We start from the raw sequence: 113,343 nt of genomic DNA, 5'->3' as shown, positions 1-113,343 counted from the left end.
CCAGCTGCTCGAGGTCGACGCCATCGCGCTGCGTGCCGACCTGCTGCCGCGGGTGCGCGAGCTGGTGCTCACCGGTTTTCTCGGCTGGACCCGCGGATAGGCTCGTTCAATGCTCAACATGGCCGAGGGCGTCGCGCGTCTGGGCGCGCTCGCCACCTCCCCGACCGTCGCGACCCTCGCGCGCGCCTTCGCCGACGCCGGTTTCGAGCTGGCGATCGTCGGCGGGCCCGTGCGCGACGCGCTCATCGGCCGCGCCGTCAACGACCTCGACTTCACCACGAACGCGCTCCCCGACGACATCCTCCGGATCATCACGCCGATCTCGACGGCGCGGTGGGACATCGGGCGGGATTTCGGCACGATCGGTGCCCGCGTGCGTCTGCCTGACGGCGGCACCGAGCAGGTCGAGGTCACGACCTACCGCGCCGACAGCTACGACGGGGTGACACGAAAACCGACCGTCGAGTTCGGTGACACCCTCGAGGGCGACCTCGTGCGCCGTGATTTCACGGTCAATTCCATGGCACTGCGGGTGCCGGCGCAGACCCTCGTCGACCCGACGGGAGGCGTCGAAGACCTCCTGGCGCAGACGCTGAGGACCCCTGCCGATCCGGCGGTGAGCTTCGGCGACGATCCGCTCCGGATGCTGCGCGCCGCCCGCTTCTCGGCGCAGCTCGGTTTCGACGTCGCGCCGCCGACGCTCCACGCGATGGGAGAGCTCGGCGAATCGCTGCGGATCGTGAGCCCCGAGCGCATCCAGGGCGAGCTCGTCCGACTGCTGCAGAGCGACGATCCGGTGCGGGGCATCCGCATCCTCGATGAGACGGGCCTGCTCGGCCGCTTCCTGCCGGAGGTGCCGGCGCTGCGCCTCGAGGTCGACGAGCATCATCACCACAAGGACGTCTACGAACACTCGCTGACGGTGCTGCGGCAGGCGATCGAGCTCGAGCGGTCGCGGCATCCGGGTTCTCCCCCCGACGTTCCGCTGCGTCTCGCGGCTCTTCTGCACGACATCGGCAAGCCGGCCACCCGCCGGCTCGAGCCCGGCGGAGGCGTGACCTTCCACCACCACGACGTGCGTGGCGCGCGCCTCGCGCGCAAGCGCCTGCAGGAGCTGCGGTTCGACTCCGACACGATCGGCGTGGTCTCGCGGCTCGTCGAGCTGCACCTGCGGTTCTTCGGCTACGCCGAGGGTGCCTGGACGGATTCGGCCGTGCGCCGGTACGTACGCGATGCGGGTGACGAGCTCGAGCGGCTGCACATCCTCACCCGCGCCGACGTGACCACGCGCAATCGCCGCAAGGCCGACCGCCTCTCGTTCGCGTACGACGACATCGAGACGCGCATCGCCACCCTGCGCGAGCAGGAGCAAATCGATGCGATCCGCCCCGAGATCGACGGCAACCGCATTCAGGAGATCCTGGGCATCGGTCCGGGTCGCGAGGTCGGCGAGGCCTACCGGTTCCTGCTCGACCTGCGGCTCGATGAGGGGCCGCTCGGCGAGGATGCCGCGGAGCAGCGCCTGCGCGAATGGTGGGCCGCCCGCGCCTGAGCACGCGGCGGGCTACGGCGCCGGGGACGCCGTGGGGTCGGCGTAGACGGTCGGCTGCGGAGCGGGCGAGGCGCTCGAGGACGGGTCGCCGTCCGAGCCGTCGGCCAGGGAGGGTACCCGCGGGAACGGGAACGTGGGTTCCACGGCGTCGTCGATCGCGGGTTCGCCGTCGAGCCAGTCGTCGGCGGTGACCTCCTGCAGCGGGAAGATGTTCCACACCGGCTGTCGGCCGATCTCGCGTTCGCCCACGGGGGTCGGCCCCCCGCCGCCGTAGAAGTACCAGTCGAACTCGTCGCTCTGACCGCCCCGCCCGACGGTGGTGAGCGGGCGGCCGCTCTGATCGAACAGCTGCACCCGCTCGATGGGGTTTCCCTCCGCGTCGTAGGCGAAGACGTTGCGCACGCGCTCGCCGTCGATCGCGAGACCCGGGGTCGACGAGTAGTCGACGGATGCCATCGAACCGTACGCGCGCCACTGGGCGTATGACGACATGGCGCCGAAGACCAGCATCGGCAGGAGCACCCACGCGGAGATATTGACGGTCAGGAGGATGCCGCGCCCCCACGTCTTCGTGAGCCATCGGCCGCGGCCCCACTGGACGCTCACGATCACGCAGGCGAGGAGGATCACCACACCCACCAGGTCGAGCTGCAGCCACTGGCCGCGACCGAACACCGTGATCGCTTCGAAGATCACGACCGCACGGATGAGCCACCACGCCGGGCGCAACGCGGAGAGGAAGTCCCAGGTCGCCGCCGCTGCGGGGTGGGCGCGCAGCCGGCCCGTCAGCGTCCTCGATCGTCGTGCGACACGCTCGACGAGTCCGGGGCCCCGACCGGGTTCGACGCGCGGCGGAAGCCCCGCCGCCGCGCGCAGCTCGTCGGCATACGCCGCAGCATCCGGCAGTGCGAAGGCGGCACCCCTGTCGGCTGCCTGATCGGCCATGTCGGCCGGGAGGCCGTCGACCAGCTCGTCGACCTCTTCGGCCGGCAGATCGTCGAGATGACGGCGCACCGAGGCGGCGAAGGCCGCGATGCCGGCCTCGACGGGTGAGATGTCGATCGTGCTCATCGGGCTTCTCCGATCGTGCGCAGTTTCGTGGGGGCCTTCTCGTCGAGCAGGCGCGTCATGGCGATGCTGAAGTCCGTCCAGTCGCTGCGCTGGGCGGCGAGCATGTCGCGACCCTGCGGCGTGACGGCGTAGTACTTGCGGTGCGGGCCGCCGTCGGAGGGCACCACGTAGCTCGACAGCGCTCCCGCGCTGTACAGGCGGCGGAGGGTGCCGTAGACCGAGGCGTCGCCGACGTCTCCGAGCCCCGCATCACGCAGACGGCGGACGATGTCGTAGCCGTACCCGTCGTCGTGCTGGACGACGGCGAGCACCGCCGCGTCGAGCACCCCCTTGAGCAATTGTGTCGTGTCCATGCGGCTCCTCTCGATCGAACGGTACCACGCACTGCGTAATAGCGGAACGGTGCCGACCTAGCTGATCGTCGGGGCCGCGCCTACACTGGCGTCAGCCCCATCACCGTTGATCGGAGCATCGTGTCCTCATCGTGGTCTCCCCGGCCGCGGGTGGCGCCCGACACCTCGCGCCTGCTCATCGAGCGCGCTCACGAGGAGTTCCTCTCGGGCAACGCCGACGACCTCCGTGTCGGCGACGTACGCGGCATCGTGCGCGAATCGTGGAGCCGTTCGCTCGCGTCACTGGTGGGGGCGGAGGCCCTGCCCCGGCTGGAGCTCGTGGGCGACGAGCTCGAGGCCTACCGCCGCACCCACCCGCTGGCGGGCGTGATGGAGATGGTGCGGGCTCTGCTGCTGCCCGGCACGGCCGAGGAGTCGGGGGTGGTCGTCGCGGTCGGCGACGCGGCGGGACGACTGCTGTGGGTCGAGGGTGACCGGCACGTGCGATCGCTCACCGGAGACATGGGTTTCGTCGAGGGGACGAACTGGGCCGAGGACGCCGTCGGCACGTCGGCCCCCGGGACGGCGCTCGCGCTCGGCCGATCGGTGCAGATCCGCGGAGCGGAGCACTACAACCGCCTCGTGCAGCCGTGGTCGTGCACGGCGGCCCCGGTGCACGATCCCGAGACGAGACAGCTGCTCGGAGTGATCGACGTGACGGGCGGGGTGGAGGCGGTCACACCGCAGGCCCAGTTGCTCGTCGACGCCACGGCTCGGGCGGTCGAGGGCGAGTTGCTCGTCGCCCGTCTGCGGGCGCGGGCCGCGGCCGCCGGTCGCGCACCGGTGCGGCGCCGACCGCCGGTTCGCCAGGACACTATGCTGCGCACCCTGGGCCGCGACCGCGCTCTGCTGGAGGTGACCGGTGACGGCGTCGACACGGTCGTCGAGATCTCGGCACGCCACGCCGAGATCCTCCTCATGCTCGCCGTGCACCGCGAAGGATTGTCGGCCGAGGCCTTGAGCGAGCTCGTCTACGACCACGCGACGCCCGAGACCCTGCGTCCCGAGATGGTGCGCCTGCGCCGCGTGCTCGAGCCGATCGCACCGGGTCTCGTGCCGACCTCGCGGCCCTACCGCCTACCCTCGCCGCTCGAGACCGACGCCCACCACGTCCTGTCGCTTCTCGACCGCGGTGCGCACCGCGTCGCCTTCGCCGCCTACCGCGGGCCCGTGCTGCCCGACTCGACATCGCCCGGCGTCGCCGACGTGCGCGAATCGGTGCGACTCGCCCTTCGAGAGGCACTGATCGCCGAGGCGGGGGTCGATGTCCTCCTCGCCTACGCCGACACCGCCGACGGGCGGGACGACGACGAGGTGCTGCGCCTGTGCCTGGCGCTGCTTCCGGCGCGCTCGCCCAAACGCGCCGGGCTGGTCGCGCGCATCGAACGCCTCGAGCAGCACTGACCGGCGCGCATCACCGCGGAGCCGTCGGCGGCGGTCGTTACGCTGAACACATGGACGCACAGACCCTCGACATCTTCTCGGCCGCCCGCGCCCGCCGCGACGTCGCGCGCATCCGCGAGGCGCTCGCCGAGGTGCGCTCCGGCGATGTCGCGCGGGTGATCGTGCGCTCGCCGCGCTACGGGCTGTACGCCGTCGAGGGTCCGGTGCGCATCGGGGTGGGCGGTCAGCCGATCGTCGGCGACGTGATCCTGGCGACGAGCTCCGAGATCCAGCGCATCGAACTCGCCGTCGCCGCCCCCGAGGCCGACGCCGATGCAGAGGTCGTCGACCCCGGCTCGCTCTCGCACGGCACTCCGGTGCGCGCGACCCTCCAGACGCCCACGCACGGCGTCTTCGCGGTGACCGGCCCCGTCACCTCCGGCAACGACGCCTTCCTCCTGGTGGGCAGCTGGATCGTCGCCGACGGCGGAGCCATCGCTCCCCGCGTGATCTCGATCGAGCGCCTCGAGGGCCTCGACCTGCACGAGGGCAACGTGCCGCCACTGCGCTCGGTGCTCGTCGACGCCGAGGTGTAGTCGGCTCTCCGGATGCCGCGGCGTGCCCGCCGCAGCATCCGTTCGTCTCCTTCGATCCGCGCAACCGGATGCAACGTGCGCCGACGTACCGTCGGGGCATCGCCGCCGTGAAGCCGCCGCGGCGATTCATGACCGTCGAAGGAGACACAACATGACCATCGTCGAAGAGGGCGTCTCGAGCGTCTACGCAGCCCCCGGCCAGCGCGGTGCGCTCGCCGAGTATCGCAACCGGTACGGCCACTACATCGGCGGCGAATGGGTCGCCCCGGTCAAGGGCGAGTACTTCGAGAACATCACCCCGATCACGGGGAAGGCGTTCTGCGAGGTCGGTCGAGGCACCGTCGAAGACATCGACCGGGCCGTCGACGCCGGGTGGAAGGCGTTCGCCGGCTGGGGCAAGACCACGCCCGCCGAGCGCAGCATCATCCTCAACAAGATCGCCGACCGCATGGAGCAGCACCTCGAATCGATCGCGGTCGCCGAGACGTGGGAGAACGGCAAGCCGGTGCGCGAGACGCTCGCCGCCGACATCCCGCTCGCGATCGACCACTTCCGCTACTTCGCCGGGGTGCTCCGTGCCCAGGAGGGCTCGCTCAGCCAGCTCGACGAGAACACGGTCGCCTACCACTTCAACGAACCGCTCGGTGTGGTGGGACAGATCATCCCGTGGAACTTCCCCATCCTCATGGCGACGTGGAAGCTCGCCCCGGCGCTCGCCGCGGGCAACTGCGTGGTGCTCAAGCCTGCCGAACAGACACCCGCGTCGATCCTGTTCCTCTTCGACCTCATCGGCGATCTGCTGCCGGCCGGGGTCGTGAACATCGTCAACGGCTTCGGCATCGAGGCCGGAGCACCGCTGGCCTCCCACAAGCGCATTCGCAAGATCGCGTTCACCGGTGAGACGACGACCGGTCGCCTGATCATGCAGTACGCCTCGCAGAACCTCATCCCGGTGACGCTCGAACTCGGAGGCAAGAGCCCGAACGTGTTCTTCGAAGACGTCGCGCGCTCGACCGACGACGCCTACTACGACAAGGCGCTGGAGGGGTTCACCCTCTTCGCGCTGAACCAGGGCGAGGTCTGCACGTGCCCGTCGCGCGCGCTCATCCAGCGCTCGATCTACGACGGGTTCCTCGCCGACGGGCTCGACCGTGTGGCGAAGGTGAAGCAGGGCAATCCGCTCGATCCCGAGACGATGATCGGCGCGCAGGCCTCGAACGACCAGCTCGAGAAGATCCTGTCGTACATCGACATCGGCACGCAGGGCGGTGCGAAGCTCCTCGCCGGCGGCGAGCGGGTCGACCTCGGCGGCGAGCTGTCGGGCGGCTACTACGTCGCGCCGACCGTCTTCGAGGGCACGAACGACATGCGCATCTTCCAGGAGGAGATCTTCGGACCCGTGCTGTCGGTGACCTCGTTCGACGACTTCGACGACGCGATGTCGATCGCGAACGACAGCCTCTACGGTCTCGGCGCGGGAGTGTGGAGCCGCAACGGCGACACCGCCTATCGCGCGGGCCGGGCGATCCAGGCCGGACGCGTGTGGACGAACACCTACCACCAGTACCCCGCGCACGCGGCGTTCGGAGGGTACAAGCAGTCGGGCATCGGCCGCGAGAACCACCTGCGGATGCTGGACCACTACCAGCAGACGAAGAACCTGCTCGTGTCGTACGCCGACGGGGCGATGGGCTTCTTCTGATCGGCGCCGCATCCGCTCGACGAAAGGACCTCTCATGACCGACTACTCGCGGGTCGACGTGACCGAAGCCGCGGCATCGCTGCTTCGCGACCTCACGAAGCAGCACGGTCCGCTGATGTTCCACCAGTCGGGCGGATGCTGCGACGGTAGCTCGCCCATGTGCTACCCGGTGGGGATGTTCCTCACCGGGTCGGGTGACGTGCATCTCGGGGCGATCGACGCCGGGCTCGACCCTTCGGCAGGCTCAGGGCAGGCATCGATCCGCTCGGAGCCGATCGACCCCATCGAGGTGTACATGTCGGAGTCGCAGTTCGAGTACTGGAAGTACACGCACCTCACCATCGACGTCGTGCCGGGCCGCGGCGCCGGCTTCTCGGTCGAGGGCCCGACGGGCATGCGGTTCCTGATCCGGTCGCGGATGCTGGAGCCCGCCGAGCTGGAGGCCTTCGGGCTCGCGAAGGGCTGAGCTCGCAGCATCCGTTCGTCGGAGAAACGCACCGAGGTCGGAGGTTTCACGTGAAAACCTCCGACCTCGGTGTGAGCCTCCGACGCGGGTGCGTCAGGGAACGACGACGGCGCGGCCGCGCACCTCGCCGTGGTGGAGCTTGCGGTACGCCTCGACGGCCTGGTCGAGGTCGTAGCGCTCGACGTGCACGCCGACCGACCCGGTGCGCGCGAGATCGAGCACCTCGATGAGCTCGCCCCGCGTGCCCCAGTAGGGCGCGCGAACGGCCGCGCCCATCGGCGTGGAGAAGAAGCCGGCGGGCATGATGCCGCCGCCGATCCCGACGATGTGGATGAAGCTGTTGACGGCGGCGACCTCGCGGGCGAGGTCGATGGTGGGCTGCACGCCGACGAAGTCGAAGACGGCAGACGCGCCGAGCCCGTTCGTCAGTTCGCGGATGCTGTCGGCCGCGCCCGGGCCGGAGACCACCGTGTGGTGAGCGCCGACCTCGGTCGCCAGTTCGAGCTTCTCCTCGCTCACGTCGACGGCGATGACCGTGACCTGCGAGATCGCCCGCAGGATCTGCACGCCGACGTGGCCGAGGCCTCCGACGCCGATGACCACGGCGACGCCGCCCGGGTAGAGCTTCTCTCGGGCCGAGACGATCGCGTGGTACGGCGTGAGGCCGGCGTCGGTGAGCGATACGGTCTCGACCGGGTCGAGGTCGCCCAGCGGCACGAGGTGGCGCGGGTCGTCGACGATGACGTACTCGGCCATCGCGCCGGGCGCACCGAGGCCGGGAGGGGTGATGCCGAGCTCGGCCGCGTAGGGGCAGTAGTTCTCGGCGCCCTGCGCGCAGGCGTGGCAGCGCCCGCAGCCCCACGGCCCGTAGATGGCGTAGGGGTCTCCGACCTTCAGGCCCTCGACGCCGTCGCCGAGCTTGTCGATGACGCCGGCTCCCTCGTGACCGAGGGTGAGGGGCAGGCCGTAGGTGTACTGCTCCTCGGGGAGGTCCATCACGAACCAGTCGGAGTGGCAGAGCCCTGCCGCGGTGACCTTGAGGCGGATCTGGCCGGGGCCGGGTTCGGGGGTATCGATCTCGACGACCTCGGGTCCTTTGCCGATCTCGCGATACTGCACTGCCTTCATGGCTCTCCTTCTCTCAGGGCGGTACCTCCACTCTGCACCCGCGACGCTTCCGCGTCACGGGGGGTGTCGCATCGCCGGGCCGTCAGCGGCCCAGGATCGCCGTCCAGCCACCCATCACGGTGAACAGCCAGCCCGCGCCGAGCACGCCGAAGACGATCAGCGCGACCCAGGGCACGCCCGTCTTGAGTCGACGGCCGGATGCTGCGACACCGGGCGGTGGCGGAAGCAGAACCGGCGTAGGTCCGGGTTGCGCCCCCGGGATGCCCGAGGCGACCGCGTCGAGGGCGGGGGGTGCGAGCCGGTCGTCGCGCCAGCGCGCCCACTGGGAGAGCTTGTCGAGCAGCGCGGCGACCACGGTGAACATCCAGCCCCACGTCGCCGGATCGAGGGTCGACAGGTCGCGCTTGGCATAGAGGAAGAGCCAGTCGTCGACGATCTCGACGTCGAGCTGCGCGGCGTTGTCGATGAAGCGCGCCATGATGTCGGGCGTGAAGAGGTAGAGCGCATCGCGCTCGTAGCCCTGGGGGCAGTACAGCGCGAAATGACGGTCGAAGTCGCCCTCGAGGCTCAGCCGCTGGTCGCGGTCGTAGACGGCGGGGAGGTTGGAGGCGCCGAAGAGGCCGTTGTTGCCGATCGCGTCGAGGATGATGTGCGGCAGGGGCACGTCCAGCTTCACGGCGACGTAGCCCCAGCGATGCGTGGTGCGGTTCTTGCCGCTGCCCGTCGTGTAGCGGTAGTTCGCGAACTCGACGAAGCGCGGCTGCTCTCCGCGCATCAGGTCGCTCGAGGCGCGGCTGCTCCCCCGCTGGAAGATCATGCCCGGAAGCTGCGGGTCATCGAGCTTCGGCAGGTAGGTGAGGCCGTTCGCGCGCGCGAACCGGTCGAGGCGCATCCAGCGCGCGGCCTGCCCCCGGATGCCGCGCACGGCGAAGAAGACGATGAGGCCGAAGACCGCGATCGCGACGATCACAGGGAAGACGGCGGCGGCCCCGAGCCCGCCCCGCACGAGCGCCGTCACGACACCGACGCCGACGGTGAAGAACGCGGAGACGATCACGAGCCCGACGATGACCGCGACGACGATGACCGCGGCGTTCGACGTCGGAGCGCGCCCCTCCGCCTTCATGCGCCGGGCATGGGCACGCGCCTCGCGCGCATCGACGGGCTCGGTCAGCGGGCGCGCATCGAACGCCACGCCGCTCATCGGGTCTCCGGTGTCCGCTGCATGGCGTCCACGCTACTCACGCGCCCCCGGCGCGCGTGGAACCGCGAGACGTCAGTCTGGCTACGAGACTTCGCTCCTTGGACGCAGTCTCGTGCCCAGGATGATGTCTCGCGAGTTGGGGGGCGACCGGGCGAGGGAGCGCGATTCGTGGGAGACGAGGCATCCGCTACACTGAGGAGGTTGTCTGGCAGCGGTCTGTCCGCGTGAGTCCCGATGACGTGCACACACCCTCCTGCTTCCGGGAAATGCCCGGAAGCCGTTCTAGTCCGAAGGAGGTGGGTTAGTGACGCACCAGTACGAACTCATGGTCATCCTTGATCCCGAGGTCGACGAGCGCCAGGTCGCTCCGAAGCTCGATGGTTTCCTCAAGGTCATCACGAACGACGGCGGCTCGATCGACAAGGTCGACATCTGGGGCCGCCGGCGACTCGCTTACGAGATCCAGAAGAAGAACGAAGGCATCTACGCCGTCGTCAGCTTCACCGCCACGAGCGAGGCCACGCAGGAACTCGACCGTCAGCTCAAGCTGAACGAGCAGATCATGCGTACCAAGGTCCTCCGTGCCGAGGAAGCGATCGCCATGATCGCCTCCGAGAAGCAGCGCTCCGACGAGAAGGCTGCCCGCAAGGCAGCGCGCCCCGCCAAGCAGGACGCGTAGCGCCATGGCCGGTGAAACGATCATCACGGTCGTCGGCAACCTCACCGCCGATCCCGAGCTGCGTTACACGCAGAACGGGCTCCCGGTGGCGAACTTCACCATCGCGTCGACCCCCCGCACGTTCGACCGTCAGGCGAACGAGTGGAAGGACGGCGAAGCGCTGTTCCTCCGCGCGTCGGTGTGGCGCGAGTTCGCCGAGCACGTGGCGGGTTCGCTGACGAAGGGTGCACGGGTCGTTGCGACCGGTCGCCTCAAGCAGCGCTCCTACCAGGACCGCGAGGGCCAGAACCGCACCTCGATCGAGCTCGAGGTCGACGAGATCGGCCCCTCGCTGCGTTACGCGACCGCACAGGTCACGCGCGCAGCGTCGGGCGGCGGAAGCGGCCAGACCGGTGGCGGGCAGTCCCGTCCTCAGGTCGCGGCCGACGAGCCGTGGTCGACGCCCGGATCCTCGACCGGAGGCAGCACTCCCGCCGCCGGCGGAGCCGACGCGTGGAGCACGCCCGGCAGCTACGGCGACGACACCCCCTTCTAAATGCCCGCCGATCGGCAGCGCGGTGAGAACCGCACGGTGCCGAGAGACAGCATCCACATTTCACAGTAAGGAAGCACTATGGCTGGAAAAGCCACCGGCGACCGCCGGAAGCCGCGGAAGGGCGCGAAGAACGCGGCCCCCGCGAAGGCGATCCGCGTCGGCCTCATCGACTACAAGGATGTCGCCACCCTCCGCAAGTTCATCTCGGAGCGCGGGAAGATCCGCGCCCGTCGTATCACCGGTGTCTCGGTGCAGGAGCAGCGACTCATCGCCCGCGCGATCAAGAACGCGCGCGAGATGGCTCTCCTGCCTTACGCCGGCGCCGGCCGCTAAGGAGCAACCATGTCGAAGCTCATTCTCACGAACGAGGTCACGGGGCTCGGTAGCGCCGGAGACGTCATCGAGGTCAAGGACGGCTACGCCCGTAACTACCTCATCCCCCAGGGATTCGCTGTGGCGTGGACCCGCGGTGGCGAGAAGCAGGTCGCGTCGATTCGCGCGGCCCGTGAATCGCGCGCGATCCACGACCACGAAGAGGCTGTCGCCCTGAAGGACACCCTCGAGTCGAACAAGGTCAAGCTCGCCGTCAAGGCTGGCAACGAAGGCCGCCTCTTCGGCGCCGTCAAGACCGGCGACGTCGCAGACGCCGTCAAGGCCGCCGGTTTCGGCGACCTCGACAAGCGCAAGATCCAGATCACGTCGCCGATCAAGTCGGTCGGCGAGCACGAGGCGACCGTTCGCCTGCGTGACGATCTCACCGCCGTGATCACCCTCCAGGTGGTCGCTGCGAAGTAGTACCGAACGTCGGTCCTTCGGGACCATCGGATGCCGCGGACCCTCAGGGGTTCGCGGCATCCGTCGTTCCACGGCAGTGCGCCGATTGCTCGGCGTCCGAGCGACTCCTCCGGCCGCCTATGTCAAGTTTTCGCGGAAGTTATCCCCGAAGTTGTACACATGTGGCGGGAGGTTTCGCAGAACCTTCAACCCACACTTCAAGTCGTCTGGGGAGGACGGCATGTGGATACATAAAAGCCTGATCAGAGATCATTTACGTCTCTCAAGTAGGTAGTTCTCTGCAGATTCTCCACAGGTGTTGTACACAGGCCGCCCGGCGTTTCTCGACATCTCTCCACAGAGTTATCCACAGGCCGGTTTGCGAGGGGCTGATCGCCTCCATAGCGTGGGGGCAGCCCACCGAAGAAACCCCGTCGAGACGCACGATCACCGGTCGTGTCGGAGGTTGGTGGTGACATCTCGCGAAGCGGATCGCACCTCGTCCGCTTCGTTTTTCGGTGCGCTCCGCGCGCCGATGCGCACAACCCCGCGGAGCCCATGAACGGAGACCACGTGTCGATCGCCGACATCTCGGAAGAACGCCTGGGCGGACCCCGCAAGCACGAGCGCACGCCTCCGCACGACCTGCTGGCAGAGCAGAGTGCGCTCGGCGGAATGCTGCTGTCGAAAGACGCCGTCGCCGATGTGATCGAGACGCTGCGAGGGGCCGACTTCTACGTGCCGAAGCACGAGTTGATCTTCGACGCCGTGCTGACCCTCTACTCGCACGGCGAGCCCACCGACGTGGTCGCGGTCACCGACGAGCTCATCAAGACCGGCGAGCTGCAGCGCGCCGGCGGTGCCGACTACCTCCACACGCTCACGTCGATCGTGCCGACTGCCGCCAACGCGGGCTACTACGCCTCGATCGTCGCCGAGCGGGCCCTCCTGCGCCGCCTCGTCGAGGCCGGCACGCGCATCGTGCAGATGGGCTACAACGGGCAGGGCGACGCCCTCGACCTCGTCAACAACGCCCAGGCCGAGATCTACAACGTCTCGGGCGCCGAGACGGCCGAAGACTATGTGCCGCTGACGATCGCCGTCGACGCCGCCGTCAACGAGATCGAGGCCGCCCGCGGCCGTGACGGTCAGATGACCGGGATCCCCACGGGGTTCAGCGGACTCGACCAGCTCACCAACGGCCTTCACCCGGGGCAGATGATCATCATCGCCGCGCGGCCCGCCATGGGTAAGTCGACGCTCGCGCTCGACTTCGCCCGTGCGGCGGCCATCAAGCACAACATGCCGACGATCTTCTTCTCGCTCGAGATGGGGCGCAGCGAGATCGCCATGCGTCTCATGAGCGCCGAGGGCGCTATCCCGCTGCAGAACATGCGCAAGGGAACCCTCGACTCCCGCGACTGGACGACGATCGCCGCCACGCGGGGCCGCATCAACGAGGCGCCCCTGTACATCGACGACAGCCCCAACATGACGCTCGTCGAGATCCGCGCGAAGTGCCGCCGTCTCAAGCAGCGCGAGGGTCTGAAGATGGTGGTCATCGACTACCTGCAGCTCATGACGAGCGGCAAGCGCGTCGAGTCGCGCCAGCAAGAGGTCAGCGAGTTCTCGCGTGCGCTCAAGCTGCTCGCGAAGGAGCTCGGCGTTCCCGTCATCGCGCTGTCGCAGCTGAACCGTGGCGCCGAGCAGCGCGCCGACAAGAAGCCCGCCCTCTCCGACCTCCGCGAGTCGGGCTCGATCGAGCAGGACGCCGACATGGTGGTGCTGCTGCACCGCGAAGCGGCGTACGAGAAAGACAGCCCGCGTGCCGGCGAGGCCGACCTGATCGTGGCGAAGCACCGCAACGGTCCGACCGACACGATCACCGTGGCGTTCCAGGGCCACTACTCGCGCTTCACCGACATGGCCGTGGGGATGTAGCGGCGCTGGTGGAGGGTTCGCTTAGTGACGGCGGTTTCTGACGGTCCTGACGAGACTCTCGCCGTCGCACGGCAGTGCTGCGCAGTGATATTCGCGAGGCTGTCACGCGTTCCAGCCCGTTTCGGAAGCAGGCGCTCGACCTTCTTGAAGAGCCCGACGGCGCGAACGCCCTTCTTGCTCTCCTCGAGAAGCGTCTGGTCTGAGTGAGTCCAGGCCCCGACTGGATCCCTGCCTAACCCGCGTTGCGCGCTTCGTTCCTGCGGCGTCGGAGCTTGAACAGCTCGCCGGTCCGCACGATGCGCAACAGGGTGACGAGCAGCAGCCCGCCCGCGAGGTTCAGGCCCAGAACGGGGAGGAACCACAGCACCCAGTCGGTAGGTCATCGGTGCGCCGCTGATGATCGCGCCGAAGGCGAACAGCGAATCCAGGATCGAGTGGAAGAGCTGAAAGCCGGCGAGGATGAATCCGCCGGCGACGGCCGCCACGATCTTCGCGGGCTCGGATTCGGTGCCAGCTTGCATCCTCGTCATGAGCGTGATGACGGCACCACCGAGAATCGCCAGAGCTGCGAACTCGAGGTTGAGGGGCGCGTCGATGAAGTGTTGCGCGGTCTCGGCGAGCACCGGATGCCAGTCGGGAAAGGCGGCGACGATAATCGCCATGATCAGCCATCCGCCGATCAGGTTGGACAGCAGCGTGCCGCCCCAGGTTCTTGAACATCTGCGAGGACACCAGCAGCCTGAACGCCATCTACCTCAACGGTGGGGTGCCCGGCGTGGTCATTCCCAGTTGCTGGGCTCAGTAGAGGAGGTACATGACATGTTCGCCGACAACCGATTTCTCACGCTCGGTCTGATGCTCGGCATCCTGGGCCTCGGGATCGGGGTGGGACTCGTCGTCGCCAGTTTCCTGGTCGGGGTGGGGGCGGCAATGGGGGCCGCGCTGTCCTCGTCCGGGGTGGTCACGATCGTCGTGTTCCTGGTTCTCACTACGGTTCTGACCAGCGCCGCACGGCGGCAGAAGCAGGTGGGTCACTGACCCTGGCCCAGTGAGCGGGGCTTTGCAGCGATGGCACCCACCATCCGCGCGAGGCCCCGCTCGGCATCTCAGCCCTCGAGGAACGCGTCGTCCGTATTCCCGCGCTCGCCGTCGTAGACCGCCGGCTGGTCGGGCCTGTCGATGGGACGCGCACGCCGGTAGCCTGGCGCCACCGCCGTTCGGGCCGAAGGAGACCGCCGTGACCCAACCCCTCCGCTATGGCATCAACGTCTCCCTCGACGGGTGCGTCCACCACGAGGCGGGCCTCCCGCCGGATGCCGAGTCGATGGCGTTCTGGACCGACGAGCTGCGCCGCTCCGACACGCTGCTCTACGGGCGCGTGACGTTCGAGATGATGCGCGCCGCGTGGCGCCGGCCCGAGTCGGGGGAGTGGCCCGACTGGATGGGCGACGACGACGTGCCGTTCGCCGATGTCATCGACCGGATGCCGAAGGTGGTGGCATCCGGGTCACTCGACGCCGTGGATTGGAATGCCGAACTCCTCGACGGCGAGCTCGTGGCCGCGGTGAAGGGACTCAGAGCGCAGTCGGGGCGAGGGATCTCGCTCGGCGGTGTGGTGCTTCCGGCCGCGCTCGCCGCGGCCGGGCTCATCGACGAGTACACGTTCGTGGTGCATCCGGTGATCGCCGGGCGCGGGCCGAGGTTGCTCCACGGGGTGGAGCTGAATCTCGAGCTCATCGAGCGGCGGGAGTTCCGGTCGGGGGTCACGGTGCAGCGGTACCGGCCTGCCGAATAGGGACCGAGCGCTCCGCGTCAGCGCGCGAAATCCGCCACGACGGCCTCCAAAGCGGCGAGTCGGTGGTCGCGGTCGCCGGTGATCTCGACGACATTCGGCCGTCCTCCGGTGACGTCGTCGTCGGCGACGAGGTCGAGCAGGATGTCGTTCATCGCTGCGCGCAGCGGGAGGTCTTCTTCGGTGTGGACGAAGATCTCGTCGGCGGGGGTGAGGGGGAGCACGACGAGAACGTCGACGTGGGCCATGGCATCCCGTGTCATCTCGAGGAGCCGGTCGAGGAGGTCGCGCGGAACCTCTCCACCGGTCAGGTCTTCCCACGCCAGGAGGTACGCGAAGAAGTCGATCGGGCCGCGCTCGGCGATGACGGGGCTCGCGGTCTCACCCGGATGCAGCCGTGCCGCGGAGACTCGCAGCTGGGCCGTGAACAGGGCGGGGCTCGGGGCGTCCCACGCCTCGTCGAGGAGTTCGAACGGATCGGACAGCACGGTGAAACGAGGATGCCGGGCGGCGAAGTCTGCCACGAGCGTGCTCTTTCCGCTCGCGTGGGTCCCGCAGACGACGATACGCACGTCGCGACTCTACGGCGCGGGGTCGCTCACTCCGACGCCGGGGATCCGGCGAGCGATGCGGATCAGCTCAACCCCACGGCCCGCCGGGCGTCAGCCAGGCGATCGGCGAACGGTCGCAGCCGCGCCTTGCGCAGATTCTCCTTCGCGATCCACCGCGCATCGGCGTCGTCCGAGGCGGCGAGCTGCTGAAGCAGGTCGATGCAGGCATCCGGATGACCGACGGTGATGACGCTGATCCCGTAGCCGAGCGCCGCGCGGAGGACGCGCACGTCCTCCGCGCGGCGGAGTTCGGGGCGGGTGGCGAGCAGCGCGTCCGTCGCTTGCAGCACCACCTCGTACGCCTGAGCCGCGTGGGCGGCATCACGCACGAGCCTCGGCTCGGCCACCGCGGCGACCGCCGCCCGGATCAGCAGCGGGTCACCCGAGCGGAGCCAGTCGTCGATCGTCTGCATCCCCGCGCCCCAATCGACGGTGAGCACACGTTGCATGCCTGTCGCGGCGAGCTCGCGGACTCTCCACCGGTGGTCGGGAGCGGCGTGGGTGAGGAGGGCTCGGGCGTCGAGTGATCCCGCCGCGAGCGCTGCGCAGGCGGGCAGGTAGTCGGAGACGTCTTCGGGGATGTCGGCGACGAAGCGTGCGGGGCGAGCGAGCCAGTCGTCGAGGAGCGCGAGCGCGCCCGGCCGATTCTCGACCGCCGTCTTCGCGACCGTGTCGGCGAACTGCGCCGCGAGCCCCAGATTGGCCCGCGGGCCCGGGAGGCCGCTGCCTGCGACGAGAGCCAGCTCGAGCGGCGCGACGTTCCCGGCCAGGGCATCCGACCACAGGGCGGCCATGTCGAGCATCGGGCTAGACCCCCGCGTACCACCCATCCGCCCCGAGGTCCGAACCGGCGCGGGGCAGGTACTGGTCGAAGTACACCCGCGACACGAGTTCGCGGCGGCTGGTGACGCCGGCCTTGTCGAAGATCGACTTGAGGTGGTCTTGCACCGTGTACGGCGACACGTGCAGGGAGCCCGCGATCTCTTTCGTGTCGGCTCCGCGCAGCACCGCTCCGACGACCTCGCGCTCGCGGGCGGTCAGCGCGAAGGCGGCGGCCACGATGTCGATGACCTCCTGCGGGCGCGCTTCCTCGATCGTCACGACCACGTCGCCGGCCCGGTCGCCCAGACCGCCGAGCGGTGCGGCATGCAGAACCAGCCACACGCCGTCGGCCGTGCGCGTGCGGGTGCGTGGCATCCGGGGCAGGTCTCCCGCGGCGAAGCGGCGCGCACCGCTCACGAGCGCCTGGATGTAGGTGAGGGGGTCGGCCCCGGGGGCGGAGAGTTGCGCGAGTCGCTCTTGTGCACCGGGGCTCGTCTGCACGACGCGGTCGGACGCGTCGAAGATGATGACGGCCGGACCCGTCGGGTGCACCGTCTCGCGGCGGACCATCTGCGAGAGCAGACCGGTGCGGATGCCACGCGTCAGGGCCGGCGCGACACTCGACAGGAACGCCAGTTCGTGCGCGTCGAACACGGCGTCGTCGCTGCCGCGGAGGACGGAGAGGGTCGCCCACACGCCGGAGCGATCGGCGAACACCACCCGCGCCTCGTCGACGTAGCCGAACCGGGGGAGCACCAGGTCGGCCATGCGCTCGATTCGCTCGACCTGACCGCCGGTGGCCGCGTGGATGCCGACGGCGACGCGCCCCGCCGATGCCATCGCGTCGTAGTGGGTGGGGTCGGGTTCGCCGCCGTACTCGATACGCGCCCAGTCGACATCGGCCTCGTTCTTGCCGTACAGATCGCCGAGCTTGTGGGTGCTGGAGATCATCGAGGTCGCGGGATCCGTGCTCGAGAAGCAGCCCGCGATGAACGGCACGACGGACGCGAGAGCACCCGCGGACTCCGCCATGAAATCCCCCAGGGACAGCCCCGCGCGCGACAACACATCGATGTCGCTGCGCGCGCGTCCGGCGGCCAAGGCGGTGACCATGGCACCAGTGTGCTCCCCCCGCTCCCGTCACCGCTATCCCAGGATTCTGGGGGGAGGAATTTCCCCCGCCCTCTGGGATGGATGCCCGCCGCCGGCGAGAGCAGAGTCTTCTCGTCACCCACCCGAGAGAACGGAAAACCATGTCTTCTTCTACTGATATCACCCTCGGCCAGCGCGCTGAAAGGCTGCGCGATGCGCTCGGCGCCCGCATCGTCTTCGCCGGCGATCCCGACTACGACGCCGTGCGCATGCCGTGGAACGTCGCCGTCGACCAGCGACCGTTCGCGGTCGTCACCCCCGAGTCGGCGGAAGAGGTCGTCGCCGTCGTGCGAGCCGTGACCGCCGCCGGCCTGCGGATGGCCCCGCAGTCCACCGGGCACGCCGCCCCGGGACTCGCCGAGGCCGGCCTCTCCGACACCGTGCTCGTGCGTCTTGCGCGTCTTCGCGGAGTCACGGTGCAGCCCGAGAGCCGCACCGCGATCGTGCTCGGCGGATCCCACTGGAACGACGTGCTCGCCGCGGCCGCGCCGCACGGGCTGACCGCCCTGCACGGCAGCGCAGGCGACGTGTCAGTCGCGGGGTACTCGTTGAGCGGCGGCGTCTCGTTCTACTCCCGCGCCCACGGGCTGGGCGTCAACGCCGTGCGCGCCGTGCAGATCGTGACGGCGGACGGGGCGCTGATCCGCGCGAGCGCCGACGAGAACGCCGACCTGTTCTGGGCTGTCCGCGGCGGATCGGGGGCGTTCGGCATCATCGTGTCGCTCGAGATCGACCTGCTCCCCTACGCCGACGTGTTCGCCGGGATGCTGCTGTGGGACGCCTCGTTCACGGCGGCGGTCAGCCGGGCGTGGGCTACCTGGACGGCATCCGCGCCCGAATCTGTCACCTCGACCCTGCGCGTGCTCCACCTCCCGCCGCTGCCCGAACTGCCGCCGTTCCTTTCGGGTCGGTCGGTCGTGGTGGTCGACGGCGCCGTGCTGGAGTCGGATGAGCGCGCGACCGAACTGCTTCACTCCCTGCGCGAGCTGCGGCCCGAGATCGACACGTTCTCGCGCATCCCCGCCGACGCCCTCGTGCACGTGCACATGGATCCTCCTCAGCCGACCCCGGCGGTCACCCGCCACCGGATGCTGCGCGCGCTGCCCGAAGACGCCGTCGCCGCCTTCGTCGCAGCATCCAAGGATCCGGGGCTGTTCATCGCCGAGCTGCGGCACGTCGGTGGCGCCGCTGCGCGGCCGGTGCCGGGCGGAGGGGCGGTGTCGGCGGTCGCCGGCGAGTACATCGCGCACTCGGTCGCCGCGGCTCCCGTGCCCGAGGCCATCCCCGGGGCGCTTGCCGCGGCGACGGCCTACGTCGACGCGTTCGAGCCGTGGACCGGTGACGCTCTGGCGCTCACGTTCCTCGACGGCGGCATGGATCGTGCGCCCGGGTTCGGGGCGTCGCTCGATCGCCTGCGCGAGCAGAAGGCGCAGTGGGACCCGCGGAACGTGTTCGCGGCGGCGAACCCGGTGTAAGTGATCGCGGCGGGAGCCGGGGTGGGTGGCAGCGGTCACTCACCCCGGCTTTCGCCGTCCGGCCGAGCAACGGCCGAGGTCAGGTGGCGGCGAGCACCGACCGCTCGCGGAGGGCGGGGTAGGCCTGGAAGACCATCTCGACCAGGTGATCGATCGGCCGTGTCAGCGGGTCGGTCGCCGGCACGCCGAACTCGAGCTCGTACTCGTCGATGGCGTCGGTGACCTGCTGGTCGGTCATGTTCTCGTGGTTGATGGTGACCCCGATCACGCGCGTGCGGGCGAACGCCTCGATCAGGGCGATCTCGCTCGCCGCGGTCGGCATCGGGATGGCCGGGTAGTCGCCGAGCGTTCCGCGCAGGGGCGCGTGCTGCACGATGACGCCGTCGGGGCGGGCGCCGCGAAGAATGTACGCCGACGTGAGATAAGCCGGGTGGCTGAGTGCTCCCTGCCCCTCGACGACGATGATGTCGGGGTTCTCATCGTGGAACGCAGCCACGACCTGGCCTTCGACCTCGCCCGAGCAGTACTGGGGAACGGTGGCGTCGAGGGCCACGGCGTAGCGCGCGCCCTGAATGAGGGCGGTCTGGCCGGTGCCGATCATGACGGCTTTGATGCCTCGGGCGACGAGGGCCTCGACCAGGAGGGTCGTTGTGGTGCGCTTGCCGATCGCGCCGTCGGTGCCGAGAACGGCCACGCGCGGGCAGGTCACGTCGAAGATCTCGCCGGTGAACAGACGCAGATCCTTCTTGTCCTTCGTCCGTCGCACGTCGGTGATCGTCACACCCGCGAGGAGGGCCGCCGCGGCGAACTCCGCGTCGTCGTTGAGGAACTCGTGCAGCCCGTTGACGAGGTTCATGCCCGAGGCGATGGCGTCGAGGAGATCGGTGCGCTGGGTGGGGTTCAACAGTCCGCCGGCGGGAGCCATGCCGAAGATCATCGTGTCGGGGACGCGCCCCGCGTGCACGATCGCGTCGCCGAGGTCGGCGACGACGGGGATGCCCGACGTGAGATCGCCGAGCGCTTCGCCGGCGTCGCTGCCGGCGAGGGTGCTGTCGATCACGCTGACGATCTCGTACTTCTCCGAGTGGCGCACGAGGCCGTTGGCCGTCTTGCCGTCCTGGCGCCCGAAATTGCCTTCGCAATAGACGACGGCCGTGGCGGAATGAGTCATGATGCTCCCCTGATATCCCAGAGGAGGCGACGAAACCGAGCTGTCTTCCCTGACGCCCGCGAGATGCCGACCCCTGGACCGTAGCAACCCTTCCTGTGTAACGGGGGGCCGAGAGTCCTCTATATGCGCGGGAATACACCTGACCGGTCGGCGTTCCACACCGTGGCGCACCAGCGCCGATCGCTCGACGGGGCGCGATCCAGACATACCCGCCCCGAGGAGCACGTCATGAGCATCGTCACCGTCACCGACCGCGTCGCCCGCACCGACACCCCCATCCTTCCCGTCCTCGCAGAGCGCTGGAGCCCCCGCTCGTTCGTCGCCGACGAGACGATCGACGAGCAGAAGCTCGCCTCCGCCATCGAGGCCGCGCGTTGGTCGTCGTCCGCGGCGAACTCGCAGCCCTGGCGCTTCATCGTCGCCCGCCGCGGCACCGAGGCCTTCACCCGTATCGCCGCGACCCTCGCCGGATTCAACGGGGCCTGGGCGGGCTCGGCGGGAGCACTCGTCGTCGCCGCCTACGAGCAGGCCGGCCCCGAGGGCGAGCCCCGTCCCTGGGCGCAGTACGACCTGGGGCAGGCCATGGCCCACTTCACCATCCAGGCGCACGCGACCGGACTCCACGTGCACACCATGGGCGGCTTCGACGCCGACGCGGTGTCGGCCGCGTTCGAGCTGCCCGCCCGCATCCGTCCTCTGACGGTCACGGCTGTCGGCGTCCTCGCCCCGGCGGAGGCGCTGGGCGACGAGACGCTGATCGCGCGCGAGACCGCACCGCGCGAGCGGCGTCCCCTGTCGGAGATCGTGCTCGTCGACCAGTAGCGGCGCGGGCTTATACCCCACGCGCGCGCACCGCGCACGTGGGGTTGCATCGCCCCGCACCACCCGGTCGAGTAGCACGATGACCAACGACACCACGGCCACCGGGCCCGCAGCTCCGACCGGCCTCAAGCGCGCGGTCGGCACTCCGCTGCTGTTCGCGTTCATCGTCGGAGACACGCTCGGCGCGGGCATCTACACCCTCGTCGGTTCGATGGCCGGGGATGTCGGCGGTGTCATCTGGCTGCCGCTGCTCGTCGCGCTCGTCATCGCGCTGCTGACGGCCGGCACGTATGCCGAGCTCATCACCAAGTACCCGCACGCGGGAGGTGCGGCGCGCTACGCCGATCGGGCGTTCGGGGTGCCCTACCTGTCGTTCCTCGTCGGCTTCCTCATGATGGCCTCGGGCATCACGACCGCCGCTGCGCTGGCGAACGCGTTCGCCGGCGACTACCTGGCCGCGATCATCGACGTGCCCGCGGCACCGACTGCCGTGGTGTTCATCATCCTGCTGACGTTGATCAACCTCCGAGGCGTCCGCGAGTCGCTCGGTGCGAACCTCGTCGCCTCGGTGATCGAGGTGTCGGGGCTCGTGATCGTCATCGTGCTGGCCGCCGTCTTCATCGGCGGCGGAGGGGGAGACCCGGCCCGCCTGCTCGAGTTCTCGCCCGACAGGGCACCGGTGGAGGGCGTGTTCGCCGCATCCATCATCGCGTTCTTCTCGTTCCTCGGATTCGAAGCGGCCGCGAACATGGCCGAAGAGGTGAAGAACCCCTCCAAGGCCTACCCGCGGGCTCTGTTCGGCGCCATCGGCACCGCCGCGGTCGTCTACCTGCTGATCGCGCTCGGCGCGGCGATGATCCTCCCGGCCGCCGACCTGGCGACCTCGACCGGACCCCTTCTCGACGTGGTCGCCGCCACCGGTATCGCGCTGCCGCCCTGGCTGTTCGGACTCATCGCGCTCGTCGCGATCGCCAACGGCGCACTGCTGTTCATGGTGATGGCGAGCCGCGTCGGGTACGGCCTGGCCGAGTCGGGACTTCTTCCGAAGGCGTTCTCCCGGGTGCTCCCGAACCGTCGCACCCCGTGGGTGTCGATCGTGGTCGTCGCGGTGGCGACGATCGGCCTCACCTTCCTCGGCGATGTCGCGACGTTGGCCGAGACGACGGTGCTGCTGCTCCTGCTCGTCTTCCTCTCGGCGAACGTCAGCGTGCTCGTGCTCAAGAAAGACAAGGTCGACCACAAGCACTTCTCGGTGCCGCGGGTGGTGCCGGTGCTCGCCATCATCGCGAGCATCGTGCTGCTCACCCAGCAGACCGGCGTGGTGTGGCTCGGGGCCCTGGCGTACATCGCCATCGGTTCGGTGCTCTTCTTCGTCGCCCGCGCCGGCCGCAAGCGCGAAGAGCGCAAGGCCGCGTAGCCGCGCCGTCGGCCGGCGTTCGGGGCGGAAAAGTGCACTTGGGGCGAGGAATATCGCGCCCCGACCGGAACGGTGCGCCCCACACCCCGTGCATCTCGCAGAGAAGGGAGGCGGATGCTGCGCCCCGCCGGCCCAACGTAGAATCTCGTGTGCCCTCCGATGCCCCCGACGACCGCCAGCCGAGCGGAATCGACCCCGCCGAACTCGCGGTCACGCTCGACGTGCTCGCGAGGATGGCCCGGATCGATCAGACGCACCCCGACTTCATCCAGGTGCGTCGGGCGACGGCCCACATGTTCAAGGCGGCCAAGAAGGAGCGCCGGCGCGAGATCCGCGAGGCGATCGCCGAGGCCGACCGCAGTGTGATCGCCGCGACCGCGACCGGAGCGCCCGATCGCATCGACGACGAGACCCGCGGCATCCCGATCAGCACCGCGACCACCGCCCCGACCGCGGGAACCCTGTTGAAGGCGCGCGGCTGCTACATCTGCAAGCAGCCGTACACGCTGGTCGACGCGTTCTATCACCAGCTGTGCCCCGACTGCGCGGCGATGAGTCACGCCAAGCGCGATGCCCGCACCGACCTCACCGGACGCCGCGCGCTGCTCACCGGCGGCCGGGCGAAGATCGGCATGTACATCGCGCTGCGGCTCCTTCGCGACGGTGCGCACACCACCATCACCACCCGGTTTCCGCGTGATGCCGTGCGGCGTTTCAGCAGCCTCCCCGACTCGGGCGACTGGCTCCACCGTCTCAAGATCGTCGGTATCGACCTCCGCGACCCCGCGCAGGTGATCGGACTCGCCGACGACGTCGCCGCATCCGGCACCCTCGACATCCTCATCAACAACGCCACCCAGACGGTGCGGCGCTCGACCGGCGCCTACCAGCCGCTCGTCGATGCGGAGCTCGCGCCGCTCCCCGACGGACCTCTCCCCGAGCTGGTCACCTTCGGGCATACCAACGATCAGCACCCGCAGGCGCTCGAGCGCTCCGTCGCCGCGCACCCCGTGCTCGCCGCGGCGGCGTCGCGCGCCGACGAGCTGACCGAGCAGGCGATGGCCGCGGGATCGAGCTCGCTCGAGCGGCTCGCCGCGGGCACGGCGATCGACGCGGGCGGCCTCGTGCCCGACCTGCACGACGTCAACTCGTGGACGCAGCGCGTCGACGAGGTCGACCCCCTCGAGATGCTCGAGGTGCAGCTCGCCAACACCACGGCGCCGTTCCTGTTGATCTCGAAGCTGCGGGCCTCGATGGCGGCGAGCCCGGCGGCCCGCACCTACATCGTGAACGTGAGCGCGATGGAGGGCGTGTTCGGTCGCGGGTACAAGGGCCCCGGCCACCCGCACACCAACATGGCCAAGGCCGCCGTCAACATGCTGACCCGCACCAGCGCGCGCGAGATGTTCGAGACCGACGGCATCCTCATGACGAGCGTCGACACCGGATGGATCACCGACGAGCGGCCCCACCCGACGAAGGTGCGGCTCGCCGAGGAGGGATTCCACGCCCCGCTCGACCTCGTCGACGGTGCCGCGCGGGTCTACGACCCCATCGTGCGCGGTGAAGCCGGCGAAGATCTCTTCGGCGTCTTCCTCAAGGACTACGCCCCCGGCTCGTGGTGAGGCTCCCCGCCCCGGGCAACCGCGTGGTGGTGCGCTACCTGCTCCCCACCGGGCAGGCGACCGACGCGCTCGGCGAACTGTTGAGCGCCGACGCCGAGACCGTGGTGGTCGACGGCAAGCGCGGCGTCGAGCGGATCGCGGTCGCCGACATCATCGCGGCCAAGCCCGTTCCGCCGCCCCCCGCCCCGCGCCCGCGCTGAGCGCAGCATCCGTTTGTCGTCCTCCTCGCGGGACGAGCGGATGGCAGGCATCGGTCGACATCTGTCCGAGGTGCCGTCATCGTGCGCCGGCCCCGAGCCCTAGCGTGGGCATCATGCCCGAGAACTCCCGCCGCATCGTCGACCTGAGCCACCCGATCCGAGCCGGCCTCGTGACGTACCCCGGCCTGCCCGCGCCGGTGATCACGCCGCACATGACGCACGAGGGTTCCCGCGGGTCCTATGCGCCCGGCACCGAGTTCGCCATGGACATCGTGACGATGATCGGCAACACCGGCACCTATCTCGACTCGCCGTACCACCGCTATTCGTCCGGCCCCGACCTGGCGGGCCTCGACCTCGCCACCCTCGTGGGCCTGCGGGCCGAGGTTGTCCACCTCGAAGACGCGTGGGATCCGCAGAACCGGGGCATCGGGGTCGACGCGCTCGCCGACCGCGATGTGCGCGGTGCCGCGGTGCTGCTCCACACCGGGTGGGACCGCTTCTTCGGCACCCCTGATTACGCCGCCGGGTCGCCCTTCCTCACGGCCGACGCCACGAGGTGGCTGATCGAGCAGGGCGCGACCCTCGTCGGCATCGACGCCCTCAACATCGACGACACCGAGTCGGGCGGCGAGCGACCGGCCCACACCCTTCTGCTCGGTGCGGGCATCCACGTGGTGGAGCACCTGACCCGCCTGGGCGACGTGCCCGAGCGGGGCGCGCGCTTCACGGCCGCGCCCCCGGCGTTCGAAGGATTCGGCACGTTCCCGGTGCGCGCGTTCGCCGAGATCGGGTCGTAGCTCTTCGACGTCGACGGACCTCCCGACGTCGCGATGGCGCGCAGACGTAGACTGGGGGTATTCTCTCCGCCTCTCCTGGATCTGCCGTGACCTCTGCCGCATCCGCTCGCACGCTCAACGTGCGGCATCTTCAGCTCGCCCGCGCCGCCTTCGCGGCGATCGCGGCGATCATGGTGACCTTCTCGCCCGACCACTCGTCGTCGGTGGGACTCGCGGTGTTCAGCGGTTTCGCGATCGCGACGGGGATCGTCTTCGCCGTCGCGGCGTGGCTCGTCTTCCCCGCCGGACAGCGGGGCCCGTCGGTGCTGCTCGCCACGCTCACCCTGCTCGCCGGGCTCGTCGCGAGCATCGGCCCGTGGCGCAGCACGGCGACGTTCTTCGCGGTGGTGATCTCGTGGGCGCTCGTCACCGGCGTCGTCGAGGCGGTCGTCGCCTTCCGACGACGAGCGGATGCTGCGCGCGCCGCGTCGCGCGACGGTCTGACCATCGGCGTGCTCACCATCGTGCTCGGGCTCGCCCTGCTGCTCGTGCAGCCCGGGTACGCCCTCGACTACTACATCGAAGACGCCGGTCGATCGTTCACCCTGACGGGGATCACGATCGCGGTGGGCGTGTTCGGCGGATACGCCGCGATCGTCGCGGTGTTCCTCGGCATCGCGGGGTTCTCACCTCGCCGGGCGCCTGCCCCGAGCCCGGCCGATAGGAGCATCCCGTGACCGACCGCCCCACCCGCCGCGACCTCATGAAGCCCGTGCAGCTGCTCGGACTGGCTTTCGTCTGCGCTCTGTTCGCCGGCATCGTGACGCTCGTGTCGATGGGCTTCTTCCAGTCGAAACCGGGCGATCAGATCGAACGCGCTCTTGTCATCGCGGCCATCGCCGCGGGTGTCACGTTCATCGTCGTGCTCGTCGTGGTGGCGTTGCTGCTGCTCGCGGTCGATCCCGCCCAGGTCGGCAAGACCCTCGATCGTCCGTTGCTGCTTCCCCCCGACGACGAGACTCCCGACGCGCAGCCCGGCTCGTCCGCCGACGGCGGCCCCGCGCCGCGTTCGTAGCAGCGCGCGCTCGCGCCGCAGCATCCGTTCGCTCCCGCTCCTGACCGCGAAACCGCGTCTGCGCGGCGAGACCCGGTCAGAATGTCGGGGTCTCGCCGCGCAGAACGGGTCTCGCGGTCCGTGCGCTCGCGTCAGAGGCGGTCGACCGTCGCAGAGGCGAGGCCCGTGTAGGTCGCGGGGGTGAGGTCGAGCAGGCGCGCCTTGGCGGCGTCGCCGATGTCGAGGCCGCGCACGAACTCCGCGAGATCCGCCGCGCCGACGCGACGCCCGCGGGTGAGATCCTTCAGCAGCGCGTACGGGTCGGTGATCTGCGAGCGACCGGCGGCGATCTCGGCGCGGACGACCGTCTGGATCGCTTCGGCGAGCACCTCCCAGTTCGAGTCGAGGTCGGCCAGCAGCACGTCGGGCGCGAGCGAGATCTCGCCGAGGCCGCGCTGGAGGTTGTCGAGCGCGAGGAGCGAGTGGCCGAACGCGACGCCGATGTTGCGCTGCGTGGTCGAGTCGGTGAGGTCGCGCTGGAGGCGCGAGGTCACGAGGGTCTGCGCGAGCGTGGCGAAGAGCCCGCCCGCGATCTCGAGGTTCGCCTCGGCGTTCTCGAACCGGATCGGGTTGATCTTGTGCGGCATGGTCGACGAGCCGGTCGCCCCGGCGACGGGGATCTGGGTGAAGTACCCGAGCGAGATGTAGGTCCACACGTCGGTCGCGAGGTTGTGGAGGATGCCGCCCGCGTGCCGCGCGCGGTCGTAGAGCTCCACCTGCCAGTCGTGCGACTCGATCTGGGTCGTCACCGGGTTGGCGGTGATGCCGAGCGACTCGATGAACGCGGTGGTCAGCTCGGGCCAGTCGACGGAGGGGTCGGCGGCCACGTGGGCCGACCAGGTGCCGGTCGCGCCCGAGAACTTCGCCAGGTAGTCGGATGCTTCGACCTGCTTCGCGATGCGACGCAGCCGCCACGCGAAGACGCCGATCTCCTTGCCCATCGTCGTGGGGGTGGCCGGCTGGCCGTGGGTGCGCGCGAGCATCGGTGCGTCGCGGTGAGCGGCGGCCATCGCCGTCAGCGTGTCGATCACCGCGTAGAGCTTGGGGAGCCAGACGCGGGTGACCGCGCGCTGGACGGTGAGGGCGTACGACGCGGAGTTGATGTCTTCGCTGGTGCAGGCGAAGTGCGTCAGCTCGGCGATGGCGTCGAGCCCCAGTGCCGCGAGCCGGTCGCGCACGAGGTACTCGACGGCCTTCACGTCGTGACGGGTGACGGCCTCGCGCTCGGCGAGCCAGTCGATGTCGTTCTGTGAGAAGTCGACGTAGAGCGCGCGCAGCCGGGTCTTGTCGGCCTCCGACAGCGGCTCGGTGCCGAAGAGCGAGCGGTCGGTCAGCGCGATCAGCCACTCGACCTCGACCTCGACGCGTGCGCGGTTCAGGCCGGCCTCCGAGAGGTAGTCCGCGAGGGGCGCGACGGTCTTCTGGTAGCGGCCGTCGAGGGGGCTCAGCGGCTGTGGGGGCAGAGAAGTCACGAGAGGCTCCGAAACGTTCGAGCGAGCAGAGGGGCGGGCGATGGAGCGGCCGGGCGTTCAGACCGCGGAACGGATCGCGGGTTCGAGCTGGCGGAAGAGGGCTCGGCTCGCGCCCTCGATCATACCGAGCACCTCATCGAACATCGCCGGGCCCGCGTAGTAGGGATCGGGGACGTCGGTCGTCTTCGCCGCGGGATCGAAGGTCAAGAGGAGCGATACCTTGCCCGCCTCCGACTCGTCGTGCGCCCAGCCGCGGAGGATGCGCTCATGAGTGTGATCGAGCGCGACGACGAGGTCGTTGTCGGCGAAATCGGCGGCCGTGAACTGCCGGGCGCGGTGGTCCGCTCCGCCATAGCCCCGCCGATGGAGCGCCTCGATCGTGCGGTGATCGGCTCGTTCGCCGACGTGCCAGTCGCCGGTGCCCGCGCTCGTGGAGACGATGCGGTCGCCCAGACCGGCTGACTCCGCCAGCTCGCGGAAGACCTCGGCGGCCATGGGCGAGCGACAGATGTTGCCGCTGCACACGAAGACGACGCGGAAGGTCTGGGCGTCTCGGGCACTCACCCCTCCATTCTGGTGCCCGCTTCGCCTCCTGCACAGGCAGCGCTATCGCGTCGGGCTTCCCCAGGGCGGTGGTCGCCGGCGGGGGCGAGGCCGCGGCCCGCCACCCTGGACGGATGCTCATCGATGTGACGCTCTCCCCCGGCACGGCGAGATCTCTGGAGGCGATGGACGAGGCGGCCCGCATCCTCCGCGATCTGCACGGGCGGCTCGGCGATCTCGCCGTGCGGGTCGCCCCGGTCGTCGCGGAGGCGGATTGGCGCGCTCCGTCGGCACAGGCGTGCCACGAACGCCTCGATCGGTGGCGGGAGTCGTTGGCCACTGCCCAGGGGCGCGTCGACGACCTCGCCGACACCGTCGTGCGTGCCCGCGCAGATCTGCTCGCTCGCGCCGCGACGGCGATGCCGTGACCGAGATCACCATCCGCAGCGGGTCGCTCGTCGAGGTCGACTCCGACGAGGTGCGACGGGTGGCGACGGGGCTGCGCATCCTCGCCGCCGAGGTCGGCGAGACGGTCGCGCAGATGGATGCGGCGGTCCACCTCATCGCGCAGGGACAGCCGTCGACCTTCGCCGCGGTGCTCGACGCGACCGTGCTCCGGGCCGTGCTCGAGCGGGTGGGGCAGGAGGGCGCGGAGATCGCCGAGAAGGTCGCCTCGGCGGCGGCGCTCTACGAGGCGGTGGAGCTGCGCGTCGAACGCGTGGCGGCTGCCGCGGCCGGCGACACGGCGCGGGTGGGGATCATCGACGCCCGCCTCGCGAGGCTGTGGACGCAGGAGCCCTCGGCGGTGGCGGCCGCCGACTTCGCCCTCGAGCATCGGCCGCCGGCGCATCTCGATCTCTACGGCCAGGCGTTCGTCGGCGGGCAGGGTCTGGGGCCGATGAACCCGTGGTTGATGTTCCCCTCCCTGTACGGCGTCGTCGACGCCGTACGTCTGGGCGCCGTCCCTGCCGCCGCTCGGCTGGTCGCGGAAGGAGCGGCGCCCGTACGGGTCAGCCCGGTCGCGCAGGCTGCGGCGACGCCGCCCTCCTCTCTCGCCGACGCCGCCTCCCGCATCCCCTCGGCGGGCGCGGCGCAGGTGAGGGTGGAGCGCTACGCGATGGCCGACGGCACCCGGCAGTTCGGTGTCTTCGTCGCGGGCACCCGCTCGGGCGGTACGAGCGAGCCCTTCGACATCCGCTCGAATCTCGAGCTGTACACGGGCCGGCGCAGTGCGTCTTACGAGGCGGTCGGCGCGGCTCTCCACGATGCCGGGGCTCGCGACGGCGACGTGGTGCACGCGTTCGGGCACTCCCAGGGAGCGATGGTGATCGAGCGCCTCGCGCTCGAGGGCGCATACGACACCCGCACGCTGGTGTCGTTCGGCTCGCCGGTGCAGGCCGATGTCGGCGCCGACACCCTGGGCGTCTCCGTGCGCCATACCGACGACCCGGTCGCGGCCCTGCAGTCGGGCGGGCACGTGACCGGGGTGGGCGCACCGGGGAGCTTCGTCGTCGAGCGCCTCGCCGATCCGGCCGCGGGGTTTCACGACCTGCGGATGCCCGCCCACGCTCTGGCGTCTTACACGCAGACCGCGGCTCTCATCGACGCATCCACCGACCCTCGGGCCGCCGCCGTGCGCGACGTCTTCACCGCTCTGGGCCGGACCGAGGCCGTCGACGCGACCGAGTACGTCGCCGAGCGGGTCAGTCTCGGCGCTCCCGCGGGCGCGGGCGCAGGATGAGCCCGGCGATCCAGTTGATGATGCCGATGACGAGGGCGGCGAGCACGGTCAGCCAGAAGCCGTCGACCCGTAGGCCCCAGTTCCAGAAGCCCGTGATCCACGCGGTGAGCCAGAGGAGGAAGCCGTTGATGACGAACGAGATGAGGCCCAGCGTCAGGATGTAGAGAGGGATCGCCAGCACCTTGACGATGGTGCCGATCACCGAGTTCACGATCGCGAAGATCGCGCCAACGACGAGCAGCGTGAGGGCCACCTGCAACCACTCGCCCGGAGCGAACGGCACCAGCACCACGCCGAGGGCGGGCAGCAGCGTCACGATCCAGATAGCGAACGCGTTGACGACGACGCGGACGAAGAATCCCATGGGATCGAGTGTGGCATGCGAACGCTCCGGCACGAAGGATCAGAGATCGGTCGTGTGGAGTCGTATCCGTTCCGCGAGGTCGTCGACATCGATCCGGGCCTGGGCGACATCGAGCACGAGGTCGAAAGCTTCATCGTTGGTGAACGTGACTCGGCGCCCGTTGATCCTCAGGAAGGCGAAGGTGAGGAATAGCGAGAGCCTTTTGTTGCCGTCGAACAGAGGATGATTCTGCGCGAGCGAGCTGAACAGAGCGGCGGCCTTCGCCTCGAGTGTGGGATACGCATCCACGCCGAACATGCTCGCGCCGGGTCGCGCGATCGCCGAGAACAGCAGACCTCTGTCGCGAGCATGGAGGCCGAGGTGCTCGACGACGGCGATGGCCTGCTCCGGCTCGAGATACTCGGTCACGCGTCTTCGAGGCGACGGATGGCCTCGGCGTAGTCCATCCCGATGTCGTCGACGGCCGCGAGAACCCGCTCGGTCTTGCTGGATTCTGCAACGAACCTGCTGGTCGCGTCGATGAGCAGCGCGTGCTTGGAGGTGTGGCGCGCCGCGGCGAGCTTCTCCAGGGCGGCGTCGAGCTCGGGAGGGAGACGAACGGTCATAGCCATACCAGAATGGTACTACCGCCCTCGTGGAGGGTGCCGACCTAGACTCGGTGCGTGACAGACGACATCCCCGTCCGCATCCGCCCCGAGATCGCCGCTCTTCCGCCGTATCGCCAGGGCAAGCCCGCGGGCGACGACGGATTCAAGCTTTCGAGCAACGAGAACCCCTTCGATCCGCTCCCCGGCGTGATCGAGGCGATGAGCGACGCGGCCGACGTCAATCGGTATCCGGATGCGTCGGCCCGACGTCTGCGCGAGAGGCTCGCCGCGCGTTTCGGGGTCGACGCCGACGAGGTGCACATCGGTGCCGGGAGCGTATCGGTGCTCGCGCAGCTGATCCTCGCCGCTGCAGGGCCGGGCGACGAGGTCGTCTACGCGTGGCGGTCGTTCGAGGCCTACCCCACCCTGGTGCGGGTGGCGGGTGCCACCGCCGTGGAGGTGCCGCTCACGGCCGACTTCCGGCACGATCTTCCGGCGATGGCGGCGAGCGTGAGCGAGCGCACCCGCGTCGTCATCGTCTGCAGCCCCAACAACCCCACCGGGACCGCCGTCACGCATGACGAGTTCGCCGCCTTCCTCGACGCTGTTCCGAGCGACGTGCTCGTGATCCTCGACGAGGCCTACGCCGAGTTCGTCACCGCCAGCGACGCGGTCGACGGGATGCGGGTGCTCGGCCTGCTCGACCGGCCCAACGTCGTCGCGCTCCGCACCTTCTCGAAGGCCTTCGGGCTCGCGGGTCTCCGCATCGGCTATGCGATCGGTCACCGCCGCGTGCTCGACGCCGCGCGCTCGACGGCCATCCCGCTCGCGGTCACGGGCCAGGCGGAATCTGCGGCCCTGGCGAGCCTTCGGGCGGAGTCGGAGCTCCTCGAGCGGGTGCGGGTGATCTCCGCGCGCCGCGACCGCCTCGTCGCGGGTCTGCGCGACGGTGGCTGGAACGTGCCCGACGCGCAGGGCAACTTCGTCTGGCTCCCCGCCGGTGAGCACACGGCGGCCTTCGCGGAGGCGTTCGAAGAGGAGGGACTCATCGTGCGCCCGTTCGTCGGCGACGGCATCCGTATCTCCGTCGGCGAGGAGGAGTCTGTCGAGAAGGTCCTACGGATCGCAGCATCCGTTGTTCAGACCCTCCCAGAGGGCCATTCCGGCCGAGGGCTAGCGTGGAGAGCGTGACAGTGCCCGATCCGACCGTGCCCGACGCGCTCGACGCGTCCTTGCCCGTCGACGACACAGAGCTCGTCCGCATTCTCGCCGCGGACGGGTCGGTCGCGCCGACGCCCGCCGCCGAGCAGTACCTGCCGCTCATCGATGCGCTGCCCGATGCCGAGCTCGAGCAGTTCTACCGCGACATGGTGTCGATCCGCGCGTTCGACCGGCAGGCGACCCTGCTGCAGCGACAGGGGCAGCTCGCCCTGTGGCCGCCGAGCTGGGGCCAGGAGGCCGCCCAGGTCGGCTCGGCCCGCGCCGCTCGCACCCAGGATCACGTCTTCCCCTCGTATCGCGAGCACGTGGTCGCGCGCATCCGCGGGGTCGACCCGGTCGACATCATCCGCCTCATGCGCGGACTCACGCACGGCGGGTGGAACCCCTACGACCCGAAGAACGGCAACACGCACATCTACACGCTCGTCCTCGGTGCGCAGACCCTGCACGCGACGGGTCTCGCGATGGGCCTCGCCTTCGACGGCAAGAGCGGCAGCGGCGACCCCGACCGCGACGAAGCCGTCATCGTCTACTACGGCGACGGCGCCTCCAGCCAGGGCGACGTGCACGAGTCGATGGTCTACGCGGCGAGCTTCCAGGCACCGGAGGTCTTCTTCCTGCAGAACAACCAGTGGGCGATCTCGGTGCCCGTCGCCACGCAGTCGCGCTCGCCGCTGTTCCGCCGGAGCGCCGGCTACGGCATCCCGAGCGTGCAGGTCGACGGCAACGACGTGCTCGCCAGCTACGCGGTCACCCGCGCCTCGCTCGACGATGCACGAGCCGGCGGCGGACCGCGCGCGATCGAGGCGATGACCTACCGCATGGGCGCGCACACCACGAGCGACGACCCCACGAAGTACCGCACGACCGCCGAGGAGCAGGCCTGGGGCCGGCGCGACCCGATCGAACGCATGCGGGCCTACCTCGAAGGTCGCGGCGCCGGGGAGGCCTTCTTCGCCGACGCGGAGGCCGAGGCCCAGGCGCTCGCCGACGACACCCGTGTGCGCACCAACGCGCTCGGCGGGCTCGAGGCCGACCAGATCTTCACGAACGTGTACTCCGAGCAGCATCCGCTCGTCGAAGAGGAGCGCCGCTGGTTCCACGCCTACGAGGCGTCTTTCGAAGGGGGCGCATCGTGAGCACGACCGAGATGTCGCTGGGCAAGGCGCTCAACGCGGGCCTGCGACGCGCGATGGAGCAGAGCGACCGCGTGCTGCTCATGGGCGAGGACATCGGCCCGCTGGGCGGCGTCTTCCGCGTCACCGAGGGGCTCCAGGCCGACTTCGGTCCGCGCCGGGTCATCGACACGCCGCTGGCGGAGTCGGGCATCATCGGCACGGCGATCGGCCTCGCGATGGGCGGGTTCCGGCCGGTCTGCGAGATCCAGTTCGACGGCTTCGTCTACCCCGGGTTCGACCAGATCACCAGCCAGCTGGCGAAGCTCACCTACCGGCACGAGGGCGCCCTGCAGATGCCGGTCGTCATCCGCATCCCGTACGGCGGGCACATCGGCGCGATCGAGCATCACCAGGAGAGTCCCGAGGCCTACTTCGCCCACACGCCGGGCCTGCGCGTGGTGAGCCCGTCGACCCCGAACGACGCGTACTGGATGATCCAGGAGGCGATCGCCTCGCCCGACCCGGTCATCTTCTTCGAGCCGAAGAGCCGTTACTGGCCCAAGGGCGAGGTCGACCTCGACGCCTCCGCGGTGCCGCTGCATGCCAGCCGTATCGTTCGGCGCGGCACCGACGTGACCCTCGTCGGACACGGCGCGATGGTGTCGACCCTCATCCAGGCCGCGGCGCTCGCCGAGAGCGAGGGCACGAGCTGCGAGGTCGTCGACCTGCGTTCGTTGTCGCCGGTCGACTACGAGCCCATCCTCGAGTCGGTCGGCCGCACCGGCCGCATGGTCTACGCGCAGGAGGCCCCGGGCTTCGTCAGCGTCGGCAGCGAGATCGCCGCCACGGTCGCCGAGCGCGCGTTCTACTCGCTCGAGGCGCCGGTGCTGCGCGTGTCGGGCTTCGACACCCCCTTCCCCGCGGCGAACCTGGAGGGCAAGTACCTCCCCGACGCCGACCGCATTCTCGAGGCCGTCGACCGCACGATGGCGTACTGAGCACCCCGAAGGACCGATCATGAGCACGCAGAAGTTCCTCCTCCCCGATGTCGGCGAGGGTCTGACCGAGGCCGAGATCGTCTCCTGGCGCGTCGCCCCCGGCGACACGGTCGAGGTCGACGACGTGCTCGTCGAGATCGAGACGGCCAAGTCGCTTGTCGAACTGCCGTCGCCCTTCTCGGGCACGGTCGGCGAGCTGCTCGCCGGCGAGGGCGACACCGTCGAGGTCGGCAGCGCCATCATCACGATCGCCGACGAGTCGGCCGCGGGCCCCGCCGCCCCTGCCGCGCCGGCCGTGGTGCCCGAGCCCGAGGCGCCGGGAGGCGCGGTGCTCGTCGGCTACGGCAGCGCGGGTCATGTCGCGTCGCGCCGTCGCCCCGTCAAGCCCGAGGCGCGCCCGGCCGGCACGTCGGCCGGGGTGGTCGCCAAGCCCCCGATCCGCAAGCTCGCCCGCGACCTCGGCGTCGATCTCGCCTCGGTCACGCCCAGCGGTGCCTCGGGCGAGGTGACCCGCGACGACGTCGTGAAGCACGCATCGCAGGCGAGCGTCTTCCGCAACATCGAGACCCCCGCCTGGGGAGAGGTGCGCGAGGAGACGATCCCCGTCGCCGCCGAGGAATCGGATGCTGCGCGCCCCGCAGCATCCGCACCTCCTCTCGAGAGCGCCCAGCCCACCGAGAGCAGCGACGGCCGCGAGGAATCGATCCCGGTGCGCGGGGTGCGCAAGGCCGTGGCCTCGGGCATGGTGCGCACCGCCTACTCGGCGCCCCACGTCACGGTCTGGACCGACGTCGACGCCTCGCGCACGATGGAGCTCGTCAAGCGGCTCAAGTCGTCGCCCGACTTCGCCGACGTCAAGGTCTCACCCCTGCTGATCATGGCGCGCGCGGTCATCTGGGCCGCCCGTCGCACCCCGATGGTGAACGCCGCCTGGGTCGACGGCGACGACGGCGCGCAGATCCGTCTGCACCACTACGTGAACCTGGGCATCGCCGCCGCCACCCCGCGCGGACTCCTGGTGCCGAACATCAAGGACGCGCAGGACATGAGCATGCGCGAGCTCGCCCGTGCCCTGCAGAACCTCACGACCACCGCGCGTGAGGGCAAGTCGACGCCCGCCGACCAGAAGGGCGGCACGATCACCATCACGAACATCGGCGTCTTCGGCATGGATGCCGGCACCCCGATCCTCAACGGCGGGGAGGCCGGCATCATCGCGCTCGGTACGATCCGCCAGAAGCCGTGGGTCGTCGACGGTGAGGTGCGCCCCCGCTGGGTCACCACCGTCGCCGGTTCGTTCGACCACCGCGTGGTCGACGGCGACGGCATGAGCCGCTTCGTCGCCGACGTCGCGTCGATCCTCGAAGAGCCCGCGCTGCTGCTCGACTGAGGTCGACGCCGCACGCGCCTGTCGAGAGTGGGCCCGCCGGCTGCGAAGGGGCCGCGGACCGGCGGGCCCATCCACGATTCGGAGTATCCCCCCGATTGGATTGGTAGTCCAGAGCGGATTCCGGCCGGTGGACGCCGGAGCTCGACCTTCGCGGTCAGCCCGAGTACGTCAGGCTGACCCAGGCCAGCAGGATGAGGTCGCGCCTTCCCCGGCTCGAGATGAAATCGGCGAAGCTGGGACCGTGGACTCGACTTCGGACATGGCCGCGGCTGACGACGAGGCGGAGTCGGCCAGCGCCCATCGAGACGCACGCGTCGTCGCGCGACGTGCGGGCGCGCACCGATCTCGCTCGTATGAGCGTCGTCGAGTTCATCTCCGAGTGGCGGCCGGCACGGCGTGACGGGGAATGATGCGATCCGCCGCAAGTTGGGGATGACCCGCGCCACGGGCGAGGATTACCCGCACATCCTGGAGCTGCTCGAGAAGGCGTCGCGACCGTGACCGAAGACGAAAACCCTCATCCGCTCACCGTCTACCTCGACGCGACCGCGCCCACCGGAGAACGCGGCTGGTTCGAGACGCGGGACGGCGTCGTCACGGCGCGAGGAACGGGCTCGCGGGCTCCCGAGCCCGGGCAGCGCTCCGTGCTGTTGCGGAACGCGGTGGTCACGACGAGGTTCACCGACCTGCACTGCCATGGCGCGAGCGGCGTCGCCTTCGACGACGGCCCCGAGGGCGCCGTGCGCCGGGCGATCGACTTCCACGGCGCGCATGGAACGGGGCGGATGCTGCTGAGCCTCGTCAGCGCGCCGGCGCCGCGGTTGGCGACGCGGCTCGCCGAGGTCTCCGCCGTCCTCCCGTCGTTCGCCGAGACCGCTGGAATCCATGCGGAGGGGCCGTTCCTTGCTGCGGGGCGCCGAGGGGCGCACGATGCGGCCGCGCTCACCGACCCGACCCCTCGGGCCGTGGAGACCCTTCTCGAGGCCGCAGACGGCCGGCTCCGCTCGATCACGATCGCTCCGGAGCTGCCGGGTGCCATCGATGCCATCGATCGGCTGACGGCCGCGGGCGTCGTGGTCGCCGTGGGCCACACCGATGCGGACTACGACCGGGCTGCGGAGGCGTTCGACCACGGGGCCTCGCTGCTGACCCACGCCTTCAACGCGATGCGGCCGTTCCTGCACCGTGAGCCGGGGCCGATCGGCGCGGCGATCGATCGCGATCACGTGGTGCTCGAGGCGATCGCGGATGGCCACCACCTCCACGACGCGGCTCTCCGGCTGCTGTTCGCGGCCGCGCCCGGCCGGATCGCCCTCGTCACCGACGCCATGTCGGCAACGGGCTGCGCCGACGGCGACTTCGCCATCGGGGAGCTCGACGTGACTGTGACCGGCGGCGTCCCCTATCTCGCGGGGACGACGACGCTGGCCGGTTCGACCCTGACGCTCGACGAAGCGGTGCGCCGGTGCGTCCGCGCCGGGATCCCCGTCGCGCAGGCGGTGGCCGCCGTGACGACCGTCCCAGCGGCGCTGCTCGGCGAGCCGGAGCCTCGGGTCGACATCGGAGCGAGGACCGCGGATCTCCTCGTCATCCACCAGGACGGATCGGTCGTGGCGTTCGACGCGGCGACGGCGTAGGCGGCGGGCTCTCCCATCCCCGAGGGTGCCCGACTCCGCCGAGCGTGCCCGAAAGAACGCGCACCTTCGGCGGAAACGGGCACCGTCGGCAACGCGGCGGCCGCAGCTGAGTTTGAGAACGATTATCAGTAGCTCTATAGTGGGCGGGTGACCCGGAACCGACTCCTCCTCCCCGCTGCGCTCGTCGCCGCATCCGCGCTCGCTCTGGCCGGATGCGCCGGAACGACGGATGCTGCCGGCACCGCCCCCTCGAACGACGACGGGCGCGTGCAGATCGTCGCGTCGACGAACGTCTACGGGCAGATCGCCGAGGCGATCGGCGGCGACCTCGTCGACGTCACCTCGATCATCGCGTCGGCTTCGCAGGACCCGCATTCCTACGAACCGAGCGCGCAGGACCAGCTCATCGTCAGCCGCGCCGACCTCCTGATCGAGAACGGCGGCGGCTACGACGCCTTCGTCGACGCGCTGATCGAATCGTCGGGCGTCGACGCTCCGGTGATCACGGCCGTGGAGTACTCCCACGACTGGCCCGAGAACGCCGGTCACGACGACGCGGAGAACGGCGAGACCGAGGGCACCGAGACCCCCGCCGCCGACACCGACGACCACGCCGACGAGGAAGGCCACGACCACGCCGGTCACGACCACGTCGAAGGGTTCAACGAGCACGTCTGGTACGACCCGCACACCGTCGAGTACGTGGCCGAGGCCATCGCCGACGAGCTGACGACGCTGCGCCCCGACGGCGCCGACGCGATCTCCGCCAACCTCACCGCCTTCACCGAGGGTGTTGCCGGCATCGAAGACGCGCTGGCGCAGATCGAGGCATCCGACGCGGGCGCGGGAGTGTTCGTGACCGAACCCGTCCCCGGCTACCTCGTCGCCGCGGCGGGCCTCACGGTCGTCACCCCAGAGGCCTTCAGCGAGGCCGTCGAGGAGGGGCAGGACGTTCCGCCGGCCACGCTCCTCGAAGCGCTCGACCTCGTCGCATCCGGCGACGTCCGCGTCGTCATCACGAACACGCAGACCGGTGGAGCCGAGACCACGCAGGTCGTCGACGACGCCGACGGTCGCGGCATCCCGGTGATCCAGTTCGCGGAGACGCTCCCCGAGGGACAGACTTACATCTCGTGGATGGACGAGAACGTCGCGGCACTGGCCGACGCCCTGGCGAGGTGACGTCGGGTTCTCCGCTGCAGATCAGCGGCGCAGCCCTGCGCCGCGGTGATCGCGAACTGTGGAGCGGTCTCGATCTCGACGTCGCCCCGGGGGAGTTCATCGCCGTCCTCGGCCCGAGCGGGTCGGGCAAGACGACGCTGCTGCGCGCCATCCTCGGTCTCGAGCGCCTCAGTTCGGGCAGCATCCGGGCCCTCGGCAGCGAGGTGCACCGGGCCGGCAACCGCCGTATCGGCTACGTGCCCCAGCAGCGTCCGCTCCCTCCGGAGACCTCGCTGCGCGGGCGCGACCTCGTCGGACTCGGCGTCGACGGGCATCGCTTCGGTCTGCCGTTTCCGCGCCGCGGCGATCGGGAACGCGTGCGCGAGCTCGTGCGCGCGGTCGGAGCCGAGGGCTTCGCCGATCGCCCGGTAGGCGAGCTGTCGGGCGGCGAGCAGCAGCGTCTGCGCGTCGGGCAGGCGCTCGCCGACGACCCGGGGCTCCTCCTCTGCGATGAGCCGCTGACCAGCCTCGACCTCGCGAACCAGCGGGCGGTCGTGCGTCTCATCGACCAGCACCGGGCGCGCTCGGGCGCGGCCGTGGTCTTCGTCACCCACGACATCAACCCGGTTCTCGAGCACGTCGACCGCATCCTCTACATCGCCCACGGCCGGTTCATGCTCGGCGCCCCCGACGAGGTGCTGAACTCGGCCGTGCTCAGCGATCTGTACGACGCCCCGGTCTACGTGCTGCGGGCGGGTGGACGACTCGTCGTGGTCGGTGCCCCCGACGCCGACGACGCCCATCACCACCACCACGACGAGGAGCCCGAATGAACTGGGCCGACGTGGGCGCCGCGCTCTTCGGAGGGGTCGCCGATTACGGCGAGATCCTCGCCCTGGTGTGGAACTCGGTCATCGCCGGTGCCGTGCTGGGTCTCGTGGGGGGCCTCATCGGCGTCTTCGTCATGCAGCGCGACATGGCCTTCGCCGTGCACGGCATCAGCGAACTGTCGTTCGCGGGTGCCGCGGCGGCGCTCCTCATCGGTGTCGACGTCGTCACCGGCTCGATCGTGGGATCGCTGATCGCGGCCGGCCTCATCGGGGTGCTCGGAGCGCGTGCCAGAGACCGCAACTCGATCATCGGCGTGCTCATGCCGTTCGGTCTCGGTCTCGGCATCCTCTTCCTCTCGCTCTACAACGGGCGCAGCGCGAACCGTTTCAGCCTGCTCACCGGCCAGATCGTGTCGGTGCAGACGGGGCAGCTCGGGTGGCTCATCGCCCTGAGCGCCGTCGCACTGCTCGCGCTGCTGCTGATCTGGCGGCCGCTGCGCTTCGACTCCCTCGACCCGCAGTCGGCGGCGGCCCGCGGCGTGCCGACGACCGCCGTCTCGCTCGTCTTCATGCTGCTGCTCGGCCTCGTGGTCGCCGTCGCGGTGCACATCATCGGCGCCCTGCTCGTGATGGCGCTGCTGGTCACCCCCGCCGCCGCGGCGATGCGCGTCGCCTCCGGCCCGGTGGCCGTGCCGGTCCTCGCCGCCGCGTTCGGATTCGTCTCGGCGGTCGGCGGCATCCTGCTCGCCGTGGCCGGCACGTTGCCGGTGAGCCCCTACATCACGACGATCTCGTTCGTCATCTACCTCGCCTGCCGCATCATCGGTGCGCGCCGCGGCCGGGTGACCCGCACCGCATGACGGGCGAGAACGCCTGGCGCCCGGCGATCGCCGCCCTGGCGAACGACACGACCCGCGAGGTCTACGCGCGCATCGTGCTCGGCGCGTCGCGCGGCGACGCCGTCGCGGGGGTCGCCGCCCCGCGGGCCGACGCCGCCATCGCCGCGCTGGTCGGGTCGGGCCTCGTGATCGAGCGCGAGGGGGAGCTGTTCGCCGACGCGACCGGACCGAAGCGGATGCTGGCGACCGCCCCCGCGCGACCGAGCGGCATCGATCGATTCCTCCGGCCCGACGGGCGCATCGACCGCTACCCGTCGAAGGTCGGCGAGCGGGTGGAGCTGCTCGCGCACGTGGCGGAGAGGGTTCTGCGCCCCGGCGAGGTCGTGACCGAGCGCGAGCTCACCGGGCGGCTCGAGCGCTTCGCCGACGACGTCGCCCTTCTTCGTCGCCATCTCGTCGACCACGGTGTCGTCGAACGCACCCCCTCGGGGTCGGAGTACGCCCTCGCCCCCAGCATCCGGGAGACACCCCCTGCGGCCGAGACACCTCGCCCGGCGGTGGGTGTCGACCCGGAGGGGGCGTCTGGGCCGGGCGATGCGGCGTCCGGGTCGACGTCCAGCGAGCGCCGGTAGAATCCCGGCCATGACCCAGCGCAACACCTGGCAGCGAGAACGCGTGCGTGAAGCGCTCGCCGACGCACGCGGGTTCGTCAGCGCGCAGTCGCTGCACGCCACCCTCCGCGACGACAACACCGGCATCGGCCTCGCGACCGTCTATCGCGCCCTCGCCGGGCTCGCCGCCCAGGGCAACGCCGATTCGCTGCAGAGCCCCGAGGGCGAGAACCTCTTCCGCGCCTGCGCGACCCCCGGCCACCACCATCACCTGATCTGCCGTTCGTGCGGACTGGCCGTCGAGATCGAGGCCGACGACGTCGAGGAGTGGGCTCAGCGCACCGCGGCGACGCACGGCTTCACCCAGGCGGAGCACATCGTCGACATCTTCGGCCTCTGCGCGTCGTGCACCGAGGCCCGCGCGAGCGAGCGTGCGGGGCAGTAGCGCGACCGCGACACGGCCCGCCTCGCGATCCCGCGTGGCGGTGCCGCTGGCGGTCGGCGTGGCCGCGATCGCCGCCCTGTTCGCGATCGACGCCTTCGCCCCGCAGCTGTTCAGCGCCTCGTTGCCGACGAGGGCGCAGGACGCCGTCACGCTCTCGCTCAGTGTGCTGATCGAGTCGCTGCCGTTCGTCGTGCTCGGCGTGGTGCTGTCGATCGTCGTGCAGGTCTGGGTTCCGCCGGGTGCGATCGAGCGGTGGATGCCGCGGCGAGCGTGGGCGCGTCGCGCGGTGCTCTCGCTCCTGGGCATGTTCATCCCGGTCTGCGAGTGCGGCAACGTGCCCTTCGCGCGGGGCCTGCTGATGCGCGGCTTCACGGTGTCGGAGACGCTGACGTTCCTGGTCGCCGCACCAATCGTGAACCCGATCGTCATCATCACCACCCACGCCGCATTCGGTTTCGACGACAACATCCTCATCGCCCGCCTGATCGGCGGCTACCTCGTCGCGAACCTCATCGGCTGGCTGTACAGCCGTCACCCGTCGCCCGATGCGTTGCTGACCGACCGGTTCCGCGAGACCTGCGAACTCGTCACGACCGAGACGGGCGGGAAGGGCCGCCGCTCGCTCGCCCAGTTCGTGGTCGAGCTGCGCTCGGTGATGCCGGCCCTCGTGATCGGCTCGGCGCTGGCCGGAGCCGTGCAGATTCTCGTGCCGCGCGACACGCTCGTCGCGATCGGGTCGGATCCGGCGCTGTCGATCGTCGCGATGATCGTGCTGGCGCTCGTGGTCTCGATCTGCTCGAACGTCGATGCCTTCTTCGCGCTGTCGTTTGCCGCGTCGTTCACGCCCGGCTCGCTCGTGGCGTTCCTCGTGGTCGGTCCGATCGTCGACCTCAAGATGCTGGCGCTCCTGCGCACCACCTTCTCGACCCGCGTGCTCGTGGGGATGACGGTGGCCGTGGTGCTGTTCGCCTTCGCCCTCGGAACGGTGGTGAACCTCGGTGCGTAACGCGGGATTCGTCGGCACGCGCTGGCTCGGAGTGGGCCTCGCCTCGTGCCTGGCCGTGGTGACCATCGCGCTCTGGCTCACCGGGCGTCTGGCGCTGTACATCAACCCCGACTCGGCGTGGTTCGCCGTCGGCATGGCGGTGCTCCTCCTCGTCGGAGCCGTCGCGAGCTTCGCGCTCCCGCTCGGCGCCGAGGAAGACCACGGTCACGACCACGGCGACGGGCATGCGCACGCGGAAGACGACGACGCGCCGCATCCGCACCCCACCGCGCGCCCGGTCGGCGCCGTCGCCCTCGCCGGTGGCCTCGTCGCCTCGGGTGTCGTCGTGACGATGCTCGTCTCGCCGCCCGCCTCGCTGTCGGCCGAGCTCGCGATGTCACGAGACGTCGGGGCGCCCCCGCTGTTCGCCGGGGCCGACGTCATCACGCTGGCGTCGTCGGGCGATACCGGCGAATTCGGGGTCGGGGAGTGGGCGAGCGTGTTCGCGACCGCCACGAACCCCGACACCTTCGACGGCGACGCGATCTCGCTCACCGGTTTCGTCACCCCCAGCGACAACGGCTCCGGGTTCGACCTCACGCGCCTCGTCATCACGCACTGCGTCATTGACGCGCAGCCCGCGACGCTGCCGATCGCCTCGACGGCCGCGGTTCCCGACACCGGTCAGTGGGTGACGGTCACCGGCACGGTGCGCTCCACCAGCAGCGGCGCGCTCGAGATCACCCCCGACGAGGTCGTGGCGATCGACGAGCCGCAGGACCCCTATGAGTACTGACGCCCCGTCGCGCCGCGCACGAGGGCACCAACGTCGCAGCCGCGCCTTCCTCTCGGCCTTCGCCGCGGTGCTGGGCGGGCTCGTGCTGGTCGGCGCCGCGGGAGCGGCGATCGGCATCGTGCAGGGGCCGCGGGTGACGAAGGTGCAGGTCGATCCCGCGGGTGCCGTCGTCGCCTCCGGCTCGCGGGTCATCCTCGAGACGACGCAGGCCCTGGAAGACGTGGATGCGGCGCAGGTCACCGTGGATCCGGCGGCGCCGTTCACGGTCGACACCTCCGGCCGCAGCGTCGGGGTGCGCTTCACGCTGCCCCTGCGCGACGATACCGACTACACGGTCGCGATCTCCGACGCCTCGGGCCGCGGCGTCGGACCGGCGTCCACCCTGACGACGACGTTCCGCACCCCCGCTCTGCAGCCCTACCTTCTCCAGCGCGGCGGCGAAGACGGCGACACCATCTATCGCACGGGGTTGGGCGGTGACGCCGTGCCCGTGTTCACGCATCCGCATATCGAGGACTACCGCGCCACCGCCACGCACCTCGTGGTCTCGGTGCGCACCGACGACGACCGCCCCGCGATCCTCGTCACGGGTTCCGACGGCGAAGACCCGCGAGAACTCGATCTGCCCGGCGACGGCTTCGTGTCGAACCTGCAGAGCGCAGACCGCGGCGAGACCATCGGCTTCACCTTCTCCGACGCCGACCTCGGAGCCGGCGGAGGCCGCGAGGCGGTCCTGTTCACGACCTCGGTCGCGACCGGCGCGGCCGACGCCCCTCCGAAGGAGGTCGATCTCGGCGGTGACGTCCGTGTGGCCGAGTGGCGGTTCGTGCCCGACACCGACAGCATCCTCGTGCTCACGTTCGACAGTCGGCTGCTGCTCTCGGGGGCCGACGGGGCGAACGCCGCTCCGCTGGGAACCGCTCTGTCGATCGACGGCATCGCGCGCGGTTCGTCGCAGGCCGTCGTCGAGGGGCTCGAGGGCATGCGCGTGGTCGACCTCACCGACGGCAGCGAGCAGCCCCTGGTCGAGCCGACGACGGCGATCGGGTCGCTGGGTGCGGTGACCCCGATGCCGGGGGAGGGCGCCGGCACGATCCGCACCTACGCCGAGCTGTCGGACGACGGTGCGTTCGTCTCGACCGCCGTCGCGCACGTGACCGACGACGGCACGGCCACCGTGCTGCTCGACGCATCGGCCTCCGACTCGGTGCTGCAGACCTGCGTGTCGGCGAGCGGACGATACGCCGCCGTGCTCGTCGCTCCGTCCGCCGCGAGCAACCCCTACGACCGTTACCTCCTGCCGCTGCCCACGCGCCTGCAGACGCACGTCGTCGAGATCGACACCGGCACCGAGGTCTCGGTGCTCGACGGCTTCGGCCTGTCATGGTGCCAGGTGCCGCCGGCGTGAGCGCGCTCCGCCCGGCGCGCCGCGCCGACCTCGACGCACTCCCCGCCGAGGTCGCACCGCGCCTGCTCGGCGGGGTGCTCGAGACCGTGATCGCGGGGGAGCGGGTCGCGGTCCGGCTCACGGAGGTCGAGGCGTATCACGGCCTCGGCACCGGCCCCATCGCCGATCCCGGCTCGCACGCCCGCATGGGTCAAACCCCCCGCAACGCGACCATGTGGGGCGAGCCCGGGCACCTGTACGTCTACCTCAGCCACGGCATCCACTCGTGCGTGAACGTCGTGTGCGGTCCGGAGGGCGTCGCCGGAGGAGTCCTGCTGCGCGCCGGTGAGATCGTCGAGGGGGCGGATGCGGCGACGCGCCGCCGGCTCGAACGCCGCGGCGTCGTGCGCTCGCCGAGGGAGCTCGCCAGCGGACCGGGGCGTCTGGGCGACGCGGTCGGGTTGAAGCATCCGATCCACGACGGCATCGACGCGATCGTGCCGTCCGAGAGGGCGGGCGCGGTTGCGTCACTGTCGGTGCGGGAGCAGCCGCTCGCGACCGTCGTCACGGGTCCGAGGGTGGGCGTGGCCGGCATCGCGGGCACCGAGGCGTTCCCGTGGCGGTTCTGGATCGCTGGCGACCCGACCGTCTCGGCGTTCCGCTGGGGCCGCGGCGCCCGCGACGCCTGACCCCGCCCCGGCCGGACCCGACCGCGAGACTTCATCCCTGCTACGAGACTGCGCTCCTGGGCGGCAGTCTCGTAGCCCGGGTGAAGTCTCGCGGTCTGAGGTGCTGGGCGGGGCCGGCGGAGGTCGGCGTTCAGGTCGCTCGGATAGGTTGGCTTCTCGTGTCGCGAGAACTTCGGAGTATCTGGTTGTGGTTCCTGGGCGCTCATGTCGCCGTCGTGGCGCTCGGGTTCCTGCTGTGGAGCCAGCCCATGGGCGACGTCTACAACGTCTACGAGCCGTGGTCGAACCAGGCCCTGGGCGGCGGCGACATCGTCGGTATCACGGCGGCGTGGGTGTACCCGCAGGTGGCGCTCGTGCCGATGCTGGCCGCGCACCTGTTCTCCTGGATCGCCGGGTACACGTTCGGCTGGGCCGTGCTCGTCTGCGTGCTCGACGCGGCGGCGTTCGCCTTCCTCGTGGGCCGAGGGCGCTCCCGGGCCCGCATGACCGGAGCCCGCGTCTGGCTGGTGCTGTTCGTCCTCCTCGGTCCGATCGGCATGTACCGCATCGATGCGATCACCGTGCCCCTCGCGATCGTCGCCCTGCTCCTGGCCATCCGCCACCCCGCCGTCTCTTCGGCGATCCTCACGATCGGCGCCTGGATCAAGATCTGGCCGGCCGCCGTGGTGCTCGCCCTGACGATCGCCGCCCGCAAGCGCTGGTGGGTGGTCGTCGCCTCCGCCGGGGCGACCGCCGCGGCCGTGGTGCTCGTGGTCGTCGCGCTCGGCGGCGCGGAGAACCTCACCGGGTTCATCACGGCCCAGGTCGGCCGCGGCCTGCAGATGGAGAGTACGGCGGCGACCCCCTTCGTCTGGCTCGCCGTGTTCGGCATCAACGGGGCCAAGGTCGCCTTCGACAACGAGATCATCACGTTCGCCGTCTACGGTCCGGGCGTCGACACCATGGCCGCGCTCCTGACGCCCCTCATGGCGGTCGCGGTCGCCGCCGTCTGCGTCGTCGGAGTGCTCAAGGCGCGCGCCGGGGCCCGGATGCTGCGCCTCCTCCCCCCGCTGACCCTCACGCTCGTGCTCGTGCTCATCGTCTTCAACAAGGTCGGTTCGCCCCAGTTCGTGGCGTGGATCATCGCGCCGTTCGTCCTCTGGGTCATCGTCGACCGACGCGGCATCCGGCGCGGACTCCAGTACGCCGCGATCACCGCCTTCCTCACGCAGGGCGTGTATCCGCTCGTGTTCGACCTCGTGCGTGTCGCGAACCCGATCGGCGTGCTCGTGCTCACCGCGCGCAACGTCATGCTCGTCGTGCTGCTGGTGTGGGTCGTGCGGCAGCTGCTGCGGGTTCCGACCGAACGAACGCGCGTCGCCCATATCGCAGCATCCGGCCCCCGCCGGGCCGACGCGCCGCCCGTGCTAGACTGACTCCTCGTCTGCGCGCACTCCAGCACGCAGTACGCACCCCTCCCTCATCGAACGGCCTCTTCGGCTGCGCGCGAGCGGGGTGCAGACAAGGGATCTTGGGTGGCACCGTCCGGTGTCACGGTACTAAGGAGAATCACTATGGCAGCAGTGTGCCAGGTGACCGGCGCTGTTCCCGGCTTCGGTCACAACATCTCGCACTCGCACCGCCGGACGAAGCGCCGCTTCGACCCGAACGTGCAGCGCAAGACCTATCTCGTTCCGTCGCTCGGTCGCAAGATCACGATCAACGTGTCCGCGAAGGGCATCAAGGTCATTGATGCTCGTGGCATCGAGGCAGTCGTCAAAGACATGCTCGCAAGGGGTGTGAAGCTCTGATGGCTAAGAAAGCACAGGACGTTCGTCCGATCATCAAGCTGCGTTCGACCGCCGGCACGGGGTACACCTACGTGACGCGCAAGAACCGCCGCAACAACCCCGACCGCATCGTGCTCAAGAAGTACGACCCCGTGGTCCGCAAGCACGTCGACTTCCGAGAGGAGCGCTAAACATGGCAAAGAAGAGCAAGATCGCGCGCAATGAGCAGCGCAAGGTCATCGTCGCCCGCTGGGCCACGAAGCGTGCCGAGCTGAAGAAGGCTCTGGTCGACCCCACCTCCACCGACGAGCAGCGTGAGGCCGCTCGCGTGGGCCTCCAGAAGCTGCCCCGCAACGCTTCGCCGGCTCGCGTGCGCAGCCGCGACGTCATCGACGGCCGCCCCCGCGGTGTGCTGACGAAGTTCGGCATCTCGCGTGTGCGCTTCCGCGACATGGCTCACCGGGGCGAGCTGCCCGGCGTGACCAAGTCGAGCTGGTAAGACGTCGACGGGCTCAGTGAACGACTGAACCTCTGAAAGGGCGGGATCTCCTCACGGGGGTCCCGCCCTTTCGCGTTGCCGCCGCCGATCCGCGAGGCAGGTCCGAACCGAGCCTCAACAGCCCCATCTGCCACATCAGCCCCGCGACACGGCGTCCGAATGCGTCACGAGCCCCGGAAATACGCGGTTCTCACCACGATCGTTGATACATTCGAGGCGGTCGATCCGACCACCCGGAGGCATTCCGCTTCCGTCCGAAGAAATAAGGGGCGGCGTCTGCCGCCTTGGAGGACAACCCCCATGGCTGACAAGTCCATCACCAAGACCGAACTCGTCGCGAGCATCGCGAGCGCCACCGGCCAGAGCCAGTCCGCCGTGTCGGGCGTGCTCGACTCCCTCTTCTCCACCGTCTCCGAGGCGGTCGCCAAGGGCAGCAAGGTCTCGATCCCCGGCTGGATCGCCTTCGAGCAGGTCGAGACGTCGGCACGTACGGGCCGCAACCCGCAGACCGGCGAAGAGATCAAGATCCCCGCGGGCAAGCGCGTCAAGGTCACCGCAGGCTCGAAGCTGAAGGCTGCCGTCAAGTAAGACGACGTGACGCTCGCCGCGCGACCGCGCGGCCTCAGCGCTCCAGAGGGGGGATGCTTCGGCATCCCCCCTCTGCTGTGTCGGGCTCTTCCCGGCTCGGTCGGGTTCCGGCGCGAATAAGCTTGCATGATGACCACGACCACTCCTCGCGGCACCACCGCGCCGCGCGGAACGTCGGCACAGCTGACCTCGTCGGCCCGCACGCTCCGCGTGGCGGGTCTGGCGATCCTCGTCGTCGTCTCGGCCGTCGCTCTCGTCGCCGGCCTCGCCTACGGCGGCGGCGCGGCGCCCCTGCTCATCGGTGATGCCGGCCCGGTCGTGCGGTGGGGGCTTCCCGCCGCGAAGCTGGTCGTCAACCTCGCCGCGGCGGGCATGCTCGGCTCGCTCGTCCTCGCCCTCTGGGCATTGCCGGCGGGCCAGCGCGGTTTCGACACCGCCCTCGACACCGCCTCGATCAGCGCGGCGATCTTCACCCTCGCCTCCGCGGCGACCGGGTTCCTCACGTTCGTCAACACGATGAACGCCGTGCCGAGCGCCGACGCCGTGTTCGGGCAGCAGCTGGGCCGGTTCCTCGTCGAGGTCGAACTGGGCCGCGCATGGCTCATCACCACGATCGCCGGTGCGGTGCTGACCGTGCTCACCTTCGCCGTCCGCTCGTGGACGCCCACCCTGTTCGTCGCCCTCCTCGCGGTCGTGGCGCTCGTGCCGATGGGAACCCAGGGCCACGCGGGCGAGGAGGCCAACCACACGCTCGCCGTGACGGCGCTCGTGCTGCACATCCTCGCGGCGGCGGTCTGGCTGGGCGGTCTCGTCCTGCTCGTGGTCGTACGCCCCGTGCTCGAGAAGGGCGCGCTGAAAGACGTCCTGTTGCGGTACTCGAGCCTCGCGCTCATCGCCTTCGTCGTCGTGGCGATCTCGGGTACCGTGCGCGCCTCGATCGGCCTCGGGGGATGGGAGCAACTCGGATCGCCCTACGGGGCCCTCGTCATCGTGAAGGTGGTCGCGCTCCTGGGAATGGGAGTCCTCGGTGCGTGGTACCGCGTGCGCCTGATCTCCCGCATGCCCGACAGCGGAGCATCCCGCCGGTTCTGGGGCCTCATCGCCCTCGAACTCGGTTTCATGGGCCTCGCCAGCGGCGCGGCGGCGGCGCTGGCCCGCACGCCCACCCCGGGCGACGCCATCCCGGTCATCCAGACGCCCGCAGAGGTGCTCACCGGTGCGCCCCTCCCGCCCGAGCTCGATCTCAACGCCTGGCTCACGTCGATCGACGTCGACCTGCTCTGGGCGTTCGCCGTCGGGTTCGGTCTCTTCTTCTACCTGGCGGGCGTCATCCGCCTGCGGCGTCGCGGCGACGCGTGGCCGATCCACCGCACCGTCTCGTGGGTCGCGGGCCTGCTGCTGCTGCTCTGGGTCACCGCGGGGCCGATCAACGCCTACCAGGACTACCTGTTCAGCATGCACATGATCGGCCACATGCTGCTGAGCATGGCGATCCCGCTCCTGCTCGTGCTCGGGGCTCCCGTGACGTTGGCGGCGCGGGCGATCCGTAAGCGCGACGACGGCACGCGCGGCGGACGCGAGTGGATCCTCTGGGCCGTGCATAGCCCGGTCTCGAGGGTGCTCACGAATCCCTACGTCGCCGCCGGGCTGTTCATCGGATCGCTGTGGGCCTTCTACTACAGCGACCTGTTCCGGTGGTCGCTCTACGACCACATCGGTCACGAGTGGATGGTGGCGCACTTCCTCATCACGGGGTACCTCTTCGTGCTGTCGCTCATCGGGATCGACCCGGTGCCGTACCGGCTGCCCTACGCGATGCGCCTGCTGGTGCTCATCGCGGTCATGGCCATGCACGCCTTCTTCGGCATCGCGATCATGATGCAGACCGGCCTGTTCGTCGCGGAGTGGTTCGGCTCCATGGGTCGCACCTGGGGTGTGTCGCCCCTCGAAGACCAGTACCTCGGTGGCGGCGTCGCATGGTCGGTGGGCGAGATCCCCACGCTGATCCTCGCGATCGCGGTCGCGATCCAGTGGAGCCGGTCGGACGAGAGGATGCAGCGCCGACGCGATCGGCAGGTCGACCGCGCCGGCGACCCCGAGCTCGACGAGTACAACGCGCAGCTCGCCGCTCTCGCCGAGCAGGATTCCCGCGCCGGGCGCTGACGGCTCGACCGGTCTACGACGTGCGGTTGCCGCCGACCTTGATCGATGCGGTGCCGTCGGGGAGCACCTCGACCGAACCGTTGATGACGAACGGCACGTCCTCGGCGACCGTGCGCACCGATCCGTCGTAGAGCGAGCGGATCTGCACCTCCACGCGGGCCACGGCATCGGCCTGGGCGATGCTCCAGCCGGCACCGTCGGGGGTCACCGAGATGGCGGGGTGCTGCACGATCGACCACGCCGGAAGGCTGATGATGCGATTCTGCACCGTGAGCCCGAACGGGCACCCGGTCGGCTGCAGCACCTGCTGGGTCGCGCAGTCGGCGAGGAACTCCTCGACCCGCTGCTGCACCACGTTGACGAACTCGGTCGTCGCCTCGGCCTGGACGCGAACGGGGATGCCGGCCGTGGGGAGGTCTGCCAGCACCGCGACACCGGGGGTTGCCGAGATCTGCGTGTCGACGTCGACGGAGTAGATGCCGGGGGAGAAGACGAGCAGGGGGACGGCGGCCAGCGGGTCGGCATCGACGCCGTCCGCCGAGACCTGACGCTTGTCGACCTCGAAGCCGTTCACGGCGAAGCGCATCGATCCCGTGACGACGAGGTCCATGACGGCAAGCGGACTCTTCGCGAAGGTCCAGTTCGGCACGACCCCGATCCACCCGTCCTGCGCGACCTCGAACGTCGAGGTCCCGCGGTGCCCGCCCGCCACGTACTCCACCGTCACGCGGGTGCTGTCGCCGGAAGCCTCCTCGGAGACGCCGACCACATCCGTCAGCGACGACAGGGCGGCGCTGCGCAGGAGCGCGTTCGACGCCGTGGACGGCAGTCCCGCCGCCTCCAGGGCGGCCGCGTCGAGGGCGACCCCGGGCAGAGCGAGCGCGTCGGCGGCTCGTCCGTCCGAGAGGAGGTCGAGATAGCGAAGCACGAATGCCGTCGGGCTGTAGAGCTCGCGGTAGAGCGTCACGCCGCCGGCTGCCAGAGCGGCGAACAGGAGAACCGCCACGACGCCGATCACGCCGAGCTCCAACCCCAGGCGCCGAGGGCGCCGCTCGGGCATCGGCGGGGCGGAGGAAGCGGAAGGCGTCCCGCCGGGGGCCGCCGGCGCCGCAGTCCCCCCGAGCTCGTGGTTCACCTCCTCAGTCTAGGAAATCTCTGCTGAGCGACCACCGAGGCGTGTGCGTTCGTTACGCTTCCGTTCCGAGCGGGGGATGATCCTGCGCTCGCGGTGCGAGGGACGAATAACATGAACCGGTGAGCACTCCCGCCCTCTCCGCCGAGCAGGAGGCCCTCTTCCGGCTGATCGAAGACACCCGGGAGCACGTGTTCGTGACCGGCCGGGCCGGCACGGGCAAATCCACGCTCCTGCAGCACCTCGCCTGGAACACCTCGAAGCAGATCGCCGTCTGCGCTCCGACCGGCGTCGCTGCGCTGAACGTCGAGGGTCAGACGATCCACTCGCTGTTCAAACTGCCGATCGGTCTCATCGCGTCCGGCGACATCGACCAGACCGACGCGACGCGCAAGATCCTCAACGCGATCGACACCCTCGTGATCGACGAGATCTCGATGGTGAACGCCGACCTCATGGACGGCATCGACCGCTCGCTCCGTCAGGCCCGCAACCGCCGGGCGGAGCCGTTCGGCGGGGTGCAGATCGTGATGTTCGGCGATCCGTACCAGCTCGCACCCGTACCCCCTCGCGGCGACGAGGCGCGGTACATCGCCGACCACTACCGGTCGTTCTGGTTCTTCGACGCGAAGGTGTGGGCGGGCGAGTCTGCGGGCGACGGTCTCATCGAGCTCGGCCGCCATGGCGCCGACCTCCACATCCGCGAGCTGACCGAGATCCATCGCCAGTCCGACCCCGCCTTCAAGGCCTTGCTCAACGGGGTGCGGTACGGGCACGTCACCGCCGACATGGCGGGGGTGCTCAACGGTGCCGGGGCCCGGACACCGCCGGACCCGGCCGATGGCGAGCATCCGATCATCACCCTCGCGACCCGCAACGACATCGTGAACACGATCAACCGCCGGCACCTCGACGCGCTCGTCGGACGCATGCAGACCGCCAACGCCGAGATCAACGGCGACTTCGGCCGGGGCGATGCGAGCTATCCCGCCGACGCCGAGTTGAAGCTGAAGGTGGGCGCGCAGGTGATGTTCCTGCGCAACGACATCTCGAACTTCGGCGAGCCGCCGCGATGGGTCAACGGCACCATCGGCACGGTGAAGCGGATCACGGGCTCCAGCGTTCGCGTCGAGGTCGACGGCAAGACCTACGACGTCGAGCCGGCGGTGTGGGAGAAGTTCCGCTACGCCTACAACCCCGGGTCGAAGACGCTGTCCCGTGAGATCGTGGCGGAGTTCCAGCAGTTCCCGCTGCGGTTGGCGTGGGCCGTAACGATCCACAAGTCGCAGGGCAAGACCTACGATCGAGCCATCGTCGACCTCGGGTCGGGCGCGTTCGCGCCCGGGCAGACCTACGTGGCGCTCAGCCGGCTGACGTCGCTCGACGGTCTCTACCTCACCCGGCCGCTGCGCCCGAGCGACATCCGCGTCGATCCCGACGTGCAGCGGTTCATGGCCGGCGTCCGCGCGGCACGGGCTCAGGCGACCTGAGTGGCCTTGGCTCTGCCGAGGTCTTCGAACAGCTCGGTGTTGAAGCGGTAGGCCAGCAGTACCTCGTCGATCACGCGCTGCTGCTCGGCGGCGTCCCAGGGTGCGGCATCCAGCTGCTCGCGGTAGACGTCTTTGAACGCCTTCGGGTCGGCGATGTCGTCGAACACGTAGAACCCGATGCCGTTCGTCTCGAAGCCGAACCGTCGCTGCATGAGCCGGCCGATGAACTGGCCGCCCGACAGGTCGCCGAGGTAGCGCGTGTAGTGGTGCGCGACGAATCCGCCGGGCCAGGTGGCCCCGACCTGTTCGATGCGCGCGACATAGGCGCGGGTGGTGGGGAGCGGCTCGATCCCGTCGCGCCAGTCGGGGCCGATGAGGAACTCGAGGTCGGCTTCGAGGGCGGGGAGGCGCGTGAGTCGGTCGCTGATGAACACCGATGCGACGGGGTCGCGCCGCATCCGTTCCGCCGCCGCTTCGAGGGCGGCATAGATGCACCAGTGCTGGGCGACGAGCGCGACGTAGTCATCGCGGGTGCCCTCGCCCTTCATGAGATCGGTCATGAAGCCGGAGCCTTCGCTCGACGAGTGCGCGCTGCTCGAGCGCTCGCGAAGTGCGGCGGAGAAGAGGATGACGTCGCTCATAACGGTCATCATAGGGGAAAGTTAGGGCGTCCTAACCTACGAATTTCCTCGGGGTGCCGAGGGGACGGTCAGCCGTGCGGGCGCGGCTCGATGCCCAGTCGCTCGCAGGCGTCGTCGTACAGCGCGACGATCTCCCGGCGCACCTCGGGGCGCTCGGTGATCGGTCCGCCGGGCCACGGAACCCGCAGCGCTTCGACCGCGCCGCCTGCCCCCGTGACCTCCCACTGGCCACCGTCGCCGTCGAACGACGTCATGGTGGCCGATACCGCTGCCCGATCGTTCCCGAACGCCCGCGCGATGAGGACGTTGTCATCCGTGTGGTCGCTGTTCATGTGACGGAGGACGCCCGCGATCGTGGCGTCGTCGAAGCTGTGCGGCATCGCCCCAGCCTAGGCAAACTCGTGATCCACCTGTGACCTGCCCTCAGCCGATGATCGGGGTGGGGGCGAAGGGGTGTGATTCAATTCTTGGACGCGTAAAACGACGCGTGCAGGATCCCCCGGGGGGTGAGGATGCGAATCCTTCCCAAGCGCCGCGGCGCCGCGGTCGCCGCGGCCGTGGCATTGGCATTGATCGCGCTGAGCGGCTGCTCCGCACAGCAGACGGTCGATATCGACGTGCCTCCGCAGACGGATGCCGCTCTCCCCGCCGACACGGTGACCCAGCTCGAGGCCGCCGTCACGGCGGCCATGACGGCGACCGGGTCGTCGGGTGCGATCGTCGGAGTCTGGGCACCGTGGAGCGGCACCTGGGTGAGCGCGCTGGGAACGCAGTCGATCGGCGGGTCCGAGTCGGTGACGACCGATATGGCCTTCCGCGCCGGCGACGTCACGCGTGCGATGACGTGCGATGTGCTGTACGCGGTGGCCGCGGAGGGCACCCTCTCGGTCGACGACTCGGTGACGACGTACGTCTCCGCCGTGCCCGAGCTCGCGGATGTGACGCTGCGCCAGCTCTGCGACAGCACCTCCGGCATCGGGTCCTATGCCCCCCAGCTGCAGTCGCTGTTCCTGGGCAACCCCGCCCGGGTGTGGAACGCCCGGGAGCTCGCGGCCTACGGTCTCTCCGAGCGTGACGACTCCCAGCCCGGCACCGTGTTCCGCGACTCCGACGCGGGCTACCTCCTGCTCGGTCTCGCCCTCGAGCGCGCGAAGAACGAGAGCCTTCCGTCGCTCATCGCCCGGTACATCTCGGAGCCGCTGGAGCTGCCGTCGACGCGGCTCCCGGCGCCGGCGGCGCAGGCCCCCGGCGACGGCGCCGTCCTGGACGGCCACTGGTCGACCCCGGATGCGGCGGGAGTGTGGAACTGCACCGAACCGGCCGATTTCACCACTCTGTCGTCGAGCATCGGCGGCGCCGACTCGGGTGCCGTGACCACGATCGACGACCTCGGACGATATGCGCAGGCACTGGCGACGAACGCGCTCGGGTCGCAGGACGACGGGCGCTTCTCCACTCCGGTGCCGGTGGCCGCCGACCAGCCCACGTGGCTCACGACGACCGGCGGCGCCTATCAGGCGGGCTCGCTCGTCGGGCAGTACGGATCGATCCCCGGCTACATGACCGCGGCTTTCGCCGACCCCGCAACGGGTATGACGGTCGCCGTCGTGCTCAACAACTCGGGCGCGAACCAGGCGATCGGCGCATGGTTGGCGTGGGAGCTCGCGGCGATCGCCTCGAAGGCACCGGCGGCATCCGGGCAGACCGCGCCCGAGGCCGGCCTGCCGTGGACGGCCCAGCAGTGGCACGACCAGATCGCGGGCAACGCGATCTGCGCGCCCCCCGCGGCGTGACGCTCGCCTCGGCCGTGTCGTGACGACGCGTCGGACCAACACCGCGCTCACCTTCGTCCTCGTCGGACTCGTCTGCCAGGAGGTCGGGGCGTCGGTCGCCGTGCTCCTGTTCCCGCAGGTCGGACCCCTGGGCATGGTCATGCTCCGGCTGGTGTTCTCGGCCGCGATCCTGCTGCTCATCGCGCGACCCCGCCTGCGCGGACACACCGCGGGCGCCTGGCGCTCCGTCGTCGCCTTCGGCGCGGTTCTCGCCCTGATGAACGGGCTGTTCTATCTCGCGCTGTCGCGATTGCCCCTCGGTGTGACGGTGACGATCGAGGTGCTCGGGCCGCTCGCCCTCTCGATCATCGCGAGCCGCCGCGCGTCGGCGTGGGTCTGGGCGGGCCTTGCTCTCCTCGGGGTCGCCGCGCTCGGGGGCGGGGGCTGGGACCGGCTCGATCTGCTCGGCGTCCTCTTCGCCCTCGGGGCGGCGGCCGCGTGGGCGCTCTACATCCTCGCGTCCGCCCGCGTGGGCGCCGAGTTCCCGCGGCTCGATGGCCTCGCTCTGGCGATGACGGTCGGCGCGCTCATCGCGCTGCCGTTCGGCGTCATCGATGGCGGCTCGGCGCTCCTTCGGCCCGAGCTTCTCGCGCTCGGGCTCGCCGTGGCCGTGCTGTCGTCGACGATCCCGTACGCGCTCGAACTGCTCGCGCTGCGCCGACTACCCGCGTCGACCTTCGCGATCCTCATGAGCCTGGGCCCGGTGACCGCCTCGCTCGCCGGGTTCTTCCTGCTGCAGCAGCACCTCGCCTGGTTGGAGATCGTCGGAATCGCCCTCGTGATCGTCGCGTCGATCGGCGCCGTCCGTGCGAGCACCCGCGGCGACGCCGCATCCGCCCGGCGCGGTTCCGATCCGCCGCTCGGCGAACCCCTCCCGTGAAGACCCTTCCCTGTCACGAACGGCGGCGCGCATCGACCGTTCGTGACGGGGGAGCGGCGCAATCGCGGGTAATGGATGTGCGCGCGCGACCGAGGAGTGCGACCCTCGACACATGAGCCATCTGGTGAGCGTGTCGGAACTGAGCGAGCTGCTCGACGCGGGTGCCCCCGTGCGGGTGCTCGACGTGCGGTGGCGGCTGGACAAGCCCGATGGGCGGGCCGAGTACCTCGACGGTCATGTGCCCGGCGCGGTATACGTCGATCTCGGTGGCGAACTGGCCGATCACACGGTGTCGCACCGTGGCCGCCATCCGCTGCCGGCGGCCGCCGACCTGGAGCGGTCGGCGCGCCGTTGGGGGCTGCACGACGGCGACATCGTGGTCGCGTACGACCATGCGCGGGGCCTCGCGGCGGCACGCGCGTGGTGGTTGCTGCGCCGCGCCGGGGTCGACATCCGCGTCCTCGACGGCGGATTGCCCGCGTGGGTCGCCGCCGGAGGTGCCCTCGAGACCGGAGAGGTCACCGCGCCCAGGGGTGACGTGCACCTCACCGATTCGACCGTCGGGGTCATCGACATCGACGAGGCGGCGGCCTTCCCCGAGGCGGGGGTGCTCCTCGACGTGCGTGCGCCCGAACGCTACCGCGGCGACGTCGAGCCGCTCGACCCGATCGGCGGGCACATCCCGGGTGCCGTGAACCTGCCGACCCCCGTGCACCTCGCGGATGACGGGACGCTGCGTCACCCCGACGAACTCCGAGCGACGTTCGCCGCGGCGGGCGTGACCGAGGGGACGCCGGTCGCCGTCTACTGCGGTTCGGGTATCACCGCCGCGCACACCGCCCTCGCGCTGGAGGAGGCGGGCATCGAAGCGCTCGTGTTCCCCGGCTCGTGGAGCGAGTGGTCCACCGCCCCGGGGCGCCCGGTCGCTCGCGGGGACGCCCCGTCCGGCATCGACGCGGCGGAATGACGCGGTGCCGGTGACCGGCCGTCCACCCGGCGCGGCGGTGGCCGGGCTGGCGTCGCGCATCGAGGCCGCGGCGACGCCCGGACGGCGGTTCGTGGTCGGCATCGCCGGCAGCCCCGGGAGCGGCAAGACCACCCTCGCGGTCGCGCTGGTCGACCACCTCAACACCGGCCGCCCGGGCGTTGCCGCACACCTGCCGATGGACGGCTTCCACCTCGCCAACGACATGCTCGACCGGCGGGGGCTCCGAGACCGCAAGGGGGCCATCGAGACCTTCGACGGGTGGGGGTTCGTGGCGTTGCTCGGGCGTCTGCGCGTCGAGACCGATCACACGATCTACGCCCCGAGCTTCCGCCGCGAGGTCGACGAGGGCATCGCCGGTGAGATCGCGATCGAGCCCGACGTCGACATCGTGGTGGTCGAGGGCAACTACCTGCTCGTCGATCGCCCGCCCTGGGCGGGGGTGCGGTCCCAGCTCGACGCGGCCTGGTTCTGCCGCACACCCGAGGCCGACCGCGAGGCCCGGCTCATCGACCGTCATGTGCGGCACGGGCGCACGCGCGAGGCGGCGACGACCTTCGCGCGGGAGGTCGACGGTGCGAACGCGCTGCTGGTCGACGCATCCGCCTCCCGTGCGGATCTGGTCGTCTCGGGCGTGACGGCTGAGCCCGGCAGCGTCGTCCCGGAGCGATAAACTGCACACCGCTCGGGACGCACGCCGAACCCGCCCGGCGGGAGAGGGCTTCGTGGACGATCCCGCCGAGATCCTCACCCGGCTCACGACCCTGCAGAAGGCGGCGCTGCTCAGCGGCGAGAACGTCTGGCAGACCCGCGCGGTCGCCTCGGCCGGCGTGCCGGCGATCCGGCTCGCCGACGGTCCTCACGGAGTGCGCCGCCAGCTCGGCGCGGCCGACCACCTCGGGCTCGCGGCATCCGAGCCGGCGACGTGCTTTCCGACCGCGGCGACGGTGGCGGGGAGCTGGGATCCCGAGCTCGCGCAGCAGATCGGTGCGGCGCTGGGGCGTGAGGCCGCCGCGCAAGGTGTCGACGTGCTGCTCGGCCCGGGGCTGAACATCACGCGCAGCCCGCTGGGCGGTCGCAACTTCGAGTACTTCTCCGAAGACCCCGAGCTGTCGGGCATCCTCGCGGCCGCCTACGTGCGCGGTATCCAGTCGGAGGGAGTCGCCGCGACGCCGAAGCACTTCGCGGTGAACAGCCAGGAGCTTCGCCGGATGGTCAGCGACTCGGTGGTCGACGAGCGCACGCTGCGCGAGATCTACCTGACGGCGTTCGAGATCGTGGTGCGCGAGGCGCGGCCGTGGGCGTTGATGAGCGCGTACAACCTCGTCAACGGCACGTACGCGCACGAGAACCGGCACCTGCTGACCGAGATCCTCCGCGAGGAGTGGGGTTTCGACGGCGCCGTGATCTCGGACTGGGGCGGGGGCGACGACCCGGTCGCCGCCGTTTCCGCGGGAGGCACACTCGAGATGCCGTCGCCGGGGTTCGATTCCGCCCGCGCGATCGTCGCCGCGGTGGAGCGGGGCGATCTCGCCGTCGCCGACCTCGATGCGCGGGTGCGGGAGCTGTTGCGGCTCGTCGAGCGGGTGACGGCCCGTGACGCTCCGGGAGAGGTGGATGCTGCCGCCCACGACGCGCTCGCCCGACGAGCCGCCGCGGAGTCGGCCGTACTGCTGCGTAACACCGATGCGGTCCTGCCGCTCGCGCCCGGCACCCGGGTGGCCCTCATCGGCGATTTCGTGACCGAGCCGCGCTTCCAGGGAGCGGGGTCGTCGCTGGTGAATCCGACCCGCGTCGCCACGCTGCGCGACGCGGTGGCCGCGACACGGCTCGTGACGACCGGAGTCGCCCAGGGCTTCCGCCGCGACGAGGTGCCCGACGCGGCGCTGGTCGCCGAGGCGGTCGCGGCGGCACGCGGCGCCGATGTCGCGGTGCTCATGCTCGGCCTTCCCGAGATCGCAGATGCGGAGGGGCTGGACCGAACCACGCTCGCGATCCCCGCCGACCAGATCGCCCTCCTGCGGGCGGTCGCGGCGGCGAATCCGAGAACGGTGGTCGTGCTCAGCGCGGGCGGCGTGATCGAGACAGCACCCTGGATCGAGAACGCCGCCGCGCTGCTGCACGCCTATCTCGGCGGGCAGGCCGGGGCGGATGCGATCGCCGACCTGCTGACCGGCGCGGCGGCGCCCTCGGGGCGACTGGCCGAGACGTTCCCCCGCGCGCTCGCCGACGGCGCGACGGCCGACACCTTCCCCAGCGCAGCGCGGACGGCCGAGTATCGCGAGGGCCTCTACGTCGGATACCGCTTCTTCGACTCCGCCGGTGTCGACGTCGCGTTCCCGTTCGGGTTCGGACTGACCTACACGACCTTCGCCTACGCGAATCTGCGCGCGACGCCCGACGAGGTGCGGGTCGAGGTCACCAACACGGGCTCCCGCACCGGCGCCGAGGTGGTGCAGGTGTACGTCGGTCGGCGAAGCCCGAGCGCCGTCCATCGGCCCCGACGCGAACTGAAGGCCTTCGCGAAGGTGCGGCTCGACCCCGGTGAGACCCGTGACGTCGTGCTGGCGCTCGGACCCCGAGGCTTCCGCCACTTCGACGTATCGACGGGTGCCTGGGCTGTCGAGGCGGGGGAGTACGACGTCCACGTCGGCCCCAACGTGCGCGACATCGAGCACGCCGCGACCGTCACGGTCGAGGGCGACGAGGTTGCAGCATCCAGCGCCGACGACCTCCCGGCCTATCGTGCGGCCGACGTGCGTCAGGTCTCCGACGCCGACTTCGCGGCGCTGCTCGGGCGCCCGATCCCGTCATCGCACTGGCCGGTCGACCGGCTCGGATTCAACGATCCGATCGACCGGCTGCACGTCGCCCGCAGCCGCCTGGTGCGCACGATCTTCCGCGCTATCGAGCGTCGACATCAGCGCGCGCTCCGGGCCGGGCGCCCCGACCTCTCCGTGGTCTTCGTCTTCAATGCGCCCTTCCGCGCGATCTCGAAGATGAGCGGCAGCAGGACGACTCACGCCGTCACCGATGCCGTGCTGTTCCTCGTGAACGGACACACGTTCCGCGGAGCCGTTCGGGTCGTCACGGCCTACGTCCGCGGTCGCCGCGACGAGCGGGCCACGCGCGTGGAGTTCGATCACGGCCGCCAGCCGCCGCGCTGAGCGAGGGCTCAGCGGGCCTTGCGCGGCTTGATGAACACCGGCTCGGCATTCGTGCGCTTCGCTTCGCGCTTTTCCTTCAGAGTGAGCTTCGGCTCCTTTTTCGCTTTTCCACCGCGAGGGGCCTTGTCGGCCATGTCGATCACGCTTCCCTTCTTCAGCTGGCATGATTTCCGATGACCATAGTGCATTCACCTCGATAAAGCACTTCGCCTTCGTCGAAATGCGGACAGACGACGGTACAGGGGGTGAATCGGATCGATTTGCCTTTTCCCGGAAGCGGGCTACGGTGATGGCATGTCCATGATCGCTCCGCCGGGAGGCCGCTCTGTGTTCCGCGCTCCGCCGCCCTGATTCGTCTTCAGGTTCTCGGTAATCACGCGCGTCGCATTTGCGGCGTTTTTTTGTACCCGGGGGGCGGTTATCGCCAGCGCGCTATCGCGCCTCGCGCCGCATCGTGATCACATGCTCACGCTCCGACATCTTCGCGGGCAGAATTCGCGCTGCCCTTTTTCGCTGCATTCTTTCTCAGGATTCTTATGTCTGTCGATACCTCCACACCGTCCGCCCCGAAGCGGGACGTCTCTCGTCTTCGCCGCCTTCTCGAGCACGATCTCAGCCAGCGGCAGGAGATCGTGCGGCAGGCGGCGCCGAGCGCCGCGCCGAACGTCGACCCGGTGACGTGGGCCACCAGCACCGCGACGCGGCGGGTGTTGGATCAGATCACCGCGGCGCTCGCGCGCCTGGACGACGGAACCTACGGTCGGTGCCTCCGCTGCGGCGAGGGGATCGCCGCTGCTCGGCTCGAGGTGCTCCCTCACGCCGAGAACTGTCTCGATTGCCAGCGCCGTGTCGACGGGACCTGACGATGCCCCGGAGCCCTCCCCCCTGGTCGCGGTGATCGGGGACCGGCTGGAGTGTCTGGCGGCGATGCGCGCGGCGCCGGAGGCGCAGGAGTTCGCCTGCGCCTGCACGGTGTCGGGGCGTCACCGTGCCGTCGTCATCGGAGTGGACGTCGCCGCGTCGCGCACCCGCGGGCAGCTGCGAGCGGTTCTTCGCGACGTCGAGGCCCAGTGCTCGGTGCTCGTCGGTCGATTGCACCGGCTGCAGCACATCCTCGTCGTCCTCAACGGCTCGATGCTTCCGGAGCGCATCGTGCTGCGCATCTGCGACAGCGCGGCGCAACGCATCCACGCCTACCTCGAGCAGGCCTGCGCGCGCTCGATCGTGCTCACCGTGCTGCTGGCCGAGAAGTGCGACGACTCCAGAAGCCTCGCCGAGCGTCTGATGGCGCGGGCACGACAACGCCCCTCCCTCGACGCGGGCATCGCGCTGCTCTGGCGCGACATCGCGAACGCGCCGATCGGCGCGGTCGGCGCCAACACCTACGTGTGAGCCGACGGCGACGATCCGCGGGTCACAGCTCGTACGCCAGGGCGTCGCCCGCTTCGAAGGTGAACCAGGCCGTCGCTCCCGGTGTGAGATCGAGTTCGGCGACGCGAGCGGGAAGCGCGTCGGCGGCGATGCCGGTCGAGCGGACGCGCACGAGGTCGCCGCGCGGCTCGAGATCGGTGATCTCACCCGAGATCGTGACGGCGTCGGAGGTGCGCGCGGGGCGCGTTCCGGTGGTGACCGTGACCGACGAGGGGCGGATCGACACGCCGACCCGTGCGCCCACCGGTATCGCGTCGATGCCGCGTGCGCGGAGCGAGTGGCCGTCGTCGGTGCGGATCCCGTCGTCGGTGCGGGTGCCGACGAGGAGGTTCAGGGCGACGAGTCCTGCCGCGAACGGTGTGGCGGGGCGGTCGAGCACGTCGCGCGTCGGCCCCGTGTCGACGATGCGCCCCGCTTCGAGGACGACGACGCGGTCGGCGAGGGTGAACGCGTCGAGCACGTCGTGGGTGACGATGACGGCCGTCCGGTCGGCGAGCACATCGCGCAGCATCCGGCGCAGCATCGGCGCGACCGATACGTCGAGGGCCGCCATCGGTTCGTCGAGAAGCAGGAGCGCCGGGTCGGAGGCCAGCGCGCGGGCGACGGCGATGCGCTGCGCCTGCCCGCCGGAGAGCTGGGCCGGCTTCCTGTCGTGCAGCTCGGCGGCGTCGACGCGTTCCAGCCACTCCATCGCCGTGCGGTTCGCCGCCTCGCGCGGGATCCTCTTGCTGCGGGGGCCGAAGGCCACGTTGTCGCGGGCCGTGAGGTGCGGGAACAGCAGGGCGTCCTGCGCGAGCATCGACACGCCCCGCTCGTGCGGGGCGAGCCATCGGTTGCCGGTGCGGCCGGGCGAGATGTCGAACAGGGTGCGGTCATCGAGCCGCGCGCGGCCGGTGGTCGGGCGGAGGAGGCCGGCGGTGACGTTCAGGAATGTGGACTTGCCCGCCCCATTGGGGCCGAGGACGGCGACGGTCTCACCGGCGGCGATGTCGACGGTGACATCGAAGCCGCGGTCGGCGACGGTCGCCGTGAACGAGAAGGTCACGAGCGCACCTTCCCGAGCCGGGGGAGGCGCGTTTCGCCGGCCTGATGGGCGATCGCGACCACGATGATGGCGACGACGACGAGCACCAGCGACAGCGCCACCGCCGCATCGGGGTCGGTCTCGCGCTGCAGGTAGATCTCCAGCGGCAGGGTGCGCGTGACCCCCTGCAGCGATCCGGCGAAGGTCAGCGTCGCCCCGAACTCGCCCAGTGCCCGCGCGAACGACAGCACCGCGCCCGACAGTACCGCGGGGAGGACGAGCGGCAGGGTGATGCGGCGCAGCACGGTGGTGGGCCGGGCTCCGAGGGTGGCGCCGACCGCTTCGTACCGCGTGCCGGCGGTGCGCAGTGCGCCCTCGAGGCTCAGCACCAGGAAGGGGAGGGCGACGAAGGTCTGCGCCAGGACGACGGCGGTGGTCGAGAAGGCGATCGAGATCCCGAAGACGTCGAGGTGCTGCCCGAGGAGCCCCCGGCGTCCGAAGGTGTAGAGCAGCGCGATTCCTCCCACGACCGGCGGAAGCACGAGGGGGAGGAGCACCAGCGACCGCAGGATCTTCTGTCCCCAGAAGCGCGTCCGCGCGAGGACCAGCGACATCGGCACCCCGACGACGATGCACAGCGCCGTCGCCGTGAGCGACGTGCGAAGGCTCAGCCAGAGCGCGTCCATCGACGACTCCGACGTGATGAGCGGGAAGAACTCCGCCCCGTTCACGCGGGAGATCATCGCCACCAGCGGAACGACGACGAACGCGGCACCGACGACGGCGATGGCGGCGACCCACGCGGGTACGCCGGCGAAAGGGGAGCTTCTCCGGGGCGCCATGCGGTCGGCTACGGCTTCCCGAAGCCGGCGGCGGAGAGCACATCTTCGCCGACCGAGCCGGTGACGAACGCCACGAACGCCGCGGCGACGACGGGGCGGGCGGAGGACTTCACCACCGCGATGGGGTACGTGTTGACCGCCTCGCTCGATTCGGGGAGTTCGATCCCCTCGACGGCGCCCGCGGCCGAGATGACGTCGGTGGCGTAGACGAGTCCGGCGTCGGCCTCGCCCGAGACGACCTTGCCGAGCACGTCGGTGACCGATGATTCTTCGCTGACCGGAACGATGTGTGAACCGGTTGCCTGCTCGATGGCGGCCGTCGCGGCGCCGCAGGGAACCTGTGCGGCGCAGATCACGGTCTTCACCGCCGGATCGGCGAGGTCGGCGAGAGTCGTCACGCCGGCGGGGTTGCCCGGCGGCACGGCGATCTCGAGCACGTTCGTCGCGAAATCGACGGGGGCGTCGGCGTCGATCAGGGCCGCGTCGGTCAGCTTCGTCATGTTCTTCGCATCGGCAGAGGCGAAGACGTCGGCGGGGGCGCCCTCGGTGATCTGCGTCACGAGGTCGGAGGAGCCGGCGAAGGTCAGTTGCACGGTCGTGCCGGGGTTCGCGGCTTCGAACTCCGCCGCGAGTTCGGTGAATGTCGCGGTCAAGGATGCCGCGGCGAAGACGGTGATGGATCCCTCCGTCTTCGCGGCGCTCGTCGGCGCCGTCCCCCCGGCGCATGCGGTGAGGGTGAGCGCGGCGGCGAGGAGCGTCGCCGCGAGCATGGAAGTTCGCGCCATCACGGGGCCTTCGCGTCAGGGGTTTCGATGATGACCGCGGTGGCCTTCACGACGGCGATGGCGACCGAACCGGGCTCGAGTGCGAGCTCGCGCACCGCGTCGCTGCTCATCAGCGAGACGATGCGATGAGGACCGCACTGCAGTTCCACCTGCGCCATGACGGTGTCCATGCGGATATCGGTCACCACTCCGACGAGCCGATTGCGGGCGGACCTCCCGATCTCCGAGGGGTCCGCGGGCAGAACGGCGTTCTTCCGACCGAGGAGCGCCACCGCGAGTGCGTCGACGACGGTGCGCCCCGAAGCATCCCGCGTGCTCTCCAGCACGCCGACGTCGATCCAGCGACGGACGGTGTCGTCACTGACGGCGAGAAACGCGGCCGCGTCTCGGATACGAATCTGCGTCATGAAGCACATCATATTTCCGCAGAAGCGGATCCGCGACCGTGAGCAGGCCGTCCCTAAGTGAACAGGAGGTTTCGCCACCCTGGCAAACACCTGACCGCTCCAAACCGTCTCCCCATCCGTTCCGCATCACCACCCGTGCGGACGAATATCGATACGGAAGAAATCAGGAACACCGGGAGCGCCGCCGCAGCCGCCCCGTCCATCTCAGAGCAGGCCGGCTCCCTCTTCGCCGTTCTGCGCGCGATCTTCCCTTCCGTCGCCCCTCGCCGTCTCGTCGTCTCCCCGCGCCCGCGCACCCTGCGCCTCTCGCTCCCCGCCCCTCGACTCGTCCGCCCGGACGCCGGAGGTATCTCGTGATCCCGCCCCTCGACACACCCATGTCTCTTCTCGCCCAGACCGCACCGGGGCAGACCCCCGAACCCCTCCTTACCCCCGTCGCACCGGCTCCGGGGCAGCAGCCCTCCGGTGTGACCGACGTGCCCGTCCCCGCGCAGTCCGGCACTTCGGTCATGGGGGGATTCCTGCCCGATTGGTCGATCGGCGAGTGGCTCGGGTACAGCGGCATCATCGTTCTGGCGCTGCTGCTCACCGCGGTTGCCACGACGACGCTGTGGTGGATGCTGCATGCCTGGCGCTCCGCCGACGACCTCCGCGCGACGCAGTTCAGCTCATCGCCGCGCCCGGCCCGCCATCGCTTCACCCTCTTGGTGCCCGGGCGTCATGAGGAGGAGGTCATGGGGCAGACCCTCGACCGCCTCGCGCAGCAGGACCACCCCGACTTCGAGATCATCGCGATCGTCGGTCACGACGACCCCGGCACGGAACTCGTCGTTCGCGAGGCCGCGGCGCGCCACCCCCATCTCATCAAGGTGGTCGTCGATGACAGTGTGCCCAAGAACAAGCCGAAGGCGCTGAACCGCGCACTCCAGATCGCGACCGGCGACGTCGTCGGCGTGTTCGATGCCGAGGACGAAGTGCATCCGGGTCTGCTCACCGTCGTCGACTCGAAATTCCAGGAGACCGGCGCCGACGTCGTTCAGGGCGGCGTGCAGTTGATGAACTTCGAGACGAGCTGGTGGTCGCTGCGCAACGTGCTGGAGTACTACTTCTGGTTCCGTTCGCGCCTGCACTTCCACGCGCGGTCGAAGTTCATCCCCCTGGGCGGGAACACCGTCTTCGTCACCCGCGACCGCCTCGAATGGTCGAAGGGGTGGGACGACCAGTGCCTCGCCGAGGACTGCGAGCTCGGTGTGCGTCTGTCGAGCGACGGGGCCAAGGTCGTCGTCGCCTACAACCCCGAGTACGTCACCCGTGAGGAGACGCCGCCGACGCTGAAATCGCTGTACAAGCAGCGCACGCGCTGGAACCAGGGCTTCCTGCAGGTGCTGGGCAAGGGCGAGTGGAAGAAGCTCCCGACCCTTCGCCAGCGCATGTACGCCCGGTACCTCCTGAACATGCCGTTCCTGCAGGCCGCCACCGGCATCCTGATCCCGATCTCGGTGGCCTTCATCCTGCTCGTCAAGGTGCCGACCGTCGTCGCGCTCATCACCTTCCTCCCGCTGGTGCCCACCGTCATCACCCTCGTCGCCGAAGCCGCCGGTCTCACCGAGTTCGGCCGGGTGTACTCCAAGAAGGTGCGCGTGCGCGACTACGTCAAGCTCGTGCTCGGTCTCGTGCCGTACCAGATCTTCCTCGCCGCGGCGGCCGTGCGATCGGTCGTCCGCCAACTGCGTGGGGACGGCAGCTGGGAGAAGACGGAGCACACCGGAGCACACCGCGACCCCGCTTCCTCGACGACATCCGTGCCCCGCCCCGCTTCGGCCGAGCTCGTCGCCGCCGCCGCCGCTTCGGAGGAGAACCGATGACCTCGACGCTCGAACGCACGCCCACCGTGTCCGCTGCCGTGCCGCCCGCGAATGCCGGCGGCACCGCGCCGGATCCCGCCCGCGGCTTCTGGCGGGCGCGACTGATCGACCTCGCCTGGTTGCTTCCCGCCCTGGCGATCGGCATGGTCGTCAACGCGATCAATCTCGGCGGTTCGCCGCAACGCATCGACGACGAGGGCACTTACACCGCGCAGGCCTGGGCCATCGGCAACCTCGGCGAGCTCACCCACTACACGTACTGGTACGACCATCCCCCTCTCGGGTGGATTCAGATCGCGGGCTACGCCGGTCTGACGGGGGCATGGGACCGGCACGACGTCGCCGTCGTCGCGGCGCGCGAGGCCATGCTCGTCGCGACGGCGATCGCGGGGATCCTGCTGTGGTTCCTGGTGCGTCGCATCGGCTTCGCACGCCTCACCGCGTCCGTCGCGACGGCGCTGTTCCTGCTGTCGCCGCTGGCCGTGCAGTTCCACCGCCAGGTGTATCTCGACAACATCGCGACGGCATGGCTTCTCGGAGCCCTCCTGCTCGCGATGAGCCGGCGCAAGCAACTGCTCGGATACATCGGAGCGGCAGCGGCATTCGGGGTCGCCGTCCTCACCAAGGAGACCTACCTCCTCGCACTGCCGCTGATCGCGTGGTTCATGTGGCGAGGTGCCGACCGCACGACGCGTCGCTACACGCTCTCCGTCGCGTCGGCGGTGCTGGCTCTCATCGGCCTCACCTACGTCGCCTTCGCACTCGTCAAGGGCGAGGTCGCTCCCGGCGCCGGTCGGGTCAGCCTCTTCGAAGGACTCGCCTTCCAGCTGGCCTCTCGCGAGGGCAGCGGATCACTGTTCGACCGCGACAGCCTCATGTCGCGCACCGTCGGCATGTGGTGGCAGCTCGATTCCGTGCTGATCATCGCCTCTCTCGCGGCGGCGGTGGCGGCGCTCTTCGTGCGCCGCCTGCGTCCGTGGGCGATCACCCTGCTCGCGCTCACCGCGTTCATGTTCCGCGGCGGGTACCTCCCCGTGCCCTACGTGATCATGCTGCTGCCGTTCGCGGCGATCGTGGTCGCCGGGATCGGACAGGTCGCCGTCGAGCGCGTTCGCGCCCGGTCGACTCGGCATCGGCTGCTCTCCCGCGTGGGCGGTGCCGGTGTCGCCGCCGGCCTGGTCGTCGCGCTGGTGGCGGGCGGTCCGCTCTGGACCGCGCAGTTGCGCGGCTTCCTGCTCGCCGACCTCGACCGTCCGTTACGCGACGCCGAGACCTGGATGGCCGAGAACGCCCCGGCCGACTCCCGGATGCTCGTCGACGACGCCATGTGGGTCGATCTCGTCGACGAGGGCTTCACCCGCGAGAACGTTGTCTGGTACTACAAGGCCGACACCGACTCCGACGTGCAGGCGCTCGCCCCCGACGGGTGGCGGGACTACGACTACGTCGTCACCACCGACTCGATGCGCACCTTCCCGACGGAGTTCCCGACCGTGAGCCAGGCCATCGAGAACAGCGTGGTCGTCGCGTCCTTCGGCGAGGGCGCACAGCAGGTCGATGTGCGCTTCATCGACAGCGAGCAGTCCGGTCTGGCACAGGCGAGCGACGACGGTCTCTACGCCGCGCGATCGATCGCCGGCCAGCAGCTGCTGCAGAACCCCTCGGTCGGCGTTCCCGTCGAGGAGCAGGACCTGCTGACCTCCGGCGTCGTCGACGGCCGCATCCTGCTCACGCTCGGACAGCTCGCCGCGATCGGGCGCATCGACATCGCCGACATCGCCCAGCTCGACGGCGACCCCTCCGGCGTGCATCGTCAGCTGGTCATCAGCGCGTTCGCCGGCGAGGACGCCCGTGGCGATGCCCCGGGTTCCGACGCGGCGCTGCGCTTCTACGAATCCCTCACCGGCCAGCTGGCGCCCCTGTCCGCCGTGCGCAGCGATGCGGGGGTGGTCATCACGTTCTCTCCCGTCGAACCCGTGAACCTGCTGCCGCGTCCCGCGGCGTGACCTGCCGCCGCCGCACCCGACCCCGTCCTCACACCCCCGAAGAAAGGATCACCATGATTCCGAACGCTTCCACTCCCGGCTTCCCGCGCCGCACCCCTCGGCGCCGCGTGCGCGGCCTGGCCCTCATCGCCGCGGCCCTCCTCCCGGTCGCCCTCGGCGTGGCGGTCGCGCCCGCAGCATCCGCCGCTCCTGCCGAGCCCGGCGGATGGGCCCGCGTCGCCCACCTCTCACCCGACACGAAGTCGGTCGATGTGCAGATGACCGCTCTCGCGGGCGGTTCCGTCGTCTACGAGCTCGAAGACGTCGCGTACGGCGCGGTGAGCGACTACATCCCGCTCGCCGAGGGGACGTACGTCGTCTCGATGGTGCCGTCGGATGCGGCGGACGATGCCGAGCCGGTCGTGCGCCAGTCGGTCGACGTCGCCGCCGGGGGTCCGGTGACCGTCGCCGCCTACGGTCGCAACGACGACCTCCAGACCACCGTCTTCCAGGACGACCTCTCCGCCCCCGCCGAGGGGCAGGCGCGCGTGCGCGTCGTGCAGGCGTCGACCGTCGAACCCCGCGTCGACGTCGACACCGTCGAAGGCCGCTCGATCGCCCGCGAGGTTCCGACCGGGGCGGCGACCGGCTACGCCTCCGTGGCCGCCGGCGCATGGGATCTCGAGCTGACCGGAGCCGACGCGGTGTCGTCCTCCGCGGTCGACCTGCCCGCGGGCTCGGTGTCGACGCTGTTCGTGCTCGACACCGCTGCGGGCGCGCTCACCGCGCAGGCCATCACCGACTCGGCCACTCTCGCCGACATGCCCGTCGGCGGCATCCACACCGGCGGGGGCGGCACGGCCGACGGTCAGACCGGAACCCTCGGGGGCGTCGCGGCCGCGGGACTCCTCCTCGGAGGAGCCGTCGTCGCGCTCATCATGCGTCGTCGCCACGCCACCGCGGGAACCGTGTGATCGGCCTCCGGCGCGCGCTCGCCGCGTCGTCCGTTGCCGTCGCGGTCTTCCTCGTGGCCGCGGCGTGCGCGGCCCCGGTCGCCGATCCGGGCTCCGAGGCAACGGACGGATCCGCGTCTGCGGCGGCGTACTTCCTCGAGCAGTACGCCGACGACGGGCGCGTGGTGCGCACCGACCAGGGTGGCGACACGGTGAGCGAGGGGCAAGCGTACGGCCTGCTGCTCGCCGTCGCCGCCGACGACGAGCAGACGTTCGACGAGATCTGGGAGTGGACCACCGCCCACCTGCAGCGCGACGATCTCCTGCTCGCGTGGCGGTGGCAGGAGGGGGCCGTGGTCGATGACCAGCCCGCCTCCGACGCCGATCTCGACGCGGCGCGCGCTCTCGTGCTCGCCGCAGACGCCTTCGGGCGAGACGACCTCCGCGAGGACGGCGTCGCGCTGGGTGAGGCGCTGCTCGACGAGATGACGGCGCCGACCGAGATCGGGCGGATCCTCCTGCCCGGGCCGTGGGCGACCACCTCGCCGCACGCGTACAACCCGTCGTACTCCTCGCCCGCGGCGTACGCCGTCTTGTCGGCCGCGTCGGGCGATGCTCGGTGGGAAGAACTCGCCACCGGCAGCCGCGCCGCGACCGAGGCGCTCCTGGACGTCAACGCGCTTCCGACCAACTGGGCCACGGTCGCGGGCGACGGCTCGGTCGCCATTGCCGGTTCGGCGAGCGGCGAGGGCGAGCCCGGATACGGATACGACGCCACCCGCACATCGATCCGCTACGCCGAATCGTGCGACCCCGCCGACCGTGCGGTGGCCGCCCGGATCGCCGCAGCCCTGCCCGACGGCGACGAGCTGCCGGCCGAGCTCGATTCCGGCGCCGGGGCGGTGACGAGCGACCAGCACCCCGTCGCCTACGCCGCGCGCGCGGCCGCGTACGCCGCCGACTCGAGCACGGATGCTGCGCGGGACGATCTCGCGCGCATGACCGAGACGGCGGTGGCGACGCCGACGTACTACGGCGACGCGTGGAGCGCCCTCGCCGGAGCGATGCTGACCGACGACGTGCTGGGAGGATGCCCGCCGCTCGACGCGGTGACGTCGGCGGCGGGCGCCTCGTCTTCCGCTGCCGACGGGTTCCAAGACCCCGTCGCCCCGGAGGCGGCGTCGAACGCCACGCCCGAGCACATCTCGATCCCCGCCATCGGCGTCGATTCCGACCTCATCGGCCTCGGGCTGGGCGCGGACGGCTGGATCGAATCCCCCGCCGATTTCGACGCCGTGGGCTGGTACGAGAACGGCGTCGTGCCCGGCGCCATCGGCCCGGCGGTGATCGCGGGGCACGTCGACTCCCCGACGGCACCCGCCGTCTTCTACGACCTTCCGAAGCTCGTCCCGGGCGACACCGTCTCCGTCGCGCGCAGCGACGGCACCACGGCGGACTTCGTCGTCACCGGCATCCAGACGGTGGAGAAGGACAGCTTCCCGACGGAGTCGATCTACGCCCCGGTGCCGACCCCGGAACTGCGGCTCGTGACCTGCGGCGGCGCGTGGGACCCCCAGACCGGACACTACGTCGACAACGTGGTCGTCACCGCCATCGCCGCCTGACACGTCGAGAACCGCCGCCTCGCGGCCGAAGGAAGGACCCGTCATGAACACCGCGCTGACCGTCATCCCCACGTACGACGAGATCGAGAACCTCGAAGCGATCGTCGATCGCGTGCTCGCCGTCGGACGCTCGGACGTGCTCGTCGTCGACGACGCGTCGCCCGACGGCACCGGTGCGCTCGCCGATCGCCTCGCCGCGCAGCATCCCGGCGTGCACGTGCTCCACCGAACCGCGAAAGACGGACTCGGACGCGCGTACCTCGCCGGGTTCGCGTGGGGACGCGAGCGTGGGTACGACGTGCTCGTCGAGATGGACGCCGACGGCTCGCACCAGCCCGAATCGCTGCCGACCATGCTCGACGAGCTGGCCGACGCCGACATGGTGCTGGGGTCGCGGTGGGTGCCGGGCGGAAGCGTCGTGAACTGGCCGATGCACCGCAAGGCGCTCAGCGTCGGCGGAAACCTCTACGCGCGCCTCGCCCTCGGGATCGACGTGCGCGACGCGACGGGAGGCTACCGCGCGTTCCGCGCCGGCGCTCTCGACGCCATCGGACTGGACGGGGTCGCGTCGCAGGGGTACTGCTTCCAGCTCGACCTGCTCTGGCGAGGGCTCGAGCGCGGCCTGCGCGTCGTCGAAGTTCCGATCACCTTCGTCGAGCGCGAGCGCGGCGTCAGCAAGATGAGCGGCGGCATCGTGCGCGAGTCGCTGTGGAACGTCACCGTCTGGGGTCTGCGTCGCCGCGTCACCGCCGTGCGCGAGATCGTGCTGCACCGGCGCCGACTGCCTTCGGTGCGTGCCAATACGCGCCGCCTCGCGCCGGCCTGACCGCGACGAGGACCGTCCCGCGGCGGACGCGAGGCGATGCGCCACCTGCGGTGGGCTTCGCTCTGTGGAGGGGATGACGGGAATCGAACCCGCGCTATCAGCTTGGGAAGCTGAAGTTCTGCCATTGAACTACATCCCCGGGCAGCCTTTCGGCGTCGGGCCAGCATAACAGGGGGCTCTGCGCCGCAGCATCCTCTCGGATCGGTCGCGCGGCTCTAGGCTGATGCCGTGCTGCTCTCCGACCGCGACATCACCCGTGAGCTCGATGCGAAGCGCATCGTGCTCGAACCCTCCGATGCCGCGATGGTGCAGCCGTCGAGCGTGGATGTGCGACTCGACCGGTACTTCCGGCTGTTCGACAACCACAAATACCCGTTCATCGACCCTGCCGAGGACCAGCCCGAGCTGACGCGCCTGATCGAGGTCGCACCCGACGAGCCGTTCATCCTGCACCCGGGGGAATTCGCGCTCGGCTCGACGTTCGAGCTCATCGGACTGCCCGACGACATCGCCGCGCGGCTCGAGGGGAAGTCGTCGCTCGGCCGGCTCGGGTTGCTGACCCATTCGACGGCGGGGTTCATCGACCCCGGCTTCACCGGGCATGTCACGCTCGAGCTTTCCAACGTCGCCACGCTCCCCATCAAGCTCTGGCCCGGGATGAAGATCGGTCAGCTCTGCTTCTTCCAGCTGACCTCGCCCTCCGAGAACCCGTACGGCTCCGGCCCCTACGGAAACCGCTACCAGGGTCAGCGCGGACCGACGGCGTCGCGCTCGTTCCTCAACTTCCACCGCACCGATGTCGGGGTCACCGACGCAGGTTCGGCCGGCGGGTAGCTATACCGCTATCCGGCCGTTCCGGCGGTACGCGACACGCGCAATTGCACGTATGTGCATGTTATGTGGAGTGTTCTCTCAGCTTCGGCGCAGAACCCTACACTCGACCCTGGCTCGGCCGGCCGCATGGTGGCCGGTGAGCCGGACGCACCCGAGCGTCGCTTCACCCGTCGGTACAAAGGAGTAATCGCCATGCCCTCATCCCGAAGGCACCACCGCCTGTGGTCACTGTTCTTGGTCGCCCTGGCCCTCGTTCTCGCGGGCGGCTCGACCGCCGCGATGGCGCAGACCTCGTTCGGGTCTGTCCAGGTGCGTGACGTCGCATTCACGTCGGCTGACGGCAAGACGGTCTCGGGGCTCCTGTTCGTCCCCGACGGTGTCACCGCCGAGTCGCCGGCGCCCGCGGTGCTCGCCGTGCACGGATACGTGAACTCCCGGGAGATGCAGCAGGCTCCGTCGATCGAGCTCAGCCGTCGCGGCTACGTCGTCCTCGCCATCGACCAGTCGGGCCACGGGCGCTCGGACGCCCCGGCCTTCGGCAACGCCTTCAACGGCCCGGCCGGCCTCGGATACCTCCGATCGCTCGACATCGTCGACACCGACAACATCGGGCTCACCGGGCACTCGCTGGGCGGTTCGACGATCATGAACGCCGCCGCGGCGTTCCCCGACGGCTACCAGTCGATGGTCCTCCTCGATTCGGCCACCGGGTTCTTCGGCCCTCCCGGAACCCCCGACTTCCCGCGCAACCTGCTCGTGCAGTTCGCCGAGTTCGAAGAGTTCTCCGGGTCGATGTGGGGCGAGGCCAACACGCGCGACATCCCCGCGAGCGAAGCGCTCAAGGCGACGTTCGGCACCACCGACGACGTGGTGCCCGACCAGCTCTACGGATCGATCGCCGACGGCACCGCGCGCGAGCTGGTGCGTCCGGTGAACAACCACCCCGGCGTGACGCACGATCTCGCGGCCACGCAGCACATCATCGACTGGTTCGGGCAGACCCTCGAGGGCGGCCACGACGCGGCCGGACAGATCTGGTGGCTCAAGGAGGCCGGAACGTTCGTGGCGATGGTCGGCGCCGTCCTCATGATCTTCGCCACCGGCGGACTGCTGCTGCGCGCTCCCTTCTTCTCGCAGATGCGTCGTCCCGTCCCCGCTGCCGCCGGCAGCCGATGGGGCTGGCCGTGGGCCGTCTCGGCGCTGCTGACGGCGGGCATCCCCGCGCTGACCTTCTTCTGGTTCAACACCTGGGGAGCGCTGTGGATCCCCGCCGGGCCCGTCTTCGGTCAGACTTTCGCGACCGGGATCGCGGTATGGGCACTGCTCAACGGCATCATCGGTCTCGTCATCTACGCGATCGGTGCGGCTCTGGCACGCCGCTCGTCGGGCAACCGGGTGCTCCCGAACCTGCCGGAGGTCGACGGTGACGTCGCCGCTCCTCGTGCGCGTGCCGTCATCGGACGCGCGGCGCTCGTCGCGACGATCGCGGTCGGTGCCGCCTACGTGCTCGTCGTCCTCTCGGACTGGTTGTTCAAGACCGACTTCCGGCTCTACGTGCTGCAGTTGCAGCCGTTGACCATCACGCGGTTCGCGCAATTCCTCGTGTACCTGATCCCCTTCACGGCGTTCTTCCTGATGCTCACCTTCACGTTGCACCGCTCGCTGCGCTGGCAGGGACGGTCGATCTCGCGGGGCAAGGAGATGCTGGCGAACGCCATCGTGCTCCCCGCGGGAATCCTCGTGCTCGAGATCATCAACTACGTCCCGCTCCTCGTCACCGGACGCCTGGCGATCGACGAGGCGCTGCTCACGATCGTCGGCTACCCCTTCATCGTGGTGCTGGCTCTCGTGGGCATCATGTCGACGTACTTCTTCCACCTCACCGGCACGATCTGGACCGGAGCGTTCGCGTCCGCGCTTCTCGTGACGTGGAACGTCGTCGGCGGAACGGCCATCCAGGGCGACGTGCAGGAGTGGGGTCCGTTGGCGCTGGTGGTGCGCTTCGTCCTCCCGCTGTTGGCGGCCGTCGTGCTCGTCCTCGTGGTGATCGTGCGTCGCCGACGCGATCGCGTCAGCGCCGCGTAGCCGCAGGTCACGCCGCATCCGGGCAGAAGCGCCGCGAGAGCATCCCGCTCTCGTGGCGCTTCTGCGTTCGGCCCTGCAGTTCCATCCGCCGCGCCGCGTACGCGCACAGAATCCAGGATCGATCCGCGTTCTCGGGGGCTTTCGGGCCCCAGAGCAGCGATCCGTCCTGGATTCTGGTCCGCCGGCTAGGCGACCGGCTCGGATGCAGCGGCACGACCGCGCTCGAACCCGGCGGTGAAGCCGCGCCCGGCGCCTGGCCGCGTCCATAACACGGGAGGGCCTCCCTCGCGCGGGCGGAGAGGCTTGGATACCGTGTTCCGGTGACTGACGGAATCCCTGCCGAGAAGCCATCGCCCGTATCGACCGACTCGAAGGCGCCGCTCGGGGTCGCCAGATGGGTGGTGATACCCGCCGGCGCGGTCGCGCTGCTGATCAGTCTGTTCGCGGTGATCTTCCCCGCGCAGGCCGAGGTCGCGTTCGCCGCCGTGCAGGCGGGCATCGTGAACACCTTCAGCTGGTACTACGTGCTGATCGCCGCCTTCTTCGTCGCGTTCGCCCTCTTCGTCGGCTTCAGCAGGTTCGGTGATATCAAGCTCGGCAAGGACGACGACGAGCCCGAGTTCTCGACCGGCTCGTGGATCTCCCTCCTGTTCGCCGCGGGCATGGGCATCGGTCTCGTGTTCTACGGCGTGAGCGAGCCCCTCAGCCACTACGTGAACCCGCGCCCCGGGGTCATCGGCACCGACGCGCAGCTCGCCCAGTCGGCGCTCACTCAGACCTACCTGCACTGGGGCATCCAGGCGTGGGCGATCTACGTCGTGGTGGGTCTCGGTCTCGCCTACGCCATCCACCGCCGAGGGCGTCCGCTGTCCATCCGCTGGGCGCTGGAGCCCCTCCTCGGCAAGCGCGTGCGCGGCGGCTGGGGCAATGCGATCGACGCGATCGCGCTCGTCGGGACCCTCTTCGGCGTCGCGACGTCGCTGGGTCTCGGGGTGCTGCAGATCAGCGCCGGTCTCGATGCGGGCGGGATCGTCTCGGAGCCCGGGCTGCCGGTGCAGATCGTCATCATCGGCGTCATCACGATCGCGGTTCTCTTCTCGGTGCTCTCGGGCGTGACGAAGGGCATGAAGTGGCTGTCGTCGATCAACCTGGTGCTCGCCGGGCTCCTGATGCTGTTCATCCTCTTCGCCGGTGACACGGCGTTCCTGCTGCGCGAGTGGGTGCAGTCGATCGGCGCCTACATCCAGAACTTCGTCGGCCTCAGCTTCACCGTCAGCGCGTTCCAGGGCGAGGCAGGTCAGGAGTGGCAGGCCGCGTGGACGTCGTTCTACTGGGGCTGGTGGATGTCGTGGGCGCCGTTCGTCGGCATCTTCATCGCGCGCATCAGCCGCGGACGCACCGTGCGCCAGTTCGTGGTCGGCGTGCTGCTCGTGCCGACGCTCGTCGGTGTGCTCTGGTTCGCCGTGCTCGGCGGGTCGGCGATCGCGCTCGAGATGCGCAGCCCCGGTGCGCTCACCGAGGCCGATGGATCGGTCAACGTCGCGGGGGCGCTCTTCCAGCTGCTCGACAGCCTGCCGGGCGGGGCGATCCTCACGATCGGCGCGATCATCCTCATCGCGATCTTCTTCGTCACCTCCGCCGATTCCGGGGCGCTGGTGATGGGCATGCTCGCGACCGGGGGAAACCCCGAACCCGCCCGATGGGTGCGCATCCTCTTCACGCTCGTCACCGCGTTCCTGGCGATCGCGCTCCTCGTCGCGGGGGGTCTCGACGCTCTGCAAGCGGCGGCGATCACGACCGCGCTGCCGTTCAGTGTCGTGATGCTCGCGATGTGCTGGGCAACCGTCATCGCGTTCCAGCGCGAGCGGCGGGCCTACGAGCGGGCGCGCCGAGCGCAGTTCGTCGACCAGATCGGAGAGCACTACGGTCTGGAGGTCGAGGCGCGCGACGAGACGGGCCTCCGGGCGCCCGACTGGTGGCCGTGGAAGAAGCGCACGGATGCTGCGCCCGCAGCATCCGATACCCCTGCCGGCCCGACGAACACCTGACCGAGAAACCCGATCTGCCCGCCGAGACCCTGACATCGTGTCGGGGTGTCGGCGCGCGGAAGCGGTTTCGCGGGTCGTGCCTCGGTCGGGAGCCGCGCTCAGTCGATCGTGGCCTGCTTCGCCTTCACGGGGAGCATGAGGAAGAGCCCCGCGAGCAGCACCAGCACGATGCCCAGGATGCCCAGGCGGGTGTCGCCCGTCACGCCGACGAACAGGGCGAACAGGCCGGGCGCGAGGAACGACACGGCGCGCCCCGTCGTGGCGTACAGGCCGAAGATCTCCCCCTCCCGACCCGCGGGGGTGATGCGGGCGAGGAACGATCGGCTGGCAGCCTGCACCGGTCCGACGAACGCGCAGAGGATGAGTCCCGCGACCCAGAATCCGCCCTGAGCCGAGCCGATGAACAGCACGGCGGTGCCGGTGACGACCAGGCCGACGAGCGAGAACAGGATGAGGTTCTTCGGGCCGAACCGGTCGTCGAGCCGGCCCGACGCGATGGTGCTGATGCCGGCGACGAGGTTCGCCGCGACAGCGAAGTAGAGCACCTCGGTGGAGGAGAAGCCGAAGACCTGCTGCGCGATGATGGCGCCGAAGGTGAAGACGCCGGCGAGGCCGTCGCGGAACACAGCGCTGGCGAGGAGGAAGAGCAGCACCTGGCGGTTTCCGTGCCACAGCGACGCGAGCGTGTGCCACAGCACGGCGTAGGAGCGGAAGAACCCCACGCGCACGCGTCGCGACGGCGCCTCGATCTCGGGCACGCGCACGAGGACGGGGATGGCGAACAGGCCGAACCAGATCGCCGAGGCGACCACGGCGACGCGGATGTTGAGCCCGTTCTCGGTGGTGATGCCGAGCACGCCTCCGGTGCCCTCGGCGCCGAAGTTCTGGATGAACAGCACGAGCAGCAGGATCAGCAGCACGATTCCGCCGACGTAGCCCATGCCCCAGCCGAAGCCCGAGACGCGACCCACGGTCGTCCGCGTGCTGACCTGCACGAGCATGGCGTTGTAGTTGACGCCCGCGAACTCGAAGAACACGTTTCCGACGGCGAGCAGGGTGGCTCCGAGCACGAGGTACCCCGGTGCGGCTTCCACGAAGAACATCGCCGCCATCGCCAGCACGACCACGAAGGTGTTGATCCCGAGCCAGAGCTTGCGGCGGCCACTGCCGTCGCTGCGCTGACCGAGCACCGGTGCGAGCACGGCGATGACGATGCCGGCCACCATCAGGGCCACCCCGACGAGGCTCGCGTTCGCGGCGAGGGCGGCCACCAGGTCGGGGTTGCGGTCGTCGTCGCCGGCCGCGGCGACGATCGCCGGATCGACGAACAGCCCGCTGGCCAGATACGTGCTGAAGACGAACGTCGTGACGACGGCGTTGAAGGCCGCGGAGCCCCAGTCCCACAGCGCCCATGACCAGACTCTCGAGCGGGGGATGACAGCGGCCTCGGCCGGATCGGGGGAGCTCACGTCGGTCACGCTAGGCCGTCACGGTGAACACGCGGTGATGCCCCGCCGCAGGTCGGGCGGCCGCCGCGCGGGGGTGCGGCCGGGCGTTAGGCTCGCGACGACGAGAGGGGCCGGGAGATGTCGGATGCTACGCCGCAGGTCGACGTGGAGAAGGAGCGGGCAGCCGCGACCTACTTCAAGGAGCGCGTCTACGCGACGTTCACCGGTCTCGCGATCGTGCTCGTGACCGCCACCGCCTTCCACCCCGAACCCGACCACGCCTTCTTCGCGCTCGTGCTGGGCGTTCTGGGCATCACCGCGGCGGGGTTCGTGTCGGAGATCATCTCGCATCTCGCGGTGCACCGGGAGTTCCCCGACCGGCGCCGCGTCGAGGAGATGCTCAAGGTGGCGGGCGGCGCGATGGGCACGGTGATCATCCCGGGTGGCATCATCGTGCTCTCCTGGGTCGACGTGCTCGACATCGAGACGGCGCTGACGGTGTGCGCGTTCGTCTTCATCGGCACGCTGGCCCTCATCGGCTGGCTCGGCGTGCGTCGCTCCCGCCTGCCCGTCCGCCAGCAGTTGCTCGCCCTGCTGCTGCTGCTCGCCCTCGGTCTTCTCGTGATCGGCTTGCAGACGATCGCCCACGCGATCTGATCGTGCGAAGTTGAGCCGATTCATAGCAAGTTCGTTTGACCGCGACTCTCGGGTTCGATAGCCTTGAGTCATCACGGCTCAACCCTTCGCGAACTCGAGGAGCGGTTGAGCCCCCAGAACTCGAATCGAACCCAGGGGCGCAGCATCCGCTCGTCTCACCTAGAAGGAGATCAACATGGCACGTGCTGTTGGAATCGACCTCGGAACCACCAACTCGGTCGTCTCCGTCCTCGAGGGCGGCGAGCCCAAGGTCATCGCGAACGCGGAGGGCTTCCGCACGACCCCGTCCGTCGTCGCGTTCACGAAGGACGGCGAGGTGCTCGTCGGCGAGACCGCGAAGCGCCAGGCCGTCACGAACGTCGACCGCACCGTCTCGAGCGTGAAGCGCCACATGGGCACCACCTGGGGCTTCGACGTCGACGGCAAGAAGTGGACGCCGCAGGAGATCTCCGCGCGCATCCTCCAGAAGCTGAAGCGCGACGCGGAGGAGTACCTCGGCGACACCGTGACCGACGCGGTCATCACGGTTCCCGCGTACTTCAACGACGCCGAGCGTCAGGCCACCAAGGAGGCCGGTGAGATCGCGGGCCTCAACGTGCTCCGCATCATCAACGAGCCGACCGCGGCCGCTCTCGCCTACGGCCTCGACCGGGGCAAGGAGGACGAGCTCATCCTGGTCTTCGACCTCGGTGGCGGAACCTTCGACGTGTCGCTGCTCGAGGTGGGCAAGGACGACGACTTCTCGACGATCCAGGTGCGCTCCACCTCCGGCGACAACCGCCTCGGCGGTGACGACTGGGACCAGCGTCTCGTCGAGTACTTCATCAAGCAGTTCAAGGACACCACCGGCGTCGACGTCTCCGGCGACAAGATCGCCCTCCAGCGTCTGAAGGAAGCCGCCGAGCAGGCCAAGAAGGAGCTCTCGAGCTCCACCTCGACCTCGGTCAACCTCCCGTACCTCTCGCTGACCGACTCGGGCCCCGTCTCGCTCTCCGAGACGATCACGCGCGCGAAGTTCGAGGACCTCACCAAGGACCTCCTCGACCGCACGAAGAAGCCGTTCGAGGACGTCATCCGCGAAGCCGGCATCAAGGTGGCCGACATCGACCACGTCGTGCTCGTGGGTGGTTCGACCCGTATGCCCGCCGTCGCCGAACTCGTCAAGCGCGAGGCCGGCAAGGAAGCCAACAAGGGCGTCAACCCCGATGAGGTCGTCGCCGTCGGCGCCGCTCTCCAGGCGGGCGTGCTGAAGGGCGAGCGCAAGGACGTCCTGCTCATCGACGTGACCCCCCTGAGCCTCGGCATCGAGACCAAGGGCGGCATCATGACGAAGCTCATCGAGCGCAACACGGCCATCCCGACCAAGCGCAGCGAGACCTTCACCACGGCAGACGACAACCAGCCGTCGGTCGCGATCCAGGTCTTCCAGGGCGAGCGAGAGTTCACCCGCGACAACAAGCCGCTCGGCACCTTCGAGCTCACCGGCATCGCTCCGGCCCCCCGCGGCATCCCGCAGGTCGAGGTCACCTTCGACATCGACGCGAACGGCATCGTCCACGTCTCGGCGAAGGACAAGGGCACCGGCAAGGAGCAGTCGATGACCATCACCGGCGGCTCTTCGCTGCCGAAGGAGGACGTCGAGCGCATGGTGCGCGAGGCCGAGGAGAACGCGGCCGAAGACAAGAAGCGTCGCGAGTCGGCCGAGGTGCGCAACCAGGCCGAGACCCTCTCGTACTCGATCGAGAAGCTGCTCTCCGAGAACGCCGACAAGCTGCCCGAGGACGTCAAGACCGAGGTGCAGGGCGACGTGGACGCACTCAAGAGCGCGCTCGCCGGTGACGACGACGACGCGGTCAAGACCGCCTTCGACAAGCTCAACCAGAGCCAGGGCAAGATCGGCGAGGCCATCTACAACGCCGGCCAGTCGCAGCAGGCCCCGGATGCTGCGCCCGACGCCGCGACCGATGCCCCCTCCTCCGACGAGGACGTGGTGGACGCCGAGGTCGTCGACGAGGAAGACGAGAAGAAGTAACCATGGCGAAGAAGAACTTCGAAGAGCCCGGCGCCGACGACGGCCGGGGCGACGACGAGGTTCGGCCGAACGGGGAGGGGTCGGGCGCTGAGTCCGCGGGCGCTGAGTCCGCCGCAGCATCCGACCCCTCGTCGCAGGACGAGCTGACCGTGGACGACATCCTCGGCGCGGAGCAGACCGCTCAGGCGCAGGCCGAGGACACGACCCTGGCAGACCTCGAGTCGCAGCTGCTCAACGACCTCAAGCGTCTGCAGGCCGAGTACGCCAACTACCGTCGCCGTACCGAAGACCAGCGCGAGCGAGAGATCGAGCGGGCGAAGGGCGAGGCCGTGAAGGGCCTGCTCCCGGTGCTCGACGATCTGGACCGCGCGGTCAAGCACGGCGACCTCGAGGCCGGCACGCCCTTCTCGGCGATCGCCGAGAAGGTGCGCTCCGTGGCCGAACGCCTGGGTGTCGTCTCGTACGGCGTCGCCGGCGAGGAGTTCGACCCGCAGCAGCACGAGGCGATCTTCCAGGCGCCGACCCCGGGCGTGACGGTTCCGACCGTGCTCGAGGTCGTCGAGGTCGGTTACCGTCTCGGCTCTGTCGAACTGCGACCCGCGAAGGTCGTCGTCGCCGTCCCGGCGGAATAGGAGCACCGTATGGCGAGTCAGGACTGGTTCGACAAGGACTTCTACAAGGTGCTCGGCGTGGCGAAGGACATCTCGGAGGCCGACCTCAAGAAGACCTACCGCAAGCTCGCCCGCAAGTATCACCCCGACTCCAACCCCGGCGACGCGAAGGCGGAGGCGACCTTCAAGGAGGTCAGCGAGGCCTACGCGGTGCTGAGCGACCCCGAGCAGCGCGCGGAGTACGACCAGATCCGCGCCATGGGCTCGGGGGCGCCGCGCTTCACGGCCCCGGGCGGCGGCAACGCCGGCTTCGAAGACGTCTTCAGCATGTTCGGTCAGGGTCGTGGGGGCCCGCGCACCCAGTCGTCGAGCAACTTCGACGACTTCTTCGCGAATTTCGAGCCCGGCGGCTTCGGCTCTGGACGGTTCGGGCAGACCTCGGGCGGGTATCGCGGGTTCGGCGGCCCGACCCGGGGTTCCGACGTCACGGCGCGCACGACGGTCGACTTCGTCACGGCGACCAAGGGCGAGACGATCTCGCTCCAGGGCGACGATGGCAAGCCGTTCAAGGTGAAGATCCCCGCCGGGGTCTCGGACGGCCAGAAGATCCGTCTCCGCGGCCGCGGGCGCCCGTCGCCCGACGGCGGCGAGAACGGCGACGTCGTGGTGCAGGTGACGGTGCGCCCGCACCCCGTTTTCGTGCGGGACGGCCTGAATCTGAGGGTCACCGTTCCGGTCACCTTCACCGAGGCGACGCTCGGGGCGACGATCGAGGTGCCGACCCTCGGCGGTGATCCCGTGAAGCTCCGCGTCGCGCCCGGCACCCCGTCGGGGCGCGTGCTGCGCGTGAAGGGTCGCGGCGTCGAGACGTCGAAGGGCACCGGCGACCTCCTCGCCGAGGTGCAGGTCGCCGTGCCCGCACACCTGGATGATGCGGCTCGCGAGGCGCTCGTGCGCTTCCAGGAGCTCGAACCGAAGGAGAACCCTCGCGCCGAGCTGATGTCGAAGGCGCGCGGCTGAGGTGAGCGGAGGAGAGGGGGAAGACTGGTGACAGACGTGGATGACGAACTCGACGCGGATGCGCCGATCTTCGCGATCGCGGTGGCGGCCGAACTGGCCAACATGCACCCGCAGACGCTGCGGCAGTACGACCGACTCGGGCTCGTGGTGCCCGGCCGCACCCAGGGCGGATCGCGCCGCTACTCCTCCCGACACATCGGGCAGCTGCGCGAGGTCGCCCGCCTCTCGAGCGAGGGGATGAGCCTTCCGGCGATCGCCCGGCTGCTCGCGCTCGAGGAGCACGTCCACGCCCTCACCCGCCGCGTCACCGACCTCGAGCGTCAGCTCAACGCCGAGCGGCAATCCCGCCCCGGCGCGCGCGTCTTCGCGGCCGGCGCCACCGGGTCGGTCGTGACGCTCCGGCACGGCGCCCGCGTGCGCCGCGCCACCGACGTGGTGCTCTGGCGACCGCGTCGCCCCGGTGATGAATCCGCCCACTGACGTCTCGCGCACTTCGGGGTGTGCCTGCTCTAGAGTGCGATCATGCCGTCGAAGTCCTCGCCCCCGCGCGCACGCAACGCGGGGGAGACCGCGGCGACCCGGCGCTGGGCGGCGGCGAGCTACTGGCCGCTGACGGTCGCCGCGCTCGCGTTCCTCATCGCCTACACGTTCCAGGTCATCGGCGATCTGCGGGGCCTGTGGTCGACCGTGACCACCGTCGTCGTGGTGACGACGTGGGTGATGTTCATCGTCGACTACCTCGCGCGCCTCCTGCTCAGCCACCCCCGCGGGCTCTGGGTGCGGCGGCACCTCATCGACATCGTCATCGTGCTGGTGCCGACCCTGCGGCCCGTGCGGCTGCTGGGCGCGCTCACTCGCCTCACGTCGTTCACGCGCACCGCCGGCAGCTCGCTGCGCGCCCGTCTGCTGATCTACGGCGCGGGCGCGGCCCTGCTTCTCATCTGGATGGCCTCGCTGACCGTGCTCAACGCCGAGCGCCACGCCCCCGGGGCGACGATCACCTCCTTCGGCAACGCCGTGTGGTGGGCGTTCTGCACCGTCACCACCGTCGGATACGGCGACTACACGCCGGTGACGATCCCGGGGCGGGTCATCGCGGTGTTCCTGATGGTCGGGGGTGTGGTGCTCGTGGGCCTCATCGTCGCGTCGTTCTCATCGTGGGTCGTGGAGCGAGCCGCCCGCGGCCACGAGGATCAGCTGCCGGCCACCCGAGCCGACGTGCAGGAGGTGATGCGCGAACTCGAGCACGAGCGCGCATCCCGTGAGAGCACCGACCGGCGAGCGGCGGGCGGTTCCGACGCCCGTTCGTGAAGGATTGCCCCGGATCGCCGAGCGTGGGTTAGTTTTGTCACCAGTAGACAATTCACAGGGGGTAAACCGTGTCGGATCTTCGACCGTTGGCGATGGGTGATCAGATCGCACATCGCCTGAGGGTGGAGATCATCCGCGGGATCATCCCGCCCGACACCCATCTCGCCGAGGACCACCTGGCCGCCCGCTTCGATGTCAGTCGCGGGCCCGTGCGCGACGCGTTGCGCCAACTCGAGACCGAGGGGCTGGCGGAAGACCGGCGCAAGAGGCTGTACGCCCGCGCGATGGATCTCCGCGACGTCGAGGAGCTCTACACCGTGCGCGAGGCCCTCGAGTCGCTGGCCATCCGGCTCGCCATCGAGAACGCGAGCGCGAAGGACTGGGACAACGTGCAGCGCATCGTGGACTCCATGGCCGCCGCTGCGGAGGACGACGACGGGGAGCGGTTCGCCGACGCCGACATGGCCTTCCATACGAGCTTCTATGCGAACTCCGGCAACCGTCGCCTCCTCGATGCGTGGCGGCCCTACCAGCGCATCTTCGCGATCCTGTTCGAGCTCAGCGACACCTCGGACATCGCCTCTGCGACCGAAGACCACCAGGGTTTCCTCGATGTGGTGCGCACGGGCGACGTCGAGGCGTCGGTGCGGCGGCTCAGGCTGCATCTCACCCTGGCGAAGGGCCACGTCCGCGACGTGCTGCGCGGGCTCGCGCACTCCTGAGGCTTACTTTCGCAGAGGGGCGCCCGTGGCATCAGGCCGCGGGCGCCCCTTCGTTTCGTCGTCTTGACATGCCAACGACCCGCCCTCTATGGTGACTGTTAACAGTAAACAAATCGTTCAACGGTGATCGATTCCTCGGAATCCTGACCCGCCCAGAAAGGCCTCCGAGATGACTGCTACCGCCCCCCTGATACCTGTCGGCACGGGACGAACGGTCATCGTCGGGCCGGTCCGATACCCCGAACTCTGCTCGTCGGGCCGTCAGCTGCTCATCGACCACGGTTTCACCCTCGTCGAGAACGACTCCACCGTTCCGTGGACCCAGGCCGAACTGCACGCGCTCATCGCCGACGCGGACGCCGCCGTCGGCGGGGTGGAGGTCTACGACGCAGAAGCGCTCTCACACGCGAACCGTCTGCAGATCATCGCCCGCCTCGGTGTCGGCCTCGACAACATCGACCTCGACGCCACCCGCGGCCGCGACGTGAAGGTCGTGAACGTGCCCGGCGGCAACGCCGCCGCGGTGGCCGAACTCGCCATCGGATTCATGCTGTCGGTCCTGCGCCGCATCCCCGAGATGGACTCCGCTACGAAGGCGGGCCGGTGGGACCGATTCGTGGGCCGTGAGCTGGCAGGCACGTCGATCGGCCTGATCGGTTTCGGCGCCATCGCCCAGCTGCTCACCCGTCGGCTCGCCGGTTTCGACGTCTCGATCAAGGCCTACGACCCCTACGCCGACGAGGCCGCCGCGGCGCGCCTCGGGGTGTCGCTGGTCGACACGGCGGCTGCGGCGGTGGCCGACGTCGACATCGTCAGCGTGCACGCCCCGCACATCGCGGCGACGCACCACATCGTCGACGCCGAACTGATCTCCGGCATGCGCCAGGGCACCATCCTGATCAACACGTCGCGCGGTGGCCTCGTCGACCAGGGCGCTCTCGTGGACGCTCTGGCCACGGGCCGCATCGCCGGAGCCGGCCTCGACGTGTTCGAGATCGAGCCCACCTCGCAGGACAACCCGCTCTTCTCCCACCCCATGGTCGTCGTGGCCCCGCACGCCGCGGCCGACAGCCGCGAAGCGTACGAGCGGATCGGCCTCGCCACCGCCGAGGCGATCGTCGACGTCTTCGCCGGCCGCGTTCCCACGGCGCTGGTGGCCTGACCTTCACACAACCCGAACACCCCACGAAAGGAACACCGATGTTCACCACACAGCGATCGCGGCGCCTTCTCGCCGTCCTGGCCTCCGGGGCGGTTCTCGCCCTCGGCCTCACCGCCTGCGGCGGCGGAAGCGGCGGTCAGGCGGAGGGCGAGGTCACCGAGCTGACCGTCGTCGCCGCCAACAGCCCGTGGACCGAGGGACTGAAGACCCTCGCCACGCAGTACGAGGAAGAGACCGGCATCGCGGTCACGATCGAGGCGTACGGCAACGAGCAGCTCAACGACAACTACAAGGTCAAGCTGAACTCGTCGTCGTCCGACTTCGACGTGATGGCCTTCCAGGTGCAGGACGTCATGCGCGAGTTCTCGCGCAACGGATGGCTGGCCGACATGACGGAGTACGTCTCGTCCGACGCCGAGTGGAACTGGGAGGACTTCCAGCCCGCCGCGCGCGACGCGGTGGAGCTCGACGGCGTCGTCTACGGCGTCCCCGTCATGACCGAGCGCCAGATCGTCTACTACCGCACCGACCTGCTCGAAGCGGCCGGCCTCGAGGTGCCGACCACGCTCGAGGAGCTCGAGACGGCGATCGCGACGCTGAACGACCCCGAGAACGGCGTCTTCGGCATCGCCATGCGCGGCTCGCGCGTGCCGCTGGTGACGCAGCTCTCCTCGTTCCTCTACAGCTTCGGCGCAGACTTCCAGGACGCCGACGGCAACGCATCGATCGACACCCCCGAGGCTGTCGAGGCCATCGAGCTCTACGGCAACCTGCTGCGCGAGTACGGCCCTCCCGGAGTGACGAACATGGGCTGGGTCGAAGCATCCGCCCTGTTCGCTCAGGGGCGCGCGGCGTTCTACATCGACGCCGACAGCCAGGCCTACACCTTCCTCGACGAGGACAACAGCAGCGTCGTCGACACCGTCGGGTTCGCGCAGTTCCCCGAGGGTCCCGACGGCTCGAAGTTCTACAACATCGTGCCGCAGACCGTCGGCATCAACGAGTTCTCGACGAAGAAGGATGCGGCGTGGGAGTTCATCAAGTGGGTGACCAACGAGGAGAACACCAAGTGGCTGCTCGAGAACGAGACCGTCCCGGGCGCCCGTCAGTCCGCCTGGGACGATGACGCCGCCGTCGCGAAGTTCCCGGCCGGACTCGTCGAGATCGTCCGCAACGTCGCCGACCACGGTGTCGGTCACGACCGCCCGCAGCTCGAGCAGGTCGCCGCGGCGCGCGAGATCGTCGGCGGTCCCGTGATCGCCGCGATCGAGGGCGGCGACGTCTCCGAGGCGGCGGCGTCCGCCAACACGCAGTTCCAGGACCTCCTGGATTCTGAGAACTGATCGGGCCGGGGTCTCGGCGGCTGCACCGCCGGGACCCCGCTCACCAGAGGAGGAAGAAGTGGCAACGATCACCGCCCCGCGCCGCCCGAGCGCCGCGACGCGCGCCGTCGACTGGGTCGACGCGCACCTGAAGTGGATCCTCATCGCGCCGTCGGTGGTGTTCATCGGTGCGCTCATCGCGTTCCCCATCGGGTACACGGTGTTCCTGTCGCTGACGGACTCCGCCGGGTCGGTCAACCGGCCGTTCGAGTTCGTCGGCCTGGCGAACTACGTCGGATGGCTCACCGACACCGAGCGGTTCTGGCCGGCGGTGGGACGCACGGCCTACTTCACCGGTGTCGCGTTGGGGCTGGAGCTGCTCTTCGGACTCGCGATCGCACTGCTGCTGCGCAAGACCTTCCGAGGCCAGGGGATCGTGCGGGTCTTCATCCTGCTCCCGCTCGTGGCCACCCCGGTGGCGGTCGGCATGATGTGGCTGCTCATCTTCGAACCCACCATCGGATTCGCGAACGTCGTGATGCAGTTCTTCGGTCTTCCCGCACAGGGGTGGCTGTCCGATCCCGCGACCGCGTTGAACACGCTGATCTTCATCGACGTCTGGCAGTGGACCCCGATGGTCATCCTCATCCTGCTCGCGGGGCTCTCCACGCTCCCCGAGGAGCCGGACGAGGCCGCGCGGGTCGACGGTGCCAACGCGTGGCAGCGCTTCCGACACATCACGCTGCCCCTGCTCGCGCCGGTCATCGGCGCGGCGGCCATCCTGCGCGCGATCGACGCCATGAAGACCTTCGACATCATCTACGCCACCAAGGGCATCGGCGGCGGATCGAGCCACGAGGCCGAGACGCTGAACATCCTGGCCTACGGGCAGGCGTTCCAGTTCTCGCAGTACGGGAAGGCGTCCGCCCTTCTGATGCTGTTCTTCATGCTCATCGTCATCGTGCTCGTCGCCCTGGCCATTCTTCGCAAACGAGGAGACCGCTCATGAGCGTCACCGCCCCCATCCGGCCCCGTCAGGGAGCCACCCCCGCCGCCGCCCGCCCGCTGCCGACGCCGCGTCGGCGCAGGCGGACACGTGCGCAGATCATCGGCGGCACCGCCCGCGTCGTCGGCATCGTCGCCGTCGTGCTGGCCTTCCTCGTGCCGCTGGCCTGGATGTTCCTGGCGAGCATCAAGCGCAACCGCGACGTCGTCGACCCCTCCCGCACGTTCGACTTCGAACCGACGCTCGGCAACTACGACACGGTCTTCGGGGCGCAGAACTTCCTGCCGATCATCGGCAACAGCGTCATCGTGGGCATCGGCGCGACGCTGCTCGCCCTCCTCATCGGGGTGCCCGCCGCCTACGGCATCGCCCGCTACCGGGTGCGCAGTACGACGGCCTTCCTGCTGATGGCGCGCGTGATCCCGGGTGTGAGCCTGCTCATCCCCTGGTACTTCCTCTTCTCGCAGATCCAGCTCGTCGGCACCTACACCGTGCTGATCCTCACGCACCTGTTCGTGACGATGCCGCTCGTCGTCGCGATCATGTCGAGCTTCTTCGACGGCATCCCGCACGAGCTGGAGGAAGCGGCCCAGATCGACGGGACCAGCCGGATCGGTGCGTTCGTCCGGGTCGTTCTCCCCCTGTCGGTGCCGGGTATCGCGACCGCGTCGATCCTGTCGTTCATCTTCAGCTGGAACAACTTCCTGTTCGCCCTCGTGCTGTCCAGTCAGGGTACGAGGACGCTGCCCGTGGCGATCGTGAACTTCACCAGCTACGCCGCGGTCGACTGGGGCGGGCTCATGGCCGCGGCCGTCGTCATCACCGTCCCGGTGATGATCGTCGCCCTCATCGCCCAGCGATACGTCGTCAGCGGTCTGACCGCCGGCGCGACGAAGGGCTGACGTGCCTGCTCTCCCCGTGTCGTGGGTGATCGGCGGTGGCAGCGGTATCGGCGAGGCATCCGCCCGGGCGTTGGGTCGGCTCGGAGGTCACGTGGTGGTGTCGGGCCGCCGAGAGCGCGAGCTGGACCGTGTGGTCGCCGAGATCCGGTCGGCCGGCGGCTCGGCGACGCCGCTCGCGCTCGACGTGTCCGACGACCGCGCGGTCTCGGAGGCCGTCGCGACCATCGAGGCCGAGCACGGGCCCGTCGCCACCCTCGTGTTCAGCGCCGGCACCAACGTGCAGGAGCGCTTCTGGGACGCCGTGACCCCATCGGCGATCGATCACGTCATGGATGTGAACCTGCACGGGGCGGTCCGCGCGGTGCACGCCGTCCTGCCCGGCATGCGTGCGGCCGGGGGCGGCCGCATCGTGCTCATCTCGTCATGGGCTGCCTGGCGCCATTCCCCGGGCGCGGGGGCCGCCTACTCGATGAGCAAGACCGCCCTGGGGGTGCTCACGGAATCGGTCAACGCCCAGGAGCACCCGAACGGGGTGCGCGCCACCCACCTGTGCCCCGGAGAGGTGGCGACCGACATCCTCGACACCCGTCCGAACCCGCCCTCGGCCGAGGCGCGCGAGTCGATGCTCCGCGCCGCGGACGTGGGGGAGGCGGTGGGGTGGATCGCCGCGCTGCCCGAACGGGTCTGCGTGAACGAGCTCGTCCTCACCCCCACCTCGAACACCTCCTACGCCTGATCTGCATCATCCGTTCCACCATCTGAAAGGCCGCATCACATGTCACGTCGCGACATCGTCACCGCCATCCCGACCAGCTTCCACGCCGACGGGAGCCTGGACCTCGAGGGGAGCCGCGCGATCTTCCGCTACGTCGCGCAGTCGGGCAACGAAGGCGCCTTCGTGCTGGGGACGACGGGGGAGTTCCCCGCCATCGACGAGGAGGAGTTCCGCGCGCTGGTGGGAGCCGCGGTCGAGGATCTCGGCGGTCGGATGCGCGTGATCGTGCACGTCGGTCGCTCGAGCGCGTTCGAGGCGGTGCGGCGGGTGCAGATCGCCCGCGCGCTGGGGGCGCGCGAGTTCGCGGCGCTCACTCCGTACTACCTCGCCTCGGCGGAGGCCGCCGTGGAGAGCTACTTCGAGGCCGTGTCCGAGGCCGTCGGCGACGGATCGTTGTTCGTCTACGTGTACCCGAAGCGCAGCGGCGTCGAGGTCAGCCCCGCGCTCCTGGCCCGTCTCGCGAAGCTGCCGAACGTCATCGGCGCGAAGATCAGCGAGATGAGCCTCGACGACATCGCCGCCTACCGCGCCGTCGTCGACGATGACTTCGTGCTCTACACGGGCGCGGACCGCGACCTCGTCGCCGCGGGCGAGGTCGGAGCGCAGGGCGTCGTCTCCGGGGTGTCGTCCGTGCTGCCGAAGCCGTTCCGCGCGCTCGCCGCAGCCGCCGACGGCGGCGACCCCGAGATCATCGCGACCGCGCAGGCGGCCGTCGACGACGTGGTGCGGGTCATCGGGGGCGACATGCCCCGCATGAAAGCCGCCCTGCGCTCGATGGGCGTCGCGGACGGTCGCTGCCGCATGGCGCTCGTGGAGCCCGACGACGAGGCGCTGGTCGAGATCGATCGCGTCATCGCCGCCTACCGCTGATCCGCACACGGGGAAGAGAGGCGGATGCCATGACGGTCCGCTGTACGATGGGCGTCGATATCGGCACGTCCAGCAGCAAGGGCGTCCTCGTCGATGCGCAGGGCCGGATCGTCGCATCGGCGGCCGTCGAACACGAGGTCTCGCGTCCGCGCACCGGCTGGGTCGAAATGGACGGCTCGGTCTGGTGGGACGAGTTCGTGACGCTCTCGCGCGAGCTCCTGGCGCGCGTCTCGGGGCAGGACGTGGAGGTCAGCGCGGTGGGCGTCAGCGGCATGGGTCCCTGCGTGCTGCTCGTCGACGCCGACGCGACCCCGGTCCGTCCGGCGATCCTCTACGGCGTCGACACGCGCGCGACCGACCAGATGTGTCGCCTGACCGACGAGCTCGGCGAGGACGAGATCGTGCGCATCGCGGGGTCGTCCCTGACGACGCAGGCCGGCGGCCCGAAGATCGCGTGGGTGCGCGACGAAGAGCCGGAGGCGTATGCGCGGGCTCGTCGTCTCTTCATGCCGGCCTCGTGGCTCGCGCATCGCCTGACGGGTGCGTACGTGCTCGATCATCAGTCGGCGAGTCAGATGACTCCGCTCTACGACATCGAGCACGAACAGTGGCACGAACCGTGGTGGCGGCTCATCGCGCCGGGACTTGAGCAGCCGCTCCTGCGGTGGGCGGGAGAGGTCGCGGGTCTCGTGACCCGCGACGCCGCCGTCCGCACCGGTCTCGCGGAGGGGACGCCGGTGATCACCGGCACCATCGACGCGTGGACCGAGGCGGTGAGCGTCGGAGCCCACGGTGCCGGCGACCTCATGCTCATGTACGGCACGACGATGTTCCTCGTCGCCACCGGCGACGAGACTCTTCGCACCCCGTCGATGTGGAGCACCGTCGGGGCGTTCCCCGGGTCTCGCAACCTCGCGGGCGGTCTGGCGAGCTCCGGCGCGATCACCCGATGGATCGCGGCCCTCACCGGCGCCGACTACCCGCGCCTCCTCGCCGAAGCCGCGGAGTCGGGGCCGGGTGCGCGGGGCCTGGTGATGCTGCCGTACTTCACGGGTGAGCGCACGCCCATCCTCGACCCCGACGCGCGCGGCGTCATCGCCGGTCTCACCCTCGAGCACGACCGCGGCGATCTGTACCGCGCCGCTCTCGAGGCGACCGCGTTCGGCGTGCGGCACAACGTCGAGACGATGCGCGCCGCGGGCGCCGACATCCGACGCATCGTCGCGGTCGGCGGGGGGACCCAGGGCGCCCTCTGGCTGCAGATCGTCTCGGACGTGACCGGCCTCGTGCAGGAGGTCCCCGAGGTCACGATCGGCGCATCGTACGGCGCGGCCTTCCTCGCGGCGGCCTCCGATCCCTCTCGCGACGACGCCCCGCGCATCGAGGACTGGAACCCGGTCGCACGCACCGTCGTCCCCGACCCGGCGGTCGCCGCGCTCTACGACGACCTCTTCACCCTCTACCTCTCCCTCTACGACGGAACGGCCGTCATCACCCACGATCTCGCTGCGCGTCAACGCAGCCTCACCGACACGGAAGGCGCTCCCCGATGACCACGTACACCCTCCCCTCTCCGCCGCCCCGTCTCACCGCGCCCGCGCGCACCGCCTACCTCATCGCCAGCGGCGACCTCCGCGAGTCGGCGAACGTCGCGGGCTGGCCCACGCAGGCCCGGATGGAGGCGGACGTGTCCGCGGCGCTCGCCGAGCTCGGCTGGGAGGTCGTGCGCGCGAACGGCGTCGATCCCGAGACGGGCCACGGGTTCATCTCGAGCCAGCGGATGGGGCTCGAGGTGTTCCGCAGCATCCCCGCCGATGCGCCCCTCATCGTCGCCGAGGCCGTCTGGCAGTACTCGCACCACGTGCTCGCCGGCCTGCGCACCCACCGCGGTCCGATCCTCACGGTCGCGAACTTCGCCGGCGACTGGCCGGGGCTCGTCGGACTGCTGGGCCTGAACGCCGGCATGACCAAGATGGGCACCGACTACTCGACGATCTGGTCGGTCGACTTCACCGACCCGTGGTTCCGGGACGGGCTGCGGGAGTGGACCGAGACCGGCCGGATCGTCCACGACGAGTCGCAGGTCAGGCAGCTGCCCGAGCTGGCTCCCTCGCCCGAGCGCGATCTGGGTCGCGCGCTGGGAGACCAGCTGCTCGCCGAGAAGGCCATCATCGGTGTCTTCGACGAGGGCTGCATGGGCATGTACAACGCGATCTTCGACGACGAGCTGCTGAATCCGACGGGCATCTACAAGGAACGCCTCTCGCAGTCGGCCCTGTACGCCGAGATGCTCGTCGTACCCGACGAGGAGGCGGATGCCGCGCGCGACTGGTTGATCGACCGGGGGATGACCTTCCGCTTCGGCACGGACGAGGCGACGGAGCTCACCGAGGGCCAGGTGCGATGGCAGATGAAGATGTACATCGCGGCGCTGCGCATCGCCGATGATTTCGGCCTCGACGCCGTGGGCATCCAGTACCAGCAGGGCCTCAAAGACCTGGTGCCGGCGTCGGATCTCGCCGAGGGGGTGCTCAACTCCACCGAACGCCCGCCGGTGTTCTCGCGCGACGGCGGGCGCGAGCTGTTCGCCGGTCGGGCCATGCCGCACTTCAACGAGGCCGACGAGGGCGTCGCGGTCGACGCTCTGGTCACCGACCGGGTCTGGACGGCGATGGGGCTCGTGCCCGACAACACGCTGCACGACGTGCGGTGGGGCGAGGAGTACGACGGCGAGTTCGTGTGGGTCTACGAGATCTCCGGATCGGTTCCCGCGTCGCACCTCGGGGGATGGGACAAGGCGGAGGGGTGGCGGCAGGGGCCGGTCTTCTTCCCCGCCGGCGGTGCCACGATCAACGGCGTCTCGCGCCCCGGTGAGCTGGTGATCAGTCGCGTCTTCATCGCCGACGGGATCCTGCAGGTCGACATCTTCCGGGGCAGCGCGGTCGAGCTGCCCGAGGCCGAGACGCGTCGGCGCAAGGAGGCGACCAACCCCGAGTGGCCCATCGCGCACGTGGTGCTGCACGATGTCTCGCGCGACCAGTTCATGGCCCGGCACAAGGCGAACCACGCCCAGGTCGTCTACGCACCCGACGCCGCGACCGCCGACAAGGCGCTGATCGCGAAGGCCGCTATGTTCGAACGCATGGGCATCGCGGTCAATCTGGTCGGCCGGGTGACGGTGTGACCGGCGGCTCGGGGGTCGTCGTGCTCGGCAGCGCCAACATGGATCTCGTGGTGCGCCAGCCGCGCCGCGCGGAGCCGGGCGAGACGCTCTTCGGCACGGACTTCTCGACCGGACCGGGCGGCAAGGGGCTCAACCAGGCGATCGCCGCGGCTCGCGCGGGCGCGTCGGTGCGCTTCATCGGAGCGGTGGGGGCGGATGCTTTCGCCGAGCGCCTGCGCGACCGGCTCGTCGCCGACGGGGTCGGCGTCGAGGGGCTGCGAACCGTGCCCGGTGCCACCGGTATCGCACAGATCACCGTGACCGACGACGGACAGAACACGATCGTGGTCGTGCCCGGGGCCAACGCCGATCGCGCGTTCACCGAGGACGACCGTTCGGCGGTGGCGGCGGCATCCCATCTGGTCGTGCAGCTCGAGAGGCCGATCGAGCTGCTCGAGGTGGCCCTGCGTCACGCGCGCGACGCCGGGGTCACGACCGTGCTCACGCCGGCGCCGGCGGGGGCGGGCCTGGATGCGCTGCTCGATCTCGCCGACGTGCTCGTGCCCAACGAGGGCGAGGCGATGATGTTGAGCGGCCGCGACGATGCCGAGTCCGCGGCGATCGAGCTCAGCCGGCGCGCCGCGACGGTCATCGTCACCCTGGGAGAGTACGGCGCGCTCGTGGCGCGCGGGGGAGCGGTGGTGCGTCGTGTCGGCGCGCGCCCCGCCCGCGCGGTCGACACCACCGCGGCGGGCGACACCTTCGTGGGCGTGCTCGTGGCGTGGCTCGCCGACGGGCTATCCCTCGACGAGGCCCTCGAGGCCGCGATCGCGGGGGCGGCGATCACGGTCACCCGGGCGGGCGCGGCCGAGTCGATGCCGTCGCGCGACGAGATCGATCGCGCGCTCGCCTCGCCCGTCGCGACCGGCGGGGTCTGACCGGGGTCAGCGCGGCGCGGGACCGGGGTCGATGCGCAGCACGGCGGGCGACTCGCCGACCGAGAGGTCGTCGATCACTCTCAGGCTGCGGGCGATCTCGTCGACCGCCGGCAGCACGGTGGTGATCCGTGCGCGGTCGGAGCAGACGGCGGTCAGGGTGACGAAGTGGCTGCCGGTGTCCCAGGTGTAGGTCGCGAAGGGCGGCGTGCGCTGGTCGGTCGGCAGGTCGATCACGAGCTTCTCGCCGACGCCCAGGTGGGGGTTGCGGAAGTCTTCGGTGTCGTCGTACTCCATCGGCATGCTCGCGCGCGCGGTGCGCAGCTGCGGCGTGGCCTCCTGCAGCTGCGCCATCGCGACGACGAGTTCGGGATCGGACTTCCACACCCAGACCCTCACGCGTCCGGCGGCGCGGCGCATCAGGAGCGGCGCGGCCTGGCTCGCCGCCCACGCGAGGAACCCGCTGCCGGGGCGCTCGGTCGCTCCCACGGCGCGGTTGGCCTGCCCCAGCAGCATCCGGATCGCCGCTTTGCGGTGCCGTCGCCCGCGCAGGCCCAGCGACTCCGTCACCGCCACCCAGCGGGCGGGATCGGCCTCTGCCTGCAATCGCGTCGCCATGCCTTCCAGGTTAGGCGTCGACGGTGGTCTTGCGGTGTCCGAGCCAAGTGGCAGGCTGTTCACCACGCCCCCGGGTCGGGGGCGATCGTCGTGCTCACACCTCGGAGTATCCCGTGCTCGGCAAGCTGCTCATCCGCTATCTCAAGACCTACCGCTGGTTCCTCGCGGGCGTTCTGACCTTCCAGTTCGTCTCGGCCATGGCCTCGCTCTACCTGCCGCGCCTCAACGCCGACATCATCGACAAGGGCGTGGCCCAGGGCGACACGGGCTACATCTGGTCGACCGGCACGATGATGCTCGGCATCTCGCTCTGCCAGATCGTCGCGTCGATCATCGCCACCTACTTCGCCGCGCGCGCCGCGATGAGCGCCGGGCGCGACATCCGCCGCGACGTCTACGACAAGGTCAGCGCGTTCTCCGAGCGCGAGGTGTCGCAGTTCGGGCCGGGGTCGCTCATCACCCGCAACACGAACGACGTGCAGCAGGTGCAGATGCTCGCGATGATGGGCGCGACGATGCTCGTCACCGCTCCGCTCCTCGCGATCGGCGGGGTCGTCATGGCGCTGCAGCAGGACGTCGGGCTCAGCTGGCTGATCGGTGTGGCGGTGCCCCTCCTGCTGGTCGTCGCGGGCCTCATCATCAGTCGCATGGTTCCGCTGTTCCGCAGCTTCCAGAAGAAGCTCGACGCCGTGAACCGGGTCATGCGCGAGCAGCTCACCGGCGTGCGCGTCGTGCGGGCGTTCGTGCGAGAGCGCATCGAGGAGGAGCGCTTCCGCGAGGCGAACACCGACATCCTCGTGGTCGGTCGCAAGGTCGGATCCCTCTTCGTGCTGCTGTTCCCGCTGGCGATGCTCGTGCTCAACGTGACGGTCGTCGGTGTCATCTGGTTCGGCGGCATCCAGGTCGATTCGGGTGCCGTGCAGATCGGCACCCTGTTCGCGTTCATGCAGTACGTCGGTCAGATCCTCATGGGGGTGCTGATGGCGAGCTTCATGACGATCATGATCCCGCGCGCGGCGGTCTCCGCCGAGCGCATCGGCGAGGTGCTCGCGAGCGAGTCGACCCTCACGCGGGCGGCCGACCCGGTCACCCGCTTCCCCGAGCCGGGGGCGCTGCAGCTGCGCGACGTGGAGTTCACCTATCCGGGCGCCGAGTCGCCCGTGCTGCAGGGCATCGGCTTCGAGGCGGCCCGCGGCGAGACCGTCGCGATCGTCGGTTCGACCGGCTCGGGCAAGACGACGCTCGTCTCGCTCATCCCCCGGCTCTTCGACGCGACGGGCGGCGAGGTGCGCGTGGGCGGCGTCGATGTGCGCCAGGCCGATCTCGACGAGTTGTGGAAGGGCATCGGGCTGGTGCCGCAGCGTCCGTTCCTCTTCACCGGCACCGTGGCGTCCAACCTGCGCTTCGGACGCGAGGAGGCCACCGACGAAGACCTGTGGAAGGCGCTCGAGATCGCCCAGGGCAGCGACTTCGTCGCCGAGATGGAGGGGCAGCTCGAGGCCCGCATCTCGCAGGGCGGCACCAACGTCTCGGGCGGGCAGCGTCAGCGCCTGGCCATCGCCCGCGCCATCGTGCACCAGCCCGACATCCTCGTCTTCGACGACTCGTTCTCGGCCCTCGACCTCTCGACCGACGCGCGGCTGAGACAAGCGCTGTGGCGGGAGCTGCCGGAGGTGACGAAGATCGTCGTCGCGCAGCGCGTGTCGACGATCACCGAGGCCGATCGCATCGTCGTGCTCGAAGACGGGCGCATGGTGGGGCTCGGCACCCACGAAGAGCTCCTCGAGAACAACGTCACGTACCGCGAGATCGTCGAGTCGCAGCTGGGGGTGGAGGCATGAGCGCTCCCGACGCACTGACCGAAGACGAACGGCTCGAACTCGAGCTCGCCGAGCAGGCGCGTCAGAACTCCGGCGACTGGGACAGCGTCGCCCCCGGCAAGGCCACGAACTTCGGCAGGAGCTTCGGCCGCCTCATCGGTCTGCTCCGCCCGCACGCCGTGGCCTTCACGCTCGTGTCGATCCTCGGGGCGATCGGCGTCGTGCTCGCCGTGATCGCACCGCGCGTGCTGGGCGAGGCCACCAACCTCATCTTCGAGGGCATCACCTCCCGCGCGCTCGGCGACTCCTTCCCCGTCGGCACGTCGCAGGCCGACGTCGTGGAGTCGCTGCGCAACTCCGGCCAGGGCGACTTGGCGAACGTCGTCTCGGCGATGCAGAACTTCCAGGTCGGCGCCGGTGTCGACTTCGACCGCCTCCGCGGGGTCGTCATCGCGGTGCTCGCGATCTACGTCGCGTCGTCGTTCCTCAGCTGGGTGCAGGGCTTCGTGATCAATATCATCATGGTGCGCACGATGTGGCGTCTGCGCGAGTCGGTCGAGGCGAAGATCAACCGACTGCCCCTGTCGTACTTCGACAGGGTGCAGCGCGGTGAGCTCATCTCCCGCGTCACGAACGACATCGACAACATCACCCAGACGATGCAGCAGTCGCTCTCGACCGTGGTGACCTCCGTGCTGACCGTCGTCGGCGTGCTCGTGATGATGTTCACGATCTCGTGGCAGCTCGCGATCGTCGCGCTGATCTCCCTGCCCCTGATGGCCGTCATCTTCGGCATCGTGGGTCCGCGGTCGCAGAAGGCGTTCGGCATCCAGTGGCGCAAGGTCGGCCGGCTGAACGCCCGGGTGGAGGAGTCGTTCTCCGGTCACGCGCTGGTGAAGGTCTACGGCCGCGAGAAGGACTCCCGCGAGAAGTTCGAGGTCGAGAACCAGGAGCTCTACGAGGCGAGCTTCAGGGCGCAGTTCCTCTCCGGCATGATCATGCCGGGAATGATGTTCGTCGGAAACCTCACCTACGTCGGCATCGCCGTGCTCGGCGGTCTCATGGTGGCCAGCGGCAACCTGCGGCTCGGCGACGTGCAGGCGTTCATCCAGTACTCGCAGCAGTTCACCCAGCCGCTATCCGAGCTCGGCGGCATGGCTGCGGTCATCCAGTCGGGCACCGCCTCGGCCGAGCGGGTGTTCGAACTGCTCGACTCCGAGGAGCAAGAGCCCGACGCCGACGACGCTCCCGCCCCGGTCGACGGCGAGGGCGTCATCGAGTTCGAGCAGGTGCGGTTCTCGTACTCGCCCGACCGTCCGCTCATCACCGACCTGTCGTTCCGGGTCGAGCCCGGCCAGACGGTCGCGATCGTCGGACCCACCGGTGCGGGCAAGACGACCCTGGTGAATCTCATCATGCGGTTCTACGAGCTCGACGGCGGTCGCATCCTGCTCGACGGGCAAGACATCGCCACGCTCACCCGCGATGCCGTGCGTTCGCGCACCGGCATGGTGCTGCAGGATCCCTGGCTGTTCGCCGGCACGATCCGCGAGAACATCCGTTACGGACGCGCGTCGGCGAGCGACCAGGAGATCCTGGATGCTGCGACCGCGACCCGCGTCGACCGCTTCGTCCACTCGCTGCCAGACGGGTACGACACCGTGCTCGACGAAGACGCGTCGAACGTCTCGGCGGGCGAGAAGCAGCTCATCACGATCGCCCGCGCCTTCGTCGCCCGGCCGTCGGTGCTCATCCTCGACGAGGCCACCTCGTCGGTCGACACCCGCACCGAGCTCCTCCTGCAGCACGCGATGGCGGCACTGCGTGAAGGACGCACGTCCTTCGTGATCGCCCACCGGCTCTCGACGATCCGCGACGCCGACCTCATCCTCGTGATGGAGCACGGCGACATCGTCGAGAAGGGCACGCACGCCGAGCTCATCGAGGCGGAGGGCGCCTACTGGCGCCTGTACCAGTCGCAGTTCGAGCAGGCGGCGGGCTCGGAGACCGCCGAAGCGATCACCGAGGAGGAGTCCGCGCCCCGCTGACATGCCGCCGCCGTCCGCGGTGTTCATCGACGCCTCGGGTACAGTGAACCGGCAAGCACCGCACCGTGCGACTCATCCCGCCGCACAGATTGGCCGCCATCCGTGACCTCCCCCGCGACGCCTGACCACGTTCGTCCCGACCCCGATCGGCCGCTCACGATCCTGATCGGCTGCGACACCTTCGCGCCCGACATCAACGGAGCCGCCCGTTTCGCCGAGCGCCTCGCGGCCGGCCTGGTGGTCCGCGGCCACGACGTGCACGTCGTGGCGCCGAACACCGAGTACCGTCGCGCGGCCCCGCGTACCGAGGTGGTCGAAGACCAGCCGATGACGCTGCACAGGCTGCCGTCGGTGCGCTGGCCTCCCCACGACTGGCTCCGTTTCGTCTGGCCGTGGCGGTCGAAGCACTACGCGCGTCAGGTGTTCGACGCGGTCAAGCCCGACGTGGTGCACATCCAGTCGCACATCGTGCTGGGTCGCGGCCTGGCCCGTGAGGCGCGCAAGCGCGGCATCCCGATCGTCGCGACCAACCACGTCATGGCCGAGAACCTGCTCGACTTCACCGCCCTCCCCGCGTTCCTCAACCGCTACATCCTGGCGCTGGCCTGGGCCGATGCGAAGCGCACGTTCGACATGACCCGCGCCGTCACGACACCCACGCGCAACGCCGCCGACTTCCTCGAGTCGACGATCGACCTCCACGGCGTGATCCCGATCAGCTGCGGCATCGATCAGGCGAACTACACCGCCGACCTCACCCCGCGTGAGGCGAACCGCATCCTCTTCGTCGGGCGATTGACGACAGAGAAGGGGATCGACGTGCTCCTGAAGGCGGTCGCGAAGCTCGATCCGTCCCTCGACGTGTCGGTCGACCTCGTCGGCGGCGGCGATCAGCGCAAGAACCTCGAGACCCTGAGCGACCAGCTCGGCATCAGATCGCGCGTCACCTTCCACGGGCATGCCTCGGAGGCCGACCTGCGGGCGTTGTACACGCGGGCGAGTGTGTTCGCCATCGCCTCGATCGCCGAACTCCAGTCGATCGCGACGATGGAGGCCATGGCGTCGGGTCTTCCCGTCGTGGCGGCGAATGCGGTCGCGCTGCCGCATCTCGTGCATGACGGCGAGAACGGGTTCCTGTTCGAACCGGGCAACGACGACGAGCTCGCCGCGCGCCTCACCGACGTGCTGACCGCTTCCCCGGAGGAACGGCTGCGCATGCAGAAGGCGTCGCTCGACGGCGTCTCCGTGCACGACATCGGCCGCACCCTCGACACCTTCGAAGCCCTCTACCGGGGCGAGCCGCTCCCCTCGTAACCGCATGCACGTCGTGATGTTCGGCGACCAGCACGTCGAGTCCTCGGGCGGCGCGCAGGTGTCGATGCGGCTGCAACGCCGCTTCCTCGAACGCGCCGGGCACACCGTGACGATCGTCGCGCCGCGCCTTCACGCGCGACGGATCGACGATCCGGCGTACCTCGACCTTCCCTCGGTGCCCCTCACCCCCGACCGCGAGTACGCGATGACCGTGCCCGGTCGCCGGACCGATCGGCGGCTCGACCTCGCGATGACCGGGCGGCCTCCGGTCGACGTGGTGCACGTGCAGGCCGACTTCTGGGGCGCCGTCATCGGGCACCGGTTCGCCCGGCGGCACGGCCTGCCGGTCGTTCACACGATGCACAACCGCGTCGACGTCGGCATCGAAGCCACCGCCCCCTTCCCGAAGCTCGTCCTGCGGATGCTCAACTCCTGGGCGGGGCGGATGCTGCCGGCCGGGGCGACGTCGCGGCGCGGCACGGACGGGTGGGCGTATCTGCGGATGCTGGCGGAGGGTGCCGACGCCGTCACCGCGCCCTCCGCCCACTTCGCGCATCGTCTCGAGGAGCACGGTGTCTTCCCGAGGGTCGACGTGGTCTGGAACGGCATCGACGACGAGATCCTCGATGCCGCACGCGATCGCCCCCGTTCCGATTCGCCGCATCCGTCACGCCCTCGCTTCGTCTGGGTCGGGCGCATGAGCCCCGAGAAGCGGTTGCTACCGTTCCTGCGCGCGGTCGTCGAGTCGGGGGTGGCGGCCGACGTCGAGATCATCGGCGGTGGCGGGCAGCTGCGCGCTGCGCGTCGGATCGTCGAGGCGGGCACCGGCGCCACGCGGGTGGAGTTCGCCGGGCGACTTCCCTACGCCGAGACGCTGCGTCGCATCGGTGCCGCCGATGCGGTCGTGCAGACCTCGATCGGTTTCGAGACGCAGGGCATGACCGTCTTCGAGGCGGCGTCGCTGGGTACGCCGACCGTGGTGAGCGATCCCGACATCGCCGCCGAGCTGCGCTCGGGATCGTGGCCGGTCGCCGACGCATCGACCACGGCGCTCGCCCGCGCCCTGAGCGCCGCCGCCGCGGACATCATGCGCGGCGCTTCCCCGCGGCCCGATCCGGCCGTCGCCGAGGAGTTCCGGCAGTCGTCTCGGACGGCCGCGATGGTCGAGCTGTACGACCGCGTGGCCGCGAGCACCCGCGGAGCGTGAGCGAGCCTCAGGGCAGGCGGTTGCGGTCGGTGGGGAGGCGGCGGTAGCCGTCGGTGAACAGCGAGCGGACGGACGCCGCGATCGCGACGGCGGCGAGCAGGGCTGAGGCGAGAAGGACGATCACGGCAGTAACGCTATGGTTGTACGAATCGAGCCACGAGTGGCAGGATAGACACGCATCGCGTTTTTCCTGCCATTCACCCATCGTGAGGTCGCACCATGAGAACGGTCGCCGTCGTCGTCCAGAACGGGTTCGCGCCCTTCGAGTTCGGTCTCGCGTGCGAGGCGTTCGGGCTCGATCGCAGCGACGACGGGATCGAGCCGTTCGACTTCCGCATCGTGACGCCGGAGCCGGGTGCGATCCCGAGCAACCTCGGATTCTCGATCAACGTCGAGCACGACCTGGCGTTCGCTGACGACGCCGACCTCGTGGTCGTCACCCCGATTCCGCGCGAGGACTGGGGGCGCGTCGACGTCCGCGTCGCGGACGTCGTGCGGCGGGCGGCCGACCGCGGCGCCTGGCTCCTGAGCGTCTGCAGCGGGTCGTTCGTGCTCGCCGCCTCGGGAGTCCTCGACGGTCACCGGGCGACGACGCATTGGCGGTACGCCGACGTGATGGCGTCGATGTACCCCGCGATCGACGTCGATCCCGATGTGCTCTACGTGCAGGCCGACCGCATCATCACCAGTGCCGGCACCGCCGCAGGGCTCGACGCGTGCCTGCATCTGCTGCGGCAGGAGCTGGGCGCCGAGATGGCGAACATCATCGCCCGCCGCATGGTCGTGCCGCCGCAGCGCGACGGGGGGCAGGCGCAGTTCATCGTGGCGCCTCTTCCGATCGAGGCTTCGCTCTCACTGGCCCCGGTGAGCGACTGGATGCTGCAGAACCTCGCGCTGGATCTGACGGTCGACCAGCTCGCGGCGCGGGCGCACATGTCTCCGCGCACCTTCGCCCGCCGGTTCAAGGCCGACTTCGGTGCGACGCCGGCCGCCTGGCTGGGGCGTCAGCGGATCATCCACGCGCAACGGCTGCTCGAGCAGTCCGGGCTCGGGCTCGATCGCATCGCCGCCGAGAGCGGATTCGGGTCGGCGGCGGTGCTGCGTCAGAACTTCGCGCGCACCCTCGGGATCACGCCGACCGCGTACCGCGCCCGGTTCGCCTGCACCGACGAGGCCCAGGAGGCCGTCGTCGGGGCAGGGTCGAGCGCGACGCCCGAACTCGCGCCCGTCGCCTGACCGAGCGGACCGCCGGCGTCAGGTGGACACGAACGCGGCGTGGTCGGTGCGGGTGAGGTCGGCGTACGCGTAGGCCCAGTCGACGATCGGATCGGCGAGGGCCCGGCCGCCGCCGGCGTAGCCGGCGACGGCGGCGGCGTTCGGCGACTGGGCGTGCGCGCGCGCGAGGGTGGCCGCGCAGGCCTGCGCGTAGCGCTGAAAGGGGGCGTCGTCGAGTTCGACCATCTCGATCCCGCCCTTCATGTCGTGGAACTGGCGCACATAGAAGTCGCGATCGGGACCGCGGACGTGACCGAGGAACGGGTCGGACACCGCCTGCAGCACCCGTTGCAGCGAGACCACGCGAGCGCCCTCCCCGGATGCGGCGACCACCTCGGTCAGCGCGGCGGGCTGGGGGGCGCCGCCGTACTGCTCCAGAACGCTCCGCCCCGCCTCCTTGCCCTGCAGCATGAGCGCGTGCCCGTCGCCGTCCTGCAGCAGCACGAGGAAGCAGCGCGTGCCGACGCTGCCGACGCCGACCACGCGCAGCACGACGTCGACGGCTTCGTAGTGGGAGAGCAGCATCCGCACGTCGACGTTCACCGAGGCGCGGTAGTCGCCGTCGACGGCGAGCATGAGGCGACTGGTCTCGAGGTCGACGTGCACGGTGGTCGGCGGCTGATCGACGAAGGCGAGGCGCCCTCCGTCTCCCTCGGTCGTGAGCCTGCGGACCGCCCGCTTGCCCGTGCGGCGCTTGGCGTCGCGGATGGCTTCGACGACAACGCTCCGCGACTGCGGGTCGTAGGAGTCGAGCAGTTCCTGCGGGCTGAAATGCTCGAAGTAGCGCGCGAGCGGGTCGCGTTCGACCAGGCGGTCGAGCACCCGCGCGTAGGTGCGCACGGCCGCGGCCGCCGACTCCTGCACGACGCGGTCGTCGCGTGCTGTCTCCTGTCCTGCCAGCACGACGCTGGTGACGAGCCGCTTGAGGTCCCACTCCCACGGTGCCCATGCGGCCTCGTCGAAGTCGTTGAGGTCGAACACGAGCGAGCGCTGGGGCGAGGCGTAGAACCCGAAGTTCGCCACGTGCGCGTCGCCGCAGGATGCCACGGCGATCCCCGTGCTCGCGTCGCGCGCGAGGTCGGCGGCCATGACGGCGGCGGCTCCCCGATAGAACGCGAAGACGCTGGCCGACATGCGCTCCGCGCGCATCGGCACGAGCTCGGGCACCCGCGAGGCGTTCTGCGAGGCGAGGACGCCGAGCGGGTCGCGGCCGGTCGTGGTGAGTCGCGCCAGGTCGCGGCGCGGGAGGCGCTGCCGCGCGTCCCTCCCGAAGGCGCGTCGGTCTGCGGAGCTCGGCGGCGGGTTGCGCGGTTCGGCGGGTGCGGGCGTCGTCACGGCATCACCGTAGTCCTCCGCCGGGAGGGCTGGTGGGAAACGGGGGTCGCTGATAAAGTTGAGTCCGACGCACTCAACTTTTATCGAGTGCCCACCGATTTCCAGGAGACCGTATGAACGCCACGCAACAGCCCGGACAGGAGGAGGCGCAGAGCGCCCTCGAGCAGTTCGGCATCAACCTCACCGACCGCGCCCGTCAGGGCAAGCTCGACCCCGTCATCGGGCGCGACTCCGAGATCCGCCGGGTCAGCCAGGTGCTCACCCGGCGCACCAAGAACAACCCCGTCCTCATCGGCGAACCCGGTGTCGGCAAGACCGCCGTCGTGGAAGGTCTCGCCCAGCGCATCGTCGCGGGCGACGTGGCCGAGAGCCTCAAGGGCAAGGAGCTCATCACCCTCGACATCTCGGCGCTCGTCGCCGGGGCGATGTACCGCGGTCAGTTCGAGGAGCGCCTCAAGAGCGTGCTCAAGGAGATCACCGAGTCCGACGGGCGGGTGATCACGTTCATCGACGAGCTGCACGTGCTCATGGGCGCCGGCGGCGGAGAGGGGTCGGTCGCCGCGTCCAACATGCTCAAGCCGATGCTCGCGCGCGGAGAGCTGCGCCTCATCGGGGCGACCACGCTCAACGAGTACCGCGAGTTCATCGAGAGGGATGCTGCGCTGGAACGCCGTTTCCAGCAGGTCTACGTGGGCGAGCCGACCGTCGAAGACACCATCGCGATCCTCCGCGGACTCAAGGAGCGCTACGAGGCCCACCACAAGGTCGCGATCGCGGATGCGGCTCTCGTCGCCGCAGCATCCCTGTCGCACCGCTACATCCCCGCCCGCCAGCTGCCCGACAAGGCGATCGACCTGATCGACGAGGCGGCGTCGCGCCTGCGCATGGAGATCGACTCCGCTCCGCTGGAGATCGACGAGCTGCGGCGCCACGTCGACCGGCTCAAGCTCGAAGAGCTCGCGCTGAAGAAGGAGAAAGACGCCGCGTCGAAGGAGCGGCTGGCAGCTCTGCGCGAGACCCTCGGCAAGGAGCAGGCCCACCTCGACGAGCTGCAGGCCCGGTGGGAGCGCGAGCGCGCCTCGCTCAACCGCGTCGGCGACCTGAAGACGAAGCTCGATACGGCCCGGATGGAGGCCGAGCGGGCGCAGCGCGAGGGCAACCTCGAGAAGGCGTCGCGCCTGCTGTACGCCGACATCCCCGCGCTCGAGCGCGAGCTCATGACGGCCGAGGGCGAAGAGACCGCCGGTGAAGACCGGATGGTCAACGACCAGGTCACCGACGAAGACATCGCCGCGGTCATCGCCGCGTGGACGGGCATTCCCGTCGGGCGGCTGCTGCAGGGCGAGACCGAGAAGCTGCTGCACCTCGAGGCCGAACTCGGCAAGCGCCTGATCGGCCAGAAGGACGCCGTGAAGGCAGTCGCCGACGCGGTGCGCCGCTCGCGTGCGGGCATCAGCGATCCGAACCGGCCGACCGGGTCGTTCCTCTTCCTCGGGCCCACGGGCGTCGGGAAGACCGAGCTGGCCAAGTCGCTCGCCGACTTCCTCTTCGATGACGAGCACGCCATGGTGCGCATCGACATGTCGGAGTACGGCGAGAAGCACTCGGTCTCGCGCCTGGTCGGTGCCCCTCCGGGATACATCGGGTACGAGCAGGGTGGTCAGCTCACCGAGGCCGTTCGCCGACGTCCGTACAGCGTCGTCCTCCTCGACGAGGTAGAGAAGGCCCATCCCGAGGTGTTCGACGTGCTGCTGCAGGTCATGGATGACGGCCGGCTGACCGACGGCCAGGGCCGCACGGTCGACTTCACGAATGTGATCCTGATCCTCACGTCGAATCTCGGCTCGCCGATCCTCATCGACCCGCTGCTCTCGCTCGACGAGAAGAGGGCGCAGGTGCAGGCGCTCGTGCGCCAGGCGTTCAAGCCGGAGTTCATCAACCGCCTCGACGACATCGTGATCTTCCAGGCGCTGACGGAAGACGACCTCGCCCAGATCGTCGAGCTGTCGGTCTTCGCCCTGCAGCGGCGTCTGCGCGAGCGCCGGCTGACGCTCGCCGTTACGCCCGACGCGCGTTCGTGGCTGGCCGAGCGCGGATACGACCCGCTGTTCGGCGCCCGGCCGCTGCGCCGGCTCATCCAGTCCGAGATCCAGGACCGCCTGGCCATGGCGATCCTCGCGGGCGGGGTGCACGACGGCGACGTGGTTCGCGTCGACGTGGCCGCCGATGGGTCGACGCTCGTGCTCACGAGCGACGGCCCGGAGGACGAAGCCCGGGTCTAGGCTGGCGCGTGCCTCCTTCGACCGACGATCGAGACGCATCGCGGCGAAGGAGTGCACGTGTCGAAGAAGGTCAAGCGGGTCCCGAAGAAGGCGTACGAGGCGGAGCTCGAGCGGTTGCAGATCGAGCTCGTCGAGATGCAGCAGTGGGTGACGGCGGTCGGCGCGAGGGTGCTGGTCATCTTCGAGGGCCGGGATGCGGCGGGCAAGGGCGGCGCGATCAAACGCGTCATGCAGTACCTCAACCCGCGTCACGCGCGCGTCGTGGCCTTGCCTCAGCCCTCGGATCGCGAGCGCGGGCAGTGGTACTTCCAGCGTTACATCGAGCGTCTCCCCGCGGCGGGCGAGATCGTGCTGATGGATCGGTCCTGGTACAACCGGGCCGGGGTCGAGCGCGTGATGGGCTACTCGTCGGACGAGGAGTACCAGCGCTTCCTCGTGCAGACGCCCATCGTGGAGCGCCTGCTCGTGGCCGACGGCATCATCGTGCTGAAGTACTGGTTCTCGGTCTCCGACGGCGTGCAGCAGGATCGGTTCGCCTCCCGGCTGAACGACCCGATGCGTCGATGGAAGCTCTCACCCACCGACCTCGAGTCGATCCTGCGGTGGGAGGACTACTCGCGGGCGAAGGATGCGATGTTCGACGCGACCGACATCGACGAAGCGCCCTGGTGGACGATCGAGAGCGACGACAAGCGCGCCTCACGTCTCAACACGATCGCGCATCTGCTGAGCAGCATCCCGTACGAGCGATCCGAACCCGACGAGATCGAGATCCCCGACCGCCCGCCGATCGCCGACGACGCGCGACCGCCGCGCGACCTCCACCGCTCCGTTCCCGACATCGCGAGCGCCCTCGGCGCGAAGAGGAAGTGACCGCGGGTAACGTCGGAGCATGAAGACGGCGCGGGCGCTCTGGGGCTCCACTCATCCCGGTCCGGCGCTCGTCGTCACGGCGCTCTCGCTCGCTCTCGGCATCGCGACGGGCCTCGATCCTGCGCGCATTGCCCTCCTCGTGGCATCGGTGCTGTGCAACCAGATCTCGGTCGGCCTCTCCAACGACGCCATCGACGCCGGTCGTGATCGCGCCGTGGGGCGCACCGACAAGCCCATCGCCGCGGGCGTCGTCTCGGTGCAGCTCGCACTCGGTGTCGCGGTCGGGGCGGTCGTCGCGTCGCTGGCGCTGTCGGCGGTGCTCGGATTCGGGATGCTGGCGGGCCAGGCCCTCATGATCGCCGGGGCCTGGGCGTACAACGCGGGGATGAAGTCGTCGGCCTTCTCGCTCGTGCCGTTCCTCGTCAGCTTCGGGGTCTTCCCGTCGCTCGCGACCCTTTCCGCTCCCGCGCCGACCCTCGCCCCGTTCTGGGCCGCGATCGCCGGTGCCGCGCTCGGAGCGGCGGTGCACCTGACCAACGTGCTCCCCGACCTCGACGACGACCGGGCGACCGGGGTGCGAGGTTTCCCGCATCGCATCGGGCCTCGTGCATCCGCGCTGCTCGCCGTCGGGGGGCTCTTCATCGGAGCGGCGGCCGTGCTCGTCGGCCCCGTCGGCGGCGACCTCGGCCGGATCGCCTGGCCCGGGTGGCTGTTCGCGGGGGCCGTGGGCGTCGTGGCGGTGGCCACCGGCATCCGCGCCCTCGTGCGCCCACCCGATCGCACGGTGTTCCGCTTCGTGATGCTGGCGGCGCTGCTGCTCGCTGCGCAACTGGTGGCGACGGGTTTGGCGCTCGGCGGCTGAGCCACGGGGCGACTTCCTCACGCCGCGCGATCGAGACCCATCGCGTAGGCGTGGGCGACGACGCGGCCCGCGGGGGTGCCGAGTGCGACGCGGAGGGCAGCGCGGCGGAGCACGTCACCGGTCGGCCCCATCGGACGACCGAGCGAGGTGTTCATCGCGGCGAGCCGCGCCGCGGTCTGCGCCGAGGCGATGCGCGCTCGCTCCCAGCGCCGCAGGTCGGCGTCGGGGCGGCGATCGGCCCGCACCCACTCGATCAGGAGCGGGACGAGCGTAGCCGCGTCGAGCAGACCGAGGTTCATGCCCTGACCGCCGATCGGGCTGACCTCGTGGGCGGTGTCACCGATGACCACGAGTCCGCCGCGCACGAGACCGGAGGCGACGGCGCGCCGTACGCGGAAAGACGACGCCGCCGTGAGTTCCGCGGCGGCCTCGCTCTCGCCGCGCATCGCGAGCGCGGCGCGCAGTCGCTCGGTGCGGGCGGCGGGATCGTCGTTTCCACCGGCGTCCCACGCGACGAACCGTCGGCGTCCGCCGGGCAGCGGGAACGACTCGAGCACGCCGCCGTCGTCGAGGTGCACGACGGCCACCGGCCCGCCCGGGGCGGTGAGATCTGCCATGAGGTAGCGGTCGGGATACTCGCGCACCGCCACGCCGCCCTCGCGGAACACGAGACCGCGCGACCCGACGCCCGCGGCCACCACCGCGACGCGGGCGAGGAGGGGCTCGGCGCCGTTCATGAACACGCGCACCCGGTCGCCGTCCGGGCGCACGGCCGTCACGTCGACGCCACGGCGCACGGCGGGCGCGTCGACGGCGAGCACGGCTTCCGTCGCGGACTGCGGCAGGGTCGCCACGAACGGGAACCGCGCAGAGAGCCGGTCGAAGCGCACCTCGCCGAGCAGTCGGCCGCCCGATCGTGCCTCGCCGCGCTCCACGCGCAGCGCGTCCGCCAACAACCGCTCGGTGACCCCGGATGCTTCGAGGGCCGCGAGAACCGGGGCGTGCAGGCCGATCGCCCGCGAACCCGGGGACGCCTCCGGACGCTTTTCGAGCACGACCACGTCGAGGCCGGCGCGATGCAGGCGCCCGGCCAGCAGCATCCCCACCGGTCCGGCGCCGACGATCACCACGTCATGCACGCCCTGCTCCCGTCGCGAGCAGGCGGAACGGCGCGGGTCGGTCGACCCGCCACGGCCGGCCGAGGGCGTCGGCGAGTTCGGCGGCGCGGTAGCTGCGGCGGATCGACCGCAGTCCGTCGGTATGAAGGAAGGTGCCGGGGCTGAGGGGCGCGGCCCCGACCCCGTAGAGCGCGTAGGCGAGGCGTCCGCGCTCGATGTCGGCGTGCAGCACCGTGCCCCGCGACAGGGCGAGCGAGTCGTCGGCGAAGCGGGTCAGCGCCGCCGGGGAGAGGTGGTGCAGCACGTGATTCGACACGACGACGTCGAAGGTCTCGCCCGCCGCGAGCAGTTCGGCCGAATCGGCGCGAACGAAACGGATGCGGCTCGAGCTGCGCCCTCGCGCGGCCTCATGCGCGCGCGGGTCGGGATCGGCCCCGGTCCAGTCGACGACGAGCCCGTCCTTGCGGGTGAGGGCGTCGAGCCGGGCGACGAGGTCGCCGCCGCCGGAGCCCAGATCGAGCACGCGCGCCGGTCGGCCCAGGCTCCTCAGGTACGGCCGCAGGCGTGTGCGGTACACGCCGCCCCAGCCGGCGACGAGCCGGTTGACGGTGTCGAAACGACGATAGGTGGCGGCGAGGCGCACCGGGTCGCAGTCGGGGTCGTCCATGATCTCCGTGAGATCGACCGCACGTTCGCGCATGCTCATCGCGCGGTCAGCGACCGGTGGCGCCCGCGACCAGGTCGCGGACCGCCTCGACGGGTGCCTCGACCCCGCGCACCGACATCCGCGCGGCCTCGATCGTGAGTCCGGGTCCGAAGGCGAGCACCGCGAGTCGCTCGCCCTCGCGACGGTCGTTTTCCATCATGCGGCGCAGCACGAAGAGGATGGTCGCGCTCGACATGTTGCCGTACTCGCGCAGCACGTCGCGCGAGTGGGCGAGAGCGCTCGGGTCGAGGTCGAGGCCGTCCTCGACGCGGTCGAGGATGCTGCGCCCGCCCGGGTGCACCGCCCACGCGTCGACGGCCGCGGTGCCGCCGAAGAGGTCGACGGCCACCGCCTCGATCTCGCGTCCGATGATGCGTGGCACCTGGGCGGTGAGGGTCATCTCGAACCCCTCGTCGCCGACGGTCCACACCATGTCTTTCTCGCCGTCCTCGGTGAGCCGGGTGCCGAACCCGTCGAGGTCGAGGCGCCGACCGACATGTCGGGCGGGATCGGCGCTGACGACCGCCGCGGCCGCGCCGTCGGCGAAGACCGATGCGGCGACGATCTGCTCGGGGTCGTTCGAACTGCGGATGTGGAGGGAGCACAGCTCCGCGCACACCACGAGCACGACCGCGTCGGGTTGCGCCGCCGCGATCCGGGCGGCGGCCCGGAGGCCGGGGATGGCCGCGGCGCAGCCGATGAATCCGAGGTGGTAGCGCTCGGTCGCAGGCGAGAGCCCGAGGTCGCGTACGAGCAGGTAGTCGGGGCCGGGAGCGAACATCCCCGTACACGACACGGTGATGACGTGCGTGACCTCCGAGGGCTGGACGCCGGAGCGGGCCAGGGCGTCGCGGGCGGCGGCCGCGAACAGTGCCGGCACCGTGCGGCGGTACTCGGCGTTGCGCTCGCCGGTCGACGGTACGCGCAGCACCGGGGTGCCGTCGCGGAGATTCAGACCCGATGCGTCGCCGCCACCGAGCTCGCCGAGCACCGTGTAGCGCGTATCGATCGCGGCGGCATCGAAGGCCGCACCGAGCAGGCGGCGCGCGCGTCGGTCGATGGCGGGCTGCTCCGCGAGGAGGTCGCGCACATCGCCCTGTTGCAGGCGCGTTGCGGGCACCGCGGTGCCGATCCCCAGGATGCTGGCAGTCATGCTTCACCATAGGCACACCCGGGGGCTCCGGGGTCGGTCTGGCGAACCGTCTTGCCGCCGTCTATGGTGCGTCCGGCTCCGCCGACGATCGATGCTCGCGCTTGTATGCTGTCGAACAGCGTGCATGGCCGGTCGCCCTTGCAACGACAGGGCAGTGCGCGGGGGGTCCGAGTAGCTGAGAGGCTGACGATGGTCGACGAATCGTCCGTACCTGACGAGGTCATGCAGGCGACGATCGATGCGTCGGGTGCGCTGCTCGCCATCATCGCGCGATCGCTCGAACCCGCGCTGGAACAGGTGACGGTCGCGCAGTTCCGCATTCTCGTCATCCTCCATCGGGAAGGCCCGACGCGCATGGGCGCGCTGGCCGAACGAGCCGGGGTGGCTCCGTCGACCGTGACGCGCATGATCGAGCGGATGATCGGCGGCGGGTGGGTCGAGCGCGAGACCAGCGCGGCGAGCCGCCGAGAGATCTTCGTGCGTGCCACGTCCCGCGGAGCGGAACTCGTCGACGAGGTGATGCGGCGGCGGAAGGACGAACTGCGGATCGTGCTGGCCGACGTGCCGCCCGAGCGTCAGGAGCAGCTTCGCCGCGCGCTGGGAGCCTTCGCGGCCGCGGCCGGCGAGGCGGGTCCGCAGCCGGACTCGTGGCCCGTGCTCTGACCGCGGCCGCTACACCTCTTCGGACTCCGCGCGGGCGAGCCCGAGTGTGAGGATGTCGGTTCGCGCGAGCGCATCTATGACCGGGAACGTGTCGAGGGCCTCGCGGAACTCCTCGCGTTGACGGTCGTCGAGGCGGCGCAGCACCCGCTCGAACTCGGCGCGATACCGGGCGGCGATGTCTTCCAGCAGGTGAACGCCGCGAGGGAGTATGCGCAGCGTTGCGGCTTCGGCCGCGCCGGCAGAGACGACGAACCGCTCGGCGGCGAGTCGGTCGACGTCGTCTGCGATCCTCTCGGGGGGTCGATTGAGACGCGAGGGCAGATGCTCGAGCGGCCAGCCCTGCGATGCGAGGGCGACGAGGCGGACGTCGTCGAATCGTGCTCCCTCGACATTGTTCGCGACAGCGCGAGCGGTGATCGCCAGAACGGCGCGGAGAGCTCCCATGACTTCGTCGTGCTCATCTGCGTCGGGTGCGTTCGTGTCTGTCGCCATACTTCCTCTTCGAAGTCAAACCGGAATCCGATTGGATGACCTCTGGTAGCTTCGGTTAACAATTGCACAGAAGCAACCATTGGCTCCGTCGTAGAAATTTCTCGCAGCGGCGGTCTCCATGTTGCGTGCTCCGACCCACCCGATACAAAGGATTCACGTGAAAATCACTTCCACATGGAAGAAGATGGCGGCCGTCGCGGCCGTCGTCGCACTGAGCTCGGCCGGCGCCCTTCTCGGCACGACCGCGGCACAGGCCGCACCCGCAGACTTCTCGGTGACGAGCCCCACTTCCGGACAGACGGCCGACTCGCGCACCGTCACCTTCACCGGTACGGGAACCAGCGGCTCGCGGATCAACGTTCTCGACGAGAACGGTGACCGCATCCCGGGCACCGGTTCGACGACGGTCATCAACGGCACCTGGTCGACCCAGGGCACCTACGCCGACGATGCTCCTGTCGCCCAGACCGTGTACGTCAACCAGCTCACCGGCCTGTCGGGCGATGGCAACACCTCGGTCTCGTTCTCGCTCCCCGCGGTCGAGGGTGTCTTCTCGGTGACGAGCCCG

114 protein-coding genes and 1 tRNA gene (1 of these 115 only partly in view) are annotated in these 113,343 nt (G+C 70.0%); 85 read left to right on the top strand and 30 right to left on the bottom strand.

The window, feature by feature from the left end:
* Positions 1–100, top strand: partial view of a DUF7059 domain-containing protein gene (locus ABTU82_RS08575; protein ID WP_407172916.1) — the end only. Its footprint begins 1,424 nt before the window's first position; the window shows 100 of its 1,524 coding nt (coding positions 1,425–1,524); its start codon lies off the left edge, out of view; its stop codon occupies positions 98–100.
* Positions 101–109: 9 nt separating this feature from the next.
* Positions 110–1,552 carry a CCA tRNA nucleotidyltransferase gene (locus ABTU82_RS08570; protein ID WP_407172914.1) on the top strand — a complete coding sequence of 481 codons (1,443 nt, stop codon included), beginning with the start codon at positions 110–112 and terminating at the stop codon, positions 1,550–1,552.
* Positions 1,553–1,564: 12 nt separating this feature from the next.
* Here the strand turns inward: ABTU82_RS08570 and ABTU82_RS08565 are convergent, their stop codons facing one another.
* Together ABTU82_RS08565 and ABTU82_RS08560 are read right to left on the bottom strand one after the other, a co-directional pair.
* Positions 1,565–2,623: a hypothetical protein gene (locus tag ABTU82_RS08565; protein ID WP_407172913.1), complete on the bottom strand. Its 1,059-nt coding sequence runs from the start codon at positions 2,621–2,623 to the stop codon at positions 1,565–1,567.
* The gene (locus ABTU82_RS08560; protein WP_116646946.1) at positions 2,620–2,976 is read right to left on the bottom strand and encodes a PadR family transcriptional regulator; all 357 of its coding nucleotides are present in this window, start codon (positions 2,974–2,976) and stop codon (positions 2,620–2,622) included. Before ABTU82_RS08560 ends, ABTU82_RS08565 begins: the two co-directional genes overlap by 4 nt.
* A 120-nt stretch (positions 2,977–3,096) precedes the next feature.
* On the opposite strand from ABTU82_RS08560, the gene ABTU82_RS08555 reads away from it, so the two are divergent.
* The 4 genes from ABTU82_RS08555 (at position 3,097) to ABTU82_RS08540 (ending at position 7,162) form a co-directional block, all read left to right on the top strand.
* Positions 3,097–4,419, top strand: coding sequence for a GAF domain-containing protein (locus ABTU82_RS08555; RefSeq protein ID WP_407172911.1), 1,323 nt, complete (start codon positions 3,097–3,099; stop codon positions 4,417–4,419).
* 50 nt (positions 4,420–4,469) lie between these two features.
* Complete coding sequence (locus tag ABTU82_RS08550) at positions 4,470–4,994, top strand: hypothetical protein (protein ID WP_407172909.1); 525 nt, start codon at positions 4,470–4,472, stop codon at positions 4,992–4,994.
* 151 nt (positions 4,995–5,145) lie between these two features.
* Positions 5,146–6,696, top strand: coding sequence for an acetaldehyde dehydrogenase ExaC (gene exaC, locus ABTU82_RS08545; RefSeq protein ID WP_116646943.1), 1,551 nt, complete (start codon positions 5,146–5,148; stop codon positions 6,694–6,696).
* 34 nt (positions 6,697–6,730) lie between these two features.
* Complete coding sequence (locus tag ABTU82_RS08540) at positions 6,731–7,162, top strand: DUF779 domain-containing protein (RefSeq protein ID WP_407172908.1); 432 nt, start codon at positions 6,731–6,733, stop codon at positions 7,160–7,162.
* Between the two features lie 93 nt (positions 7,163–7,255).
* Here the strand turns inward: ABTU82_RS08540 and ABTU82_RS08535 are convergent, their stop codons facing one another.
* Positions 7,256–8,290 (bottom strand): NAD(P)-dependent alcohol dehydrogenase, encoded by a 1,035-nt coding sequence (locus ABTU82_RS08535; protein ID WP_121150925.1) that lies wholly within the window; start codon positions 8,288–8,290, stop codon positions 7,256–7,258.
* Between the two features lie 82 nt (positions 8,291–8,372).
* The gene (locus tag ABTU82_RS08530; protein ID WP_407172905.1) at positions 8,373–9,494 is read right to left on the bottom strand and encodes a hypothetical protein; all 1,122 of its coding nucleotides are present in this window, start codon (positions 9,492–9,494) and stop codon (positions 8,373–8,375) included.
* 304 nt (positions 9,495–9,798) lie between these two features.
* On the opposite strand from ABTU82_RS08530, the gene rpsF reads away from it, so the two are divergent.
* The 5 genes from rpsF (at position 9,799) to dnaB (ending at position 13,423) form a co-directional block, all read left to right on the top strand.
* Complete coding sequence (gene rpsF / locus ABTU82_RS08525) at positions 9,799–10,173, top strand: 30S ribosomal protein S6 (protein WP_116646939.1); 375 nt, start codon at positions 9,799–9,801, stop codon at positions 10,171–10,173.
* A gap of 4 nt (positions 10,174–10,177) precedes the next feature.
* The gene (locus tag ABTU82_RS08520) at positions 10,178–10,708 is read left to right on the top strand and encodes a single-stranded DNA-binding protein (RefSeq protein ID WP_116646938.1); all 531 of its coding nucleotides are present in this window, start codon (positions 10,178–10,180) and stop codon (positions 10,706–10,708) included.
* A gap of 78 nt (positions 10,709–10,786) precedes the next feature.
* Positions 10,787–11,041: a 30S ribosomal protein S18 gene (gene rpsR, locus ABTU82_RS08515; RefSeq protein WP_116646937.1), complete on the top strand. Its 255-nt coding sequence runs from the start codon at positions 10,787–10,789 to the stop codon at positions 11,039–11,041.
* 9 nt (positions 11,042–11,050) lie between these two features.
* Entirely contained in the window at positions 11,051–11,503 is a 453-nt protein-coding gene (rplI, locus tag ABTU82_RS08510; RefSeq protein ID WP_116646936.1) for a 50S ribosomal protein L9, read from the top strand.
* Positions 11,504–12,040: 537 nt separating this feature from the next.
* Positions 12,041–13,423 (top strand): replicative DNA helicase, encoded by a 1,383-nt coding sequence (dnaB, locus tag ABTU82_RS08505; RefSeq protein WP_116646935.1) that lies wholly within the window; start codon positions 12,041–12,043, stop codon positions 13,421–13,423.
* On the opposite strand, the gene ABTU82_RS08500 is transcribed toward dnaB, so the two are convergent.
* A complete protein-coding gene (locus tag ABTU82_RS08500; RefSeq protein ID WP_407173309.1) occupies positions 13,387–14,088 on the bottom strand; it encodes a hypothetical protein in 702 nt (233 codons plus the stop codon). The genes dnaB and ABTU82_RS08500 overlap by 37 nt on opposite strands.
* A 154-nt stretch (positions 14,089–14,242) precedes the next feature.
* On the opposite strand from ABTU82_RS08500, the gene ABTU82_RS08495 reads away from it, so the two are divergent.
* Both ABTU82_RS08495 and ABTU82_RS08490 read left to right on the top strand, forming a co-directional pair.
* Positions 14,243–14,461 (top strand): hypothetical protein, encoded by a 219-nt coding sequence (locus ABTU82_RS08495; RefSeq protein WP_116646928.1) that lies wholly within the window; start codon positions 14,243–14,245, stop codon positions 14,459–14,461.
* Positions 14,462–14,660: 199 nt separating this feature from the next.
* Positions 14,661–15,218 (top strand): dihydrofolate reductase family protein, encoded by a 558-nt coding sequence (locus ABTU82_RS08490; protein WP_116646927.1) that lies wholly within the window; start codon positions 14,661–14,663, stop codon positions 15,216–15,218.
* 17 nt (positions 15,219–15,235) lie between these two features.
* On the opposite strand, the gene ABTU82_RS08485 is transcribed toward ABTU82_RS08490, so the two are convergent.
* The 3 genes from ABTU82_RS08485 to ABTU82_RS08475 form a co-directional block, all read right to left on the bottom strand.
* The gene (locus ABTU82_RS08485) at positions 15,236–15,787 is read right to left on the bottom strand and encodes a DEAD/DEAH box helicase family protein (protein ID WP_116646926.1); all 552 of its coding nucleotides are present in this window, start codon (positions 15,785–15,787) and stop codon (positions 15,236–15,238) included.
* Between the two features lie 62 nt (positions 15,788–15,849).
* Positions 15,850–16,629: a hypothetical protein gene (locus ABTU82_RS08480; protein WP_407172901.1), complete on the bottom strand. Its 780-nt coding sequence runs from the start codon at positions 16,627–16,629 to the stop codon at positions 15,850–15,852.
* 4 nt (positions 16,630–16,633) lie between these two features.
* On the bottom strand, positions 16,634–17,761 hold the full coding sequence (locus ABTU82_RS08475) for a helix-turn-helix transcriptional regulator (protein WP_407172900.1): 1,128 nt from the start codon (positions 17,759–17,761) through the stop codon (positions 16,634–16,636).
* Between the two features lie 140 nt (positions 17,762–17,901).
* Here ABTU82_RS08475 and ABTU82_RS08470 point away from each other — a divergent pair, with 140 nt between their 5' ends.
* On the top strand, positions 17,902–19,275 hold the full coding sequence (locus ABTU82_RS08470) for an FAD-binding oxidoreductase (protein ID WP_407172898.1): 1,374 nt from the start codon (positions 17,902–17,904) through the stop codon (positions 19,273–19,275).
* A gap of 79 nt (positions 19,276–19,354) precedes the next feature.
* Here ABTU82_RS08470 and ABTU82_RS08465 read toward each other — a convergent pair whose 3' ends face one another.
* The gene (locus ABTU82_RS08465; protein ID WP_116646922.1) at positions 19,355–20,446 is read right to left on the bottom strand and encodes an N-acetyltransferase DgcN family protein; all 1,092 of its coding nucleotides are present in this window, start codon (positions 20,444–20,446) and stop codon (positions 19,355–19,357) included.
* Between the two features lie 228 nt (positions 20,447–20,674).
* Here ABTU82_RS08465 and ABTU82_RS08460 point away from each other — a divergent pair, with 228 nt between their 5' ends.
* From ABTU82_RS08460 to ABTU82_RS08430, 7 genes are all read left to right on the top strand, one after another.
* Complete coding sequence (locus tag ABTU82_RS08460; protein ID WP_407172896.1) at positions 20,675–21,268, top strand: nitroreductase family protein; 594 nt, start codon at positions 20,675–20,677, stop codon at positions 21,266–21,268.
* A 79-nt stretch (positions 21,269–21,347) separates the two neighbouring features.
* Positions 21,348–22,685 (top strand): APC family permease, encoded by a 1,338-nt coding sequence (locus tag ABTU82_RS08455; protein WP_407172894.1) that lies wholly within the window; start codon positions 21,348–21,350, stop codon positions 22,683–22,685.
* A gap of 149 nt (positions 22,686–22,834) precedes the next feature.
* A complete protein-coding gene (locus tag ABTU82_RS08450; protein ID WP_240606831.1) occupies positions 22,835–24,310 on the top strand; it encodes an SDR family oxidoreductase in 1,476 nt (491 codons plus the stop codon).
* Positions 24,304–24,510, top strand: coding sequence for a putative acetyltransferase (locus ABTU82_RS08445; RefSeq protein WP_407172891.1), 207 nt, complete (start codon positions 24,304–24,306; stop codon positions 24,508–24,510). Before ABTU82_RS08450 ends, ABTU82_RS08445 begins: the two co-directional genes overlap by 7 nt.
* Positions 24,511–24,623: 113 nt before the next feature.
* Complete coding sequence (locus ABTU82_RS08440; RefSeq protein ID WP_407172889.1) at positions 24,624–25,310, top strand: cyclase family protein; 687 nt, start codon at positions 24,624–24,626, stop codon at positions 25,308–25,310.
* 86 nt (positions 25,311–25,396) lie between these two features.
* A complete protein-coding gene (locus ABTU82_RS08435) occupies positions 25,397–26,026 on the top strand; it encodes an acyl-CoA synthetase (protein WP_407172888.1) in 630 nt (209 codons plus the stop codon).
* Positions 26,023–26,364, top strand: coding sequence for an amino acid transporter (locus ABTU82_RS08430; RefSeq protein ID WP_407172886.1), 342 nt, complete (start codon positions 26,023–26,025; stop codon positions 26,362–26,364). Before ABTU82_RS08435 ends, ABTU82_RS08430 begins: the two co-directional genes overlap by 4 nt.
* A gap of 131 nt (positions 26,365–26,495) precedes the next feature.
* Here the strand turns inward: ABTU82_RS08430 and purB are convergent, their stop codons facing one another.
* Entirely contained in the window at positions 26,496–27,875 is a 1,380-nt protein-coding gene (purB, locus tag ABTU82_RS08425) for an adenylosuccinate lyase (RefSeq protein WP_116646918.1), read from the bottom strand.
* A gap of 57 nt (positions 27,876–27,932) precedes the next feature.
* A complete protein-coding gene (locus tag ABTU82_RS08420; RefSeq protein WP_116646917.1) occupies positions 27,933–28,439 on the bottom strand; it encodes a low molecular weight protein-tyrosine-phosphatase in 507 nt (168 codons plus the stop codon).
* A gap of 113 nt (positions 28,440–28,552) precedes the next feature.
* On the opposite strand from ABTU82_RS08420, the gene ABTU82_RS08415 reads away from it, so the two are divergent.
* Positions 28,553–28,846 (top strand): hypothetical protein, encoded by a 294-nt coding sequence (locus ABTU82_RS08415; protein WP_407172883.1) that lies wholly within the window; start codon positions 28,553–28,555, stop codon positions 28,844–28,846.
* Positions 28,843–30,159, top strand: a complete 1,317-nt coding sequence (locus ABTU82_RS08410; protein ID WP_407172881.1) for a hypothetical protein — start codon at positions 28,843–28,845, stop codon at positions 30,157–30,159. The genes ABTU82_RS08415 and ABTU82_RS08410 overlap by 4 nt, the downstream gene beginning before the upstream one ends.
* Here the strand turns inward: ABTU82_RS08410 and ABTU82_RS08405 are convergent.
* The 3 genes from ABTU82_RS08405 to ABTU82_RS08395 are packed head-to-tail and all read right to left on the bottom strand — an operon-like array spanning position 30,122 to position 31,134.
* Positions 30,122–30,523, bottom strand: a complete 402-nt coding sequence (locus tag ABTU82_RS08405) for a phage holin family protein (RefSeq protein ID WP_116646914.1) — start codon at positions 30,521–30,523, stop codon at positions 30,122–30,124. The two genes, ABTU82_RS08410 and ABTU82_RS08405, sit on opposite strands and share 38 nt — an antisense overlap.
* Positions 30,524–30,562: 39 nt before the next feature.
* Positions 30,563–30,931: a type II toxin-antitoxin system death-on-curing family toxin gene (locus ABTU82_RS08400; RefSeq protein ID WP_116646913.1), complete on the bottom strand. Its 369-nt coding sequence runs from the start codon at positions 30,929–30,931 to the stop codon at positions 30,563–30,565.
* The gene (locus tag ABTU82_RS08395) at positions 30,928–31,134 is read right to left on the bottom strand and encodes a ribbon-helix-helix protein, CopG family (protein ID WP_407172878.1); all 207 of its coding nucleotides are present in this window, start codon (positions 31,132–31,134) and stop codon (positions 30,928–30,930) included. The genes ABTU82_RS08400 and ABTU82_RS08395 overlap by 4 nt, the downstream gene beginning before the upstream one ends.
* A gap of 51 nt (positions 31,135–31,185) precedes the next feature.
* On the opposite strand from ABTU82_RS08395, the gene ABTU82_RS08390 reads away from it, so the two are divergent.
* From ABTU82_RS08390 to ABTU82_RS08295, 20 genes are all read left to right on the top strand, one after another.
* Positions 31,186–32,301, top strand: coding sequence for a histidinol-phosphate transaminase (locus tag ABTU82_RS08390; RefSeq protein WP_407172877.1), 1,116 nt, complete (start codon positions 31,186–31,188; stop codon positions 32,299–32,301).
* Between the two features lie 41 nt (positions 32,302–32,342).
* Positions 32,343–33,470, top strand: a complete 1,128-nt coding sequence (locus ABTU82_RS08385; protein ID WP_407173308.1) for a thiamine pyrophosphate-dependent enzyme — start codon at positions 32,343–32,345, stop codon at positions 33,468–33,470.
* Between the two features lie 11 nt (positions 33,471–33,481).
* Positions 33,482–34,447, top strand: a complete 966-nt coding sequence (locus ABTU82_RS08380) for an alpha-ketoacid dehydrogenase subunit beta (protein ID WP_407173307.1) — start codon at positions 33,482–33,484, stop codon at positions 34,445–34,447.
* A 19-nt stretch (positions 34,448–34,466) separates the two neighbouring features.
* Complete coding sequence (locus ABTU82_RS08375) at positions 34,467–35,837, top strand: dihydrolipoamide acetyltransferase family protein (RefSeq protein WP_407172876.1); 1,371 nt, start codon at positions 34,467–34,469, stop codon at positions 35,835–35,837.
* Between the two features lie 497 nt (positions 35,838–36,334).
* Positions 36,335–37,474 (top strand): N-acetylglucosamine-6-phosphate deacetylase, encoded by a 1,140-nt coding sequence (locus tag ABTU82_RS08370; RefSeq protein WP_407172874.1) that lies wholly within the window; start codon positions 36,335–36,337, stop codon positions 37,472–37,474.
* Between the two features lie 147 nt (positions 37,475–37,621).
* Positions 37,622–38,656 carry a metal ABC transporter solute-binding protein, Zn/Mn family gene (locus ABTU82_RS08365; protein ID WP_407172872.1) on the top strand — a complete coding sequence of 345 codons (1,035 nt, stop codon included), beginning with the start codon at positions 37,622–37,624 and terminating at the stop codon, positions 38,654–38,656.
* Positions 38,653–39,468, top strand: coding sequence for a metal ABC transporter ATP-binding protein (locus ABTU82_RS08360; RefSeq protein WP_407172870.1), 816 nt, complete (start codon positions 38,653–38,655; stop codon positions 39,466–39,468). The genes ABTU82_RS08365 and ABTU82_RS08360 overlap by 4 nt, the downstream gene beginning before the upstream one ends.
* Positions 39,465–40,325, top strand: a complete 861-nt coding sequence (locus ABTU82_RS08355) for a metal ABC transporter permease (protein ID WP_407172869.1) — start codon at positions 39,465–39,467, stop codon at positions 40,323–40,325. Before ABTU82_RS08360 ends, ABTU82_RS08355 begins: the two co-directional genes overlap by 4 nt.
* A complete protein-coding gene (locus tag ABTU82_RS08350) occupies positions 40,322–40,936 on the top strand; it encodes a DUF2087 domain-containing protein (protein ID WP_407172867.1) in 615 nt (204 codons plus the stop codon). Before ABTU82_RS08355 ends, ABTU82_RS08350 begins: the two co-directional genes overlap by 4 nt.
* A gap of 10 nt (positions 40,937–40,946) precedes the next feature.
* Positions 40,947–41,360, top strand: coding sequence for a Fur family transcriptional regulator (locus ABTU82_RS08345; protein WP_116646901.1), 414 nt, complete (start codon positions 40,947–40,949; stop codon positions 41,358–41,360).
* Positions 41,361–41,394: 34 nt separating this feature from the next.
* Positions 41,395–42,366 (top strand): permease, encoded by a 972-nt coding sequence (locus tag ABTU82_RS08340; RefSeq protein ID WP_407172865.1) that lies wholly within the window; start codon positions 41,395–41,397, stop codon positions 42,364–42,366.
* Positions 42,359–43,141, top strand: a complete 783-nt coding sequence (locus ABTU82_RS08335; protein WP_116646899.1) for a TIGR03943 family putative permease subunit — start codon at positions 42,359–42,361, stop codon at positions 43,139–43,141. Before ABTU82_RS08340 ends, ABTU82_RS08335 begins: the two co-directional genes overlap by 8 nt.
* The gene (locus ABTU82_RS08330) at positions 43,131–44,549 is read left to right on the top strand and encodes a hypothetical protein (RefSeq protein ID WP_407172862.1); all 1,419 of its coding nucleotides are present in this window, start codon (positions 43,131–43,133) and stop codon (positions 44,547–44,549) included. Before ABTU82_RS08335 ends, ABTU82_RS08330 begins: the two co-directional genes overlap by 11 nt.
* Positions 44,525–45,217 carry a DNA-3-methyladenine glycosylase gene (locus ABTU82_RS08325; RefSeq protein ID WP_407172861.1) on the top strand — a complete coding sequence of 231 codons (693 nt, stop codon included), beginning with the start codon at positions 44,525–44,527 and terminating at the stop codon, positions 45,215–45,217. Before ABTU82_RS08330 ends, ABTU82_RS08325 begins: the two co-directional genes overlap by 25 nt.
* Before the next feature lie 158 nt (positions 45,218–45,375).
* On the top strand, positions 45,376–46,632 hold the full coding sequence (locus tag ABTU82_RS08320) for a hypothetical protein (protein ID WP_407172860.1): 1,257 nt from the start codon (positions 45,376–45,378) through the stop codon (positions 46,630–46,632).
* A 138-nt stretch (positions 46,633–46,770) separates the two neighbouring features.
* The gene (gene rpmB / locus ABTU82_RS08315; RefSeq protein WP_116646896.1) at positions 46,771–47,007 is read left to right on the top strand and encodes a 50S ribosomal protein L28; all 237 of its coding nucleotides are present in this window, start codon (positions 46,771–46,773) and stop codon (positions 47,005–47,007) included.
* A complete protein-coding gene (gene rpmG, locus ABTU82_RS08310) occupies positions 47,007–47,177 on the top strand; it encodes a 50S ribosomal protein L33 (protein WP_013584775.1) in 171 nt (56 codons plus the stop codon). Before rpmB ends, rpmG begins: the two co-directional genes overlap by 1 nt.
* 2 nt (positions 47,178–47,179) lie before the next feature.
* The gene (gene rpsN / locus ABTU82_RS08305; RefSeq protein ID WP_116646895.1) at positions 47,180–47,485 is read left to right on the top strand and encodes a 30S ribosomal protein S14; all 306 of its coding nucleotides are present in this window, start codon (positions 47,180–47,182) and stop codon (positions 47,483–47,485) included.
* Positions 47,486–47,785: 300 nt separating this feature from the next.
* Positions 47,786–48,073 carry an HU family DNA-binding protein gene (locus tag ABTU82_RS08300; protein ID WP_116646894.1) on the top strand — a complete coding sequence of 96 codons (288 nt, stop codon included), beginning with the start codon at positions 47,786–47,788 and terminating at the stop codon, positions 48,071–48,073.
* Positions 48,074–48,202: 129 nt separating this feature from the next.
* Positions 48,203–50,236 carry a bifunctional copper resistance protein CopD/cytochrome c oxidase assembly protein gene (locus tag ABTU82_RS08295; RefSeq protein WP_407172858.1) on the top strand — a complete coding sequence of 678 codons (2,034 nt, stop codon included), beginning with the start codon at positions 48,203–48,205 and terminating at the stop codon, positions 50,234–50,236.
* A gap of 13 nt (positions 50,237–50,249) precedes the next feature.
* On the opposite strand, the gene ABTU82_RS08290 is transcribed toward ABTU82_RS08295, so the two are convergent.
* Positions 50,250–51,371 carry a hypothetical protein gene (locus ABTU82_RS08290; RefSeq protein WP_407172856.1) on the bottom strand — a complete coding sequence of 374 codons (1,122 nt, stop codon included), beginning with the start codon at positions 51,369–51,371 and terminating at the stop codon, positions 50,250–50,252.
* A gap of 119 nt (positions 51,372–51,490) precedes the next feature.
* Here ABTU82_RS08290 and ABTU82_RS08285 point away from each other — a divergent pair, with 119 nt between their 5' ends.
* On the top strand, positions 51,491–52,858 hold the full coding sequence (locus ABTU82_RS08285; RefSeq protein WP_407172854.1) for an ATP-dependent DNA helicase: 1,368 nt from the start codon (positions 51,491–51,493) through the stop codon (positions 52,856–52,858).
* On the opposite strand, the gene ABTU82_RS08280 is transcribed toward ABTU82_RS08285, so the two are convergent.
* Complete coding sequence (locus ABTU82_RS08280) at positions 52,846–53,499, bottom strand: biliverdin-producing heme oxygenase (protein WP_407172852.1); 654 nt, start codon at positions 53,497–53,499, stop codon at positions 52,846–52,848. The two genes, ABTU82_RS08285 and ABTU82_RS08280, sit on opposite strands and share 13 nt — an antisense overlap.
* 68 nt (positions 53,500–53,567) lie before the next feature.
* Positions 53,568–53,879, bottom strand: a complete 312-nt coding sequence (locus ABTU82_RS08275; protein WP_407172850.1) for a DUF2470 domain-containing protein — start codon at positions 53,877–53,879, stop codon at positions 53,568–53,570.
* A gap of 132 nt (positions 53,880–54,011) precedes the next feature.
* On the opposite strand from ABTU82_RS08275, the gene ABTU82_RS08270 reads away from it, so the two are divergent.
* From ABTU82_RS08270 to ABTU82_RS08250, 5 genes are all read left to right on the top strand, one after another.
* A complete protein-coding gene (locus ABTU82_RS08270) occupies positions 54,012–55,292 on the top strand; it encodes a serine hydrolase domain-containing protein (protein ID WP_116646890.1) in 1,281 nt (426 codons plus the stop codon).
* Positions 55,293–55,311: 19 nt separating this feature from the next.
* Positions 55,312–56,211: an EamA family transporter gene (locus ABTU82_RS08265; RefSeq protein WP_407172848.1), complete on the top strand. Its 900-nt coding sequence runs from the start codon at positions 55,312–55,314 to the stop codon at positions 56,209–56,211.
* Between the two features lie 112 nt (positions 56,212–56,323).
* Positions 56,324–57,178, top strand: a complete 855-nt coding sequence (locus ABTU82_RS08260; protein WP_407172846.1) for a sulfurtransferase — start codon at positions 56,324–56,326, stop codon at positions 57,176–57,178.
* A 10-nt stretch (positions 57,179–57,188) separates the two neighbouring features.
* Positions 57,189–57,869, top strand: a complete 681-nt coding sequence (locus ABTU82_RS08255; RefSeq protein WP_407172845.1) for a nucleoside/nucleotide kinase family protein — start codon at positions 57,189–57,191, stop codon at positions 57,867–57,869.
* A gap of 52 nt (positions 57,870–57,921) precedes the next feature.
* Positions 57,922–60,363: a glycoside hydrolase family 3 C-terminal domain-containing protein gene (locus ABTU82_RS08250; protein ID WP_407172843.1), complete on the top strand. Its 2,442-nt coding sequence runs from the start codon at positions 57,922–57,924 to the stop codon at positions 60,361–60,363.
* Between the two features lie 8 nt (positions 60,364–60,371).
* Here the strand turns inward: ABTU82_RS08250 and ABTU82_RS08245 are convergent, their stop codons facing one another.
* On the bottom strand, positions 60,372–60,506 hold the full coding sequence (locus ABTU82_RS08245) for a hypothetical protein (protein ID WP_276308335.1): 135 nt from the start codon (positions 60,504–60,506) through the stop codon (positions 60,372–60,374).
* A 393-nt stretch (positions 60,507–60,899) separates the two neighbouring features.
* Here ABTU82_RS08245 and ABTU82_RS08240 point away from each other — a divergent pair, with 393 nt between their 5' ends.
* Both ABTU82_RS08240 and ABTU82_RS08235 read left to right on the top strand, forming a co-directional pair.
* Positions 60,900–61,226 carry a TraR/DksA family transcriptional regulator gene (locus ABTU82_RS08240; protein WP_116646886.1) on the top strand — a complete coding sequence of 109 codons (327 nt, stop codon included), beginning with the start codon at positions 60,900–60,902 and terminating at the stop codon, positions 61,224–61,226.
* Positions 61,227–61,290: 64 nt separating this feature from the next.
* Positions 61,291–61,755, top strand: a complete 465-nt coding sequence (locus ABTU82_RS08235) for a hypothetical protein (protein WP_407172841.1) — start codon at positions 61,291–61,293, stop codon at positions 61,753–61,755.
* A gap of 22 nt (positions 61,756–61,777) precedes the next feature.
* Here ABTU82_RS08235 and ABTU82_RS08230 read toward each other — a convergent pair whose 3' ends face one another.
* From ABTU82_RS08230 to ABTU82_RS08215, 4 genes are read right to left on the bottom strand one after another with little or no spacing between them, the layout of a single operon-like run.
* Positions 61,778–62,839, bottom strand: a complete 1,062-nt coding sequence (locus ABTU82_RS08230) for a sulfate/molybdate ABC transporter ATP-binding protein (protein WP_407172839.1) — start codon at positions 62,837–62,839, stop codon at positions 61,778–61,780.
* Positions 62,836–63,660, bottom strand: a complete 825-nt coding sequence (locus tag ABTU82_RS08225; RefSeq protein WP_407172838.1) for an ABC transporter permease — start codon at positions 63,658–63,660, stop codon at positions 62,836–62,838. Before ABTU82_RS08225 ends, ABTU82_RS08230 begins: the two co-directional genes overlap by 4 nt.
* Before the next feature lie 8 nt (positions 63,661–63,668).
* A complete protein-coding gene (gene modA / locus ABTU82_RS08220; protein ID WP_407172836.1) occupies positions 63,669–64,445 on the bottom strand; it encodes a molybdate ABC transporter substrate-binding protein in 777 nt (258 codons plus the stop codon).
* Positions 64,445–64,852 carry a TOBE domain-containing protein gene (locus ABTU82_RS08215; protein WP_407172834.1) on the bottom strand — a complete coding sequence of 136 codons (408 nt, stop codon included), beginning with the start codon at positions 64,850–64,852 and terminating at the stop codon, positions 64,445–64,447. The genes modA and ABTU82_RS08215 overlap by 1 nt, the downstream gene beginning before the upstream one ends.
* 377 nt (positions 64,853–65,229) lie before the next feature.
* On the opposite strand from ABTU82_RS08215, the gene ABTU82_RS08210 reads away from it, so the two are divergent.
* From ABTU82_RS08210 to ABTU82_RS08190, 5 genes are read left to right on the top strand one after another with little or no spacing between them, the layout of a single operon-like run.
* On the top strand, positions 65,230–66,717 hold the full coding sequence (locus ABTU82_RS08210; RefSeq protein WP_407172832.1) for a glycosyltransferase family 2 protein: 1,488 nt from the start codon (positions 65,230–65,232) through the stop codon (positions 66,715–66,717).
* On the top strand, positions 66,714–68,723 hold the full coding sequence (locus ABTU82_RS08205; protein ID WP_407172831.1) for a glycosyltransferase family 39 protein: 2,010 nt from the start codon (positions 66,714–66,716) through the stop codon (positions 68,721–68,723). The genes ABTU82_RS08210 and ABTU82_RS08205 overlap by 4 nt, the downstream gene beginning before the upstream one ends.
* Positions 68,724–68,776: 53 nt before the next feature.
* On the top strand, positions 68,777–69,676 hold the full coding sequence (locus ABTU82_RS08200) for a DUF4397 domain-containing protein (RefSeq protein ID WP_407172830.1): 900 nt from the start codon (positions 68,777–68,779) through the stop codon (positions 69,674–69,676).
* A complete protein-coding gene (locus ABTU82_RS08195) occupies positions 69,673–71,280 on the top strand; it encodes a class F sortase (protein ID WP_407172829.1) in 1,608 nt (535 codons plus the stop codon). Before ABTU82_RS08200 ends, ABTU82_RS08195 begins: the two co-directional genes overlap by 4 nt.
* Positions 71,281–71,323: 43 nt before the next feature.
* A complete protein-coding gene (locus tag ABTU82_RS08190) occupies positions 71,324–72,106 on the top strand; it encodes a polyprenol monophosphomannose synthase (RefSeq protein WP_407172827.1) in 783 nt (260 codons plus the stop codon).
* Positions 72,107–72,171: 65 nt separating this feature from the next.
* On the opposite strand, the gene ABTU82_RS08185 is transcribed toward ABTU82_RS08190, so the two are convergent.
* Positions 72,172–72,245, bottom strand: a tRNA-Gly gene (locus ABTU82_RS08185).
* Between the two features lie 89 nt (positions 72,246–72,334).
* Between ABTU82_RS08185 and dcd the strand changes: the two genes are divergently transcribed.
* From dcd to ABTU82_RS08170, 3 genes are all read left to right on the top strand, one after another.
* A complete protein-coding gene (gene dcd, locus ABTU82_RS08180) occupies positions 72,335–72,940 on the top strand; it encodes a dCTP deaminase (RefSeq protein WP_116646876.1) in 606 nt (201 codons plus the stop codon).
* A 192-nt stretch (positions 72,941–73,132) separates the two neighbouring features.
* Positions 73,133–75,025 (top strand): alpha/beta hydrolase family protein, encoded by a 1,893-nt coding sequence (locus ABTU82_RS08175; protein ID WP_407172825.1) that lies wholly within the window; start codon positions 73,133–73,135, stop codon positions 75,023–75,025.
* A gap of 320 nt (positions 75,026–75,345) precedes the next feature.
* Positions 75,346–77,073, top strand: a complete 1,728-nt coding sequence (locus tag ABTU82_RS08170) for a BCCT family transporter (RefSeq protein WP_407172823.1) — start codon at positions 75,346–75,348, stop codon at positions 77,071–77,073.
* Between the two features lie 98 nt (positions 77,074–77,171).
* Here the strand turns inward: ABTU82_RS08170 and ABTU82_RS08165 are convergent, their stop codons facing one another.
* Complete coding sequence (locus ABTU82_RS08165; RefSeq protein WP_240606823.1) at positions 77,172–78,542, bottom strand: MFS transporter; 1,371 nt, start codon at positions 78,540–78,542, stop codon at positions 77,172–77,174.
* A gap of 117 nt (positions 78,543–78,659) precedes the next feature.
* On the opposite strand from ABTU82_RS08165, the gene ABTU82_RS08160 reads away from it, so the two are divergent.
* From ABTU82_RS08160 to ABTU82_RS08085, 16 genes are all read left to right on the top strand, one after another.
* On the top strand, positions 78,660–79,178 hold the full coding sequence (locus ABTU82_RS08160; RefSeq protein ID WP_116646872.1) for a hypothetical protein: 519 nt from the start codon (positions 78,660–78,662) through the stop codon (positions 79,176–79,178).
* Between the two features lie 175 nt (positions 79,179–79,353).
* The gene (gene dnaK / locus ABTU82_RS08155; protein WP_116646871.1) at positions 79,354–81,210 is read left to right on the top strand and encodes a molecular chaperone DnaK; all 1,857 of its coding nucleotides are present in this window, start codon (positions 79,354–79,356) and stop codon (positions 81,208–81,210) included.
* Between the two features lie 2 nt (positions 81,211–81,212).
* A complete protein-coding gene (locus ABTU82_RS08150) occupies positions 81,213–81,842 on the top strand; it encodes a nucleotide exchange factor GrpE (RefSeq protein WP_116646870.1) in 630 nt (209 codons plus the stop codon).
* 9 nt (positions 81,843–81,851) lie between these two features.
* Positions 81,852–82,841, top strand: coding sequence for a DnaJ C-terminal domain-containing protein (locus ABTU82_RS08145; RefSeq protein WP_116646869.1), 990 nt, complete (start codon positions 81,852–81,854; stop codon positions 82,839–82,841).
* A gap of 27 nt (positions 82,842–82,868) precedes the next feature.
* Positions 82,869–83,321 carry a heat shock protein transcriptional repressor HspR gene (locus ABTU82_RS08140; RefSeq protein ID WP_205781219.1) on the top strand — a complete coding sequence of 151 codons (453 nt, stop codon included), beginning with the start codon at positions 82,869–82,871 and terminating at the stop codon, positions 83,319–83,321.
* A gap of 42 nt (positions 83,322–83,363) precedes the next feature.
* Positions 83,364–84,152 carry a potassium channel family protein gene (locus ABTU82_RS08135; RefSeq protein WP_407172821.1) on the top strand — a complete coding sequence of 263 codons (789 nt, stop codon included), beginning with the start codon at positions 83,364–83,366 and terminating at the stop codon, positions 84,150–84,152.
* Positions 84,153–84,244: 92 nt separating this feature from the next.
* A complete protein-coding gene (locus tag ABTU82_RS08130; protein ID WP_116646866.1) occupies positions 84,245–84,874 on the top strand; it encodes a GntR family transcriptional regulator in 630 nt (209 codons plus the stop codon).
* 169 nt (positions 84,875–85,043) lie between these two features.
* Positions 85,044–86,036: a phosphoglycerate dehydrogenase gene (locus ABTU82_RS08125; protein ID WP_116646865.1), complete on the top strand. Its 993-nt coding sequence runs from the start codon at positions 85,044–85,046 to the stop codon at positions 86,034–86,036.
* A gap of 38 nt (positions 86,037–86,074) precedes the next feature.
* Positions 86,075–87,379, top strand: coding sequence for an ABC transporter substrate-binding protein (locus ABTU82_RS08120; RefSeq protein WP_116646864.1), 1,305 nt, complete (start codon positions 86,075–86,077; stop codon positions 87,377–87,379).
* A 58-nt stretch (positions 87,380–87,437) separates the two neighbouring features.
* Complete coding sequence (locus ABTU82_RS08115; RefSeq protein ID WP_240606822.1) at positions 87,438–88,367, top strand: carbohydrate ABC transporter permease; 930 nt, start codon at positions 87,438–87,440, stop codon at positions 88,365–88,367.
* Positions 88,364–89,266 carry a carbohydrate ABC transporter permease gene (locus ABTU82_RS08110; RefSeq protein WP_116646863.1) on the top strand — a complete coding sequence of 301 codons (903 nt, stop codon included), beginning with the start codon at positions 88,364–88,366 and terminating at the stop codon, positions 89,264–89,266. The genes ABTU82_RS08115 and ABTU82_RS08110 overlap by 4 nt, the downstream gene beginning before the upstream one ends.
* A gap of 1 nt (position 89,267) precedes the next feature.
* The gene (locus ABTU82_RS08105) at positions 89,268–90,002 is read left to right on the top strand and encodes an SDR family oxidoreductase (protein ID WP_407172819.1); all 735 of its coding nucleotides are present in this window, start codon (positions 89,268–89,270) and stop codon (positions 90,000–90,002) included.
* Between the two features lie 39 nt (positions 90,003–90,041).
* The gene (locus ABTU82_RS08100; protein ID WP_407172817.1) at positions 90,042–90,911 is read left to right on the top strand and encodes a dihydrodipicolinate synthase family protein; all 870 of its coding nucleotides are present in this window, start codon (positions 90,042–90,044) and stop codon (positions 90,909–90,911) included.
* Positions 90,912–90,940: 29 nt separating this feature from the next.
* Positions 90,941–92,464 (top strand): FGGY-family carbohydrate kinase, encoded by a 1,524-nt coding sequence (locus tag ABTU82_RS08095; protein ID WP_407172816.1) that lies wholly within the window; start codon positions 90,941–90,943, stop codon positions 92,462–92,464.
* Positions 92,461–94,095 (top strand): fucose isomerase, encoded by a 1,635-nt coding sequence (locus tag ABTU82_RS08090; protein ID WP_407172814.1) that lies wholly within the window; start codon positions 92,461–92,463, stop codon positions 94,093–94,095. The genes ABTU82_RS08095 and ABTU82_RS08090 overlap by 4 nt, the downstream gene beginning before the upstream one ends.
* Positions 94,092–95,012 (top strand): ribokinase, encoded by a 921-nt coding sequence (locus tag ABTU82_RS08085; RefSeq protein WP_407172813.1) that lies wholly within the window; start codon positions 94,092–94,094, stop codon positions 95,010–95,012. The genes ABTU82_RS08090 and ABTU82_RS08085 overlap by 4 nt, the downstream gene beginning before the upstream one ends.
* 6 nt (positions 95,013–95,018) lie before the next feature.
* Here the strand turns inward: ABTU82_RS08085 and ABTU82_RS08080 are convergent, their stop codons facing one another.
* Positions 95,019–95,627 (bottom strand): hypothetical protein, encoded by a 609-nt coding sequence (locus ABTU82_RS08080; protein WP_407172812.1) that lies wholly within the window; start codon positions 95,625–95,627, stop codon positions 95,019–95,021.
* A 113-nt stretch (positions 95,628–95,740) separates the two neighbouring features.
* Here ABTU82_RS08080 and ABTU82_RS08075 point away from each other — a divergent pair, with 113 nt between their 5' ends.
* The 5 genes from ABTU82_RS08075 (at position 95,741) to ABTU82_RS08055 (ending at position 103,252) form a co-directional block, all read left to right on the top strand.
* Entirely contained in the window at positions 95,741–97,468 is a 1,728-nt protein-coding gene (locus tag ABTU82_RS08075; RefSeq protein WP_407172811.1) for an ABC transporter ATP-binding protein, read from the top strand.
* Positions 97,465–99,495, top strand: a complete 2,031-nt coding sequence (locus tag ABTU82_RS08070; RefSeq protein ID WP_407172810.1) for an ABC transporter ATP-binding protein — start codon at positions 97,465–97,467, stop codon at positions 99,493–99,495. The genes ABTU82_RS08075 and ABTU82_RS08070 overlap by 4 nt, the downstream gene beginning before the upstream one ends.
* A 102-nt stretch (positions 99,496–99,597) precedes the next feature.
* Positions 99,598–100,809 carry a glycosyltransferase gene (locus ABTU82_RS08065; RefSeq protein WP_407172808.1) on the top strand — a complete coding sequence of 404 codons (1,212 nt, stop codon included), beginning with the start codon at positions 99,598–99,600 and terminating at the stop codon, positions 100,807–100,809.
* A 4-nt stretch (positions 100,810–100,813) separates the two neighbouring features.
* On the top strand, positions 100,814–102,016 hold the full coding sequence (locus tag ABTU82_RS08060; protein WP_407172806.1) for a glycosyltransferase: 1,203 nt from the start codon (positions 100,814–100,816) through the stop codon (positions 102,014–102,016).
* A gap of 219 nt (positions 102,017–102,235) precedes the next feature.
* Positions 102,236–103,252, top strand: coding sequence for a GlxA family transcriptional regulator (locus ABTU82_RS08055; protein WP_407172805.1), 1,017 nt, complete (start codon positions 102,236–102,238; stop codon positions 103,250–103,252).
* Positions 103,253–103,270: 18 nt separating this feature from the next.
* Here the strand turns inward: ABTU82_RS08055 and ABTU82_RS08050 are convergent, their stop codons facing one another.
* Positions 103,271–104,626, bottom strand: coding sequence for a DUF2252 domain-containing protein (locus tag ABTU82_RS08050; protein ID WP_407172803.1), 1,356 nt, complete (start codon positions 104,624–104,626; stop codon positions 103,271–103,273).
* A gap of 113 nt (positions 104,627–104,739) precedes the next feature.
* Between ABTU82_RS08050 and ABTU82_RS08045 the strand changes: the two genes are divergently transcribed.
* The 3 genes from ABTU82_RS08045 to ABTU82_RS08035 are packed head-to-tail and all read left to right on the top strand — an operon-like array spanning position 104,740 to position 108,643.
* On the top strand, positions 104,740–106,908 hold the full coding sequence (locus ABTU82_RS08045) for an ATP-dependent Clp protease ATP-binding subunit (RefSeq protein WP_407172802.1): 2,169 nt from the start codon (positions 104,740–104,742) through the stop codon (positions 106,906–106,908).
* A 57-nt stretch (positions 106,909–106,965) separates the two neighbouring features.
* Positions 106,966–107,781: a polyphosphate kinase 2 gene (gene ppk2 / locus ABTU82_RS08040; protein ID WP_116646849.1), complete on the top strand. Its 816-nt coding sequence runs from the start codon at positions 106,966–106,968 to the stop codon at positions 107,779–107,781.
* A 19-nt stretch (positions 107,782–107,800) separates the two neighbouring features.
* Positions 107,801–108,643, top strand: coding sequence for a UbiA family prenyltransferase (locus tag ABTU82_RS08035; protein ID WP_407172799.1), 843 nt, complete (start codon positions 107,801–107,803; stop codon positions 108,641–108,643).
* Positions 108,644–108,660: 17 nt separating this feature from the next.
* Here the strand turns inward: ABTU82_RS08035 and ABTU82_RS08030 are convergent, their stop codons facing one another.
* The 3 genes from ABTU82_RS08030 to ABTU82_RS08020 are packed head-to-tail and all read right to left on the bottom strand — an operon-like array spanning position 108,661 to position 111,620.
* Positions 108,661–109,782, bottom strand: a complete 1,122-nt coding sequence (locus tag ABTU82_RS08030) for an FAD-dependent oxidoreductase (RefSeq protein ID WP_407172797.1) — start codon at positions 109,780–109,782, stop codon at positions 108,661–108,663.
* The gene (locus ABTU82_RS08025; protein ID WP_407172795.1) at positions 109,775–110,467 is read right to left on the bottom strand and encodes a methyltransferase domain-containing protein; all 693 of its coding nucleotides are present in this window, start codon (positions 110,465–110,467) and stop codon (positions 109,775–109,777) included. The genes ABTU82_RS08030 and ABTU82_RS08025 overlap by 8 nt, the downstream gene beginning before the upstream one ends.
* A 7-nt stretch (positions 110,468–110,474) precedes the next feature.
* Entirely contained in the window at positions 110,475–111,620 is a 1,146-nt protein-coding gene (locus tag ABTU82_RS08020; RefSeq protein ID WP_407172793.1) for a type III polyketide synthase, read from the bottom strand.
* A 189-nt stretch (positions 111,621–111,809) separates the two neighbouring features.
* Here ABTU82_RS08020 and ABTU82_RS08015 point away from each other — a divergent pair, with 189 nt between their 5' ends.
* Positions 111,810–112,283: a MarR family winged helix-turn-helix transcriptional regulator gene (locus ABTU82_RS08015; protein ID WP_165817925.1), complete on the top strand. Its 474-nt coding sequence runs from the start codon at positions 111,810–111,812 to the stop codon at positions 112,281–112,283.
* A 9-nt stretch (positions 112,284–112,292) separates the two neighbouring features.
* Here ABTU82_RS08015 and ABTU82_RS08010 read toward each other — a convergent pair whose 3' ends face one another.
* Positions 112,293–112,775, bottom strand: a complete 483-nt coding sequence (locus ABTU82_RS08010; RefSeq protein WP_116646843.1) for a hypothetical protein — start codon at positions 112,773–112,775, stop codon at positions 112,293–112,295.
* Positions 112,776–112,932: 157 nt separating this feature from the next.
* Between ABTU82_RS08010 and ABTU82_RS08005 the strand changes: the two genes are divergently transcribed.
* Positions 112,933–113,343: hypothetical protein (locus ABTU82_RS08005; protein ID WP_407172791.1), on the top strand; the 411-nt coding region annotated here is incomplete at its 3' end.

This window comes from Microbacterium deferens (assembly GCF_045517775.1).
Lineage (GTDB): Bacteria > Actinomycetota > Actinomycetes > Actinomycetales > Microbacteriaceae > Microbacterium.
This window is presented reverse-complemented; position numbering and strand designations above follow the sequence as displayed.

Coding starts and splice junctions, on each gene's coding strand:
- ABTU82_RS08070 (WP_407172810.1), top strand. CDS start 97,465: ATGAGCGCTCCCGACGCACTGACCGAAGACGAACGGCTCGAACTCGAG.
- ABTU82_RS08235 (WP_407172841.1), top strand. CDS start 61,291: ATGCGCGCGGCGCCGGAGGCGCAGGAGTTCGCCTGCGCCTGCACGGTG.
- ABTU82_RS08535 (WP_121150925.1), bottom strand. CDS start 8,290: ATGAAGGCAGTGCAGTATCGCGAGATCGGCAAAGGACCCGAGGTCGTC.
- ABTU82_RS08035 (WP_407172799.1), top strand. CDS start 107,801: ATGAAGACGGCGCGGGCGCTCTGGGGCTCCACTCATCCCGGTCCGGCG.
- ABTU82_RS08090 (WP_407172814.1), top strand. CDS start 92,461: ATGACCACGTACACCCTCCCCTCTCCGCCGCCCCGTCTCACCGCGCCC.
- ABTU82_RS08325 (WP_407172861.1), top strand. CDS start 44,525: ATGGTGCCAGGTGCCGCCGGCGTGAGCGCGCTCCGCCCGGCGCGCCGC.
- ABTU82_RS08135 (WP_407172821.1), top strand. CDS start 83,364: ATGCCGTCGAAGTCCTCGCCCCCGCGCGCACGCAACGCGGGGGAGACC.
- ABTU82_RS08240 (WP_116646886.1), top strand. CDS start 60,900: ATGTCTGTCGATACCTCCACACCGTCCGCCCCGAAGCGGGACGTCTCT.
- ABTU82_RS08190 (WP_407172827.1), top strand. CDS start 71,324: ATGAACACCGCGCTGACCGTCATCCCCACGTACGACGAGATCGAGAAC.
- ABTU82_RS08455 (WP_407172894.1), top strand. CDS start 21,348: ATGACCAACGACACCACGGCCACCGGGCCCGCAGCTCCGACCGGCCTC.
- ABTU82_RS08440 (WP_407172889.1), top strand. CDS start 24,624: ATGCCCGAGAACTCCCGCCGCATCGTCGACCTGAGCCACCCGATCCGA.
- dnaK (WP_116646871.1), top strand. CDS start 79,354: ATGGCACGTGCTGTTGGAATCGACCTCGGAACCACCAACTCGGTCGTC.
- ABTU82_RS08010 (WP_116646843.1), bottom strand. CDS start 112,775: ATGGCGACAGACACGAACGCACCCGACGCAGATGAGCACGACGAAGTC.
- ABTU82_RS08530 (WP_407172905.1), bottom strand. CDS start 9,494: ATGAGCGGCGTGGCGTTCGATGCGCGCCCGCTGACCGAGCCCGTCGAT.
- ABTU82_RS08380 (WP_407173307.1), top strand. CDS start 33,482: ATGTCGCTGGGCAAGGCGCTCAACGCGGGCCTGCGACGCGCGATGGAG.
- ABTU82_RS08280 (WP_407172852.1), bottom strand. CDS start 53,499: ATGAGCGACGTCATCCTCTTCTCCGCCGCACTTCGCGAGCGCTCGAGC.
- ABTU82_RS08270 (WP_116646890.1), top strand. CDS start 54,012: ATGCGAATCCTTCCCAAGCGCCGCGGCGCCGCGGTCGCCGCGGCCGTG.
- ABTU82_RS08355 (WP_407172869.1), top strand. CDS start 39,465: ATGAACTGGGCCGACGTGGGCGCCGCGCTCTTCGGAGGGGTCGCCGAT.
- ABTU82_RS08210 (WP_407172832.1), top strand. CDS start 65,230: ATGTCTCTTCTCGCCCAGACCGCACCGGGGCAGACCCCCGAACCCCTC.
- ABTU82_RS08120 (WP_116646864.1), top strand. CDS start 86,075: ATGTTCACCACACAGCGATCGCGGCGCCTTCTCGCCGTCCTGGCCTCC.
- ABTU82_RS08200 (WP_407172830.1), top strand. CDS start 68,777: ATGATTCCGAACGCTTCCACTCCCGGCTTCCCGCGCCGCACCCCTCGG.
- modA (WP_407172836.1), bottom strand. CDS start 64,445: ATGGCGCGAACTTCCATGCTCGCGGCGACGCTCCTCGCCGCCGCGCTC.
- ABTU82_RS08205 (WP_407172831.1), top strand. CDS start 66,714: ATGACCTCGACGCTCGAACGCACGCCCACCGTGTCCGCTGCCGTGCCG.
- ABTU82_RS08550 (WP_407172909.1), top strand. CDS start 4,470: ATGGACGCACAGACCCTCGACATCTTCTCGGCCGCCCGCGCCCGCCGC.
- ABTU82_RS08570 (WP_407172914.1), top strand. CDS start 110: ATGCTCAACATGGCCGAGGGCGTCGCGCGTCTGGGCGCGCTCGCCACC.
- ABTU82_RS08565 (WP_407172913.1), bottom strand. CDS start 2,623: ATGAGCACGATCGACATCTCACCCGTCGAGGCCGGCATCGCGGCCTTC.
- ABTU82_RS08395 (WP_407172878.1), bottom strand. CDS start 31,134: ATGGCTATGACCGTTCGTCTCCCTCCCGAGCTCGACGCCGCCCTGGAG.
- ABTU82_RS08275 (WP_407172850.1), bottom strand. CDS start 53,879: ATGCCGCACAGCTTCGACGACGCCACGATCGCGGGCGTCCTCCGTCAC.
- ABTU82_RS08060 (WP_407172806.1), top strand. CDS start 100,814: ATGCACGTCGTGATGTTCGGCGACCAGCACGTCGAGTCCTCGGGCGGC.
- ABTU82_RS08330 (WP_407172862.1), top strand. CDS start 43,131: ATGAGTACTGACGCCCCGTCGCGCCGCGCACGAGGGCACCAACGTCGC.
- ABTU82_RS08045 (WP_407172802.1), top strand. CDS start 104,740: ATGAACGCCACGCAACAGCCCGGACAGGAGGAGGCGCAGAGCGCCCTC.
- ABTU82_RS08150 (WP_116646870.1), top strand. CDS start 81,213: ATGGCGAAGAAGAACTTCGAAGAGCCCGGCGCCGACGACGGCCGGGGC.
- ABTU82_RS08100 (WP_407172817.1), top strand. CDS start 90,042: ATGTCACGTCGCGACATCGTCACCGCCATCCCGACCAGCTTCCACGCC.
- ABTU82_RS08025 (WP_407172795.1), bottom strand. CDS start 110,467: ATGAGCATGCGCGAACGTGCGGTCGATCTCACGGAGATCATGGACGAC.
- ABTU82_RS08095 (WP_407172816.1), top strand. CDS start 90,941: ATGACGGTCCGCTGTACGATGGGCGTCGATATCGGCACGTCCAGCAGC.
- ABTU82_RS08110 (WP_116646863.1), top strand. CDS start 88,364: ATGAGCGTCACCGCCCCCATCCGGCCCCGTCAGGGAGCCACCCCCGCC.
- ABTU82_RS08080 (WP_407172812.1), bottom strand. CDS start 95,627: ATGGCGACGCGATTGCAGGCAGAGGCCGATCCCGCCCGCTGGGTGGCG.
- ABTU82_RS08295 (WP_407172858.1), top strand. CDS start 48,203: ATGACCACGACCACTCCTCGCGGCACCACCGCGCCGCGCGGAACGTCG.
- rpsN (WP_116646895.1), top strand. CDS start 47,180: ATGGCAAAGAAGAGCAAGATCGCGCGCAATGAGCAGCGCAAGGTCATC.
- ABTU82_RS08015 (WP_165817925.1), top strand. CDS start 111,810: ATGGTCGACGAATCGTCCGTACCTGACGAGGTCATGCAGGCGACGATC.
- ABTU82_RS08130 (WP_116646866.1), top strand. CDS start 84,245: ATGGGTGATCAGATCGCACATCGCCTGAGGGTGGAGATCATCCGCGGG.
- ABTU82_RS08495 (WP_116646928.1), top strand. CDS start 14,243: ATGTTCGCCGACAACCGATTTCTCACGCTCGGTCTGATGCTCGGCATC.
- ABTU82_RS08260 (WP_407172846.1), top strand. CDS start 56,324: ATGAGCCATCTGGTGAGCGTGTCGGAACTGAGCGAGCTGCTCGACGCG.
- ABTU82_RS08125 (WP_116646865.1), top strand. CDS start 85,044: ATGACTGCTACCGCCCCCCTGATACCTGTCGGCACGGGACGAACGGTC.
- ABTU82_RS08460 (WP_407172896.1), top strand. CDS start 20,675: ATGAGCATCGTCACCGTCACCGACCGCGTCGCCCGCACCGACACCCCC.
- rpmB (WP_116646896.1), top strand. CDS start 46,771: ATGGCAGCAGTGTGCCAGGTGACCGGCGCTGTTCCCGGCTTCGGTCAC.
- ABTU82_RS08215 (WP_407172834.1), bottom strand. CDS start 64,852: ATGACGCAGATTCGTATCCGAGACGCGGCCGCGTTTCTCGCCGTCAGT.
- ABTU82_RS08160 (WP_116646872.1), top strand. CDS start 78,660: ATGTCGGATGCTACGCCGCAGGTCGACGTGGAGAAGGAGCGGGCAGCC.
- ABTU82_RS08465 (WP_116646922.1), bottom strand. CDS start 20,446: ATGACTCATTCCGCCACGGCCGTCGTCTATTGCGAAGGCAATTTCGGG.
- rpmG (WP_013584775.1), top strand. CDS start 47,007: ATGGCTAAGAAAGCACAGGACGTTCGTCCGATCATCAAGCTGCGTTCG.
- ABTU82_RS08375 (WP_407172876.1), top strand. CDS start 34,467: ATGAGCACGCAGAAGTTCCTCCTCCCCGATGTCGGCGAGGGTCTGACC.
- ABTU82_RS08175 (WP_407172825.1), top strand. CDS start 73,133: ATGCCCTCATCCCGAAGGCACCACCGCCTGTGGTCACTGTTCTTGGTC.
- ABTU82_RS08345 (WP_116646901.1), top strand. CDS start 40,947: ATGACCCAGCGCAACACCTGGCAGCGAGAACGCGTGCGTGAAGCGCTC.
- ABTU82_RS08145 (WP_116646869.1), top strand. CDS start 81,852: ATGGCGAGTCAGGACTGGTTCGACAAGGACTTCTACAAGGTGCTCGGC.
- ABTU82_RS08020 (WP_407172793.1), bottom strand. CDS start 111,620: ATGACTGCCAGCATCCTGGGGATCGGCACCGCGGTGCCCGCAACGCGC.
- rpsR (WP_116646937.1), top strand. CDS start 10,787: ATGGCTGGAAAAGCCACCGGCGACCGCCGGAAGCCGCGGAAGGGCGCG.
- ABTU82_RS08470 (WP_407172898.1), top strand. CDS start 17,902: ATGTCTTCTTCTACTGATATCACCCTCGGCCAGCGCGCTGAAAGGCTG.
- ABTU82_RS08300 (WP_116646894.1), top strand. CDS start 47,786: ATGGCTGACAAGTCCATCACCAAGACCGAACTCGTCGCGAGCATCGCG.
- ABTU82_RS08225 (WP_407172838.1), bottom strand. CDS start 63,660: ATGGCGCCCCGGAGAAGCTCCCCTTTCGCCGGCGTACCCGCGTGGGTC.
- ABTU82_RS08415 (WP_407172883.1), top strand. CDS start 28,553: ATGCTCATCGATGTGACGCTCTCCCCCGGCACGGCGAGATCTCTGGAG.
- ABTU82_RS08405 (WP_116646914.1), bottom strand. CDS start 30,523: ATGGGATTCTTCGTCCGCGTCGTCGTCAACGCGTTCGCTATCTGGATC.
- ABTU82_RS08540 (WP_407172908.1), top strand. CDS start 6,731: ATGACCGACTACTCGCGGGTCGACGTGACCGAAGCCGCGGCATCGCTG.
- ABTU82_RS08055 (WP_407172805.1), top strand. CDS start 102,236: ATGAGAACGGTCGCCGTCGTCGTCCAGAACGGGTTCGCGCCCTTCGAG.
- exaC (WP_116646943.1), top strand. CDS start 5,146: ATGACCATCGTCGAAGAGGGCGTCTCGAGCGTCTACGCAGCCCCCGGC.
- ABTU82_RS08520 (WP_116646938.1), top strand. CDS start 10,178: ATGGCCGGTGAAACGATCATCACGGTCGTCGGCAACCTCACCGCCGAT.
- ABTU82_RS08560 (WP_116646946.1), bottom strand. CDS start 2,976: ATGGACACGACACAATTGCTCAAGGGGGTGCTCGACGCGGCGGTGCTC.
- dnaB (WP_116646935.1), top strand. CDS start 12,041: ATGAACGGAGACCACGTGTCGATCGCCGACATCTCGGAAGAACGCCTG.
- rplI (WP_116646936.1), top strand. CDS start 11,051: ATGTCGAAGCTCATTCTCACGAACGAGGTCACGGGGCTCGGTAGCGCC.
- ABTU82_RS08480 (WP_407172901.1), bottom strand. CDS start 16,629: ATGCTCGACATGGCCGCCCTGTGGTCGGATGCCCTGGCCGGGAACGTC.
- ABTU82_RS08350 (WP_407172867.1), top strand. CDS start 40,322: ATGACGGGCGAGAACGCCTGGCGCCCGGCGATCGCCGCCCTGGCGAAC.
- ABTU82_RS08475 (WP_407172900.1), bottom strand. CDS start 17,761: ATGGTCACCGCCTTGGCCGCCGGACGCGCGCGCAGCGACATCGATGTG.